Source organism: Mesorhizobium sp. WSM4816 (assembly GCF_055811535.1).
The window spans coordinates 349,218-463,611 of sequence record NZ_JBVVQR010000001.1 but is presented as its reverse complement, the minus strand read 5'-3'; the positions used below and the strand labels follow the sequence as shown (position 1 = coordinate 463,611).

104 protein-coding genes, 1 tRNA gene, 1 pseudogene and 1 riboswitch (2 of these 107 only partly in view) are annotated in these 114,394 nt (G+C 62.7%); of the genes and pseudogenes, 56 read left to right on the top strand and 50 right to left on the bottom strand.

Annotated features, from left to right (window positions below):
- The 9 genes from AC0L3H_RS02075 to AC0L3H_RS02035 all read left to right on the top strand — a co-directional run.
- Positions 1–843, top strand: the 3' portion of a protein-coding gene (locus AC0L3H_RS02075) for a pyridoxal phosphate-dependent aminotransferase (RefSeq protein ID WP_473584307.1). The gene continues 270 nt to the left of window position 1, outside the view; the window shows 843 of its 1,113 coding nt (coding positions 271–1,113); its start codon lies off the left edge, out of view; it ends in the stop codon at positions 841–843.
- Between the two features lie 291 nt (positions 844–1,134).
- Positions 1,135–1,797 carry a TetR/AcrR family transcriptional regulator gene (locus AC0L3H_RS02070; protein ID WP_473584306.1) on the top strand — a complete coding sequence of 221 codons (663 nt, stop codon included), beginning with the start codon at positions 1,135–1,137 and terminating at the stop codon, positions 1,795–1,797.
- Between the two features lie 58 nt (positions 1,798–1,855).
- The gene (locus tag AC0L3H_RS02065) at positions 1,856–3,019 is read left to right on the top strand and encodes an isovaleryl-CoA dehydrogenase (protein ID WP_473584305.1); all 1,164 of its coding nucleotides are present in this window, start codon (positions 1,856–1,858) and stop codon (positions 3,017–3,019) included.
- 75 nt (positions 3,020–3,094) lie between these two features.
- Entirely contained in the window at positions 3,095–3,517 is a 423-nt protein-coding gene (locus AC0L3H_RS02060) for an AbrB/MazE/SpoVT family DNA-binding domain-containing protein (protein WP_473584304.1), read from the top strand.
- Entirely contained in the window at positions 3,514–3,897 is a 384-nt protein-coding gene (locus AC0L3H_RS02055) for a type II toxin-antitoxin system VapC family toxin (RefSeq protein WP_473584303.1), read from the top strand. The genes AC0L3H_RS02060 and AC0L3H_RS02055 overlap by 4 nt, the downstream gene beginning before the upstream one ends.
- 5 nt (positions 3,898–3,902) lie before the next feature.
- On the top strand, positions 3,903–5,510 hold the full coding sequence (locus tag AC0L3H_RS02050; protein ID WP_473584302.1) for a carboxyl transferase domain-containing protein: 1,608 nt from the start codon (positions 3,903–3,905) through the stop codon (positions 5,508–5,510).
- Positions 5,511–5,513: 3 nt separating this feature from the next.
- The gene (locus tag AC0L3H_RS02045; protein ID WP_473584301.1) at positions 5,514–6,041 is read left to right on the top strand and encodes an O-acetyl-ADP-ribose deacetylase; all 528 of its coding nucleotides are present in this window, start codon (positions 5,514–5,516) and stop codon (positions 6,039–6,041) included.
- A gap of 116 nt (positions 6,042–6,157) precedes the next feature.
- Positions 6,158–6,535, top strand: a complete 378-nt coding sequence (locus AC0L3H_RS02040; protein ID WP_473494154.1) for a hypothetical protein — start codon at positions 6,158–6,160, stop codon at positions 6,533–6,535.
- Between the two features lie 187 nt (positions 6,536–6,722).
- Positions 6,723–8,681: an acetyl/propionyl/methylcrotonyl-CoA carboxylase subunit alpha gene (locus tag AC0L3H_RS02035; protein ID WP_473584300.1), complete on the top strand. Its 1,959-nt coding sequence runs from the start codon at positions 6,723–6,725 to the stop codon at positions 8,679–8,681.
- 116 nt (positions 8,682–8,797) lie between these two features.
- Here the strand turns inward: AC0L3H_RS02035 and AC0L3H_RS02030 are convergent, their stop codons facing one another.
- Both AC0L3H_RS02030 and AC0L3H_RS02025 read right to left on the bottom strand, forming a co-directional pair.
- Positions 8,798–9,916 (bottom strand): ABC transporter substrate-binding protein, encoded by a 1,119-nt coding sequence (locus AC0L3H_RS02030; protein ID WP_128172686.1) that lies wholly within the window; start codon positions 9,914–9,916, stop codon positions 8,798–8,800.
- Positions 9,917–10,420: 504 nt separating this feature from the next.
- Positions 10,421–10,687 carry an SEL1-like repeat protein gene (locus AC0L3H_RS02025; RefSeq protein WP_027152750.1) on the bottom strand — a complete coding sequence of 89 codons (267 nt, stop codon included), beginning with the start codon at positions 10,685–10,687 and terminating at the stop codon, positions 10,421–10,423.
- 462 nt (positions 10,688–11,149) lie between these two features.
- Between AC0L3H_RS02025 and AC0L3H_RS02020 the strand changes: the two genes are divergently transcribed.
- The 5 genes from AC0L3H_RS02020 to AC0L3H_RS02000 all read left to right on the top strand — a co-directional run bounded on the left by AC0L3H_RS02020 (position 11,150) and on the right by AC0L3H_RS02000 (position 14,841).
- Positions 11,150–11,494, top strand: a complete 345-nt coding sequence (locus tag AC0L3H_RS02020; protein WP_473584299.1) for a DUF2147 domain-containing protein — start codon at positions 11,150–11,152, stop codon at positions 11,492–11,494.
- A gap of 205 nt (positions 11,495–11,699) precedes the next feature.
- Positions 11,700–11,849 carry a hypothetical protein gene (locus AC0L3H_RS02015; RefSeq protein WP_287258542.1) on the top strand — a complete coding sequence of 50 codons (150 nt, stop codon included), beginning with the start codon at positions 11,700–11,702 and terminating at the stop codon, positions 11,847–11,849.
- A 35-nt stretch (positions 11,850–11,884) separates the two neighbouring features.
- A complete protein-coding gene (locus AC0L3H_RS02010) occupies positions 11,885–12,079 on the top strand; it encodes a hypothetical protein (RefSeq protein ID WP_128168071.1) in 195 nt (64 codons plus the stop codon).
- Between the two features lie 129 nt (positions 12,080–12,208).
- Complete coding sequence (locus AC0L3H_RS02005; RefSeq protein WP_473584298.1) at positions 12,209–13,669, top strand: AMP nucleosidase; 1,461 nt, start codon at positions 12,209–12,211, stop codon at positions 13,667–13,669.
- A gap of 122 nt (positions 13,670–13,791) precedes the next feature.
- On the top strand, positions 13,792–14,841 hold the full coding sequence (locus AC0L3H_RS02000) for an endonuclease/exonuclease/phosphatase family protein (RefSeq protein ID WP_473584297.1): 1,050 nt from the start codon (positions 13,792–13,794) through the stop codon (positions 14,839–14,841).
- 1 nt (position 14,842) lies between these two features.
- Here AC0L3H_RS02000 and AC0L3H_RS01995 read toward each other — a convergent pair whose 3' ends face one another.
- Both AC0L3H_RS01995 and AC0L3H_RS01990 read right to left on the bottom strand, forming a co-directional pair.
- Positions 14,843–15,448: a DUF922 domain-containing protein gene (locus tag AC0L3H_RS01995; protein ID WP_473584296.1), complete on the bottom strand. Its 606-nt coding sequence runs from the start codon at positions 15,446–15,448 to the stop codon at positions 14,843–14,845.
- A gap of 140 nt (positions 15,449–15,588) precedes the next feature.
- Entirely contained in the window at positions 15,589–17,268 is a 1,680-nt protein-coding gene (locus AC0L3H_RS01990; RefSeq protein ID WP_473584295.1) for an electron transfer flavoprotein-ubiquinone oxidoreductase, read from the bottom strand.
- Positions 17,269–17,615: 347 nt separating this feature from the next.
- Between AC0L3H_RS01990 and AC0L3H_RS01985 the strand changes: the two genes are divergently transcribed.
- The 3 genes from AC0L3H_RS01985 to AC0L3H_RS01975 all read left to right on the top strand — a co-directional run bounded on the left by AC0L3H_RS01985 (position 17,616) and on the right by AC0L3H_RS01975 (position 20,162).
- A complete protein-coding gene (locus AC0L3H_RS01985) occupies positions 17,616–18,260 on the top strand; it encodes a hypothetical protein (RefSeq protein ID WP_473494145.1) in 645 nt (214 codons plus the stop codon).
- A 127-nt stretch (positions 18,261–18,387) separates the two neighbouring features.
- Positions 18,388–19,275: a uracil-DNA glycosylase gene (locus AC0L3H_RS01980; RefSeq protein WP_473584294.1), complete on the top strand. Its 888-nt coding sequence runs from the start codon at positions 18,388–18,390 to the stop codon at positions 19,273–19,275.
- Between the two features lie 74 nt (positions 19,276–19,349).
- Positions 19,350–20,162: a helix-turn-helix domain-containing protein gene (locus AC0L3H_RS01975; protein ID WP_473584293.1), complete on the top strand. Its 813-nt coding sequence runs from the start codon at positions 19,350–19,352 to the stop codon at positions 20,160–20,162.
- Here the strand turns inward: AC0L3H_RS01975 and AC0L3H_RS01970 are convergent, their stop codons facing one another.
- Positions 20,163–21,065 (bottom strand): DMT family transporter, encoded by a 903-nt coding sequence (locus AC0L3H_RS01970; RefSeq protein ID WP_128172792.1) that lies wholly within the window; start codon positions 21,063–21,065, stop codon positions 20,163–20,165.
- A gap of 44 nt (positions 21,066–21,109) precedes the next feature.
- Entirely contained in the window at positions 21,110–23,416 is a 2,307-nt protein-coding gene (locus AC0L3H_RS01965) for a xanthine dehydrogenase family protein molybdopterin-binding subunit (protein ID WP_473584292.1), read from the bottom strand.
- 155 nt (positions 23,417–23,571) lie between these two features.
- On the opposite strand from AC0L3H_RS01965, the gene pepN reads away from it, so the two are divergent.
- Positions 23,572–26,217, top strand: coding sequence for an aminopeptidase N (gene pepN, locus AC0L3H_RS01960; protein WP_473584291.1), 2,646 nt, complete (start codon positions 23,572–23,574; stop codon positions 26,215–26,217).
- Between the two features lie 311 nt (positions 26,218–26,528).
- On the top strand, positions 26,529–28,856 hold the full coding sequence (locus AC0L3H_RS01955) for a PAS domain-containing sensor histidine kinase (RefSeq protein WP_473584290.1): 2,328 nt from the start codon (positions 26,529–26,531) through the stop codon (positions 28,854–28,856).
- Positions 28,857–28,936: 80 nt separating this feature from the next.
- Here the strand turns inward: AC0L3H_RS01955 and AC0L3H_RS01950 are convergent, their stop codons facing one another.
- The 4 genes from AC0L3H_RS01950 to AC0L3H_RS01935 form a co-directional block, all read right to left on the bottom strand.
- Positions 28,937–31,894 (bottom strand): bifunctional [glutamine synthetase] adenylyltransferase/[glutamine synthetase]-adenylyl-L-tyrosine phosphorylase, encoded by a 2,958-nt coding sequence (locus AC0L3H_RS01950; RefSeq protein WP_473584289.1) that lies wholly within the window; start codon positions 31,892–31,894, stop codon positions 28,937–28,939.
- Complete coding sequence (locus tag AC0L3H_RS01945) at positions 31,894–33,363, bottom strand: sensor histidine kinase (RefSeq protein WP_473584288.1); 1,470 nt, start codon at positions 33,361–33,363, stop codon at positions 31,894–31,896. Before AC0L3H_RS01945 ends, AC0L3H_RS01950 begins: the two co-directional genes overlap by 1 nt.
- A gap of 1 nt (position 33,364) precedes the next feature.
- Positions 33,365–34,039 carry a response regulator transcription factor gene (locus tag AC0L3H_RS01940; RefSeq protein ID WP_023800810.1) on the bottom strand — a complete coding sequence of 225 codons (675 nt, stop codon included), beginning with the start codon at positions 34,037–34,039 and terminating at the stop codon, positions 33,365–33,367.
- 360 nt (positions 34,040–34,399) lie between these two features.
- Positions 34,400–35,929, bottom strand: coding sequence for a Do family serine endopeptidase (locus tag AC0L3H_RS01935; RefSeq protein ID WP_473516797.1), 1,530 nt, complete (start codon positions 35,927–35,929; stop codon positions 34,400–34,402).
- Between the two features lie 185 nt (positions 35,930–36,114).
- On the opposite strand from AC0L3H_RS01935, the gene AC0L3H_RS01930 reads away from it, so the two are divergent.
- The gene (locus tag AC0L3H_RS01930; RefSeq protein WP_473509907.1) at positions 36,115–36,384 is read left to right on the top strand and encodes a CopG family ribbon-helix-helix protein; all 270 of its coding nucleotides are present in this window, start codon (positions 36,115–36,117) and stop codon (positions 36,382–36,384) included.
- A 71-nt stretch (positions 36,385–36,455) separates the two neighbouring features.
- Here AC0L3H_RS01930 and AC0L3H_RS01925 read toward each other — a convergent pair whose 3' ends face one another.
- From AC0L3H_RS01925 to AC0L3H_RS01870, 12 genes are all read right to left on the bottom strand, one after another.
- The gene (locus AC0L3H_RS01925) at positions 36,456–36,923 is read right to left on the bottom strand and encodes a cytochrome c-type biogenesis protein (RefSeq protein ID WP_473584287.1); all 468 of its coding nucleotides are present in this window, start codon (positions 36,921–36,923) and stop codon (positions 36,456–36,458) included.
- On the bottom strand, positions 36,920–38,911 hold the full coding sequence (locus AC0L3H_RS01920; protein ID WP_473584286.1) for a heme lyase CcmF/NrfE family subunit: 1,992 nt from the start codon (positions 38,909–38,911) through the stop codon (positions 36,920–36,922). The genes AC0L3H_RS01925 and AC0L3H_RS01920 overlap by 4 nt, the downstream gene beginning before the upstream one ends.
- A gap of 105 nt (positions 38,912–39,016) precedes the next feature.
- Positions 39,017–39,457 carry a cytochrome c maturation protein CcmE gene (ccmE, locus tag AC0L3H_RS01915; RefSeq protein ID WP_473519967.1) on the bottom strand — a complete coding sequence of 147 codons (441 nt, stop codon included), beginning with the start codon at positions 39,455–39,457 and terminating at the stop codon, positions 39,017–39,019.
- Between the two features lie 3 nt (positions 39,458–39,460).
- Complete coding sequence (gene ccmI / locus AC0L3H_RS01910) at positions 39,461–40,594, bottom strand: c-type cytochrome biogenesis protein CcmI (protein WP_473584285.1); 1,134 nt, start codon at positions 40,592–40,594, stop codon at positions 39,461–39,463.
- A gap of 299 nt (positions 40,595–40,893) precedes the next feature.
- On the bottom strand, positions 40,894–41,334 hold the full coding sequence (locus tag AC0L3H_RS01905; RefSeq protein ID WP_473584284.1) for a hypothetical protein: 441 nt from the start codon (positions 41,332–41,334) through the stop codon (positions 40,894–40,896).
- Between the two features lie 282 nt (positions 41,335–41,616).
- Positions 41,617–43,068 carry an ATP-binding protein gene (locus AC0L3H_RS01900; RefSeq protein WP_287228806.1) on the bottom strand — a complete coding sequence of 484 codons (1,452 nt, stop codon included), beginning with the start codon at positions 43,066–43,068 and terminating at the stop codon, positions 41,617–41,619.
- Complete coding sequence (locus tag AC0L3H_RS01895; protein WP_023800820.1) at positions 43,052–43,717, bottom strand: response regulator transcription factor; 666 nt, start codon at positions 43,715–43,717, stop codon at positions 43,052–43,054. Before AC0L3H_RS01895 ends, AC0L3H_RS01900 begins: the two co-directional genes overlap by 17 nt.
- A 105-nt stretch (positions 43,718–43,822) precedes the next feature.
- The gene (locus AC0L3H_RS01890; protein ID WP_023800821.1) at positions 43,823–44,122 is read right to left on the bottom strand and encodes a hypothetical protein; all 300 of its coding nucleotides are present in this window, start codon (positions 44,120–44,122) and stop codon (positions 43,823–43,825) included.
- 169 nt (positions 44,123–44,291) lie between these two features.
- Positions 44,292–44,702 carry a DUF3168 domain-containing protein gene (locus AC0L3H_RS01885; RefSeq protein ID WP_473494130.1) on the bottom strand — a complete coding sequence of 137 codons (411 nt, stop codon included), beginning with the start codon at positions 44,700–44,702 and terminating at the stop codon, positions 44,292–44,294.
- A 131-nt stretch (positions 44,703–44,833) separates the two neighbouring features.
- Complete coding sequence (locus tag AC0L3H_RS01880) at positions 44,834–45,100, bottom strand: DUF1488 family protein (RefSeq protein WP_473494129.1); 267 nt, start codon at positions 45,098–45,100, stop codon at positions 44,834–44,836.
- A gap of 12 nt (positions 45,101–45,112) precedes the next feature.
- The gene (locus AC0L3H_RS01875; protein WP_023800824.1) at positions 45,113–45,361 is read right to left on the bottom strand and encodes a hypothetical protein; all 249 of its coding nucleotides are present in this window, start codon (positions 45,359–45,361) and stop codon (positions 45,113–45,115) included.
- A gap of 249 nt (positions 45,362–45,610) precedes the next feature.
- Complete coding sequence (locus AC0L3H_RS01870; RefSeq protein ID WP_473584283.1) at positions 45,611–47,164, bottom strand: trimethylamine methyltransferase family protein; 1,554 nt, start codon at positions 47,162–47,164, stop codon at positions 45,611–45,613.
- A 171-nt stretch (positions 47,165–47,335) separates the two neighbouring features.
- On the opposite strand from AC0L3H_RS01870, the gene AC0L3H_RS01865 reads away from it, so the two are divergent.
- From AC0L3H_RS01865 to AC0L3H_RS01845, 5 genes are all read left to right on the top strand, one after another.
- A complete protein-coding gene (locus tag AC0L3H_RS01865) occupies positions 47,336–47,974 on the top strand; it encodes a TetR/AcrR family transcriptional regulator (protein ID WP_473584282.1) in 639 nt (212 codons plus the stop codon).
- 157 nt (positions 47,975–48,131) lie between these two features.
- A complete protein-coding gene (locus AC0L3H_RS01860) occupies positions 48,132–50,291 on the top strand; it encodes a transglycosylase domain-containing protein (protein ID WP_473494126.1) in 2,160 nt (719 codons plus the stop codon).
- A gap of 115 nt (positions 50,292–50,406) precedes the next feature.
- A complete protein-coding gene (locus tag AC0L3H_RS01855; protein ID WP_473584281.1) occupies positions 50,407–50,991 on the top strand; it encodes a DUF1214 domain-containing protein in 585 nt (194 codons plus the stop codon).
- Positions 50,984–51,532 carry a DUF1254 domain-containing protein gene (locus AC0L3H_RS01850; RefSeq protein ID WP_027152781.1) on the top strand — a complete coding sequence of 183 codons (549 nt, stop codon included), beginning with the start codon at positions 50,984–50,986 and terminating at the stop codon, positions 51,530–51,532. Before AC0L3H_RS01855 ends, AC0L3H_RS01850 begins: the two co-directional genes overlap by 8 nt.
- 552 nt (positions 51,533–52,084) lie before the next feature.
- Positions 52,085–53,092, top strand: coding sequence for a hypothetical protein (locus tag AC0L3H_RS01845; protein ID WP_473494124.1), 1,008 nt, complete (start codon positions 52,085–52,087; stop codon positions 53,090–53,092).
- A gap of 60 nt (positions 53,093–53,152) precedes the next feature.
- Here AC0L3H_RS01845 and AC0L3H_RS01840 read toward each other — a convergent pair whose 3' ends face one another.
- The 3 genes from AC0L3H_RS01840 to AC0L3H_RS01830 all read right to left on the bottom strand — a co-directional run bounded on the left by AC0L3H_RS01840 (position 53,153) and on the right by AC0L3H_RS01830 (position 56,058).
- Entirely contained in the window at positions 53,153–53,500 is a 348-nt protein-coding gene (locus AC0L3H_RS01840; RefSeq protein WP_473584280.1) for a DUF1491 family protein, read from the bottom strand.
- A gap of 79 nt (positions 53,501–53,579) precedes the next feature.
- On the bottom strand, positions 53,580–54,344 hold the full coding sequence (locus AC0L3H_RS01835; RefSeq protein ID WP_473584279.1) for a peptidoglycan-binding domain-containing protein: 765 nt from the start codon (positions 54,342–54,344) through the stop codon (positions 53,580–53,582).
- Entirely contained in the window at positions 54,319–56,058 is a 1,740-nt protein-coding gene (locus tag AC0L3H_RS01830) for a sensor histidine kinase (protein WP_473584278.1), read from the bottom strand. Before AC0L3H_RS01830 ends, AC0L3H_RS01835 begins: the two co-directional genes overlap by 26 nt.
- Positions 56,059–56,591: 533 nt before the next feature.
- On the opposite strand from AC0L3H_RS01830, the gene AC0L3H_RS01825 reads away from it, so the two are divergent.
- Positions 56,592–56,942, top strand: a complete 351-nt coding sequence (locus AC0L3H_RS01825; protein ID WP_023800834.1) for a DUF5330 domain-containing protein — start codon at positions 56,592–56,594, stop codon at positions 56,940–56,942.
- Positions 56,943–57,042: 100 nt separating this feature from the next.
- Positions 57,043–57,471 carry a SufE family protein gene (locus AC0L3H_RS01820; RefSeq protein ID WP_023800835.1) on the top strand — a complete coding sequence of 143 codons (429 nt, stop codon included), beginning with the start codon at positions 57,043–57,045 and terminating at the stop codon, positions 57,469–57,471.
- Between the two features lie 145 nt (positions 57,472–57,616).
- Here AC0L3H_RS01820 and AC0L3H_RS01815 read toward each other — a convergent pair whose 3' ends face one another.
- Complete coding sequence (locus tag AC0L3H_RS01815) at positions 57,617–58,042, bottom strand: Ros/MucR family transcriptional regulator (RefSeq protein ID WP_473584277.1); 426 nt, start codon at positions 58,040–58,042, stop codon at positions 57,617–57,619.
- Positions 58,043–58,610: 568 nt separating this feature from the next.
- The gene (locus tag AC0L3H_RS01810) at positions 58,611–58,835 is read right to left on the bottom strand and encodes a hypothetical protein (RefSeq protein WP_473584276.1); all 225 of its coding nucleotides are present in this window, start codon (positions 58,833–58,835) and stop codon (positions 58,611–58,613) included.
- Positions 58,836–58,953: 118 nt separating this feature from the next.
- Here AC0L3H_RS01810 and AC0L3H_RS01805 point away from each other — a divergent pair, with 118 nt between their 5' ends.
- The 3 genes from AC0L3H_RS01805 (at position 58,954) to AC0L3H_RS01795 (ending at position 62,682) form a co-directional block, all read left to right on the top strand.
- Positions 58,954–61,104, top strand: coding sequence for a S9 family peptidase (locus AC0L3H_RS01805; protein WP_473584275.1), 2,151 nt, complete (start codon positions 58,954–58,956; stop codon positions 61,102–61,104).
- A 135-nt stretch (positions 61,105–61,239) separates the two neighbouring features.
- The gene (locus tag AC0L3H_RS01800; RefSeq protein WP_473494119.1) at positions 61,240–61,629 is read left to right on the top strand and encodes an SET domain-containing protein; all 390 of its coding nucleotides are present in this window, start codon (positions 61,240–61,242) and stop codon (positions 61,627–61,629) included.
- Positions 61,630–61,833: 204 nt separating this feature from the next.
- Entirely contained in the window at positions 61,834–62,682 is an 849-nt protein-coding gene (locus tag AC0L3H_RS01795) for an LON peptidase substrate-binding domain-containing protein (protein ID WP_473584274.1), read from the top strand.
- 6 nt (positions 62,683–62,688) lie between these two features.
- Here the strand turns inward: AC0L3H_RS01795 and AC0L3H_RS01790 are convergent, their stop codons facing one another.
- The 4 genes from AC0L3H_RS01790 to AC0L3H_RS01775 form a co-directional block, all read right to left on the bottom strand.
- On the bottom strand, positions 62,689–63,636 hold the full coding sequence (locus AC0L3H_RS01790) for a cytochrome c (protein ID WP_473494117.1): 948 nt from the start codon (positions 63,634–63,636) through the stop codon (positions 62,689–62,691).
- 9 nt (positions 63,637–63,645) lie between these two features.
- Positions 63,646–64,089 (bottom strand): c-type cytochrome, encoded by a 444-nt coding sequence (locus AC0L3H_RS01785; protein WP_473584273.1) that lies wholly within the window; start codon positions 64,087–64,089, stop codon positions 63,646–63,648.
- A 198-nt stretch (positions 64,090–64,287) separates the two neighbouring features.
- Positions 64,288–64,884: a superoxide dismutase gene (locus tag AC0L3H_RS01780; protein WP_077382015.1), complete on the bottom strand. Its 597-nt coding sequence runs from the start codon at positions 64,882–64,884 to the stop codon at positions 64,288–64,290.
- Positions 64,885–64,991: 107 nt separating this feature from the next.
- A complete protein-coding gene (locus AC0L3H_RS01775) occupies positions 64,992–65,870 on the bottom strand; it encodes a branched-chain amino acid aminotransferase (RefSeq protein ID WP_473584272.1) in 879 nt (292 codons plus the stop codon).
- 157 nt (positions 65,871–66,027) lie between these two features.
- Here AC0L3H_RS01775 and AC0L3H_RS01770 point away from each other — a divergent pair, with 157 nt between their 5' ends.
- Both AC0L3H_RS01770 and AC0L3H_RS01765 read left to right on the top strand, forming a co-directional pair.
- Positions 66,028–66,690 (top strand): haloacid dehalogenase type II, encoded by a 663-nt coding sequence (locus AC0L3H_RS01770; RefSeq protein ID WP_023800845.1) that lies wholly within the window; start codon positions 66,028–66,030, stop codon positions 66,688–66,690.
- A 262-nt stretch (positions 66,691–66,952) separates the two neighbouring features.
- A complete protein-coding gene (locus tag AC0L3H_RS01765) occupies positions 66,953–67,777 on the top strand; it encodes a L,D-transpeptidase (protein ID WP_473584271.1) in 825 nt (274 codons plus the stop codon).
- A 245-nt stretch (positions 67,778–68,022) separates the two neighbouring features.
- Here AC0L3H_RS01765 and AC0L3H_RS01760 read toward each other — a convergent pair whose 3' ends face one another.
- From AC0L3H_RS01760 to AC0L3H_RS01750, 3 genes and pseudogenes are all read right to left on the bottom strand, one after another.
- Positions 68,023–68,580 (bottom strand): flavodoxin, encoded by a 558-nt coding sequence (locus AC0L3H_RS01760; protein ID WP_473584270.1) that lies wholly within the window; start codon positions 68,578–68,580, stop codon positions 68,023–68,025.
- A gap of 56 nt (positions 68,581–68,636) precedes the next feature.
- On the bottom strand, positions 68,637–69,626 hold the full coding sequence (locus tag AC0L3H_RS01755; RefSeq protein WP_473584320.1) for an aldo/keto reductase: 990 nt from the start codon (positions 69,624–69,626) through the stop codon (positions 68,637–68,639).
- Positions 69,627–69,639: 13 nt separating this feature from the next.
- A pseudogene (locus AC0L3H_RS01750) lies at positions 69,640–70,790 on the bottom strand (aldo/keto reductase).
- A gap of 185 nt (positions 70,791–70,975) precedes the next feature.
- Here AC0L3H_RS01750 and AC0L3H_RS01745 point away from each other — a divergent pair.
- Positions 70,976–71,866: a LysR family transcriptional regulator gene (locus AC0L3H_RS01745; protein WP_473584269.1), complete on the top strand. Its 891-nt coding sequence runs from the start codon at positions 70,976–70,978 to the stop codon at positions 71,864–71,866.
- On the opposite strand, the gene AC0L3H_RS01740 is transcribed toward AC0L3H_RS01745, so the two are convergent.
- The 7 genes from AC0L3H_RS01740 to AC0L3H_RS01710 all read right to left on the bottom strand — a co-directional run bounded on the left by AC0L3H_RS01740 (position 71,831) and on the right by AC0L3H_RS01710 (position 78,255).
- Positions 71,831–72,544, bottom strand: a complete 714-nt coding sequence (locus AC0L3H_RS01740; protein ID WP_473584268.1) for a DUF4405 domain-containing protein — start codon at positions 72,542–72,544, stop codon at positions 71,831–71,833. The two genes, AC0L3H_RS01745 and AC0L3H_RS01740, sit on opposite strands and share 36 nt — an antisense overlap.
- Positions 72,545–72,561: 17 nt before the next feature.
- The gene (locus AC0L3H_RS01735) at positions 72,562–73,038 is read right to left on the bottom strand and encodes a cytochrome P460 family protein (protein ID WP_473584267.1); all 477 of its coding nucleotides are present in this window, start codon (positions 73,036–73,038) and stop codon (positions 72,562–72,564) included.
- Positions 73,039–73,103: 65 nt separating this feature from the next.
- Positions 73,104–73,574 (bottom strand): (R)-mandelonitrile lyase, encoded by a 471-nt coding sequence (locus AC0L3H_RS01730; protein ID WP_473584266.1) that lies wholly within the window; start codon positions 73,572–73,574, stop codon positions 73,104–73,106.
- Between the two features lie 20 nt (positions 73,575–73,594).
- On the bottom strand, positions 73,595–74,023 hold the full coding sequence (locus AC0L3H_RS01725; protein WP_473584265.1) for a carboxymuconolactone decarboxylase family protein: 429 nt from the start codon (positions 74,021–74,023) through the stop codon (positions 73,595–73,597).
- A gap of 83 nt (positions 74,024–74,106) precedes the next feature.
- Positions 74,107–75,216: an alpha/beta hydrolase gene (locus tag AC0L3H_RS01720; protein ID WP_473584264.1), complete on the bottom strand. Its 1,110-nt coding sequence runs from the start codon at positions 75,214–75,216 to the stop codon at positions 74,107–74,109.
- A 69-nt stretch (positions 75,217–75,285) separates the two neighbouring features.
- Positions 75,286–76,320, bottom strand: a complete 1,035-nt coding sequence (locus tag AC0L3H_RS01715; RefSeq protein ID WP_473584263.1) for an alpha/beta hydrolase — start codon at positions 76,318–76,320, stop codon at positions 75,286–75,288.
- Positions 76,321–76,707: 387 nt separating this feature from the next.
- Positions 76,708–78,255 (bottom strand): helicase HerA-like C-terminal domain-containing protein, encoded by a 1,548-nt coding sequence (locus AC0L3H_RS01710; protein WP_473494104.1) that lies wholly within the window; start codon positions 78,253–78,255, stop codon positions 76,708–76,710.
- A gap of 257 nt (positions 78,256–78,512) precedes the next feature.
- On the opposite strand from AC0L3H_RS01710, the gene AC0L3H_RS01705 reads away from it, so the two are divergent.
- The 4 genes from AC0L3H_RS01705 to AC0L3H_RS01690 all read left to right on the top strand — a co-directional run bounded on the left by AC0L3H_RS01705 (position 78,513) and on the right by AC0L3H_RS01690 (position 82,749).
- Complete coding sequence (locus AC0L3H_RS01705; RefSeq protein ID WP_473584262.1) at positions 78,513–79,952, top strand: methylmalonyl-CoA mutase subunit beta; 1,440 nt, start codon at positions 78,513–78,515, stop codon at positions 79,950–79,952.
- Entirely contained in the window at positions 79,949–82,072 is a 2,124-nt protein-coding gene (scpA, locus tag AC0L3H_RS01700; RefSeq protein WP_473584261.1) for a methylmalonyl-CoA mutase, read from the top strand. The genes AC0L3H_RS01705 and scpA overlap by 4 nt, the downstream gene beginning before the upstream one ends.
- Positions 82,073–82,141: 69 nt before the next feature.
- Positions 82,142–82,363 (top strand): AbrB/MazE/SpoVT family DNA-binding domain-containing protein, encoded by a 222-nt coding sequence (locus AC0L3H_RS01695; protein ID WP_023800850.1) that lies wholly within the window; start codon positions 82,142–82,144, stop codon positions 82,361–82,363.
- The gene (locus AC0L3H_RS01690; RefSeq protein ID WP_473494099.1) at positions 82,360–82,749 is read left to right on the top strand and encodes a type II toxin-antitoxin system death-on-curing family toxin; all 390 of its coding nucleotides are present in this window, start codon (positions 82,360–82,362) and stop codon (positions 82,747–82,749) included. The genes AC0L3H_RS01695 and AC0L3H_RS01690 overlap by 4 nt, the downstream gene beginning before the upstream one ends.
- 122 nt (positions 82,750–82,871) lie before the next feature.
- Here AC0L3H_RS01690 and greA read toward each other — a convergent pair whose 3' ends face one another.
- The 3 genes from greA to AC0L3H_RS01675 all read right to left on the bottom strand — a co-directional run bounded on the left by greA (position 82,872) and on the right by AC0L3H_RS01675 (position 85,814).
- Entirely contained in the window at positions 82,872–83,345 is a 474-nt protein-coding gene (gene greA / locus AC0L3H_RS01685; RefSeq protein ID WP_128184556.1) for a transcription elongation factor GreA, read from the bottom strand.
- A 168-nt stretch (positions 83,346–83,513) separates the two neighbouring features.
- On the bottom strand, positions 83,514–84,518 hold the full coding sequence (locus AC0L3H_RS01680; protein WP_473584260.1) for an asparaginase: 1,005 nt from the start codon (positions 84,516–84,518) through the stop codon (positions 83,514–83,516).
- A 129-nt stretch (positions 84,519–84,647) separates the two neighbouring features.
- A complete protein-coding gene (locus AC0L3H_RS01675) occupies positions 84,648–85,814 on the bottom strand; it encodes an acetyl-CoA acetyltransferase (RefSeq protein ID WP_023800854.1) in 1,167 nt (388 codons plus the stop codon).
- 225 nt (positions 85,815–86,039) lie between these two features.
- Here AC0L3H_RS01675 and betI point away from each other — a divergent pair, with 225 nt between their 5' ends.
- The 4 genes from betI (at position 86,040) to betB (ending at position 91,443) form a co-directional block, all read left to right on the top strand.
- On the top strand, positions 86,040–86,630 hold the full coding sequence (gene betI, locus AC0L3H_RS01670; RefSeq protein ID WP_473584259.1) for a choline-binding transcriptional repressor BetI: 591 nt from the start codon (positions 86,040–86,042) through the stop codon (positions 86,628–86,630).
- Entirely contained in the window at positions 86,627–88,156 is a 1,530-nt protein-coding gene (betC, locus tag AC0L3H_RS01665; protein ID WP_473584258.1) for a choline-sulfatase, read from the top strand. The genes betI and betC overlap by 4 nt, the downstream gene beginning before the upstream one ends.
- Positions 88,156–89,817 carry a choline dehydrogenase gene (gene betA, locus AC0L3H_RS01660; protein WP_473584257.1) on the top strand — a complete coding sequence of 554 codons (1,662 nt, stop codon included), beginning with the start codon at positions 88,156–88,158 and terminating at the stop codon, positions 89,815–89,817. Before betC ends, betA begins: the two co-directional genes overlap by 1 nt.
- Before the next feature lie 162 nt (positions 89,818–89,979).
- Positions 89,980–91,443, top strand: coding sequence for a betaine-aldehyde dehydrogenase (gene betB / locus AC0L3H_RS01655; RefSeq protein WP_473584256.1), 1,464 nt, complete (start codon positions 89,980–89,982; stop codon positions 91,441–91,443).
- A gap of 41 nt (positions 91,444–91,484) precedes the next feature.
- Here the strand turns inward: betB and AC0L3H_RS01650 are convergent, their stop codons facing one another.
- The gene (locus tag AC0L3H_RS01650) at positions 91,485–93,005 is read right to left on the bottom strand and encodes a phosphomannomutase/phosphoglucomutase (RefSeq protein WP_473584255.1); all 1,521 of its coding nucleotides are present in this window, start codon (positions 93,003–93,005) and stop codon (positions 91,485–91,487) included.
- A 203-nt stretch (positions 93,006–93,208) separates the two neighbouring features.
- On the opposite strand from AC0L3H_RS01650, the gene AC0L3H_RS01645 reads away from it, so the two are divergent.
- Positions 93,209–93,285 (top strand) — tRNA-Pro (locus AC0L3H_RS01645).
- Positions 93,286–93,543: 258 nt separating this feature from the next.
- Here the strand turns inward: AC0L3H_RS01645 and AC0L3H_RS01640 are convergent.
- The 3 genes from AC0L3H_RS01640 to AC0L3H_RS01630 all read right to left on the bottom strand — a co-directional run bounded on the left by AC0L3H_RS01640 (position 93,544) and on the right by AC0L3H_RS01630 (position 96,917).
- Positions 93,544–94,626, bottom strand: coding sequence for a hypothetical protein (locus AC0L3H_RS01640; protein WP_473584254.1), 1,083 nt, complete (start codon positions 94,624–94,626; stop codon positions 93,544–93,546).
- Between the two features lie 521 nt (positions 94,627–95,147).
- Complete coding sequence (locus AC0L3H_RS01635; RefSeq protein WP_473584253.1) at positions 95,148–96,206, bottom strand: adenylate/guanylate cyclase domain-containing protein; 1,059 nt, start codon at positions 96,204–96,206, stop codon at positions 95,148–95,150.
- A gap of 264 nt (positions 96,207–96,470) precedes the next feature.
- A complete protein-coding gene (locus AC0L3H_RS01630; protein WP_473584252.1) occupies positions 96,471–96,917 on the bottom strand; it encodes an SRPBCC family protein in 447 nt (148 codons plus the stop codon).
- 933 nt (positions 96,918–97,850) lie between these two features.
- Between AC0L3H_RS01630 and AC0L3H_RS01625 the strand changes: the two genes are divergently transcribed.
- On the top strand, positions 97,851–98,999 hold the full coding sequence (locus tag AC0L3H_RS01625; RefSeq protein WP_473584251.1) for an aminopeptidase: 1,149 nt from the start codon (positions 97,851–97,853) through the stop codon (positions 98,997–98,999).
- Between the two features lie 165 nt (positions 99,000–99,164).
- On the opposite strand, the gene AC0L3H_RS01620 is transcribed toward AC0L3H_RS01625, so the two are convergent.
- Positions 99,165–99,398: a hypothetical protein gene (locus tag AC0L3H_RS01620; RefSeq protein WP_023801385.1), complete on the bottom strand. Its 234-nt coding sequence runs from the start codon at positions 99,396–99,398 to the stop codon at positions 99,165–99,167.
- Between the two features lie 135 nt (positions 99,399–99,533).
- Positions 99,534–100,370: a universal stress protein gene (locus tag AC0L3H_RS01615; protein WP_473584250.1), complete on the bottom strand. Its 837-nt coding sequence runs from the start codon at positions 100,368–100,370 to the stop codon at positions 99,534–99,536.
- Between the two features lie 326 nt (positions 100,371–100,696).
- Between AC0L3H_RS01615 and AC0L3H_RS01610 the strand changes: the two genes are divergently transcribed.
- From AC0L3H_RS01610 to AC0L3H_RS01550, 13 genes are all read left to right on the top strand, one after another.
- On the top strand, positions 100,697–102,259 hold the full coding sequence (locus AC0L3H_RS01610) for a bifunctional aminoglycoside phosphotransferase/ATP-binding protein (protein ID WP_473491604.1): 1,563 nt from the start codon (positions 100,697–100,699) through the stop codon (positions 102,257–102,259).
- A gap of 38 nt (positions 102,260–102,297) precedes the next feature.
- Complete coding sequence (trxC, locus tag AC0L3H_RS01605; RefSeq protein WP_473491603.1) at positions 102,298–102,744, top strand: thioredoxin TrxC; 447 nt, start codon at positions 102,298–102,300, stop codon at positions 102,742–102,744.
- Between the two features lie 197 nt (positions 102,745–102,941).
- Positions 102,942–103,694 carry a FadR/GntR family transcriptional regulator gene (locus AC0L3H_RS01600; RefSeq protein ID WP_473491601.1) on the top strand — a complete coding sequence of 251 codons (753 nt, stop codon included), beginning with the start codon at positions 102,942–102,944 and terminating at the stop codon, positions 103,692–103,694.
- 63 nt (positions 103,695–103,757) lie between these two features.
- Positions 103,758–104,663, top strand: coding sequence for a 5-dehydro-4-deoxyglucarate dehydratase (gene kdgD, locus AC0L3H_RS01595; protein WP_473584249.1), 906 nt, complete (start codon positions 103,758–103,760; stop codon positions 104,661–104,663).
- Between the two features lie 104 nt (positions 104,664–104,767).
- On the top strand, positions 104,768–106,276 hold the full coding sequence (locus tag AC0L3H_RS01590) for an ABC transporter substrate-binding protein (RefSeq protein WP_473584248.1): 1,509 nt from the start codon (positions 104,768–104,770) through the stop codon (positions 106,274–106,276).
- A gap of 81 nt (positions 106,277–106,357) precedes the next feature.
- Positions 106,358–107,272, top strand: a complete 915-nt coding sequence (locus tag AC0L3H_RS01585) for an ABC transporter permease (protein ID WP_287294145.1) — start codon at positions 106,358–106,360, stop codon at positions 107,270–107,272.
- 3 nt (positions 107,273–107,275) lie between these two features.
- A complete protein-coding gene (locus AC0L3H_RS01580; protein WP_473584247.1) occupies positions 107,276–108,199 on the top strand; it encodes an ABC transporter permease in 924 nt (307 codons plus the stop codon).
- Positions 108,196–109,836, top strand: a complete 1,641-nt coding sequence (locus AC0L3H_RS01575) for an ABC transporter ATP-binding protein (RefSeq protein WP_473584246.1) — start codon at positions 108,196–108,198, stop codon at positions 109,834–109,836. The genes AC0L3H_RS01580 and AC0L3H_RS01575 overlap by 4 nt, the downstream gene beginning before the upstream one ends.
- An 80-nt stretch (positions 109,837–109,916) precedes the next feature.
- Positions 109,917–110,033: riboswitch (TPP riboswitch) on the top strand.
- Positions 110,034–110,134: 101 nt separating this feature from the next.
- On the top strand, positions 110,135–111,964 hold the full coding sequence (gene thiC / locus AC0L3H_RS01570; RefSeq protein WP_473584245.1) for a phosphomethylpyrimidine synthase ThiC: 1,830 nt from the start codon (positions 110,135–110,137) through the stop codon (positions 111,962–111,964).
- Positions 111,961–112,962, top strand: a complete 1,002-nt coding sequence (gene thiO / locus AC0L3H_RS01565; protein ID WP_473584244.1) for a glycine oxidase ThiO — start codon at positions 111,961–111,963, stop codon at positions 112,960–112,962. Before thiC ends, thiO begins: the two co-directional genes overlap by 4 nt.
- Complete coding sequence (gene thiS, locus AC0L3H_RS01560; protein ID WP_128168003.1) at positions 112,931–113,128, top strand: sulfur carrier protein ThiS; 198 nt, start codon at positions 112,931–112,933, stop codon at positions 113,126–113,128. Before thiO ends, thiS begins: the two co-directional genes overlap by 32 nt.
- Before the next feature lie 4 nt (positions 113,129–113,132).
- Positions 113,133–113,906: a thiazole synthase gene (locus AC0L3H_RS01555; RefSeq protein WP_473584243.1), complete on the top strand. Its 774-nt coding sequence runs from the start codon at positions 113,133–113,135 to the stop codon at positions 113,904–113,906.
- A protein-coding gene (locus tag AC0L3H_RS01550; protein ID WP_473584242.1) for a thiamine phosphate synthase crosses the window boundary here: on the top strand, positions 113,903–114,394 show its 5' portion. The gene runs 114 nt beyond the window's last position; 492 of the gene's 606 nt are visible here — the first part of the coding sequence; it begins with the start codon at positions 113,903–113,905; the stop codon falls past the right edge of the window. Before AC0L3H_RS01555 ends, AC0L3H_RS01550 begins: the two co-directional genes overlap by 4 nt.

Here is a 114,394-nt window from a genome sequence, read left to right as displayed (position 1 = left end):
GGCGAAGGCATAGACGGGTTGCTCAGCCTGGTGGCGCGCATGTATGTGGCGCCGGGCGACGCGGTGGTCACCTCGCTCGGCGCCTATCCGACCTTCAATTTCCATATTGCCGGCGTCGGCGGCCGGCTGGTCACGGTCCCCTACGAGAACGACCGGGAAAGCCTGGACGGCCTGTTGGCTGCGGTCACCAGGGATAAAGCGCCGCTGGTCTACCTGTCCAACCCGGACAATCCGATGGGAAGCTGGTGGGAGGCGGCGGAGCTCATCCGCTTCATCGAAGCCCTGCCGGAGACCACCATGCTGGTGCTCGACGAGGCCTATGGCGAATTGGGCCCTGCCTCGGCGCTGCCGCCGATCGACGTGTCACGGCCGAACGTCATCCGCATGCGCACTTTCTCGAAAGCCTACGGGCTGGCCGGCATACGTTGCGGCTATGCGGTGGCCGATGCCCAGGTGATCCGCGATTTCGAGAAGATCCGCAACCACTACGGCGTCAGCCGCATGGCGCAGATCGCTGGCGTCGAGGCGCTGGCCGATCAGGACTATCTGCAAAGCGTGGTGGCGCGGGTCGCTTCCGGCCGTCGGCGCATCGCCGGGATCGCGGAGGCCAATGGGCTGAAGCCGCTGGCCTCGGCCACCAATTTCGTCACCATGGACTGCGGCGGCGACGGCGCCTTCGCGCTGAAGGTGCTGCAGGCGCTTTTGTCGCGCGATGTGTTCATCCGCAAGCCGATGGTGCCGGTGCTCGACCGCTGCATCAGGGTCAGCGTCGGCCTCGACCACGAGCTCGACATTTTTGCCGAGGAATTGCCTGGTGCGGTGGCGGCGGCACGGGGGAGCTAGCGCGCCGTCGTCAAGACCCTGCAGGACCTTTTGATTTGATGCCTGCGGGACAGCGCACCCTCTGTCCTGCCGGACATCTCCCCCACTTGGGGGGAGATTGGCTGTCACTTCAGCTTTCGCCAATCTCTAACCTCTAAGAAAAGCGCGGCCATTGGAGCTGCCGATCTCCCCCCTCGTGGGGGAGATGTCCGGCAGGACAGAGGGGGGCGCGAAGGAACGCCATCGCCTGACATTGGCCCTTGAATTAATTGAACGTTCGTTTTATTCTTTACTCCGCTCAACGAGGCTTGCATGGCGCGCACGACCGGTTCCGACGGGGAAAAGACCGAAGCGGCGGTCCGCGAGGCGGCGGTCAGCCTGATCGCGCGTCTCGGCTATGAGGCGATGTCGATGCGCCAACTGGCCGCCGAGGTCGGCGTCCAGGCGGCGGCGCTCTACCGTTATTTTCCGACCAAGGAAGACCTTTTGTTCACGCTGATGCGCGAGCACATGAAAGGGCTGATCGAGGCGTGGGACGCGGCGCGCCCGGCCGCGGCCGATCCGGCGACCCGGCTCGCCGCCTATGTCGAAAACCACATCGCCTTCCACATCGAACGCCGCCATTCCACCCATGTCTCGAACATGGAATTGCGCAGCCTGTCGCATGACCGCCTGACGCAGATCCTGCGTATGCGCACCGCCTATGAGAAGGAGCTGCGCGTCATCTTGCGCGAAGGCGCAGAAGCCGGCGTCTTCAGCGTCGAAGACACAGGGCTGACAGCCATGGCGCTGATCCAGATGATGACCGGCGTTATCGTCTGGTTCCGGCCGGGCGAGCGGCTATCGATCTCGGAGGTGACCGCCACATATCTCTCAATGACAATGCGCCTGGTTGGAGCAAAGGCCCATGGCGCGACAACGACCTGCAGCGCCGGCGGCCGCTTCCGGCGCGCCAAGAACGCTGCAGCACTTTGATTTTGCACCCTTCCCGAAATTGAATTCGATTTCGGGGCCATGCGCCGGGAGGAACGGCATGTACACGTACACACTCAACTTCGGGCTTGACGAAGACATCGGAGCGCTGCGCGACCTGGTGCGGCGCTTCGCCCAGGACAAGATCGCCCCGATCGCCGCCGAAATCGACCGCTCGAATGAATTTCCGGCGCATCTGTGGGTCGAGCTCGGTGGGCTCGGCCTGCTCGGCATCACCGCCGATCCGGAATTCGGCGGCACCGGCATGGGCTATCTCGCCCATGTCGTGGCGATGGAGGAGATTTCGCGCGCCTCGGCCTCGGTCGGCCTCTCCTACGGCGCCCATTCCAACCTCTGCGTTAACCAGATCAATCGCTGGGCAACGCCGGCGCAGAAGGAAAAATATCTACCTGCGCTGTGCAGCGGCGAAAAGGTCGGCGCGCTGGCAATGTCGGAATCCGGCGCCGGCTCCGACGTCGTGTCGCTCAAACTGCGTGCCGAAAAGCGCAACGATTGCTATGCGCTCAACGGCACCAAGATGTGGATCACCAACGGCCCGGACGCCGAGACGCTGGTCGTCTACGCCAAGTCCGATCCGGAGCTCCGTTCGCGCGGCATCACCGCCTTTATCGTCGAAAAGGATTTTGCCGGCTTCTCCGTCGCGCAAAAGCTCGACAAGCTCGGCATGCGCGGCTCCAACACCGGCGAACTGGTTTTTTCGGATGTCGAAGTGCCGTTCGAGAACGTGCTGCATGAGGAAGGGCGCGGCGTCGAGGTGCTGATGTCGGGTCTCGACTACGAGCGCACGGTGCTCGCCGGCGGCCCGCTCGGGATAATGGCGGCGTGCCTCGATGTGGCGGTCCCCTATGTGCGCGAACGCAAGCAGTTCGGTCAGTCGATCGGCGAGTTCCAGCTGGTGCAGGGCAAGCTCGCCGACATGTATACGACGATGAACGCGGCGCGCGCCTATGTCTATGCCGTCGCCGCTGCCTGCGACCGCGGCCAGACGAGCCGCAAGGACGCCGCCGCTTGCGTGCTGTTCGCGGCCGAGAAGGCGACGCAGATGGCGCTCGACGCCATCCAGCTGCTGGGCGGCAATGGCTACATCAACGACTATCCGACCGGCCGGCTTTTGCGCGACGCCAAGCTCTACGAGATCGGCGCCGGCACCAGCGAGATCCGCCGCTGGCTGATCGGGCGGGAAATCATGGCGGAGACGATCTAGGCCGGATATCTCACACTTAGTGGTCCCTTTTTTGACTCTTTGCCATGAATAGCCACTTGTGCCATATTGACTAATATGTGCCACATTTCGGGAACGAGGCAGACTATGGCGAACGGAACCGAAAAGGCTGGGTTTGACGAAAATCCGCAAACACAGTTCGAGGCCGGAGCTCGGAAAACTCCGCTCCGGATTCCAGCGAAACGCGAGCGCGTTAGACTTGGCGAGGGCGGACGCTTCGTTATCCCGGCTGCGATGCGCGAGGAAATGGGCGTGAAGCCCGGTGAAGACTTGATCCTTCATGTCGAGAACGGCGAATTGCGGGTAAGGTCGTGGCTTCGGAATCTGCGGCGCGTCCAGGCCGAATTGTCAGCGTTGAAAAAGCCCGGCGAAAGTGTCGTCGACGAATTTCTGAAGGAGCGGCGGGAAGAACAGCGTCGAAGCGATAGACGTTTGGACCGGCTTCATGCCGAAGGAACGGCGAGGAAGGGAGCGAAGTGAAAGCTTACGTCATGGACAGCTCGGCGGCGCTTGCGATCCTGCTTAACGAGAAAGGCACCGATGTTGCCTTGGGTTTCGCGCCGGACGCGCAATTCAGCTCCGTCAATGCGGCCGAAATTATCGCCAAGCTGATCGACAAGGGACGCAGCATGGAAGAGGCCGCGGACGACCTCGCCAGTCTCGGCATGCCGGTCGCTGCTTTCGACGAGATGATGGGCATCGCTGCCGGTCAGCTTCGCGAACTGACGCGGCATCGCGGCTTGTCGCTGGGCGACCGCGCCTGCCTGGCACTGGCAATTCGCGAGAACGCCATTGCCGTCACCGCCGACCGTGACTGGGGCGACCTGGATATCGGCTGCAAGATCGAACTGATCCGGTAACGCCAATGGCCCTCCTCACCTCGCAAATCTCGCCAGCCTCCGACACCTTTCGCGCCAATGCCGAGCGCATGCGGGCGCTGGTCGCCGACATTGCGCAAAAGGCGGCAACCGTCGAGCGTGGCGGCTCGGAGGAAGCGCGTGAGCGCCACCAGAGCCGCGGCAAGCTTTTGCCGCGCGAGCGCCTCGCCCAATTGCTCGACACCGGCTCGCCATTCCTCGAGATCGGCCAGTTCGCCGCGTGGTCGATGTATGGTGAGGACATCGCATCGGCCGGCATCATTACCGGCATCGGCCGCGTCGAAGGCACCGAAGTGATGGTCGTCGTCAACGACGCCACGGTGAAGGGCGGCACCTATTATCCAATGACCGTGAAGAAGCATCTGCGCGCCCAGGAGATCGCGCTGCAGAACAGATTGCCTTGCGTCTATCTGGTCGACAGCGGCGGCGCCAACCTGCCCAACCAGGACGAGGTGTTTCCCGACCGCGACCATTTCGGCCGCATCTTCTACAACCAGGCCAACATGTCGGCTGCTGGCATTCCGCAGATCGCCTGCGTCATGGGTTCGTGCACGGCGGGCGGCGCCTATGTGCCGGCGATGTCGGACGAGACGATCATGGTGCGCAACCAGGCTACCATCTTCCTCGGCGGTCCGCCGCTGGTGAAGGCCGCTACCGGCGAGGACGTCAGCGCGGAGGAATTGGGCGGCGCCGAGGTCCACACGCGGCTTTCCGGCGTGGCCGATCATTTTGCGCTGGACGACGAGCATGCGCTGGCGATCGCGCGCCGCATCGTCAAGAACCTCAATCGAAAGAAGCAGATCGGGCTGGCGCTACGCGATCCGATTGCGCCGCTTCATGCAGCCGAAGAACTCTACGGCATCGTGCCGACCGATCTGCGCCAGCCCTATGACGTGCGTGAAGTGATCGCCCGCATCGTCGACGGCTCCGAATTGGACGAGTTCAAGCAGAATTATGGCACCACGCTGGTCACCGGCTTTGCCCATCTCAACGGCATGCCGGTCGGCATCATCGCCAACAACGGCGTGCTGTTTTCCGAAAGTGCGCTGAAGGGCGCGCATTTCAGCGAGTTGTGCTGCCAGCGCAAGATTCCGCTGATCTTCCTGCAGAACATCACCGGCTTCATGGTCGGGCGAAAATACGAGGCCGGCGGCATCGCCAAGGACGGCGCCAAGCTGGTGATGGCGGTCGCCACGGCCCGCGTGCCGAAGGTCACCATGATCATCGGCGGCTCGTTCGGCGCCGGCAATTACGGCATGTGCGGACGCGCCTATTCGCCACGCTTCCTGTGGATGTGGCCGAATGCCCGCATTTCGGTCATGGGCGGCGAGCAGGCGGCCACCGTGCTGGCCGTGGTCAAGCGCGAGGGGATCGAGCGCAAGGGCGGGGAATGGAGCGCGGAGGAAGAGGCAAAATTCAAGAAGCCGATCCTGATGAAATACGAGCATGAAGGCCACCCGCTGTATTCCTCCGCCCGGCTCTGGGACGACGGCATCATCGATCCGGCCAAGACGCGCGAGGTGCTGGCGCTCAGCCTGTCCGCAGCGCTGAACGCCGGGATCGAGGAGACAAGCTTCGGCGTGTTCAGGATGTGACCGATGAGCGAGATCGAGGCAAGGATTCGCGTTCATGTCGGCGATATCACCAGGCTGGCGGTCGACGCCATCGTCAACGCCGCCAACACCTCACTTCTGGGTGGCGGGGGCGTCGACGGCGCCATCCACCGTGCGGCCGGCCCCGAACTTCTGGCCGAATGCCAATCCCTCAATGGCTGCAAGGTCGGCGACGCAAAACTCACCAAGGGCTACAGGCTGCCGGCACGCTATGTCATCCACACGGTCGGGCCGGTCTGGCAAGGCGGCGGCAAGGGCGAAGCCGAGTTGTTGGCCTCCTGCTACCGCCGTTCGCTCGAACTCGCCGCCGGCAAGGATTGCAGGACGGTGGCATTTCCGGCGATCTCGACCGGTGTATACCGGTATCCAAAGGACCAGGCGACGCAGATCGCCGTTGGCACGGTGAGCGCCTTTATCAGCCACAATGCGGTTCCTGAAACCGTCATCTTCTGCTGCTTCGACCAACAGACGGCGGACCTATACCAACAGGCGTTGCTGCTTGGCGGAGCGTGACCGGCACAGGTAGGAAAATCCCTTCATAGTTTCAGACTTATTTTCATTCACCGATCTGGTCAGACGAAAGAATCGCGGTTATTGCTTATCGCAAATACCGTGGGGATTGGGCGAAGATGAGACTGCAGATTTTTCAAAAAACAACTATGTCAGTACTTTCGACGTTGCTTATATTAGCGACCCCTGGCGTGGGAGCGGCGGAATCGCTGGCGGGAAACAAAGGCGACCGTCGTTTCGCCGTCAATTTTCCGGCAGGTTCGACCGGAGATTGCCCGAAAGCCTACAAATCCTATGTCGCGGCCAGCGGCCATTCGGCCTATGCGACGACGTTCTATTCGCGCGTCAGCGACCTCTACATCATCTGTGGTTCCACGCTCAACGCCCCCTCGCAACAGGCCGCGGAAGAGAGAGCGTTGCGCAATTGTCAGGCCGGCTTGACGAGGTGGAAACTCAAGACGGCGGCAGGCGGCTGCGCCATCGCCGCCTCCAAGTAGGTTGCTGCAGCAACGGGCGCAAATACCAGCGGGATGGGGCGAAGATGACACTGCAACGTTTTCAGACGTAAGCGGGCCTGGCTTACCGATCCTTTGACAATGGCCGGACTGCAAAGCAGGGTGTTGCCACAGCCCGCGTGAAGGAGCATTCGCGCCGTTGGCGGCAAGCTCTGGCTTTGGAGGTCCCATGTTCGCCAAAATCCTGATCGCCAACCGCGGCGAGATCGCTTGCCGGGTGATCCGCACCGCTCGCAGGATGGGCGTGCGCACGGTCGCCGTCTATTCCGATGCCGACGCCGGCGCCTTGCATGTCGAGATGGCCGACGAAGCGGTGCATATCGGACCCTCGCCGGTCGGCGAAAGTTATCTGCGCGGCGACAAGATCGTCGCGGCGGCTTTGGCCACCGGCGCCGAAGCCATCCATCCCGGCTACGGTTTTCTGTCGGAAAACCCTGATTTCGTCGATCAGGTGACAGCGGCCGGGCTCGTCTTCATCGGCCCGTCGGCCGCCTCGATCCGCGCCATGGGGCTGAAGGACGCGGCCAAGCGGCTGATGGAGAAGGCCGGCGTGCCGGTTGTGCCGGGCTATCACGGCGAGGCGCAGGAGATCGTGCTGCTCGCCTCCAAGGCACGCGAGATCGGCTATCCCGTGCTGATCAAGGCGCGCGCCGGCGGCGGCGGCAAGGGCATGCGGCGCGTCGAACATCCCGACGACTTTTCCGAGGCGCTGTCGGGTGCGCGGCGCGAGGCCAAGGCCGCGTTCGGCGACGACCGCGTGCTGGTCGAGAAATATGTCGACAAGCCGCGCCACATCGAGGTTCAGGTTTTCGGCGATAACTTCGGCAATGTCGTGCATCTTTACGAGCGCGACTGCTCGGCGCAGCGGCGCCATCAGAAGGTGATCGAGGAAGCCCCCGCCCCCGGGATGACGCCGGCATTGCGCAAGGCAATGACTGAGGCGGCGGTGAAGGCCGCCAAGGCGATCGACTATTCCGGTGCCGGCACGATCGAGTTCATCGTCGACGCCTCGCAAGGGCTGAAGGCCGACCGCTTCTGGTTCATGGAAATGAACACTCGCCTGCAGGTCGAGCATCCCGTCACCGAAATGGTCACCGGCACCGATCTGGTCGAATGGCAGTTGCGGGTGGCGTCCGGCGAAAAGCTGCCGAAGACGCAGAGCGAGATTGCGCTCTCCGGACATGCCTTCGAGGCGCGCATCTATGCCGAAGACGCGGCAAAGGGTTTTTTGCCGGCGACGGGCACGCTGCATCACCTGAAATTTCCGGATACAGCGCCCGAGGGCGCCAGCATGCGGATCGAGACCGGCGTGCGGACTGGCGATGCCATCTCGCCGTTCTACGACCCGATGATCGCCAAGCTCGTCGTCCATGGCAAGAACCGGCAGGCGGCGCTCGAAGCACTGGGCATTTCCCTTTCCCAAACCGAGATCGCCGGCTCGACCGTCAACACCGCCTTTCTCGCGGCTCTCGCCGCTGACGCGGATTTTTCGGCAGGTGACGTCGACACCGGGCTGATCGGCAGGCACCAGCAAGCGCTGACCGCAGTGCCGCCGCCGAGCAGCGAGATCGTCGCCGCGGCCGCACTTGCAGCGTCCGGCGCCGGGGCTCAGGCGCCGACCCGCGAGCCGTGGTCGTCGCTTGCCGGCTATGCGCATTTCCACGCGATGGCGCGGCGCACGCGGCTTCGCTACGGCGAGGACGGTATCCTGGCGCTTGTATCGATGCGGCCGGACGGGCGCTTCCAGGTGGCACTGGACGCACCTTATGACAGCGCGCTTGATCTTCGCGCCGCCCCTCGCCTCGCCCGCTGGCCAGGCCATGTCACTGTCTTTTCAGGCGCCGTCGGCTACAGCTTCGCGGTGCCGGACCCGTTGGAAAGGGCCGACGAAATCGCCGCCGGTGCCGACAGCCTGCGCGCGCCGATGCCGGGACTGGTCAAGCTGGTGCGCGCGACAAAAGGCGAAACTGTCATCAAGGGCCAGCCGCTGTTGATCCTCGAAGCGATGAAGATGGAGCACACGATTTCCGCCACGCATGACGGGACGATCGCCGAGATCGCAACAGAGGGCGCACAGGTCACCGATGGGACGGTGCTGGTGCGTTTTGCCGAGGAAGCCCACGGCTGACGCTGTTCATCCAAGGAGAGGCGACGACGGAAGACGCGCGCCGCAAACGCATGACCAAATGAAAATGGCCGGATCTGCCCCGGCCATCTCCGATTGTCGCCAGGCGAAGCCGGCGATTACGGCTGGATCGGCGCGTATTTGCCGTCGTGCCACTGGTTGATGTCGTAGCTGACGTTCTTGAGGTCGCCCTTTTCATCGAAAGTGACAGGGCCGACGACGGTGCTGATCGGCTGGCCATTCTTCAGCGCTTCGGCAACCTTGGCCGGGTCGTCGCTGCCGGCGCGCTTGATGCCCTCGGCAAAGGCCTGGATCACGGCATAGGAGAACAGCGTAAAGCCCTCGGGCACGAAGCCGCCCGCCTTGATCTTTTCGATGGCCTGCTTGGCTTCGGGCTTCGCCTGCGGATCCGACGGGAAGACGAACATGGTGCCTTCGCCGGCCGGGCCGGCAACCTGCCAGAATTCCGGCGTGGCAATCGAGTCCGGCATGATCAGCTGGAACTTGAAGTCCTGTTCCGCCGACTGGCGCAGGATGAGGCCGGCCTCTGGGTGGTAGCCGCCGAAATAGACCACATCAGCCTTCAGTTCCTTGAGCTTGGTGACAAGCGCGGAATAGTCCTTTTCGCCGGCGTTGATGCCCTCATAGAGGATCTCGTTGAGGCCGTTCTGGTTCATCGTCGCCTTGACGGCATCGGCCACGCCCTGCCCATAGGCGCTCTTGTCATGCATGATGACGACCTTCTTGCCGGCGTATTTCTTGGCGATCCATGGACCGATGAAGGCGCCCTGCGCATCATCGCGCGTATAAAGGCGCATGATCGTCGGCCAGCCGGATTTCGCCGCCGCGTCCGTCAGCTCCGGGTTCGACGAAGCCGGCGACATCATCATCGCACCGGCTTCGGCATAGACGGCCGAGGCGGGGATGCTCGAGCCAGAGCAGGCATGGCCATCGATGAACTTGACGCCGTTGGCGACGATGCGGTTTGCGACCGAAACCGCCTGCTTTGGATCGCACTGGTCATCCTGGACGTCGAGCTTGATCTGACGGCCGTCGACGCCGCCGGCGGCGTTGATCGCGTCGGCCGCGGCCTGCGCGCCCTGCTTGAACTGGTCGCCGATGGTGGCAAGCTGTCCGGTCATCGGTCCGACCACCGAAAAGGTGATGTCTTCGGCGAAGGCCGGCGCGCTCATCACCAGGCCGACAATGGCCGCGCTCAAAATACCTAACTTTTTCATGGCGATACAACTCCTCCACTCGCGCGCGGCCGCTCCGGCCGCGCCTCTTCCAGAATAGGTGGGAGAATTTCACCCTTCGCCAAGCCTGTCTTGGCGCATCGGCGGCACTCGATTGGGCCTGCCGGCTTTCTGTTTGATCATGATCTTTTCCAAAAACCGGTTTCCACTTTTTGGGATCACGGTCCGACTGTTTGAGCATGATCTTTTCCAAAACCCGGTTTCCACTTTTTGGGACCATGGTCCGAAAACGCGAAAAGCCGCGCCTGCCTTGTTCCGGCCGGTCGCGGCTTTTGTCGATCGAACAATCCCGAACGCTACGCGCGCCCCGAAAATCGCTCGCCTTCCCTGTCCGTCGCGCAGCTGGGCTGTATCCGGCCTGCGGCGTTCTTGTCATTGTTGGTCCGGCCGTCTTGCGCGGCCTTGTTCTTGCCGGTCCGGCCGTCTTCGCGCGGCCTTGAAGAGTCCCTGTCGGTGATCTCAGTACATGATGAGTTCAGGTGAGACTTAGTGCATCGTCATCCATTCGCGGGCTTCGCGCAGCGCCCTGGCGATCTCGACTTTCGACATGGCGGCCGACAATTCCGAGCGCAGTTCCGCGGCGCGCACCGAGCCCTTGATCGCAGCGATGTTGAACCATTTGTGGGCGGCGACGACATCGGTCTCGCAATCGCGTCCGGTCGCATACATCATGCCCAGTTCGAAAAGAATGTCGGCCTGGGCAGTTGCCCCCATGGCGCCGAAGCCGGCTTCAGGCATTTCAAAACGTGCCATTTCAATCCCCTGTTCTAGCCCCTGTCAGGCTCCCGAGAGCTGCCTCGTTCTGTCCCTTGGAAACCCTTGGGGCGGCCGCTCTTTCGATGCTTTCGAGAATGAACCGAAGGCTTGAATCCGTCGTTAAACGGCGTGCTTAATTTGAGGAAAACAAAGCTAAAACAAGAGGTAAACGCCGAAATTCATTAACGATGCAAAGCCAGCAATTGCGCCGGTTTGCGCCAAAATTGATGAAAATTTGCGAGGTGCAAATCAAGACTCCGCTAACCACGGAAGACAAAGCCAGCATGCCCGGTGTTTCATTTCTCGCCGACCAGACCGCTTCAGGCGGCCGGGAAAAATCCCGAAGTCTTCCGTAGCGGCACCGCTTTTGTTTTGTCGGGAGGTGGATTAGCTTACGTTTGCGTAAGAGGCAGACCGGCGGGGCGCAGCACCCGGCGGATGCCCACTGGGAGGAGAAACATGTTGCGCAAAATCAGCATGGCCCTCGCGGCCACATTGATCATGGCCGGCACCGCTTGGGCCGACCCGATCGAAGGCAACTGGAAAACGCAGGCCGGTTCGACCGCCGCCATCACGGGCGGTGGCGACGCATTTTCCATCACGCTCAAATCCGGCAAGTTTGCCGGCAAGCGAATCGGTTCGTTCAAGGTGTCCGGCGCCAACAAATATACGGGGACGATAACCGACCCGGAGACCGACAAGACCTATTCCGGAAAGGCCTCGGTCTCAGGCGCTTCGCTCAAGATGAGCGGCTGCGTGCTCGGCGGGCTGATCTGCAGGAGCCAGACCTGGCACAAGCTCTGATCGTTTCGACTGCACCACAATGAAAGCGGGGCCGCAAAGGCCCCGTTTTTGTTCGCGCCTCTGTGTTTGGGAACACCGATCGATCGCGCAGGCTGCGCCTTCTGCGCCCTAACAGTCCAAATTTGAACCGCAGATGAACGCCGGCATCAGAACCGGTTCAGTTGCATCAGGGCATTCTCATGCGTGTCGAAGGAGACACCACGCCATGTTCGCCCGCCGCTTCACCATCGTCTGCCTGCTGATGAGCCTGTTCGGCATGTCGTTCGCCATCCTGGTTGCCGAGGGGCGCTCGGCCCGCAACTGGGACCAGGCCAATTCCTGCCGGTTCGGTTGCGTGAACCATTTTCGCCCCTGAACCGACGAAGACTTCGAGAGGAGAAAAGCAAAGCCATGAACCGCATCGTCGCCAACGTCCTGAAAACCCTTCGGGTCCTGCCACGGGCGGCGCTCATCCTGACGGTTCTTGCGGCCCCGGTTCTGGCCGTGCCGACGATGCGCGCCGATGCCGGCTCGACAATCGAAGCGCCGGCGCTGAAGAAGACCGGCGTCGGCTTTGTGCTGCTGATCAGCCTGCGGCGCGGCTAGGCAATCGGCCTTCATCGAAACCATGCAAAATAAAAAACGATCCTTCGGCCCCCTCCCAACCGCATCGCCAAGCCTCTATATTGGGTCATGGAAAAGCGAATCTATCCCCAAGCCATAGACTCAGTCGTGATGCCGGAGTCGTTTGGCCGGCAGGTCTTCAATGATGCAGCAAAGGCCGTTGCGGCCTTGCAGGCGCTCTACGACCGCAACACCAAATTCCTGCGCGATCCGTTTACGGCGCTCGCCGCAGGCGGCGACAACAACAAGCGCTACCGGGCGTTTTATCCGGAGGTCGGTGTCACCACGACTTCGTTCACCCAGATCGACTCGCGGCAGGCTTACGGCCATATGCCGACGCCCGGGCATTTCTCGACCACCATAACCCAGCCCGCCCTTTTCGAACGCTATCTCATCGAACAGCTTCGCCTGATCATGCGCAATCACGGCGTTCCGGTCACGGTTTCGGAATCGACGACGCCCATCCCGCTGCATTTCGCGTTCCTGGAAGGCTCGCATGTCGACGGCGCGGCAGCCGAGCGCATCAGGCGGCCGATCCGTGACCTGTTCGACGTGCCGGATCTCGACGGCACCGACGACCAGATCGCCAACGGCACGTTCGAAGTGGCGCTAGGCGAAGCCAGGCCGTTGGCGGCGTTCACGGCGCAACGCATCGACTACTCGCTGCACCGGATGTCGCACTACACGGCGACCAGTCCGCAGCATTTCCAGAATTTCGTGCTGTTCACCAACTACCAGTTCTACATCGACGAATTCGTCGCACGTGCGCACGATCTGATGGCGAAAGGCGGCGGCGGATACGTCGAATTCGTCGAGCCGGGAAACGTCGTCACCAAGGCTGGAGAAAGCGCGCCCAGCCATGGCGTGGCGCCGCCGCGCCTGCCGCAGATGCCGGCCTACCATCTGAAGAAGCCGAACCATGGCGGCATCACCATGGTCAATATCGGCGTCGGCCCCTCCAATGCCAAGACGATCACCGACCACATAGCGGTGCTCAGGCCGCATGCCTGGGTGATGCTCGGCCATTGCGCCGGCCTGCGCAACACCCAGGCGCTGGGCGACTATGTGCTGGCGCATGCCTATGTGCGGGAAGACCATGTTCTGGACGACGATCTTCCGGTCTGGGTGCCGATCCCGCCGCTGGCCGAAATCCAGGTGGCGCTGCAGGAGGCGGTCGCCGAAGTCACCGGCCTTTCCGGCTATGACCTCAAGCGTATCATGCGCACCGGCACAGTCGCTACCATCGACAACCGCAACTGGGAGTTGCGCGACCAGCGTGGGCCAGTGCAGCGGCTGTCGCAATCACGGGCGATCGCGCTCGACATGGAGTCGGCGACGATCGCCGCCAATGGCTTCCGCTTCCGCGTACCCTACGGTACGCTGCTTTGCGTCTCCGACAAACCGCTGCATGGCGAATTGAAGCTGCCCGGCATGGCCACCGAGTTCTACAAGCGGCAAGTGGCACAGCATTTGACCATCGGCATCAGGGCGATGGAAAAGCTGGCAGAGATGCCGATGGAACGGTTGCATTCGCGCAAGCTAAGAAGCTTTTCGGAGACGGCGTTCCAGTAGAACGGCGGCTTTCATCGATCGGAGTATGGTAACACCGCGGCAGGGCGTTTCACCATCTTGATTGACCGCATTTCTGCCGATAAGCAAAGGAGATGGCACCCGTTCGAGACATGATGGCTTCGATGGCATTCGTCGCAATGCTCGTCTTCTCGGTCGCGCTGGTGGCCGGGTTTTTCGGAACGCTGCATCCGGCCTTCGATTCCTTCGCTCATTTCCGCGTTCATCTTGCCGTGCTGATGGCGCTTTGCGCGCTGCCGCTGTTGGCGACCTCGTTTCGCCTGCAGGCGACCACAGCGCTGCTCTTTGCGGTGGCTGCCTTTGCCACCACGTCGAACGCCCTGTCGGTGCCCCGCCTGTGGCCGGTCCAGGCAGCCTACGAAGTCGAGGCCGGCGATCAGCCCGTTTACCCCGGCGATCAGGCAGTCCATCCCGGTGACAAGGCGGTCTACCGCCTGCTGCAGATGAACCTGCGGTTCAACAATGCAACGCCTGAAAAAGTCCTGTCGCTGATCGGCCGGACCCAGCCTGATGTGATCACCCTCGACGAGGTGTCCGACATGTGGAAGGCGAAGCTTGGCCTTCTCGCCAGCGCCTACCCCCACCGGATCCTCTGCCCCTACCCCAATGGCGTTTTCGGCGTTGCGCTGCTGTCCAGACGGCCGTTTGCCGCCGGCACGCAACCGCGCTGCGATGGCCGCGGCGCGATGGCCATCGCGACGGTCGATTTCGGCGGAACCGACGTCGACGTCGCCGCCATGCACCTCATCTGGCCATGGCCGCGCAACCAGTCATGGCAGATCGGCGGATTGTCGGGGGAGTTCGCCTCGCTCGGCGAGACATCGATCATGGCATGCGACTGCAATGCAGTGCCGTGGAGCGCCGCCGTCCGGCGCGTCGCAGGACTTGGCAAGCTGACTGTGGCGCCTTCGTCGGGGCCGACCTGGCTCCCTATCAAGCTGCCGGAATTCCTGCGCTTCGCCGGACTGCCGATCGACCTTGTTTTCAGCAAGGGCGCAGTTCTCATCCATTCGGTGTCGAGGCTGGATAACGCCGGCTCCGACCATCTTCCGCTGATGGTGGAGTTCTCGCTCAGGCCGGAACAGAAGAAGCCGGTCGATGAACACGAAACCGCGACGGCATCGGTGAGACAGAACGGCAGGACCCGAGGCTGAGCTACTGCTTGCGCAACAGCGCCCTCATGAGGTGCTCGACATGGCCGCCGTCGCGATGCTCGCGCGCGTCGAAGGCGTTCTGTTTCGCCTCGTATTCGGCATAGACGGCCTTGATCCGGCGCCTCGCCTCGCGGTGCGTCTTGCTGCAAAACAAGTTGTCGGCGAACTCCAGTCCAGTGATCGATTTCTCGGTCGCCCGCATCATTGTCCTGGCGATGCGGCCATGGTTATGCTCGTGAGCACGAACGCCCGCGAAAAACCGCTTCCAGCGCTTCTGCAGCGCCGGTGTCGCGGCCGAGGCCAAACGCGGCAAGGTGTAGGTGAGATCAAGCGTGCCATTGGCTTGGCGCAGACGGCAGACACCACCCTCCCTTGTGACGTCAAGGTCCCAATCCACGGTATAGGCGGCCAGCGCGATGGCGTGCGTCATGAAGCCGTGCCGCTTCGGACCGTTGCGGTCCATGGCCTCGATCAGGGCGGCGCCCGTGGTTCCAGTGATGTCGTAGGTCCGGGTCTTGACCAGCACCTTCGTGTCAGCCAATGCCGGCGGTGCGAAGCCGCACAAGGCGCCAATCGCCACAAGGCACATCAGAACCGCCAGGCGCATGGTCATCTCCCGGGTCAGAAAGAATGGAACCACAGGCGCCGCCCCGCTTCAACTTCTTTTAGACGCCGCACATATAATAGGCCTTCACGCGCCTTCATTTGATCGGCGGGCGAGACGGCCGCCGGTTCTGGCTTGCTGGGCTACATGTTTTGGTAGACTGGTCCCTCTCCACCTTGTGGCGGCACCCAGGTAATGTTTCGGTTCGGATCCTTGATGTCGCAGGTCTTGCAGTGGACGCAGTTCTGCGCGTTGATGACGAAGCGCACGCCCTTCGCCTCGGGATCGGCGGCGGCGTTGCCATCCTTGTCGACCCATTCGTAGACACTGGCCGGGCAGTAGCGTGTCGATGGCCCGGCATAGACATCGTGTTCGGAACGCTGCTGCAGATCCATATCCGCGACCAGCAGGTGGACAGGCTCGTTTTCCTCGTGGTTGGTGTTGGACAGGAACACCGAGGACAGGCGGTCGAAGGTGAGCACGCCATCCGGCTTCGGATAGGCGATCTTCTTATGCCTGGCGGCCGGCTCCAGCGTCGCATGATCGGCCTTGCCGTGCTTCAGCGTGCCAAAAGGCGAGAGCCCGAACAGCGAATTCAGCCACATGTCGAGGCCGCCGATGCCGACGCCGACGACGGTGCCGAAGCGCGACCACAACGGCTTGACGTTGCGCACCTTCTTCAAATCCTTGCCGATGTCGGTTGCCCGCCATGCCGCCTCGTAGGAAGCCAGTTCGTCATTGGCGCGGCCGGCGCCGATCGCCTCGGCGACATGCTCGGCCGCCAGCATTCCGGAGAGCACGGCATTGTGCGAGCCCTTGATGCGCGGCACGTTGACGAAGCCGGCAGCACACCCAATCAGCGCGCCGCCGGGGAAGGACAATTTCGGCACCGACTGCCAGCCGCCCTCGGTGATGGCACGGGCGCCATAGCCGAGCCGCTTGCCGCCCTCGAATGTGCCCCTGATCGCCGGGTGGGTCTTGAAGCGCTGGAACTCGTCGAACGGCGACAGATAGGGGTCCTTGTAGTTGAGGTGGACGACAAAGCCGACCGCCACCTGGTTGTCCTCCAGATGGTAGAGGAAGGAGCCGCCGCCGGTCTTCATGTCGAGCGGCCAGCCGAAGGAATGCTGGACAAGGCCTGGCCGGTGGTTCTCCGGCTTGACCTGCCAGAGCTCCTTGAGGCCGATGCCGTATTTGCCGGGTTCGCGGCCGTCGGAAAGATGGTATTTGGCGATCAGCTGCTTGGCCAGCGAGCCGCGCGCGCCCTCGCCGATCAGCACATATTTGCCCATCAGCGCCATGCCCGGCGCGAAGCCCGGGCCATGCGTGCCATCCTTCTCGACGCCCATGTCGCCGGTGACAACGCCGGTGACCGCGCCCTCGTCACTGTAAATGAGGTCCACGGCGGCAAAGCCCGGATAGATCTCGACGCCCAGCGCCTCGGCCTTGGTCGCCAGCCAGCGGCAGACATTGCCGAGCGAAACGATGTAGTTGCCGTGGTTGCTCATCAGCGGCGGCATCAGGAAATTGGGCAGACGGAACGAACCGGCGGGGCCGAGGACCAGGAAATGGTCTGCGGTGACCGGCGTCTTGAACGGATGTCCCCCCTCGTCACGCCAGCCCGGCAGCAGCCGGTCGATGCCGATCGGATCGACGACGGCGCCGGACAGGATGTGAGCGCCGACTTCGCCGCCCTTTTCCAGGACGACGACGGAAAGCTCGGGATTGACCTGCTTGAGACGGATCGCGGCAGCGAGGCCGGCCGGCCCGGCGCCGACGATGACCACGTCGAATTCCATGCTTTCGCGTTCGATCTCGCTCATCAACCCCTCACTGCCCAGAGTGCCGCGCGCCCATTGGACGCGCAAAGGACACTCTGGCAACTTTATTTTCGCATGATCCTTTCCAAAAAGTGATTTCACTTTTTGGGATCATGCGAGCGCATTTGCGCATCTTGCTGGCTTATCCGCTGCATAGCGCATCAATTCGCGACGCGAAACCGGCGCTGACGTGACAATGCCGATTTCGTCAAAAAGGCCGCGCATCGTACTACAAAATCGCGATTTGCGGGTCCACCAACATCGATCCGGGTCAAGCCAGTCCAAAGAGAGCCGTCGCCCTGATTTTTTTTAATTGTTCGACGGCTTGCTTATCGGCCATACTTCGCACCATGCGCACATACGGGCCATCCGGCTTTTCATCGACGCGCTTTTTTTCGCCGCCCGGACGGGTTTGCCGGGCGCTCGTTTTGGCCCTTTTGCCGCTGGCGTCCGTTGGCGCCCTCGCCGAGCCGCAAAGGGTCTGGGTGGCCGGAGCCTACTCCTTTTCCGACGAGCTGGGCGGCTTCCGGATCACCAGCGCCTCGGGCATCGGGACAAAGGAGGACCCGCTTGTCATCACCGAAGAGTTGAATTCGGCGACACCTGTGACACTGACGATCCGCACGACGAAGCCGATCCACCCCTTCGGCACTGCGGGCCAATTTGCCAACGGCCTCATGTATATGCGCATCGACGTGCTCAACAACAGCGGCCAGGCCTGGGTCGAGTTCCAGTTCGAGCTCCAGGAGATACTCCACCGGCCGAGCGTGTTCGGCGACGGCCTGTCGTTCGACCAGCGCAACAAGACGCCTGACAACATCTGGTCGAGCAGCTTTGCCGATTTCGATCGCGACTTCGAACCCTATGACCGGCTGCTGTTCAAGAGCGGCAAGATCGACCCGTTGAAGACGGCAAAATTCGATTACCTGATCACCGACTACACACCACGCTGGACGTTCTATCTGGTGCAGGATCCGCGTATACCGTCGAGCTGAACCACTTCGTCATACTGGGTCTTCGCAACGTCTCTTCGCTCATGCTCCACCCGAGGATGACGAAATCATGAAGCATCGCGCCAATCACGATGTTGCAAATTCCTGCCGCGCGGCTGAATGTGAAAGCATGACTGCCGTTTCCCGAGACAACCGATCTGATTTTGCCGACCTGCTGGCCTTCTACGCCAGCGCCGGGGTCGATGAAGCGCTCGAAGAGGAGCCGCTGAACAGGTTTGCCGAGGCTGCGTCAAAGCCGCCTGAGCGGGCGCCAGCGACAGTACCGCCGCCAACCGGTGAAAACGCAGCGCTGCCACGCTCGACAAGCCTGTCACGCGCCGGAATGGGCGAAAGGCAAGCTGCGGCGCCGGCGGTGCGCGCGCCGTCCGGTATGGCGACAGTGCCCGACGAGCAGCAAGCGGCATTGGCGCGACACCTGGCGACGACGGCGGCAACCCTGGACGAACTTCGCCAGCACATGGCGGCATTCGACGGCTGCAACCTCAAATTCACCGCCAAGAACCTGGTGTTCGCCGATGGCAATCCGAATGCCGCGGTGATGCTGGTCGGCGAGGCACCCGGGCGCGACGAGGACATCGAGGGATTGCCGTTCGTCGGCCGCTCGGGCCGGCTGCTCGACCGGATGCTGGCCGCAATCGGCCTCGACCGGACCTCGGCCTACATCGCCAATGTGATTCCCTGGCGGCCGCCGGGCAACCGCACGCCGACGCCGCACGAGACCGAGATTTGCCGGCCGTTCATCGAACGGCAGATCGAGCTGGTCAATCCGAAGGTGCTGGTCAATTTGGGCGGCCCCTCGGCAAGCACCCTTCTCAACACCACAGAGGGCATCCTGCGGCTGCGCGGCAACTGGCGCGTCCACACGACCGCCGCCGGCATTGCCATTCCCGCCATGCCGACGCTTCATCCGGCCTATCTCTTGAGAACCCCCGCGCACAAGAAGCTGGCGTGGCGGGATTTTCTTGAGGTGAAGGCGAAACTGCGGACGCTGGGTTGAGGGTGAAGGGAAGAGCGGCGCTATAACCTCCCCGGTAATTGAAATGCATCTGCGGCCGGCCTAGTCATGCGCTCATGACAGCAATCCAGACTTCCGCCGGCAGCCTCATTCGCGAATGGCGCATGCGCCGGCGCATGAGCCAGCTCGATCTCGCCATGGAAGCCGAAATCTCGCAGCGGCATCTGAGTTTCGTGGAAAGCGGCCGCGCGGCACCCTCGCGCGACATGGTGCTGCATCTGGCCGAGCAGCTGTCGATTCCGCTGAGGCAGCGCAACCGGCTCCTGCTGGCCGCAGGCTTTGCCCCTAGCTTCAGCGAGCGTCCGGTCAGCGATGCCTCGCTGGCGCCGGCGATGGCGGCGGTCGAGATCGTGCTCAGGGGGCACGAACCCTTCCCGGCTCTGGCTGTCGACCGGCACTGGAACCTGGTGTCGGCGAACACCGCCATCGGCCCGTTCCTGGCCAATGTTGCCGAGCCTTCCTTGCTGAAGCCGCCGGTCAACGTGCTGCGGCTCAGCCTGCACCCGGGTGGCATCGCGCCGCGCATCGTCAACCTGGCCGAATGGCGCGCGCATCTTCTCGACCGGCTGAAACACCAGAACGACGCCTCTGGCGACCCGGTTCTGGTCGAACTGGAGCGCGAGCTTCGGACCTATCCGTCCGGCCAGAACGGCGCACGGCCGCTGGCGGTCGAGCCGAACGCGATCGTGCACCCGCTGCGGCTTGCGCATGGCGATGCCGTGCTGTCGTTCATCAGCACCATCACCGTGTTCGGCACGCCGCTCGACGTGACGCTGTCGGAACTGGCGATCGAATCGTTTTTCCCCGCCGATGAGCAGACAAGGACCGTGCTGGTGCGATTGGCGAACGAGCGGGCCGAGCCGTCCTGATCATCCTTGTGGCGGGGTCGCCTGGCGGGTGCGGGCACGTTCAAGGCCAAGCTGGCGCTCGCGCCAGATGATGAAGATGCCGGCGGCAACGACGATCACGCCGCCGATGAGCATATGAACCGTCGGGACGTCGCCGAAGGCGAGATAGCCGACAACGATGCCAAGCAGCATCGACGTGTATTCGAAAGGCGCCACGACCGAGGCCTCGGCATGGCGATAGGCGGCCGTCATCAGAATCTGGGCGAGCCCGCCGCAAAAGCCTGCAGCAATAAGCAGGCCCGCCTGCGCCGGTGTCAGCGCCTGCCAGCCGAACGGCAGCGACAGCAACGCCAGGAGGCTCGCCGTCACCGAAAACCACAGCACGATGGTTGCCGTCGGCTCGCTCTGGACGAGGTTGCGCACCAGCAGCATGGCGACGGCCGAGATCGCTGCCGCGACCAGTGCGGCGATGACGCCGAGCACCTCCTGGTCGCCGAGTGCTGCGCCCGAACCCAGCAGCGTCAGTTCCGGCCATGAGATGACCAGCACCCCGACCAGTCCGACCGCAACCGCGCTCCAGCGATAGACGCGGATCGCTTCGCCGAGAAAGATCGAACTGAACACCACCACCAGCAGCGGCTGTGCGTAGTTCAGCGCGATCGCTTCCGGCAGCGGCAGCCGAATCAGCGCGAAGAAGCCGAGCCCCATGGCGCAGACGCCGACAACGCCACGCGCAATGTGGTTGAGCGGGCGCTTGGTCGAAAACGCGGTGCCAAGCTTTCCCTGAAAGGCCAGGAAGACGACGATCGGAAAGATGGCAAAGAACGAGCGGAAGAAGACGATCTGGCCCGCCGGCACCGTGCCCGCCGCCTTGATGCAGGACGACATGGCGACGAAGACCGCCACCGAGACGATCTTGAGCATGATCCCGGTCAGCGTGTTGTGCCCGCCGGGATGGTCCGTCGGGCTCACTTGGCAGCTGCTTCCTGGATCGCCGCCCAGATGCGCGCCGGCGTTGCCGGCATGTCGATGTGCCTGATGCCGTAGGCGCGATAGAGCGCATCCGTCACCGCGTTGAGGGCGGCCGGCGTCGCTCCGATTGTGCCCGCCTCGCCTGCCCCCTTGATGCCGAGCGCATTGGTGGTCGAGGGCACGTTACGGGTCTCGAAATGGAAGAACGGCAAATCGTCGGCGCGCGGCATGGCATAGTCCATGAAGCTTGCCGTCAACAGCTGCCCGTCCTCGTCATAGACCGTGTTCTCGGTCAGCGCCTGGCCGATGCCCTGGACGACGCCGCCATGCACCTGGCCGGCCAGCAGCACAGGGTTCACGGTGACGCCGAAATCGTCGACGATCGTATAGCGGACAATTTCCGTCACGCCGGTGTCGGGATCGATCTCGACCTCGCAGATGTGGGTGCCGTTCGGATAGGTGCATTCGTCCTGCACGAACTCGCCAAAGCCCTTGAGATCGTCCGGCTTCTTGGCGGCCTTGGCGATGCTCGAAAAATCGATCGTGCGGTCGGTGCCGACGATGCGGGCAACGCCGTTGGACAATTCGATGTCGTCGGCCGAGGCTTCCAGCTCATCGGCGGCGATGCGGCTGATCTTGATGGCCAGATCCTCGCCGGCGCGAGAAGCTGACACACCGCCAAGCGGAATGGAGCGCGAGCCACCGGTGCCGCCGCCGGCCTTCAGCTCGTCTGTGTCGCCCTGGCGAACATGAATCTTGTCGATGTCGAGATGAAGCTTTTCCGAGAGGAACTGCGCATAGGCGGTCGCATGCCCCTGCCCGTTGGTCTGGGTGCCGATCTTCAGCGTCACCGTGCCGTCGCCGTTCAATTCGACAAAGGCCGGTTCGGAGCCGGGAAAAGCACAGGCCTCGATATAGGTCGCCATGCCGATGCCGCGGATTTTGCCTTCCGCCTTCGACTGCGCCAGTCGCTCCGGAAACGCCTGCCACTCCGCTTGTTCGATGGCGCGGTCCATATGGCCTGCGAATTCGCCGGTATCATAGAGGCGGTCGGTCTGCGTGCGGTAAGGGAACTGCTCGGGCCTGATGAAATTGCGCCGGCGGATCTCTTCGACTGGCAAGGCCAGGTCATGGGCGCAGGCGTCGACGAGCTTTTCCAGCAGGAATGCCGCTTCCGGACGGCCGGCGCCGCGGTAGGCATCGACCGGGCAAGTGTTGGTGTAGAGGCCGGTCACCGAAACGTCGAGCGCCTGGATGTCGTAGACGCCGGTCGACATGGTGACGCCGATATAGGGGATGAACGGGCCATATTGCGAGATATAGGCACCGATATTCGCGAGGAGATCGACCTTCATGCCGAGAAAGCGGCCGTCCTTGTCCATCGCCATCTCGGCGGTCACGACATTGTCGCGACCTTGCGCATCGGTGAGGAAATGCTCGGTGCGGTCGCCGGCCCATTTCACCGGGCGGCCAAGGCGCCTGGCGGCCTCCAGCACCAGCGGATGCTCGCGATAGACGAAGCTTTTCGGCCCGAAGCCGCCGCCGACATCCGGCGTGATGACGCGCAGCTGGTTCTTCTTGATCTTGAAGACGTCGGCCAGGATGTACTGCATCGAATGCACGCCCTGCGAGCCCGTGGTCAGCACGAAGCGGTTCTCCTGCGTGTTCCACTCGCCGATCGCCGAGCGCGGCTCGATGTAGTTGCAGACCAGCCGGTTGTTGATGAATTCGATGCGAGTGACATGCGCCGCCCTGGCGAATGCCGCCGCGGTCTTGGCCTTGTCGCCGATGTGGTAGCTGAAGGCGCGGTTGGAGCCGAGTTCCGGCCAGACCAGCGGCGTGCCTTCGTCAAGCGCCGTGGCGGTGCCAGACGCGGCATCCTCGCCCTCATAATCGACCTCGATCAGTTCGGCCGCGTCCTGTGCCAGCGCGCGGCTGTCGGCGACGACGAAGGCGACGGCGTCGCCGACATAATTGACCCGGTCGCGGCAAAGGACCGGAATGTCGCGGGTCGGCGCCTTGGTGCCGTCCGGCTGCCTCTGCATGACGCCGGATTTCAGCTTGCCGAGATGAGCAAGATCCGCACCGGTCAGCACCAGATGGACACCGGATGCCGCCTTGGCCGCCTCGGTCGAACCGAGGGTGAAGCTTGCTTTGGCCACCGGCGAGCGCAGGACATAGCCGTGCATGAGGCCGGCCGGCTGGATGTCGTCCGTATAGCGACCGAGGCCCTTGAGGAAGGCTTGGTCCTCGCGACGCAGCACAGAGGCGCCCATGCCGAATTTCGGTGTGACGACGGTCATGGATACCTCGCGACGATGATTGGAAAACGAGTGCCTGAAATAGGCGCTGAGCCAGTTTTGTCGAGTGACGGTTTCGTGTAAAGAGCGCGTGCTTCACATTTCTTCGACCAGCGGACCCACCTGCCGCTGCGGAAATCGACAGGAAAACCAACGGAATGCGCACGGACACCGGCCAGGTCTTCAAGCTCGAAGACTATCGCCCCACCGACTATCTCATTCCGGAAACCGGCCTGACTTTCCGCCTGTCGCCGGAAGCCACGCGCGTCATCGCCGTGCTGACGGTCGAGCGCCGCGACGGCGTAGCGGCGTCAATGCCGCTGGTGCTGGACGGCGATGGCCTGACGCTCGGCCGCATCGCAATCGACGGCCAGACACTCGCGCCCACCGATTTTTTCGCCACGCCCGATCAGTTGACGATCACCACGCCGCCTGCAGCAGCCCGCTTCCAACTGCTGATCGAAACCGAGCTGGCGCCGGCGCACAACGAAACCCTGATGGGCCTCTATCGCTCGAGCAACGTCTATTGCACGCAGTGCGAGGCCGAGGGCTTTCGGCGCATCACCTATTTTCTCGACCGTCCGGATATCCTGTCGGTCTATACGGTGCGCATCGAGGCGCCGCACCATGAGGCGCCACAGCTTCTTTCCAACGGCAATCCGGCTGGCAGCGGCGAACTTGCCGACGGCTGGCACTATGCAGTCTGGCACGACCCCTTCCCCAAGCCGTCCTATCTGTTCGCCCTGGTCGCAGGCGCTCTCGGCAAGGTCGCGGACAGCTTCGTCACATTGTCCGGCCGCGAGGTCGAGCTCGGCATCTTTGTCGAGCCGGGCAAGGAGCGACTCGCCGGCTACGCCATGGACGCCCTGAAACGGTCGATGAAATGGGACGAGGAAGCGTTCGGCCGCGAATACGACCTCGACGTCTTCAACATCGTCGCCGTGTCCGACTTCAACATGGGCGCGATGGAGAACAAGGGCCTCAACATCTTCAACGACAAGTATGTGCTGGCCGACCAGGAGACCGCAACGGACGCCGATTTCGCCAATATCGAGGCGATCATCGCGCATGAGTATTTCCACAATTGGACCGGCAACAGAATCACTTGCCGCGACTGGTTCCAGCTTTGCCTGAAGGAAGGGCTGACAGTTTTCCGCGATCACGAATTCTCCGCCGACCAACGCTCGCGAGCGGTGAAACGCATCGCCGAAGTGCGCACGCTCAAGGCACATCAGTTTCCCGAAGACCAGGGACCGCTGGCGCATCCGGTGCGACCGCGCCGCTACCGCGAGATCAATAATTTCTACACGGCGACAGTCTACGAAAAGGGCTCGGAAGTGGTGCGCATGATCCGCACCATTCTCGGCGCCGAGACGTTCCGGGCCGGCATGGATCTCTATTTCGAGCGCCATGACGGCGAGGCTGCAACCATCGAGGACTTCATCAAGGTGTTCGAGGATGTGTCCGGGCGCGACCTCGCGCAATTTTCGCTGTGGTACCATCAGGCCGGCACGCCCAATCTGACCATCAGTTCGACGCACAATGCGGCGGCCCAGGAATTCACGCTCGAGATCGAACAGTCGGTGCCGCCAACGCCGTCCGAAAGCCGCAAGCGGCTGATGCATATTCCGCTGGCCTTCAGCCTGGTCGGCACCGATGGCAAAGCGATAGAATATGGCGGCGTCGAGGGCGCCAGCGTCGAGGACGGCGTCATCCATATCCGCAAGCGTCGGCACATGGTGCGCTTCTCGGGCGTCACTGAGCGCCCGGCGATGTCGCTCAACCGCGGCTTCTCGGCGCCGGTGACGCTTTCCGTCGAGCAGAGGCCCGACGATCAGTTCTTCCTTGCTGGCCATGACAACGATACCTTCTCGCGCTGGCAGGCGTTCAACACGCTTTTGACCGAGGCTCTGATATCCACCTTCCGCCAGGTCCTTGACGGCAAGCAGCCCGGTTTCGCATCGCGGTTGATCGAGCTTGCCGGCAAAATAGCCGGCGACGAGACACTCGAACCGGCCTATCGGGCGCTGGCTCTGGCGCTTCCGAGCGAAGCCGATATCGCCCGTGACATCGGCAAGAACATCGACCCCGATGCCATTTTCTCGGCCCGCGAGGCGCTGACGGTCGCGATCGCCGAGGCGAATCGCGAGATATTCTCCGACCTCTACGATCGACTGACCGACAAGGACGCTTTCAGTCCTGATGCGGCAAGCGCCGGTCGCCGGGCGCTGCGCAACACCTTGCTCGACTATCTTTCGCTGCTGCATGGAGGTGCGGCGCTTGCGGCCCGGAATTTCCAGTCCGCGACCAACATGACCGACCGGGCCGCCGCATTGAGCGTGCTTGCGCTGCGCCATAACGGTTCGCCCGAGACGGTCAAGGCGCTGGCGGAGTTCGAAGCGAAATATGCGACCGATCCGCTGGTGATGGACAAATGGTTCCATATCCAGGCCAGCGTGCCGGGCCCGCAAACCATTCATGCAGTGCGCGCCCTGACCGGCCACCCGGCCTTCTCGATGGCCAACCCGAACCGGGTGCGCTCGCTCGTCGGCACGTTTTCCAGCGCCAACCAGACCGGCTTCCATCGCGCCGACGGCGAAGGCTACCGGTTTTTCGTCGAAACGGTCCTGCAGGTCGAAAAGCGCAACCCGCAATTGGCCGCCAGGCTGGCGACGGCACTCAGATCATGGCGCTCGCTGGAACCTGCCCGGCAGGGCAAGGCAAGGGAAGCGCTGCTTTCGATTGCCAATACCGAGAACCTGTCGGCCGATTTGCGCGACATCATTGAGCGCACGCTGGCGTAATGGTCCTCACCTTCTCCCCCTTGTGGGAGAAGGTGGATCGGCGCGGAGCGCCGAGACGGATAAGGGGTGTTGGACGGAGTGCTGTCGGTGCCAAGCTGGAGCACCCCTCATCCGACCGAGCTTCGCTCGGCCACCTTCTCCCACAAGGGGAGAAGGGAAGCCCGCCCATAAAGCCATTATTTTAGTCGATTTTTAATCTTTTTTCGCTGCGCCACTGGACAAGCCGAATCACCTTTGATTCTTTAGCTGAAGATTCGGAAGTGCGGCGTCGCCGGATCGTCAAGCAGATTTAAGATCGGGGAGAGCCATTTATGGCGAAGGCGGACGCGTGGGGCGCGCCCGGAGGGACGGGTTTTGAGCAGCGTGAGGCGGGAAGCGACGGTCTCGCCGGCAATGCGCGGCTGATCGCCGAACCCGCCTACCGACGGCTTCTGGCAGCCGAGCCATTGCTGCGCCGATCGATACCGGCCCTCATCATCATTTTCCTGATTGTCATCGCGGCACTGCGGTTCCTGTCGCTGATGCACGAGCGCGACGACGTGGAACGCGACGCCAAGGCGATCCTCTCGCTCGCGGCGGGCCAACTGGCCAGTTCGATCAGCGTCGATGCGAACATGGCCTCGACGCCTGGCGCGACGCAGGACCTGTTGGAGGGCATCAGCCGTCAGGGCGCCATGGGTCGAAGCCACGTGCTTGCGGTCACCGACAGCGCGTTCAAGATCGTTGCCGTGACACCGCAATCGACGGGCTGGGAGGGGCGGTCGCTCGACGCCATCGCCCAGGGCGGTCAACCGCTGTTCATGTTCGGCGACCGCGCCGGGGTGATGGAGGTCAGCATCGGCGGCCAGGACTGGTATGCCGCGGTGAGCCTGGCAAACGGCAGGAATGGTGCTGCCGCAGCGCTCGTTCCGCAGGATGCGGTCTTCGACACGTGGCGCAAGACCGTTTCGCTCAACGTCACGCTGTTCGTGCTGACGGCCGGCGTGCTGATCATCGTCCTCTATGCCTATTTCGGCCAGGCGGCGCGCGCCCAGACCGCCGACCGCATCTATCTCGAAGCGCACCAGCGCATCGACATGGCGCTGGTGCGCGGCCGCTGCGGCCTGTGGGATTGGGACATGGTGCGCGGCAAGATGTACTGGTCGCGTTCGATGTACGACATGCTGGGCTATGAGCCCTGCGACACGATGCTGTCGTTCGGCGAGGTCGACGGGATCATCCATCCCGAGGACGGCGACCTGTTCCAACTCGCCAACAGGATCGTCGCACGTGAGATCGACCACATCGACCAAGTGTTCCGGATGCGCCACGCCGACGGACAATGGGTGTGGATGCGCGCAAGAGCGCAGGTGATCGACCCGGAAGCGCCGGAGATCCAGTTGATCGGCATCGCCGTCGACGTCACCGAGCAGCGGCATTTGGCGCTGCGCTCCGAGGCCGCGGATCTTCGCCTGCGAACGGCCATCGAAAACATCAACGAATCCTTCGTGCTCTGGGATTCGGCCCAGCGCCTGATCATGTGCAATTCCAAGTTCCAGCAGGACAACGGCCTGTCGGATCGCGACGTGATGCCGGGCGCCTCGCGCGCCGTTCTCGAAGATCGCATGCTTGCCTTCGCTTCGGAGCGCCGGCTTGCCAACACCAACGGGCAGCAAGGCGGCGTGACCTTCGAGCGGCAGCTTGCCGATGGCCGCTGGCTGCAGGTGAACGAGTTGCGGACCAGGGACGGCGGCACCGTCTCGGTCGGCTCCGACATCACCCAGATCAAGCTGCACCAGGAGAAGCTGGTCGACAGTGAGCGCCGGCTGATGGCGACGATCCATGACCTCAGCCTTGCCCGCCGGGCAGAGGAAGAGCGGTCGCGCGAACTGGTCGAGCTCAATCACAAATACATGAAGGAAACCGAGCGCGCCGAGGCCGCGAACCGGGCCAAATCCGAGTTCCTGGCCAACATGTCACATGAATTGCGCACGCCGCTCAACGCGATCATCGGCTTCTCCGAACTGATGGAACAGGCGCTGTTCGGGCCCCTGGGTTCGCCGCGCTACGAGGAATACGCCACCGACATCAACGGCAGCGGCAAATATCTTCTGGGCGTCATCAACGACATCCTCGACATGTCGAAGATCGAGGCCGGCCAGTTCTCGATGGATCAGGAGGAAATCGACCTCTGCCCGCTGATGCGGGAAACGGTGCGCGTCATCTCGCTGCAGGCGGCGGAAAAGTCGATCACCGTCGAAACACGCATCCCCGATTCGCTGACGCTGTTCGCCGACCGCCGGGCGATCAAGCAGATCATCATCAACCTGCTGTCGAATGCGGTGAAGTTCACCGGCCAGGGCGGCCGCATTGCGGTAAGGGCCCGCAACACCTCCAGCGCTCTGGTGCTGACGATCGAAGACAATGGCTGCGGCATCCCGAAGGAGGCGCTGAGCAAGCTCGGGCGGCCGTTCGAGCAGGTGCAGAACCAGTTTTCCAAGAGCCATGCCGGTTCCGGCCTTGGCCTTGCCATCTCACGCTCGTTGGCCGAGCTTCAGGGCGGCGCCTTGAAAATCCGCTCCACCGAAGGCACCGGCACGATCGTGTCGGTGCGCATTCCGACCAGGAAGCCGACGCAGCCAGTCAGGGCCGCCGCCTGACTAGTGAATAGTGAATAGTGAATAGTGAATAGTCAGTAGTGAATATCTAATTCCATTCACCATTCACCATTCACCATTCACTACTCATTCACACGAAGCAAAAAGCCAAAATCCTTCCTGACATTTTGCGACATCTCCTTGAGGTGCGCTTCCAGCACGCCGAAATCCGGCAGGTCGGTGACCGCCAGTAGCAGATCCGAAAGCCCCGGCGGAACGTCGTCGCGTTCGAATACGCCGGTGAGGCAGAGCCGCGTCATCTGGGTCAGCGCCAGATAGAGCGCATAGGCATCGCAAAGCTCCTGCCTGACCTGGGCCTCGGCGAAATCCGGCGCCAGCCTCGACAGCACGTCCGCCGTCCCGGTGGCCCGGCGGCCCGCTTCGACCTTTCCCGTGATCACCGCCACCTGCGCGATGAATTCGAGATCGATGAGACCACCCGGAATCAGCTTGATGTCCCAGAGATCGCGCGGCGGTTTTTCCTTCTCGATCATCGCGCGCATCTCGGCCGCCTCGGCCATCACCTTGGCGCTGTCGCGCGGCAGGGCAAGCACCTGTGCCACTTCGGTCTCGACCTCGGCGCATAGCGCTTGATCGCCGCCGATCGCGCGGGCCCTTGACAGCGCCATATGCTCCCAGGTCCAGGCGTCCTTGCGCTGGTACTTCTTGAAGGCATCGACATGGGTCGCCACCGGCCCCTTGTTGCCGGACGGCCGCAAGCGAAGGTCGAGTTCGTAGAGAACGCCCTCGGCGGTCGGCGCGGACACCGCAGCGATCAGCCGCTGCGTCATCCTGGCGTAATAGTGCGACGGGGCGAGCGGCTTGTCGCCATCGGATTCTTCGGCATCGGCGTCGTGATCATAGAGCAGGATGAGGTCGACGTCTGAGCCGGCCGTCAATTCGCGGCTGCCGAGCTTGCCCATGCCGAGCAGCGCAACCGTGCCGCCGGCGATGCGACCGTGGCGTAGCGCGAACTCGGCGATGACCGCCCGCAGCGCCGCGTCGATGGTGAGATCGGCCAGATCGGAAAAAGCACGGCCGGCGCGCGCCGGATCGATCGAGCCGGCAAGCAGCCTGACGCCGATCAGGAATTTTTGCTCGGACGCAAAGATGCGCAAGCGGTCGAGCACGTCCTCATAGGCCCTGTCGCCTTCGAGGAACGCGGCGAGACGGCCGGACAGATAGGCGCGGTCCGGCAGTTCGGTCAAAAGGGCCGGATCAAGCAGGCCGTCAAACACGTGCGGCCGGCGTGTGATGATGGCGGCCAGCCGGGGCGCCGCGCCCATGATGGTCGCCAGCAGCTTCAGCAGAGCCGGATTGGAGTGGAGCAGCGAGAACAGCTGAATGCCGGCGGGCAGACCGGCAAGGAATTCGTCGAAGCGTATCAACGCCTCGTCCGCGCGGCGCGTCTGGCCGAAGGATTGCAGCAGCGCCGGCGTCAGTTCGGTCAACCGCTCGCGCGCCTCGGCTGACTGGGTGACGCGATAGCGGCCGAAATGCCAGCCGCGGATGACGCGGCAGATGTCGCTCGCCCGCTGGAATCCCAATCTCTGCAGGGTCTGCAACGTATCGGGGTCGTCGACATCGCCGGTAAAGACCAGATTGCCGATGCCAGCCGAAAGCTCGGGCGCGGTCTCGAAAAGCGCTGCGTAGTGGCGTTCGACCTGATGGAGTGCGGCGCGGAACGCCTCGGCAAAGGCCGCCGCATCGGCAAAACCGAGCAGGCGGGCAATGCGTTCGAGCCCTTCGTCATCGTCCGGCAGTATGTGGATCTGCTCGTCGGCGACCATCTGAACGGCGTGCTCGACGCGGCGCAGGAGCCAGTACTGCCTTGTGAGCGTATCGCGCGCATCGGCAGTGATCCAGCCGCGTGCCGCAAGCTGGCCAAGCATCGGCACCGTCTCGCGGCCGCGCAGTTCGGGGAAGCGGCCGCCGGCGATGAGCTGCTGGGTCTGGACGAAGAACTCGATCTCGCGGATGCCGCCGCGGCCGAGCTTGACGTTGTGGCCCTTCACCGCGATCTCGCCAAGACCCTTGTGGGCGTGGATCTGGCGCTTGATCGAATGGACGTCGGCGATCGCCGCATAGTCCATGTATTTGCGCCAGATGTAGGGCTGGAGCTCCTTCAGGAACGCAGTGCCGGCGGCGACATCGCCGGCCACCGGACGCGCCTTGATCATTGCGGCCCTCTCCCAGTTCTGGCCGCGCGCCTCGTAGTAGCGCAGCGCCGCCTCGACCGGGATCGCCAGCGGCGTCGAACCGGGGTCGGGACGAAGCCTGAGGTCGGTGCGGAAAACATAGCCGTGTTCGGTGCGGTCCTGGAGCATGCGGACCAGCCGGCGGGTCAGGCGCGAAAACAGCTCCGTCGCATCGAGCGGATCGACGACTGCTGGCGCTTGCGGGTCGAAGAAAACGACGAGGTCGATGTCGGAGGAGAAGTTCAGCTCATGCGCGCCAAGCTTGCCCATGCCGAGCAGGATCCAGCCCGACCGGCGCGCCGGATCCTCGAGATCCGACCGTTTGAGCTTGCCTTGTCGGTGCGCGTCGCGAAGCAGGAAGTCGACGGCAGCGCGGGTGCAGGCGTCGGCAAGATCGCTCAGCCGCCGTACTGTGATTGCAGTTTCGGCCTCGCCTGCAAGATCGGCCAGCGCGATCAGGACATGCGCTTCCGCTTTCCATTGCCGCAGCTCCATCATCAGGCCGTTCTCAGAGATGGCTTCCGCCCGCGCGGCCTTGTCGATGGCGGCGCCGATCGATGCCAGCCGGGCCTCGACGGTCTCATCGAAAAGCGCATCCAGGATCTGCGGGCGGCGGCGCACCGTGTCGCGCAGGAACGGCGACAGGTCGAAGACTGCCGCGAGAAACTCCTGGACGGCGCCCTCGCCGGCCAGGAATTTCGCCAGCACGGCAAGCCCCTCTTCCTGCGCTGCGGAAGCGATCTCCGACAATTCCCGCCGGGCTCGGTTCTGATCCAGAGGCACGAGCCTTGCCGCCGGCTTCAGAAGCCAGTGGGTGTGTCCCGCAGCCGCCTTCACCGCCATCAGCGATCCTCCCGTTCGGGAAAACTCATGACGACGGATAATCCAGGATTGGCGGGCAGGAGATCAAGCCGCCCTTTGTGGAATGTCATGATCGCCTTGGCGAGGCTGAGGCCGAGACCGGAACCCGGCTGCGAGCGGCTCTTCTCCAGCCGCACGAAACGCTCGGTCGCCCTGGCGCGATCGGCATCGTCGGAAATGCCCTGGCCGTTGTCGGTGACGGAAAGCCTGATTTCGCTGCCGACGCGATCGAGCGCCACGCGAACGGTCGGCTTGGCTGTCGAGTCGGTCGAATATTTGATCGCGTTGTCGACGATGTTCGATAGCGCCTGGCCGATCAGCTCGCGATTGCCTTCAACGGCGAAGCCGTCCTGCACAGAGGTCTCGAGTGTCACTCCCGCCTCCTCCGCCACCGGCTCGTAGAGCTCGACGACATCGCACACGGAAGCAGCCAGATCGACCCGGCTGGTGATTTCTGAGGAATAGCCCGCCTCCAGCCTCGAGATCATCAGGATGGCGTTGAAGGTCTTTATCAGATGGTCGGACTCGGCGATTGTCGCTTCCAGCGCCTGCCGGTAGTCGGCGGAGTTGTGCTTGCCGGAGAGCGTCGCCTCGGCGCGGTTGCGCAGCCTGGTCAGCGGCGTCTTCAGATCGTGGGCGATGTTGTCGGAGACCTGCTTCAGCCCTTCATTCAGCGTGGCGATCCTGGCCAGCATGGAATTGAGATTTTCGGAGAGCCGATCGAACTCGTCGCCGGCGCCGGTGACCGGCAGCCGGCCGGAAAGGTCGCCGCCTAAGATGCGGCGACTGGCCTGCGACACCGAGTCGATGCGCTTCAGCGCCGCGCGGCCGACGAAGAACCAGATCAAAATTCCGCCAAGCGCCATCATGCCGAGCGCCAACGTCAAGGCGCGGCGGATAACGGCGCGGAACCGCTCAGGCTCGCCGAGATCGCGGCCGACCAGCATGATCATCTGGTTCGGCAGGCGCAGCACCAAGGCAATGGCGTTGTGGCCCTTCTCGCCTTCGACCTGGACTTCGCTCTGGCTGGGTTCGTTCGGGTCGGCGATCGGATTGCGTTGCCGCTCGAGCTCGCCCTCGCCAAAGCGCCGGTAGGAAAACGGCTCCGTCGTCCAGCCCTCGGCCACGAGAACGCCGGGTTCCAGGCTCTGCACGTTGCCGGTCAGGATCTGGCCGTTGGCATCGGCGATCAAATAGAGATTGGCGCCGGGCTGGCGGGAGCGCTGCTCGACCACCCGGACCAGCAGCGGCAAGCCGCCGCGCTGATAGACCCGGGCGAGTCCGAGCACCTCATCGTTGATGGTCTCCTGCGTCTGGCCGGTCAGCATGCGCGCCGACAGCGAGGTCATGTAGAAGACGAGCAGCACCGCACAGATGGCGAACAGCAGGAGATAGAGCGCCGAAAGCCGCGCTGCCGTCGTCTTCATGATGGCCGGCATGGAAAGGGCCATGCTAGCCGCTCTTGAGCATATAGCCGGCGCCACGGACCGTGTGCAGGATGGGCTTGTCGAAGCCCTTCTCGATCTTGCCGCGCAGCCGCGAGACGTGAACGTCGATGACGTTGGTCTGCGGATCGAAATGATAGTCCCAGACATTTTCCAGCAGCATGGTGCGGGTCACCACCTGGCCGGCATGGCGCATCAGATATTCGAGCAGGCGGAACTCGCGCGGCTGCAGCGTAATCTCGCGGGCCGCGCGCCGTACCGAATGCGACAGCCTGTCGAGTTCGAGGTCGCCGACCCGGTAGACGGTTTCGGCCTCCCTGGCGCTGGCGCGGCGGTTCAGCACCTCGACCCGGGCCAGAAGCTCGGAAAAGGCATAGGGCTTGGTCAGATAGTCGTCGCCGCCGGCGCGCAAGCCGGTGACCCGGTCGTCGACTTCGCCGAGCGCCGACAGGATCAGCACCGGCGTAGTCTTGCCTCGGGATCTAAGACCGGCGATGACCGACAGGCCGTCGCGGCGCGGCAGCATGCGGTCGACCACCATCACGTCATAGTCGCCGGAGTCAGCGAGCGCGAAGCCGGTTTCGCCGTCGCCGGCGACATGGGCGGTATGTCCGGCCTCGGTAAAGGCTTTCTGGAGGTAATCGGCCGCTTCGCGATCGTCTTCTATGACGAGAATCTTCATGGGACCGTTATACGCGATTTCGCTGGAAGATTGAGTGGCCGGCATAGGCATCATGGCCTCAAGGTGTATCGCGAACAAAATGATTCAAGAACGAGCAGTAAGTCTTTGTTTTATAATGTTATTGGCGTCGAGCCGCCGCATCCTCGGATTTGGGCGACATGCTTTATTGTTTGAGCATGTCGTCATCCCCAAACCGCTTCACACTTTGGGCGACTGCTCTGTTGTTCGAGCGGCAGCGGGCGATGGGCGCCCGCTGCCGCTGGGGCGGAACACGATGACTGACTAACGTATTCAAGCCCCGTGCTTTCCCATGCTACGGCTCGGGTGTTTGAAACCGCCGCATCGGAAGAGTCTGGAACGTCAGCCCTTGGCGACAGGCAGCGCGACGAAGCGGTTGCTGTCGTCGCGGGTGATCTGCATCAGCACCGCCTTGCGGCCCGACTTCACCGCGTCGGCCATGGCCTTGGCGACGTCCTCGGTGCCATTGACCTCCGTCGAATTGACCGAGGTGATGACATCGCCGGGCTGGATGCCGCGATCGGCGGCATCGCTGTCGGGATCGACATCGGTCACCACAAGCCCTTTGCCATCGTCGGACCTGGTGACGGTGAGACCGAGGTCGGCCAGCGTATCGGCCTTTGGCGGAGCCGAAGGCTGCTGGTCGGCCGAAGCCTGCTTGTCACTCGAAGGCAGCGTGCCGAGGTCGACCTTGACCGTTTCACTCTTGCCGTCACGCCACAGCGTGACGTCGACCGGCTTGCCGGGCGGGTAGGCGCCGATCAGACGGGCGAGTTCCTTCGGCGAAGCGACGTCCTTGCCGTCCACCTGAGTGATGACGTCACCAGCCGATATGCCGGCGTCCTTGCCGGGACCATCGTCCTGGGCGCTGGAAACAAGAGCGCCCTTATCGGACTTCAGCCCGAGCGATTCGGCGATTTCGGAGGTGACCGGCTGGATCTCGACGCCAAGCCAGCCGCGCTGGACGGTGCCGTCCTTCATCAGATCCTGAACGACCTGTTTGGCGGTCGAGGCGGGAATGTCGAAGGCAATGCCGACGCTGCCGCCGGACGGCGAGAAGATCGCGGTGTTGATGCCGACGACCTGGCCGTTGAGGTTGAAGGTCGGGCCACCCGAATTGCCGCGGTTCACCGAGGCATCGATCTGGATGAAATCATCATAAGGACCGGCGCCGATGTCGCGACCACGGGCCGAGACAATGCCGGCAGTGACTGTGCCGCCGAGGCCGAACGGATTGCCGACGGCCACCACCCAGTCGCCGACGCGAACCTTTGAATCATCGGCGAAGTCGACATAGGTGAACTTGCCGTCGCCTTCGACCTTGAGCACTGCGAGATCGGTGCGCGGATCTGTGCCGACCAACTTGGCGTCGAGTTCCTTGCCGTCATGCATCACCACCGTGAAGGACGAGCCCTCTCCGACGACATGGTTGTTGGTGACGAGGTAGCCATCCTCGGAGATGAAGAAGCCGGACCCTTGAGCGACCGGCCGCGGCTGGCGGTCACCACGTCCGAAACGTCGCATCCCATCCCGGCCATCCTGATCGCCAAAGCCACGGAACTCCCTGAAGAAGCGGCGCAATTGCGGATCGTCGGGGAGATTGCCGAAGGCGTCGGGCAGGTCAGAGCCATCGTCGGCGGTCGATTCTATCTTGGCTTTGACGCGGACACTGACGACCGCCGGCGAAACGCGCTCGACCACGTCGGCGAAGCTCGGGACCTGAGGCGCCTCGACACGCACGGCCTCGGCCAGGACGGGGGCTGTCCCGGTGGCAACCGCGCCGAAGCCGATCGCGCCGGCAATGGCCACTGATGCGGCGGCAGCCATCAGGCGTTTGCGGGTGCGGGAATGTGAATTGGGGGCAATATTCATGGGTCTCGTATCCTCTTTCAAGGGATGCGCTTCGGTCGGCATCCTCGGCCAAGAGAAATAGAGGCGCGCACATTACGGCGCCATTTCCAGTGCATGAAACTTTGGTAATGTTTGCAGGCACCAACCCTTTGGTTGCGCCCGCCCGTTGCCCTATGTTGTACACAGTTCAGCACAAGGCTTTCACCATGACCGCAAGCGCCATCATGACGATTCGGGTTTCGTCCGAAACCAAGCTGAAGCTGGAGCGGATCGCCGCCGACACGCGGCGCAGCAAATCCTTCCTCGCGGCCGAGGCGATATCGGCCTATGTCGATCGCGAGCTTGAGATCATCGAAGGCATCAAACGCGGCATGGCCGATGCGGCAGCTGGCCGTGTCGTGCCGCACGACGAAGCCATGGCGGAAATCGACGCCATCATCGAAGCGTCGGAAGCCAGGCGCGCAGACAAGGCTTGAAGCGGTTCGTCACCTGGTCGCGAGACATCGTGACACGGCCGTGGCCTTGGCGGCGGGGCGGCCGGGCCGAATTAGTTACCCAGCACCTTGTCCAACGCTGCCTTCTCCTCGGCGGTGAGCATGGCCGCAGGCGTTGAACGGCGCGACCGGGCGGTCAGCACGATGAAAATCCCGCCGGCAAGCAGCAGGAGGACCGGCGTGCCCCACAACAGCGCATTGCGCAGGCTGAAGCGCGGCTTCAACAGCACGAACTCGCCGTAGCGGGAAACGATGTAGTCGATCACCTGCCGGTCGGTATCGCCGGCGACCAGGCGCTGGCGCACCAGCACGCGCAGGTCGCGGGCAAGGTCGGCGTCGGATTCGTCGATCGACTGGTTCTGGCAAACCATGCAGCGCAGCTCCTCCGAAAGCGTCCGTGCTCGCGCCTCGAGCGCCGGGTCGGCCAGAACCTCGTCCGGCTTCACCGCAAGTGCGGCGCCGGCAAACAACAGCGTCAGCAGCAGGATCAAGGAGGCCAGTGAAGTTTTTCTTGCGGTCATGGCAGGCTCGCCGAAGGCATGGCGCCCGCCGATCTGCGGCGGCGCGACGGTGCGCCGACGCGCAGCCGCCGGTCCATCAGCGACATCGCAGCACCTGCCATCATGACAAGGGCGCCGCCCCAGATCAACGTCACCAGCGGCTTCCACCACAGCCGCACCACGACGGAGCCGTCGGTCGCCTCGTCGCCAAGCGAGAGGTAGAGCTGGCTGAAACCGATCGTCTTGATACCGGACTCGGTCGTCGTCATCTGCCGGACCGGATAGGAGCGCTTGGACGAGGTGATCACGGCGGTGGTGCTTCCATCAGCGCCGAGCAGGGCGAAGCGGCCGCGATCCTCGCTGTAGTTAGGCCCCTGGGCCGGATAAAGCCCTTCGAAGCGCAGTGTGTGGCCGGACAGTTGCACGGTCTCGCCGGCACGCATCGACAGTATCTTCTCGGTGCCGAAGCAAAGTGTGCCGACGATGCCCAGCGTCGTCAGCCCAAGACCGAGATGGGCGAGCGCGGTGCCGAAGACCGAACGCGGCAGGCCGGCGAAGCGCCTGAACACGACGCCGGGCGCGACACTGCCAAGGCCGGACTTGACGGCAATATCGGTGAGCGCGCCGCAGATCAGCCAGAAGGCCAGGCCGACGCCAAGTGCAGCGAACACCGACGAGCCGTCGATGAACAAGGCCGTCACCAGCACGGCCAGAAGCGCGGCGGCGAAGGCCGCCATCAGCCGCTGGGCGACGGCGAGAATATCGCCGCGCTTCCAGGCCAGCAGCGGCCCGAACGGAACCGCGACCAGGAGCGGCACCATCAGCGGGCCGAACGTCAGGTTGAAGAACGGCGCGCCGACCGAAATCTTGTCGGCCGAAACGGCCTCGACGACCAGCGGATAGAGCGTACCGATCAGCACGGTGGCGGTGGCCGTGGTCAGGAACAGATTGTTGAGGACCAGCGCCCCTTCGCGCGAGATCGGATGAAACAGGCCGCCGGCCGTCAACCTCGAGGCGCGAAAGGCGAACAACGCCAGTGAGCCGCCGATGAACAGTGTCAGGATGCAGAGAATGAACACGCCGCGCGTCGGATCGGTGGCGAAGGCGTGGACGGAGGTGAGCACGCCGGAGCGCACCAGGAAGGTGCCGAGCAGCGACAGCGAGAAGGTCAGGATCGCCAGCAACAGCGTCCAGATCTTCAGGGCCGAGCGCTTTTCCATGACGATCGCCGAATGGAGCAGCGCGGTACCGGCCAGCCAAGGCATGAACGAGGCGTTCTCGACCGGATCCCAGAACCAGAAACCGCCCCAGCCAAGTTCGTAATAGGCCCAGTAGGAACCCATGGCGATGCCGCCGGTCAGGAACATCCACGCGACCAGCGTCCATGGCCGCACCCAGCGCGCCCAGGACGCGTCGATGCGGCCTTCGATGAGGGCGGCGACCGAGAAGGAAAAGCAGATCGAGAAGCCGACATAGCCGAGATAGAGCAGCGGCGGATGGATGGCGAGGCCGAGATCCTGCAGGATCGGGTTGAGATCGCGGCCCTCGATCGGCGCCGGATTGAGCCTGGCGAACGGGTTGGACGTCGCCAGGATGAACAGCAAGAAGGTGGCGCCGATCGCGCCTTGCACGGCCAGCACGTTGGCTCGAAGGGTCGCTGGAAGATTGCTGCCGAAAACAGCGACGAGCGCCCCGAAGAAGCTCAGGATCAGCACCCAGAGCAGCATCGAGCCCTCGTGATTGCCCCATGTGCCGGTGATCTTGTAGATCAGCGGCTGCAGCGAATGCGAGTTGTCCCAGACGTTGGCCACCGAAAAGTCGGACGTCGCATAGGCCGTCGCCAGTGCCGCGAAGGACAGAGCGGTCAAGGCGAAGCCGGTCACCGCGACCGGACCGCCGACGGCCATCATCTTCTGGCTGTTGATACGCGCGCCGAACAGCGGCACCAGCGCCTGTACCAAAGACAGCGCAAACGCCAGGACCAGCGCGAAATGTCCGGTTTCAACCATTGTGGCCAAGCCCGCCAGGTTTTTGTTTTGCCGCAGGGTCTTGCCGCAAAACCGTGGGAACCCTCGTGTCAAGCCCGAGGGCAGGCTTTTGCGGAACCTGCTTAGTCACTTTTTGCTCTCCTGCCACACGCCCCTGGACTTGAGGCCGTCGGCCACCTCCTTGGGCATATAGTTCTCGTCGTGCTTGGCCAGCACGCTGTCGGCGACGAAGACGCCGTCCGGGCGAAAAATGCCTTCAGTGATGACGCCCTGCTCCTCGCGGAAAAGGTCGGGAAGAATGCCGGTGTAGGTGACCTTGACCTGCTTCTGGTTGTCGGTCACCGAAAAGGCGACGGTGGTCCCCTGACCGCGCTCGATCGTGCCTTTTTCGACGAGGCCGCCGAGCCTGATACGCTGCCCGGGCTGCAGGCTGGCGGCGGTCAGATCGGCGGGCATGTAGAAGTAGGAGGCCTTCTGGCCGAGCGCGTAGAAGGTCAGGCCGGTGGCGGCACCGAGGAAGGCCAACCCTCCGGCGATCACCGACAGTCTTTTCTGCTTGCGCGTCATTTTTTACTCCGTCGCCGTCAGGCCAAGCGAGGCGGCAAAGGCGGTGAATTTCTTCGCTTCGTCACTATCGGAGCCAAAAACGGCGATACCGCGATTGAGCGCGTCGCGCGCCTGATCGGCCTTGCCCAGCACGACATAGGAACGAATAAGCTGCATCCATCCTTCCACATCGCGCGGGTTTTGCCGCAGTTTTTCATCAAGCCCCGCAACCATGGTGTTGATCATCGCTTCCCTATCCTGCGGCGACATCGACGCGGCGGCATCGACATCCCCGGCGTTCGGGCCTTTTGCAGGTACTCCCGAAGCGACGCTGCGCCTGGCGGATTCGGCCAGTGCCTGCTCGACGGCGCCGCGCCAGGGCGAGTCCTGTGGCAAGGCCGCGAGCATTTTCTGCCAGCCAATCGTCGCCTCCTCGATGCGGCCTTCCTGCGCCATGCCCATCGCCAGATAAAAGCTGGCCTTCGGATTCGCCGGATCGAGCTTCAGCGCCGCCTCGAAGGCGGCCTGAGCATCGGCCGAGACAATGCCGCCCGCTTCGCTGGCGATCGCCTCGCCGAGGCCGGCCTGGCGGGCTGCGCTGTCGCCGTCGAGGCGAATGGCGTTGCGGTACGCCGTCACCGCGTCGGAGAATCGCTGCATGCGCAGATAGATTGGCGCCAGCACGTCCCAACCCCTGGCATCGGACGGGTTGGCGGCAAGGTGGGCCTCGGCGCGTGCCACCAGTTCGTCGACCGAACTGTCGGCGGGATTCTTGGCCAGTCGCTCGCTGAGTGGCTGCGACGGCAGATCGGGCGAGCCGAGTTGGCTGTACAAGCCCCAGCTGACCAGCGGGACCGCCAGGACCGCAGCCGTCGCAACCAGCCTGGTCGCCATCGATGGCTGCCGCGCCGCTGCCTTGTCGGCGGCATTGTCGAGGCGAAGGATGCGGCGGGCGATCTCCGCACGCGCCTCTTCGGCCTCGGCCGGCTGGATCAGGCCACGTGCCACGTCGCGGTCAAGCTCGGACAGCTGGTCGCGATAGACTTCAAGGTCATGATCGCTGCTTGGCGAACCACCCTTCGGGCCGCCGGCCAGCGGCAGCAGCACCGCCAGGCTTGCACCCAGCGTGAGAATGGCGGCGATGACCCAGAACAGCATGCTTCTTCCAATAACGGCAGAGCCCTGCCCTGCCAACACAGGCGTCCTGCGACGCTTTGGACGGCAGATGCGTCGCATGTCCTTGATTGATGTCAACCGGACCTAAAGCGCGTCGCGATCGACCGGCGTCATGCGACGCGCCTTAGATAGTTGTTTTCATGCATATCGTCATCGCAAGATCGCTGCACACCCTCGATTCAGGCCCGAGGGCATGCTTTTGCGCGATTCTTGTTTTTATGCATGTCGTTATCGCAAAACCGCTGCACACTTTTGCGCGACATGCATTATCCGGCCGGTCGTTACGTCAGCGGCGTCCAGCTGCCATCGGCGTTGCGGCAAGCGGTTCCGCGCGCGGTGGCGCCGGCGGCGCCTGTAAACACCGTATGGGTGTATTGTCGGCAGTCCTGCGAGCCGACACGATAGGGCTGGGCGGGCACGACTTCACCGTAATGCGCCGACCGATCGCTCTTCCACGTCACCTTCTGGCTGCTCGCCGTGTACTCGAGCGCCCTGTATTCCGCCTCCAGCGCCTTGCGCTTTTCGGGGCCGCTCAAGCCGGTACCGATCGATCCGCTGACGAGGCCACCGCCCATGGCGGAAATAACCGTCGTCGCGATCTTGCCTTCACTTGGCGGCGTTGCGGCCGGCTGCGGCGCCACCGTGAGGCCAGGGTTCCTGCCCAGCGTCGTGCAGCCGGAAACGGCCAGCAGTGCGGAGACGAGCGCGACGCGAATCTTCATGCCAAAAACCGGTCTCTTGAGTTAAAGCTGGGGGGCCGCGCCATCGGGGAAGTCGGCGTGGCCATAGTGTCGATGTTTGTCGGAAATTTGGCCGCGGCCGACGGCTCCGGGACCAGTCGACATGCCGCCATATCACGCACCGTCGATCAATGTCGACTGGCCCAGCAAAAGCATAGGCCTAAAGCGCGTCGCGTTTGGCCGGCCTCGTGCGACGCGCTTCAGGTTGTTGTTTTTACGCATGTCGTTATCGCAAAACCGCTGCACACTTTTGCGCGACATGCATTAGTGAAGGCTCCGCAATCGAACCACCGCCTTCAACCCGCCCATGCTGGACCGTTCCAGAGCCAGAACGCCTCCGTATTCGTTGACGAGGTCGGCGACAATGGCAAGTCCAAGCCCGGTGCCCGGCCTTGTCTCGTCGAGACGCCGTCCGCGCTTCAGCGCCTCGCGTGCCTTGTCTTCTGGAATGCCCGGGCCGTCATCCTCGATGCTGATCTCGAACAGGATGACAGCACCCTCCTTGCCGGAGCCAGTCTTCTTGCCGGGGATTGGCGCCACCGATACCGCGACCGCGCTCTTTGCCCATTTCATGGCGTTGTCGAGCAAATTGCCAAGCAATTCTTCCAGATCCTCGCGTTCGCCGGCAAAGACGATATCGACTGCCGGCAGCGAAAGCGAGAGAGCGGTCTGCGGATTGAGTTTTTGCAGCACGCGCACCATGCGCTGGACCAGCGGCGCCACCGGCGTGCGGTAGACGACGCTGTCACGTTGCGCCGCAACGCGGGCGCGCTGCAGATAATGGTCGATCTGCTTCTGCATCGAGGCGGCCTGTTCGGCTATGAGCTGGCCCTTGGCGCCGCCGAGCGCCCGTCCCTCGTTGATCAGCACCGCCAGCGGCGTCTTCAGCGAATGGGCGAGGTTGCCGACCTGCGTCCGCGAGCGCTCGACGATACGCTTGTTGTTTTCGATCAACGCGTTGGTCTCGTTGGCGAGCGGCTCGATCTCGGCAGGGAAGCGACCGTCGAGCTTTTGCGCGGTTCCTTCGCGCACCATGGCGAGAGCGTCCCTGACCCGGCGCAATGGCTGCAGGCCCAGCAGGATGGCGATGGCGTTGATGGCGATCATGCCGACGCCGAACAGCGAAAGATAGGTCAGCAGGCGACGCTGAAAGGCGCTTATCTCCTGCTCGAGCTCGGTCCGGTTGCCCATGACGCGGAAGCGCGCTGCGCGATTTTTCGCGTCGAGAACGAACTCGCTCTCGAACACTTCCAGTTCCTCGCCATCGATGCCTTCTGTCGTATAGCTGCGCTGGAAGCTGGCATTGAAAGGAACCTCGGCGACGCTTGGCGACAGGATCGCCTTGGTCATCGAGGAGGAGTGCAACTCACCACTCACGCCTTCCGACGCAGGCTCCACCGACCAGTACCAGCCGGAATTCGGCTCCGAGAACCGAAGGTCGCCCAGGTCGGGAGCGCCGGTCAGCGAACCGCCTTCGGACACGCCGACCGAGCCGATCAGATTGAACAGATGCGCCGACAGCAGGCTGTCGAAACCGCGCTCGCTCGCCTGGCGATAAAGGGTGGTAATCAGCGTGAAGATGACAATCAGGGTGAGTATCGCCCAGACCGTGGAAAAGGCGATCACCCGGAACGCCAGCGAACGCGGCCCGAACCGCAGTGAAAGCGGCGTCCTTGCAGTCTGTCTGAGCGGTTCCGCCTTACGCCTCCGGCTCACGCATCCGATAGCCCATGCCGCGAACGGTTTCTATCATGTCGATGCCCATCTTCTTGCGAAGCCGCCCGACAAAGACCTCGATTGTGTTGGAATCGCGGTCGAAATCCTGATCGTAAAGGTGCTCGACCAACTCGGTTCGGGACACGACCTCGCCCATATGGTGCATCAGATAGGCAAGCAGGCGAAATTCGTGCGACGTCAGCTTCAACGGCACGCCGTCGACATCGGCCTTGGAGGCTTTGGTGTCGAGCCGCAGCGGTCCGCAGGTCAGTTCGGACGACGCATGGCCGGCCGCGCGCCGGATGAGCGCTCGGACCCTGGCCAGCACCTCTTCGATGTGGAACGGCTTGGTGACATAATCGTCGGCGCCGGCGTCGATGCCGGATACCTTGTCGCTCCAGCGATCGCGCGCCGTCAGAATCAGGACCGGCATCTTGCGGCCGCCGCGCCGCCAGCGTTCGACCACGCTGATGCCGTCCATCTGCGGCAAGCCGATGTCGAGCACCACGGCGTCATAGGGCTCGGTGTCGCCAAGGAAATGCCCTTCCTCACCGTCGAAAGCCCGGTCGACAACATAGCCGGCATCGACCAGCGCGTCTGATATCTGCCGGTTCAGGTCCTTGTCATCTTCGACGACGAGTACGCGCATGCGGGAATCATACCCAGTTGAAGAATCGGCCTGTTGAAAAATCGGCCTGTTGAGGAGCTGGACGTCAGATATAGGCCGATTCCAGCGCCTGGGATACGGCAGGCATCAGTTCAGCGGAACGACGATCTCCGTGCGGCGCGGACGCTGCCCATCCTTGCCCGGAACCAGCACGACGATGACGCAGACCGGCTGGCCACCGCGCGTCGACTGCGACGCCTTGGCCAGCGTGCCGCCATTCTGCTCGGCGACCTGCTGACCGATCGCGTAGCAGTCGGAGGCGGCCAGGACGATCGGCCGGTTCTGCTCGGGCACGACGACCGGCAGCGCCGTCGCCTGCGACGCAAACAGACCGGCAGCGCAGAGAGCAAGTGTCGCGGTTGGGAAGTGGGAGCGAAGCGTTTTCATGATCAGCGTCCTAACGCATCGGTGCTGAACGTGATATGAACATTGCCTGCAACACATGCCTGTCTCACCCCGCTGAAATGCGACACAACCAACCCCGGTGATTTGGCCGCCCCAACCCGGCAAATCCAAGCGCCAGTCTAGACTGTGTTGCAGCCTCATTGAAAGCGCGTCAGGCGTTTTCTTCCGTCACGGCACGAAAGCGCAGCAGCCCGTGACAGGCTGAAAGATCCTCGTCGTAACGGACCTCGGTGAATTCGAGCCTGAGATTGACGCGGTGATGCTCGTCGAGCGCCAGCGCCGCATCCTGGAGGCGGGCCTTTACCATGTCCATCACGTCGCGCATTTCTTTCCTGGCCTCGGATTTCGACCAAAAATGCAGAGTGAAAAGCTGCTCGGCGTCGTTCTCCCTGCCTGTTACCCAGTCATAGACGCTGGTCCGGCCGAACGTCACATAGGGAAACGGGATGTTTTCCGGGGCATGGTCGAATAGTTTTGCGCCGCCCAACGCCGCTGACAGGGAACCGTCAGCGTCCAGCGCCTGGAACAAGGCCTTCTGCAACGCGGCAGCCGGCGCGGTCATTGTATTCTCCCTCGCCCGTCGCGGCTGAACAGGCCTTCACCCGACAGATTCCGCCTGCAGCGTAGCCGCGTTGAAATTCTGCCGCCAGATCCCGGGATTTCCAAGGCCGCGATCGCGCGGACAGTCGGGATTTATCGAAAATCGGCTGCGGTCAGCACATACATGCTCTTGCCGGTACGGGTATAAGCGTTCCTTGCGACGTCATGTATGGGACCGACGGCCGAATCGAAGGCGGCGAGATATGTGGCTTCAGCTGTCGCCGTCCCCGGCGACGCCGTCGAGATGGCGTCTGCATGGACAAAGAAAGATATCTGGCACATGCCATCATAGCCGACGAAGCGGATCCGCCGGCTCGCCTCGTCGTAGCTTCGGCTTAGGTTTGGAAATGTCAGGCTCATGACTTGATGCCGTCAAGCGGCCCCCGCTTTCTTGCCTGCCGCCCGCTTTTTCTTGGGAGCGACGGGATTGAGGGCTTCCGCCGCACGGTCGGCCTCTTCCTTGGCCAGCCGCAGCGCCCGCAACTTTTCGGTCTTGATGGTCCTGGCCTTGGCCTCGGAAATATATTCGGCCGTAGCCTGGTTTCGCTCGGCGGTTTTCTTCTGCTTCTCCATGAAGCGCGCTTCAGCTTTTTCCATGATATTCTGATTGGGTTCCGCCATCGATAAAATCTCCTTTTAGCTGAGGTGATGAAAATTAGTTTCTCACCTAAAATAGGAACTCGGAACGGAAAAACCAATTTTCAGGATGTTTTTGATTGAACAAATGCTTGAAATGACATTGTGAAATAATACCAAATTCATTCGCACAGAACTGAATGCGGCACCGACTGCTCACGTACGCCCGCTCCGATCAGCGCTAGCCTGGGCTCACGGCCGCCATCTATTCGGGCAGGGACGCTGCGCTGATCCTCACGAGACCGGTGCTGCGCCACCCTCTTCCGTGCGCCGCGCAATGAATTCGTCGAGAACACTTGATGTGGCAGCGGCGCAAGCCGGCGGCCGAAAATCGGCCAGCAGCCGTTTCCAGATGCCGGTGGCGCGCTCCGTGGCGGTTCTTGACCCGGCCTGCGTCCAGTTGCCGAAATTCGACCAGTCGGCGACCAGCGGTTCGTAGAATGCGGTGCGGTAGCGCGCCATTGTGTGCCCGGCCGAGAAGAAATGCCCGCCCGGCTGCACTTCGGCGATGGCGTCGAAGCCGATCGCGGCCTCGTCGCCGGGCGTCGCCGCGCAGAGTTCCGCGATGGTCTGCAGCGCCTCGATATCGGTGATCAGCTTCTCGAACGAGACGCTCAACCCGCCTTCGAGCCAGCCGGCAGCATGGATGCAGACCGTCGCGCCGGCGAGCACCGAACCCCACAGCGCGAACTGCGTTTCGTGGGCTGCCTGCGCGTCCGAAATGTTGGCGGCACTGCCGCCGCCGGACCGCCAGGGAAGGCCGGTGAAGCGTGCAAGCTGACCGGCGCCGAGCGTCGCTTTGACGTGCTCCGGCGTGCCGAAGGCCGGCGCCCCGGACTTCATGTCGACATTGGAGGAGAAGGAGCCATAGACGACCGGCGCGCCCGGCCGCACGATTTGGGCCAGCGTCAGCCCGGCCAGCGCTTCGGCGTGCTGCAGCGTCAGCGCGCCGGCCACGGTGATCGGCGCCATGGCGCCGGCCAGGCAGAAGGGCGTGATGATCAGCACCTGCCCCGCCTTGGCAAAGTCGATGATGCCTTGCGCCATCGGAATGTCGAGTTGACGCGGCGAGTTGGTGTTGATGACGGTGTAGCAATGAGCGCCCGAACGGAATTCGTCCTCCGACAGGCCGCGCGCCAGCCGCAGCATCTCGAAGCCGTCCTCGACCTGCGGCGTGCCGCGCGCGAAGACGAACGGCAGTTTGTCGGAGAGCGTCAACTGCGCGCGGTTGACGGCATAATGGCGGAAGCGGTTGTCGATGTCCTGCGGCTCGATGCAAGGTCCCAGCATGTGCAGCACGTCGAAATGCTGCACCAGGCGGATGAGATCCTCGAAAGCGGCAAGCGTTCCCGGCCGCCGGCCGTGCTCCAGATCGGTGACGTTCGGCGCCCCGGATCCTGCCAGGAACGTCATCGAGCCGAGTTCGAGCGTCAGGTCGCGGGCACGGTCACCGGCATGGACGCGGATCGATTTCGGCGCCGAGCCCAGCGCCGCCGAGACGATATCGCGGCCGATGCGCACTATCTGGCTGTCCTCGTCGACCAAAGCGCCGGCACGGGCAAGAATAGCGCGCGCCTCCGGCAGCAGCACCTTGACGCCGAGTTGCTCGAGCACGCGCAGCGCCGTGTCGTGGATCGCGGCGACCTGGTCGGCCGAAAAGATCGGCTGCGGCAGAAACGGGTTCTTCAGCGAACGATAGTCCGGCCGGCGGCTGGTCTCGCTGCCGGCCTCGCCGGTTCGTCCGCGCCTGCGTTCGCGCCTGAGGTTGCGTGCGGCGTCATCGACCATGGCGGATACTCCTCATTGCCGTATTGCCCTGCGTTGCGGATCGTAGGCAGGAGCCGCGATGACGCGCGTTGGCCGCTCGGCCCAGTTCGTTGAGGCAGACAGGATACTTGCACTGTACATATGTGTCTAGTACGGTTGTATGCAGTTCGCCCTCATGCCTATTGTGCGGCCATGACCATGATTTCTCCGCAGCACGAGCCGGCGCCCGGCAACACCAAGGTGACGCGCCGGGACTGGATCAATCTTGCGCTCCAGACACTGATTTCAGACGGCGTCGAAAGCGTGCGCGTGCTGCCGCTTGGCCTGAAACTCGGCGTATCGCGCTCAAGCTTCTATTGGTATTTCGAGAGCCGTCAGGACCTGCTCGACCAGTTGCTTGCGCATTGGCGGGACACCAACACCAAGTCGATCATCGAACGCGCGCAGCGGCCGGCCGAAAGCATCATCATGGGGGTCATGAACGTGTTCGAATGCTGGGCCGACGAGCGCCTGTTCGATCCCAGGCTCGACTTTGCCATCCGGGAATGGGCGCGTCGCTCCGACGACGTGCGCCGGGCCATCGACCAAGCCGACAATGACCGACTGGGCGCGATCCGCGACATGTATCGCCGGCATGGCTACGGCGAAGAGGATGCCTTCATCCGCGCCCGTGTGCTCTACTACATGCAGATCGGCTATTATGTGCTCGACCTCAAGGAACCGGTCGAGGCGAGAGTCAGTCATCTCGCCGCCTATCTGCGCAGTTTCACCGGCCAGGAGCCAAGCGATGCCGACGTGGCGCATTTCATGCGCTTTATCGCGGCGCGTTAAGTGGGTGCGAGGTGGCAGAGGTCGCAGGCCCGACCCTGGTATCAACAAACTGTACCGCGAAAGCCCCCTCACCCTTGTGAGCGTGGCCAAAATGGACAAATAGTCTGGTATGAGTGCCGCTTCTCAGTGGGAGGCGTAGCCGCAGCCGGATCTTGGAATGGCCAGTCCTTTGAAAACACGCAGGAGAAGGGGTCCGATTGCCGCAAGACTGCTGGCGGCGGATGCGTGGTTCGATTCCTCGCTCTACGAGACCGGCTTCAAGGCGCGCCGGTTCTGGGAAGCGGCCACCATTTTTTTCCGGCGCTTCCGCGTCTCCGGCTGGCGCCGCGGCATCATCGAACTGTTGAGCGAAGGTTTCACGCTCGGCGCCGGCGGCATCGTCGTCATGCTGGCGCTCGCCTTGCCGGCCTTCCAGGAAACCGCCGGCGACTGGCGCGCCCAGGGCGATTTCGCCATCACCTTCCTCGACCGCTACGGCAATGAGATCGGCCAGCGCGGCATCATCCAGCGCGATTCGGTGCCGGTCGACGAGATGCCCGACCAGGTCATCAAGGCGGTGCTGGCCACCGAGGATCGGCGTTTCTTCGATCACTACGGCATCGACGCGCTCGGCCTTTCGCGCGCGATCTTCGCGAACGTGCGGGCGAATTCCGTGGTGCAGGGCGGTTCGAGCATCACCCAGCAACTGGCCAAGAACCTGTTCCTGACCAATGAACGGACGTTGGAGCGCAAGGTCAAGGAAGCCTTCCTGGCGCTGTGGCTCGAGGCCAATCTGTCGAAGAAGGAGATCCTGCAGCTCTATCTCGACCGCGTCTATATGGGCGGCGGCACGTTCGGCATCGAAGCGGCCGCCGATTTCTATTTCGGCAAAAGCGTCAAGGATGTGAACCTCGCCGAAGCGGCGATGCTGGCCGGCCTGTTCAAGGCACCGACCAAATACGCGCCGCACATCAACCTGCCTGCTGCCAGGGCGCGGGCCAATGTGGTGCTGTCGAATCTCGTCGAAGGCGGCTTCATGAGCGAGGGTCAGGTGCTGCAGGCGCGGCTGCATCCGGCTGAAATCGTCGACCGCGGCGAGCAGAAGAGCCCGGATTACTACCTCGACTGGGCATTCGAAGAGGTCAAGAAGATCGTCGCGAAGTCCGGCCAGCATTCGCTGGTCGCCCACACCACTTTCGACGCCAACATCCAGAAGGCGGCGGAAGAATCGATGGAGTTCCATCTCCGCCAGTTCGGCAAGGAATACAACGTCACCGAAGGCGCCATGGTCGTCATCGAAACCAATGGCGCAGTCAGGGCGATCGTCGGCGGCCGCGACTACGGTGCCAGCCAGTTCAACCGCGCCACCAAGGCGCTGCGCCAGAGCGGCTCGTCGTTTAAACCCTACGTATACGCAACGGCGATGGAGCACGGCTTCACGCCGGACTCCATCGTTTCCGGCGCGCCGATCTCCTGGGGTGCCTGGTCGCCGCACAATTACAATGACGGACGGGCCGGCAAGGTCACGCTGATCACGGCGATGGCCAAATCGGTCAACACCGTGCCGGTGCGGCTGGCCAAGAATCATCTCGGCATCAAGCCGATCAAGGCGATGGCGGAAGCCATGGGCGTCGAATCGCCGCTCGAATCGCACAAGACGATGGTGCTCGGCACATCGGGCATGACCGTCATGGACCAGGCGACAGGCTTTAGCGTGTTCGCCCAGAACGGCTTAGTCGGCTCCCGGCATGGCGTCACCCAGCTCGTCACCCGCACCGGCGAGGTGGTTTACGATTTCGCCAAGGATGCGCCGCCGCCGCGCCGTGTGCTCTCGGAGCAGGCGCTGAAATCCATGAACACCATGCTGGCGGCGGTGCCGGTGATGGGCACGGCGCGGCGCGCTGCGCTTCCCAATATCGTTTCGGCCGGCAAAACCGGCACAACGCAGTCTTACCGCGACGCCTGGTATGTCGGCTTTACCGGCAACTACACGGCTGCCGTGTGGCTCGGCAATGACGACTTCACCCCGACCAACAACATGACCGGCGGCTCGCTGCCGGCGATGGTTTGGCAGCGGCTGATGGTCTATGCGCACCAGAATATCGACCTCAAGCCGATCCCCGGCCTCGATCATCCCTTCGTCGACGAAGAGATCGCCGCCAAGGCCGAGGAAGCGGAAAAGAAGAATGCCGAGCAGGCAGCGGCCGACACTGCCGCCGAGCGGCCGCCGGTGCTGTCCAGCCAGACGACGCGGGCGCTCAGGGACATCACCAGGCTGTTCCAGTCGGCGCCCGTCCTCCAGGCGCCTGCGACACCGGAGACGCTGTCGGCGCTTTGATGCCGGCACGACGGGCCAGGCCATCCCTCGCGCCGCAATTCCACAGAGGTCCGCTTGCCATGGCCCCCTGCCCCGCGATATCCCCGAGCGGCACTCCTCTTGCCCGCGGCTCTTCATGCTCAAGAACGCATTCCTGACGCTCCTCGCGCTTGCCATAGCCATCGGCGGCGGCGGCGGCAGCGTCTGGTACGCTCTCAAGACGCAGGATGGCATTGGCGCGATCAGGATCGGCCAATGGACGGCGTTTCCCGATATCGGCACGCAGACGGCGGATCCTTATTCGAAAGCCCGCGTGGCGCGCGAGGGCGTCCTTGCACTCGGGCAGGCAGAAGGCCTGTCGTTTATCGCCGAACGCGATTCAGATGGCGAACTATTGAAACGCCAATGCGCCTATGAAATCGAAGGCGGGTTTCCCACAGCCCGGTTCTGGACCCTCTATGCCGCCGATCGGTCGCTCGGCGTGGTCGAGACCGGCAAGCCAAGGCTTGCGTCACTTCAGTCCTACCAGGTGCTGCGCCAGCCCGACAATTCCGTGCTTATTTCCGTCAGCAACCGCCCCGCGCCCGGCAACTGGCTGCTTTCCGACGGCTTCGGCCGGATGTATCTCGTGCTGACATTCTACGACACGCCGATCGCCAGCAGCACGGGCCTTTCGGATGTCACGCTGCCGCAGATCGTAAAGGTCGGCTGCAATGCGTAGGCTGCTGCACGCGATCCTGCTCGGCCTGCTTGGCGCCGGCATCGTACACATCATCGTGCTGCTGCTCGCCCCGGAATTTTCCGAACGCAATGCCTGGTCGCGGCTGGCCATGGCCTCCAACCTTTATCGGATGACCAGGCTGGACGCTGAGGCCGGCGGTACGCCTGTGGTGAAATCGGTCGATCCGCTGTTTTATGCTGCGGCTTGCCGCTTCGATCTGTCCGATGGGATGGTTCGGGTGAAGGCACCGGGAAACGTCCCGTTCTGGTCCGTATCGGTCTATGACCGCAGCGGCCATAACATCTACTCCTTCAACGACCACAGTGCGACCGGAAGGGTGCTGGACAGTATCGTACTGACGCCGGCGCAGATGATCGAGATCCGCAAGGATCTCCCGGAGGAATTGCAAGGGGCAATCTTCGTCGAAGCGCCGATCGACGAAGGCATGTTCGTCATCCGCTCCTTCGTGCCCGACGACAGCTGGAAGCCGACCGTGTCGCGGTTTCTCGAGCAGAGTTCCTGCGAGCTGCAGGACTACTGACGTCAACCGAGACATGCCGCCGGTTGCGGCCCATGCCTTGCGAGCCGCCGCGGCGCTCGTTCAAGGGGATAGAGCATCCTTTGCGTGCCCAACAGGGCGCGGCTAATCCATTCAGCCGCGACGCGCTTCAATGATGCGGAACAGGCAACGTCCCCGACGTCCCCGGCATCGTCCTTGACGAACCCGGCTTGTCCGGACCGGCGCCTGGCCGCGCCTCGCCCGTCAGTGGCGGTTGCTCGTAGCGGACGCCGGGGAAAATGATCACCGCCGCCGGCGCTCCGGTGTTTCGGTCTGCTCGATTGGTTGCCGCCGGTCGCGGCACGAAAGACAGTACCATGCCCATGGTTCGTGCATTCCTCTCGGTTGCCCCGGAGCACAACGCAACGCCTCCAATCTGATTAAGGAGCCAGTAGGTTAACGGAACGCTAACGGATCGCCGCTAATTTGATCTTTGTTCTGAGGTCAGGAAGTCCTGACCCGTGGCAAATGCGAAACCGACACAGTCCCGGTCGAGCATGGTCCAGATTGTGTCGAGTGTCAGGCGTATCCTTCGTGTCATCTGCGGATTTCAGGCAAATCGCTATACGGGCTGAACCGGGAAAGGCCGAAAGGCTGTTCCGCGCCACGGTGTCGGCGTTCTGTTCGCTGACCCGCCCTTCGCGCCGGGAGATCGCGCAACTTGAGGATCTGACGCTGCCGCTTTTCGCCGATGTGTCGGTCGAATCGCGCCGCTACGTCGCCGCCGCCCTTTCCGAATGCGAATATGCGCCCGCTGCGCTGGTCCGGCGGCTTTGCGAGGAGCCGGTCGACGTTGCCGCGCCGCTGCTCATCCGCTCGCGCGCGCTCAGCGATATCGACCTCATCGCGCTGATCGGCCGCCATGGCCTGCCGCATGCGCGCGCCATTGCGCGCCGCAAGGATCTGAACCCGACCATCGCCCACCTGATCAGGGCGCTTGAAAAGCCGACGCTGGTGAGCGTGCGGCAGCCTGAGGCGAACGCCAAGGCGGTGCCCGAAAGCGCCGAAGTCGTCGCCGACAGCCAGCAGGTGCCCGGCGCCGCCGCCGAGACTGCACGGCGCCGGCTGCGGTCGATGATGCGTGATGCCGAGAGCGGCGGCGCGACGATCAATCCGTTCGCCGGCGCTAACACCTACCTCAAACTGCGCGAGACGGCGCTGACCGGCAATGCCGCATTCTTCCAGACAGCACTGGCCGACGCGCTCGAGATCGATTTTTCAACGGCGCGGTCGCTCACCGCGAACCAGAACTACACGTCGCTGCTGGCCGCCCTGCGCGCGCTCGATCTCGGCGAAGAGAGGGCGTTCCTGATCACCGCCGCCGTCTATCCCACAGAGTTCTCGCATCCGCAGGCCATCCGCATCTTCCTCGACCGCTACCGGCTGCTGCATCGCGACGCAGCGCTGGACAGGCTACGCGGCTGGAAAGCCGAGACACTGTCGAAGGCCATTCGCAATGCCGGACCGATCGCGGCTAACGCCGACGTCCGCAAAGCGGACAGCGACAATGCTGCCGCCAGCCCTAAAGCGCGTCGCGTTTGACCCGCAGTCGCGCCTGAAAAGAGATTCAAGCGAACGCTCTAAGCCTTTGTCTGCATATCGCTATTGCGACTTGACGGAAAGAAGCTCCTCGACGGGAACAGAGCCGGCCTCGATCTCGACCACCCAGATGTCGGGGTCGAATTTCTTCTCCCTCTCCAGTCGCCCGTCAAAGAGGGCGCCATCGTCGCCGGCGCCGAGCAAACTGAAGTAACGGTCGTCGGGTTTGGCTGAATCGTAGCTCGTCTGCGGCGCCGGGCCAAACAAGGCAATCTCGCCCATGCGGCCTCGCGCCAGCACGAAGACGGCGCCGGCCTCGGTTGCGCCGCGCTTGACCACGGCGGCAAAGCCGCCGGCGCCGAAAACCCGGCGCAGCAGGGCCGACACCCACAGATCGGTGGTTACGCGCATGGCAGCATTCCGGACGACATCGGACGGTACTTAGAGCGCTTTGCGTTTGGGTGAAACCAAAACCGCGCGCCTGCGCCCATCAGTTGGTCAGGCCGATCTCGCGCATTTTGACGTAGACGACCTCGTCGGGCTCGCCGGTCTCGGGCAGACCAAACAGCAACTGAAACTCCCTGATCGCTGCCTTGGTGCGGGCCCCGACCACGCCATCGAGCTGCATGTCGTCATTGCCGAATGCCTTCAACCCGGCCTGGATCTTGATGATGCGAGCGTCGGGTGCCTGCGCCGGCGCATCTGCCGGCGAAGCCGAGACGGGAATCGCGGCCATGTCGTCCGGACGCGGTGCCGGATGCGGCACGACCGTCGAGGCGGTTGGCATGGCGCCCAGTTGATCGAGCAGAATGCTGTCGATCTCGCCGGAAGCGTTGAGCCCGACCTTCTGCTGATAGGCTTGGATGGCCTTGCGCGTGTTGGGGCCGGAAATACCGTCGACGGTGCCGGAATAGAAATCGAGATCCTTCAATATGCCCTGGACCTGCTCGACGATCGGATCGCTCTTGATCGGGGCCGGCTCCGGCCGCACGATGTTGATGGTGGTTTCAGGCTCGTCGGCGCCGGCTCGAGGAAAGCCCTCCATGCTCCTGGTCGCAAAAAACGCGCCGGCATGAGGAAAAGGCTGATACCACAAGGCGTTCGCCGAGACGTAGAACAGCGTCACCAGGAAGGCGGTCGAACCGCCAACCAGAACCGGATTGCGTGAAATCTGGCTGCCGAGGGCGACCGCGCTGCGTTGGAAGGCATTGCCGCGGCGCTTGACCGCCCTAGGCTGTTTTGCGGAGCGAGCCATGCCTGTCCCCTTTCGTCTCCGCCTTGGCTGCAGGCATCGGCAGTACGCCGGGCTTGTCGTTCGAACGTCCTTTCGGTCCGTTCACCGGCAAGCTGATCGTGACCGTGGTGCCCTCCCCCGGCATGCTTTCGATCGACATCGTGCCCTCGTGCAGCGCCACCAGACCCTTCACCAGCGACAGGCCGAGCCCGGTGCCCTCGAAGCGGCGCGTATAGTCGTTCTGGATCTGCATGAACGGCTTGCCGAGATTGGCAAAGTCTTCCTCGGCGATGCCGATGCCGGTGTCCCTGACCCAGAAATGCAGTCGCGAGCCGATCCGCTTGGCGCCGACGATAACATCGCCGCCATCGGGCGTGAACTTGATGGCGTTGGAGACGAGGTTGATGAGTATCTGTTGCACGGCACGACGGTCGGCGTTTATCTCGCCTGCATCCGGTGCGATCTGGGCTTGTAGATCGATGTTCTTTGCCTCGGCCTGCAAGCGCATCATCGACTGGCACATTTCGACAGCTTCGACGAAACGGAATGGTTCCGGCTCGGTTGCATATGCGCCGGCTTCGATCCTCGATACGTCGAGTATCGAGGTGACTACGGCAAGCAGATGCTGGCCGGACTCCTTGACCAGACCGACATATTCCTTCTGGCGCGGATCCTTGAAGGTGCCAAACATCTCATGCAGCAGCATGTCGGAAAAACCGATGATGGCGTTCAACGGCGTGCGCAGCTCGTGGCTGACGACCGCCAGAAACCGTCCCTTTGCCACTTCGGCAGACGCGGCCGCCTCTTTCGCAGCGGCAAGCTCTTCGCGCAAGCCGGCGAGTTCGTCGTTTTCGCGCAGGACGAACGTGAGGACGTCCTGCTGCTCTTCCCCGCGCGCCAATTCAAGCGAAAACGGCCGGTAATTGTCCGCCGTCGGGCCATTGCCGTTTTGCGGCAGCCGGACGCGAAGATCCAGCCGGCGCGCCAGCGCGCCATCGCGCATGTCGGCCAGCGCGCTGAGGTATGCGACGCGATCGGAAAGATGGATGCGGTCGAACAGGCCGGTACCGAACAGCAGTTCCGGCTGCAGCTTCAGGATCGTGCGCGCCTTTGCCGACGCATCCAGAACCTCGCCATGCCGGCCGGCCCGCAGGACAACGGCGTCGATGATGTTCTCGAGCCGATCGTCGGTCGCCGGATCAAGCTGCGCGCCGGCCGCGCTGCCAAGCGCTGCGACGCGGGGAACGAGGGTGAGCGCCCAGGCCAGCGGCAGCAGCCAATGCCAGGCGGCGATTTCGGCCGGACCGAACGGGAAGACAGAACCGGCAAAAGCCTGCAGCAGGATAGCGACACATGCGGATAGGGCACCCCAGAGTGCAGCGCGACGAGACGCGCCGATCCACCAGGCTTCGAACGGCAGCGCCACGACAAGCATGGCGACCGGCGAGGCCATCCCGCCCGCCGCGGCGATGATACCGGCAAGAGCAAGACTGCCCATCACCAGCGCGACCTGGCCGGCGAACGCCATCTTGCCCGATGCCGCCACCAGCAAGGCAGCAAACCAGCAGAGGCCGAACGTCGCAAAGATCGCAGCCATGGTCACGGCCACGCCCATGCCCGAGGTGACCAGCGTGACTGCTGCGCCTGCGGCGAAGAACGGAGCGGCCAGCATGACACCGATAAACCGCCTCTGGCACCGGCGGTCGTTCTGTCCGAGGATCGACGGATGAACCATACGTTCGCAACCGGCTGCCATCGCGCCGGGCAACTCAACGTATCTGGCCCTTATCGAACTCAACTCAACGCACTCGCACCTGGTCGTGAACAGCCCTGCTTCGCAGATGCTTTTGTCGATCTGAAACTCGCATCCAGCGTTTAAGGAATGGATAAGGCAGGACCGATCAATGCGCGGCCTGAGGCAGATATTGGGAGGCCGGCACGGGGCGAACCTTGGCAATTGCGGCCATAGTAAATGGAGCGTTATCCGGGCGAACAGCACTTCCGCCTTTGACAGTCGCCCCCGGTAAGCCGTGCTTCTGGGAAATACACAAGGAAAACAGTTGGATAGATGGTTAAGCTTAAGTGAAGAAAATCGGCTGGATTTGAGACAAATCCATTGCAAAATGCTTCGTTTCGAATTTGCCTAAAATTTGAGGAAAATTTTCGCTGACCGGGCAAGCCGTCCTTTGCGCGTCCATGCCACTATCGTATCCATAAAGAGGTCATGCCGCATGAACGCATGATCCGGTCACGAATGAGGGCATACAGATGGGCTTTCTGATCAGAATGGCTTTCTGGTTTTCGCTGGTGCTTCTGGCGCTGCCGCTGAATGTCGGCTCCGACGAGACAGGCCACCAAAGCGTCGGGCCGATCCAGGCGTTGTTTGCGGCACGCGAGGCCGTCGGCGACATTGCCGGCATATGCGAGCGCAAGCCTGACGTCTGCGAGACCGGCAAGTCCGCAATGCACACGATCACCGCCCGGGCAAGGGAGACAGCCAAGATCGCGGCCGCCATGTTGGACGACAAGACCGCCGAACCCGACACGGCGACAACGACCGGCAGCGTGCCCGAAGACATCGTCTTGCCGGCGAAAGTCGATTTGCCGGCGAAAAACTGAGATATTTTTCAGCGCATCTGTCACCGTCCGCGCTCTGACGCCTATAGTGTTTTCCTCTTTTTCCGTGACGCGGCGTCGCCGGATGACTATATCCGGAGTGATGACCACGACGATCCAGACGATCCGCGACGACTTCTCCCTGCTTGATGAGTGGGAAGACCGCTACCGCTATGTGATCGAACTGGGTGAGGCCCTGCCGCCGTTTCCCGACGAGGAACGCAACCCTGCCAACAAGGTGCCCGGCTGCGTCAGCCAGGTCTGGCTGACCACCGAGTATGGTCCGGGGCCCGACCCAGTCGTCACCTTCGCCGGCGATTCGGACGCCCATATCGTGCGCGGCCTCGTCGCTATCATGCTGGCGCTGTTTTCCAGACGACCCGCCAGCGAGATCCAGAAAACCGACGCGGAAGCCACGCTGAAGGCACTTGGCCTCGACGAGCACCTGTCGCCGCAACGCGCCAATGGTCTTCGTTCAATGGTCAAGCGCATCAAGCGCGACGCAGAGGCGGCCTTGAAGCAGACCGCCTGATCAGACGAACAGCGCGCGATGGCCCGACATGATCGGAGCCGCACAAGTCGCGACGCATATCGATTGCTCGCGCATCGCCCCAAGGCCAAAACGGCGCCCGGAGGCGCCGTTGATCATCTAACCCAGGTTGGGAAGAGAGCCGGTATCAGCGTCCCTTGCGCTTGCGGCCGAGACCCATCTTCTTGGCGAGCTGTGAGCGGGCGGCAGCATAGTTGGGAGCAACCATCGGGTAGCTTGCGTCCAAGCCCCATTTTTCACGATATTCGTCGGGCGTCAGACCGTAGTGGGTCATCAAGTGACGCTTCAGCGACTTGAACTTCTTGCCGTCTTCAAGACAGACGATGTAGTCGTCATGGACGGAGCGTTTCGGGTTTACTGCCGGCTTCTGCTTGTCGGCAGGAGGCTGTTCACTGGCCTCGCCCACGCGCCCAAGGGCGGCATGGACATCGGCGATGAGGCTAGGCAGCTCGCCGACCGGCACCGGATTGTTGCTGACATAGGCGGCGACGACATCGGCCGTCAATTCGATCAGCGCATCACTATTTCTGGAAGGTGTTTCGATAATATCCATGGCTTCCTGGCCCCAACGTGAGTTGTTTCTACCTGCGCCCTATTTTTGATAGGTCGGGCATCGCGCGAAATTTTTGCAGGAAAGAGCCTCTGCGATTCGCGTCGCAGCATCCTAATGAGCCACTAAACCAAGTAAGTCAATTCGCTTCTTGCGCTGTATTCATCGATGGCAATAAAATATTCGACGATCAGCTTCAACCTTTCGTGCACTCTGTAACTTTGCGATATTTTCTGGGCAGACCAGCGGCGGCGGACGCCCAGTCAAGCTGCCGTTACATCCATGAGAGCCAGTAAAAAAATCTCAATGCTTGGCTATGCTTGGTTGTGGTGCAGGCTATCTGGTTGTTTTTAGAATCCGCAAAACCATAGGTTGCGATTTGCTGTTGCAAGCAAGCCAGAAATCAGCCTGCGGACCGGCACCGTCCATCAATGTGGGGTGATGTATTTTCCGTAGACCCAGCCGGTGACGAAATTGCCGTTGTGTGCCGGATCGTGCCAGACTTCGCACCAGCGATAGCGGATCTTCTGTTCCTGCTTCCAAACCGGCTGCTTGGCGATGTCGAGCAGGTTTATGCCGCCGGTGCATCTCCGGTCATCTGCAAAACGGCGCCGTTGGGATAGGCCGCCTGCTTCTGGGACGATCCCGCCGGATACTTGCGCACGTTGAGCGTGTCGCCAAACGGAAGGTTGGTCACTTGCCAAGCTGCGAACACGGTTGCATGAGATTGGCCGATAAAGGCCAAGACTGTCGAAGCGACGGCGAAAGCCGCAGCAGCGTGAAAACGGAACTTCATTTTTCCCTCTCCTCCGGGTCATGTTCTGGAGCCCGGCGCAAACATATACTTCGGCTCTTGAACCTGCGCTGATCGGCGTGTTCATTCTCCATACAAGTAACTTCCACAGCGAGACGCAATGACCCGAACCCCAGCATTTCCAACTGCCAGCCCGCCGCAACCAGAGAAGCGGCCGGTCTTCGATGTGCACCATGGAGTGACGCGGACGGACGACTATGCCTGGCTGAGAGCCGACAACTGGCAAGAGATGTTCAGGGATCCGTCGCTGCTCGACGCGCAGATACGCGCCCATCTCGAAGCCGAGAACGCCTATCAGGCAGCGCTCATGGCCGAGACCGCCCAGGTGCGGAAGCAGCTTTTCAAGGAGATGAAGGGCCGCATCAAGGAGGACGATTCGTCCGTGCCGATGAAGGATGGGCCGTACGCCTATGGGTCATCTTTCAAGCTTGGCGGCGAGCAGCCGCGTTATTTCCGCACGCCGCGCGAGGGCGGCGACCAAGAGATCCTGCTCGACGGCGATCTCGAAGCCGAAGGCAAGGCCTATTTCCGCCTCGGCGGTGTCGACCATTCGACCGACCACCGCAAGCTTCTGTGGGCCTTCGACGACAAGGGTTCCGAATTCTACACGCTTCGCGTCCGCGATCTCGCCGACGGCAACGATCTGGCCGACAGGATTCCGGATACCGGTGGCGGCGGCGTGTGGGATGCCGGAAATGATGGATTTTTCTACACCCGCCTCGATGCCAACCACCGTCCTTCCAAGGTGCTGTTCCATGCCCTTGGCGACAGTCCTGAGAACGACCGGCTGATCTACGAAGAAACCGATCCGGGCTTCTTCATGAATGTCGGCGGCACACGCTCCAACGAGTGGATCATGGTTGGCATCAACGACCACGAGACCTCGGAATATCGCATCATGAGCGCCAGCGAGCCGTTCGCCGAACCGAAGCTGGTTGCTGCGCGCGAGACCGGCCTGCAATACGACCTCGAAGAAGGCGGCGATGTCTTCTTCATTCTTACCAATGCCGACGGCGCCAAGGATTTCAAGATCATGACTGCGCCGGCGAGCGACCCGGTGCGCGCCAACTGGCAGGAGCTGGTGCCGCACGAAGCGGGCCGGCTGATCCTTTCGGTAATCGGTTTCAAGGACCACATGGTCAGGCTTGAACGCAAGGAAGGCCTGCCGCGCATCGTCGTGCATGACCGCAACAGCGGCGAGGAACACCTCATCTCCTTCGACGAGGAAGCCTTCTCACTCGGCCTGTCGGGATCCTATGAATACGATACCGAGATCATGCGCTTTTCCTACTCGTCCATGACAACGCCGGCGCAGGTCTTCGACTACAACATGCGGACCCGCGAGCGCGTGCTGCTGAAGACCCAGGAAGTTCCGTCCGGCCACGACCCGGACCACTACGTGACGCGGCGGCTGATGGCGCCCGCAGCCGACGGCGAACTGGTGCCGGTCTCGCTCATCCACCATCGCGACACGCCGCTCGACGGATCAGCGCCTTGCCTGCTTTACGGCTACGGCTCCTACGGCATCACAGTCCCGGCCGCCTTTAACACCAATTTGTTATCGCTGGTCGACCGCGGCTTCGTCTACGCGATTGCCCATGTCCGCGGCGGCAAGGACAAGGGCTATGGCTGGTACGACGACGGCAAGCGGGCGCACAAGATGAACACGTTCACCGATTTCATCGCAGTCGCCCACCACCTCGTCGCCGAACGCTATACGCAACATGACCGCATCGTCGCTCAGGGCGGCTCGGCCGGCGGCCTGCTGATGGGCGCCGTCGCGAATATGGCGCCGGAATGCTTCGGCGGTATTGTCGCCGAGGTTCCGTTCGTCGACGTGCTCACGACCATGCTCGACGCGACCTTGCCGCTGACGCCGCCGGAATGGCCCGAATGGGGCAACCCGATCGCCTCGGAGGAGGACTACCGAACGATCGCCGCCTACTCGCCCTATGACAATGTCGCCGCGCTCGACTATCCGCCGATCCTGGCGCTTGCCGGCCTCACCGACCCGCGTGTCACCTATTGGGAGCCGGCCAAGTGGGTGGCGCGGCTGCGCGACCGCAAGACCGGCGACAATCCGGTGCTGTTCAAGATCAATATGGACTCCGGTCATGCCGGCGCATCCGGCCGGTTTTCCAGGCTCGAGGAAATCGCCTTCACCTATGCGTTTGCGCTGAAGGTGGCGGGCAAGGCCGACCTTGCCACCACAGCGCCGCCGACCCTTTTGGACGCACAGACGGCGCTGTAGGAGCTTGATCTTGCGCACCACGGGTCAGGCCATGTCGATTTTCCGCTCGCAATTGCCATAGCTGCGCGCTAGCCAATGCGCGGCTTCTCGCAGCCGCGCCACCCAAAAATCATCCAGTCACGGCAAGGGTCCGCAATGTTGCTCGTCGACGTCTATCTCGACAAATCGCCCATCCAGGGCATCGGTGTCTTTGCCAAGAACCACATTCCCCGCGGCACACTGGTCTGGAAGCTCCATCCCAACTACGACCGGCGCATCCCAGTCGAGGTCTATGAAAGCGAAACCGGGCCGGTCAGAGCCTATCTCGATCGCTATTCCTATCCCGACCGGCGCGACCCGAACTTCGTCGTCTTCGAAGCCGACGACGCCCGCTTCATGAACCATGCCGATGACCCGAATTGCGACGTCGCCTCGCCCGACGAGACTTATGCACTGCGCGACATCGCGCCCGGCGAGGAAATGACCTGCAACTACAATCATTTCTTCGAGACCGGCTTCGATTTCCTCGGCGACCGCCACCTGTAAATTGGGAGCGTGGAATGCAGCGCGGGCAGGATTGACAACACCGGACCTTCAGCGCACCTTCCAAACAGGTGGATACAACCTGCTACTTGCGCCCTCCCGGGTAAGGTGAATGTATCGAGCCACTTCAGGCTCCCTTTGCCCGAACGAACGGGTCAGTAACGCAAGCTCTGACGTCTTCCGTTCTTCGAAGCAAAGGATGATTCCATGCGCGATTTCCGCGATGCAAAAGCCATGGCGCAAACGCTGTCCGAAGCGCTGAGCGCCAAATCCGTTTCGCTGTCCCACAGCGAAAGCCTCGAGCTCATTGCTAGGGTCCTCGGCTTGCGCGACTGGAACGTATTGGCTGCAAGGATTCCGGCGAGCCAACCAGTCGGTGCTGGGCCCCGAAACCCGGCGCCCGAGGCCAGCCCGCCCCCGTCCTCCGGCGCGGATCTGCCGATTTTTCCAATGCGGGATTTCGTGCTCTTTCCGCAAATGACTGTTCCGGTCTTCGTGGGCCGCGACAAAACGCGGCGCGCGGTGGAGCACGCGATGGCAGGCGACCGCCGCGTTCTTGTGGTCGCACAGAGGCAGGCGACCGACGACGATCCCGGCAACCTTGCTTCTCTCTATCCGGTGGGTGTCACGGCTAGCGTGATAAACTGCCAGACGCAGGTGGATGGGGTACTCAAGGTCTCGGTCTCCGGCCTCCAGCGAGCCGCGATCCTTCACCTGGTCAACGCCGACTTTCTGGCGGCGGAGGTCGCGCCAGTCGAAGAGCAGCGTCGCCAATCGGCGGAGGCGGTAGCACGTTCGAGCGCGGTTCTCGATGCATATCAGAGCTATGCCAACATCGATTTTTCCTCGCTTCCACGAAAGGCCAAGGCGCGACTCGGCCTGCCCTCCATCGGCGATCCCGGTGTCCTAGCCGATACGCTCGCGCCGCTGCTGTCGATCAGTATCGAACAGAAGCAGCAGCTTCTGGAAACCAGCGATGTCGTCGCCCGGCTTGAAAAGATCCTCGACCTGATGAAGGCTGGCCGGCCTGAGAATGGGCCAGAGCCAGCCGGCTGACAGGTGCTAATTCGCCGGCTTGCGTGGGGGATAGCCGTTGGGGTGCGGCGGGATGGCCTTCAGATAGGCCGCGATCGCCGCACGGTCGTTCGGTGCCAACTCGGCCATGTTTCTCTGCACGTCGACCATGGCGCCACTGACGGAATCGAAATCAGGCGTGAAGCCGGTCTCCAGAAAGTAGGCTATGTCGGCCTCCGACCAGTCACCGAGCCCGCCTTCGCCCGAAGTGATGTTCGGCACGATGCCGCTGCCTTCGGCAGCGGTGGCTCCGGCCAGCCACTCGCTCTTCCTGGTGCCGCCAGCAAAATCGCGCGGCGTGTGGCATTCGCCGCAATGGCCGGGCCCTTCGACCAGGTAACGGCCGGCCATCACCGGATTCGGCGTCCCATTGGGGAAGGAGACCACCGGCTGGTCACTCAAATAGAGACGTTTCCACAGCCCGATGCCGCGACGGATGTTGAACGGGAACCCCAGCGAATTGGGCGGCGCCTTGCCCGCCACCGCCGGAAGCGTTTTCAGGAAGGCATGGAGATCGGCGATGTCGGCCGGCTTCATGCGTGCGTAGGATGCATAGGGAAACGCCGGATAGAAGTGCTCGCCGCTCGGCGACACGCCCTTCAGCATGGCGTTGGCGAGATCTTCGACTGACCAGCCGCCGATACCGTCCTCGGCATCCTGTGAGATGTTCGGTGGCACGAAGATGCCGAACGGCGTCTTGAGTTCGAGACCGCCGGCCAGTTGAAGACGGGCATCGCCTTGCGAGCCTGGCTTCGCATGACAGGACGTGCAGCCGCCGGCATAAAAAATGCGCTTGCCCCTGGCGGCATCGCCGGGGCCGAGCTGCGCCAGGGTCTCGCTGTCGAGCCTGACCGGCGCCGACAGGAACCAGCCGGCGACCGCGCCGGCGGCGCCAAGAACGAGGGCGGCGCCGACGAGTTTTTTCAGCAGGCGCATCGCCCGCTATCAGCCCTTCTTAATCCTGTATGTCTGGTGGCAGGTGCCGCAATCGCTGCCTATGGTGTTGAACCCCGCCTTCAAAGCATCGACGTCGGCAGGAGCGGCGGCCGCCGCAGCCTTGACGTCGGCGAGATATTTCTCTTCCACCGCCTTGAAACCGGCCATATCGTCCCAGATTTTTGGGGCAGCGGTGGTGTCGCCGGTGTCGTTGCCAGCCGGGAAAAGAGTGTCGACGTTTGCATGGAACTTCTCGGCGTTTGCCTCCAGCGCCTTCAACGCCGCCAGCACGGCCGCTGCGTCATAAGGGGTCTCGCCCTTGACAACTTTCGACAATTGGCCGGCGATCTTTCCACGTTCCTTCATAATGGCCTGCCGCTCCTGAATCGGATCGGCAAACGCCGCCGAACCGGTGAAGGCGAGCATCGAGATGGCGAGGATAAGCTTTCTCATTCAACTGGCTCCATGGTGAAGATGTTTCGGGTGAAGGTCCGACTGATCGATAACGGCAAAACTGGCTTGAAAATTCCGGAAATTCGCCTCACGCTTGTGTGAATTTTTCGCGACGGTCGTTGGAAAAGGGCGGCCGATCATTTGGCACATAGAGAAAAGCCCCGGTTTTGCCGGGGCTCTTCTGCAACTCAGTCAGGCCTACGCCTTTTCGTAGAGCTCGAGGACATGGTCCCAGTTGATGAGACTGTCGACGAAGGCTTCGAGATATTTCGGCCGGGCGTTGCGATAGTCGATGTAATAGGAATGCTCCCAGACATCGACGCCCAGGATCGGGGTCGCGCCATGGACCAGCGGGTTCTCGCCGTTCGGGGTCTTCGAGATCGCCAGCTTGCCGTCCTTGACCGAAACCCAGGCCCAGCCCGAACCGAACTGGGTGGTGCCGGCGGCGATGAAATCGGCCTTGAACTTGTCGTAACCGCCAAGATCGCTGTCAAACGCCTTTTGCAGCGCGCCCGGCAATTTGTTGCCGCCGCCGCCCTTCTTCATCCATTGCCAGAAGTGGATGTGATTGTAGTGCTGGCCGGCATTGTTGAAGAGCCCGGGGTTCTTGCCGAAGGATTGTTTCACAACCTCTTCGACCGACAAATCGCCGAGCCCGGCTTCGGCAGCCAGCTTGTTGCCGTTGTCGACATAGGCCTTGTGGTGCTTGTCGTGGTGATACTCCAGCGTCTCCTTCGACATGTAAGGCTGCAATGCCTCGTAGTCATAGGGCAAGGCGGGCAATTCAAAAGCCATCGGTGGTACTCCTCGTGGAAAAAATCCGGTGTCGATACCGGACTAACATAGGTCTGGATTGGTGTGGAGCAACTCCGGAACGAAGCGCCGGTTCGCTTTTTAGCCAGTCAGCCGGCCGAAGTCGAATGCGCCCAATCCCAATAGAGTTCGCGCGCCTTTTTCGCTACAGGCCCGGGCTGGAGACTGCGATCCTCGATGCGGGTGACCGGCACGACTTTCGAGTGGTTTCCGGTCGAGAATATTTCGTCCGCTTCGAGGAATTCGCGCACCGACAGCGCCTTTTCGATGATCTTGAAGCCATACTCGTCAAGCAGCGTCATCGTCCGAGAGCGGGTGATGCCGGACAGGAACGTGCCATTCGGCGCCGGCGTCAGGACATGGCCATCCTTGACCAGGAAAATGTTCGAGGTTCCGGTCTCGGCGACATTGCCCAGCATGTCGAGCACCAGCGCGTTGTCGAAGCCGCGCATCTTGGCTTCGAGGATGGCACGACCGTTGTTGGGATAAAGGCAGCCGGCCTTAGCGTTGGTCGGCATGGTCTCGATGGTCGGGCGCCGGAACGGCGAGACGGTGACCGAAAAGCCCGACGGCGGGATCATCGGCGATTCATAGAGGCAAAGGCAGAAACGGGTCGAGGCCGGATCGGCCGGCACGCCCATATAGCCACCATGCTCGGCCCAGTACATCGGCCTTATGTAGACCGCCGTCTTGCCGTCGAACTTCTTCAGCCCGTCCCAGGTCAGCCCGACGATCTTTTCGGCGCTCATGGATGGTTTGAGACCAAGCGCGATCGCCGAGGCGTTCACCCTCGCGGCGTGGCGGTCGAGGTCGGGGGCGACGCCCTCGAACCAGCGGGCGCCATCGAACACGCTGGTGCCGAGCCACATGGCATGGCTGCGCGGCCCCAGAATGGCGACGTTGCCTTCATACCAGTCGCCATCCACGAAGGTCCATGTCGCGGATTGCGCCGCAGCCGCCAGTGTCATCGCTTGAATCCGCGTTTCAGAGCTGTCCTGTCTCGCCATTGGAAGATGCTTTGGCGTCTGCCGTCAACTGATTTGGCTGAGATTTGTTAAGGCCAGCGGCATGCGAAATTGCAATCCGTGCTTGCGCCCGGCCTTGCCTCGCCGCAAAACTGTTACCATGCAACATGCGGCTTACGTTTTCGACGCTTACGGAACGCTGTTCGACGTGCACGCAGCCGTCCGCCGTCATGCCGACCAGATCGGACCGGACGGCCAGCTCCTGTCGGAGATCTGGCGCGCCAAACAACTGGAATATTCCTGGGTGAGGACGCTGATGGGCGCCTACGCTGATTTCTGGCAACTCACCGAACAGGCGCTGGATTTCGCGTTGCGAAAGGTTCCCTCCGCGGACAAGGGACTGAGGGCCAAGCTGCTCGACGCCTATTGGCGGCTGGACTGCTATCCGGAGGTGCCGGCCGTGCTCAAGGCGCTCAAAGCATCTGGCGCCAAGCTGGCGATCCTATCCAACGGCTCGCCTGAAATGCTGGAAGCGGCGGTCAAATCGGCCGCGCTCGACCAGGTTCTGGACGACATCTATTCCGTCGAGGCCGTCAAGCGCTTCAAGGCTGATCCGTCGGTCTACGACATGGTCACGACAGGCTGGCGTCTCTATCCGGGTGCGGTGTCGTTTCAGTCATCCAACCGCTGGGACGTCGCCGGCGCCACCAAATTCGGGTTCCGGACAGTCTGGATCAACCGCTCCGACCAGCCCGAGGAATACCGGGACTTTCCGCCGGCCCTGATCCTGCCCTCGCTCGAAGGCCTGCTCGCCGCAGGCTGACACATGACCCTAAATCGGAATCGATTCTTGGAAAGGATCATAGGCAAAATAAAACTGCGACAGCGTCCTTGCTGACGCGCGGCGCTGCGGGCCTGTTGCCTCGGCGCAACAGGAGCTGAACCGTCACAGCTTTGCCTTTGTTTGTTCACCCTCAGGCCAGAATCGGAACCGCCTATCGCGCTAGGCATTGGTAGGGCTGGCGCGCCGTACTGATTGGCGTATTCATGTTCTGTTTCGATATGAGACTTAAAAAAAGGCAACGATGTTCACAACCGAAATCGACTCCTATCGCCTGAGCCGTCGCGGCTTTCTCAACGCCGCTGCGCTCGGCGCCGCCTCGATTGCGGTTTCCGCCTGCACCACGACGGCAGGCCGGCCTGTCGAGCCGCCGCCGCCAGCCAACGTCGAGCCGCCGCTCGTGGACTATGCGACAATGTACGGTCCGGTCAGCGACAATGGGTTCGAGCTGCCGGGCATACCCTACGAGAAAATCGACGAGCAATTTCTGCGTCAGATCGTTCCCGATCCGACCGGCCAAGCGCCCGGCACCATCGTCGTCGATACGGCCGGCCACCACCTCTATCTCGTGCGTCCGGGCGGACAAGCCATTCGTTATGGGGTCGGGCTGGGTCGCGCCGGTTTCGAATGGTCTGGCGATGCCGTCGTCCAGTGGAAGCAGAAGTGGCCGAAATGGACGCCGCCGGCCGAAATGATCGCCCGCCAGCCCGAGTACGCAAAATACAGCGCCGAGAATGGCGGCATGCCCGGCGGGCTCACCAATCCGCTCGGAGCGCGGGCGCTGTATCTCTTCGAGGGCAACGAGGACACGCTTTACCGCCTGCACGGCTCGCCGGAGTGGTTTTCCATAGGCAAATCGGTGTCATCTGGCTGCGTTCGCTTGATAAATCAGGACATTATCGACCTTTATGACCGTGTGCCCAACAAGACGCCGGTGATCGTTACCGCCGGTGTCGGTCAGGAACTGGTTGCCACGGCAGACCGCAAAGCCATTCCAATCGATGCGGGGGTCCCAGAAGGATCGATCCTGCTCGGCCCGGCAAGGGCGATTTCGGACTCGATCTTCTGAGCTGGTCGAAAGCGCTGGAGGGGCGGACTTTCGCCGCTCCGGCTGGTCTTTGCAGAGCATCGGATTGTCCCAAAATCGGCGCCGACTTTGGGTCCGACTATGTGGCAACGCAACCAGTCAGTTCATGACCCGAAGGCAGCTCCAGGCATTCGATCTGCAACGACCGCTTCGCGGCAATTGAAACAATGCCAACCTAGGGACAGAAGTTTTCCGCACGCAAGGCAGGCCTATGCGGGCGCTCCGAATCATTTTGCGACGTTCAATCCATCCAGCCACTCCATGACCCGCTCGGCGGTCTGCCGCTCCTGAGGGGCTTGCATAGAGAAACCTTCGACAAGGCTGGCTTGTGGCGTGTGGCTGGCGACGACCGTCAGGCTATCGCCCAGACCGTAACCGCCATGCGTGATGAGAGGGATGATAGTCTTGCCCAGGAATTCATGCGTGGCGAGGAACGAGCGGACGACTGGCGGCGCCGTCATTCCCCAAATCGGGAAGCCAAGGAATACCGTCGTGTATTGAGCGACGTCGGTTACCTGCGCTTTAAGAGGCGGCTCGTAGCCACGGGCACTTTCCTGTCGCGCTTGCTCGGCCGTCTCAAAATAGTCGGCGGGATAGGGATTTTCGGGCACGATCTCGAACAGGTCAGCTTCCAATGCGCGGCTTACCTGACCCGCGATGACGCGCGTGTTCCCGCTTCGCGAGAAATACGCAACGAGCATCTTTCCTTCCGGGAGTTGCGCCGCCGCGGCCGGAGAGAGCGATGCTGCTCCGCCTGCCGTGAGGGATAGAAGCAGCGAGGACATGAGGATTTCCCTCCGCGTCGGACTGTCGGGGACCATCTCTTTCTCCGAAATGTTGATCAGAGGCCCGTCATTTTGAGCACCGCCCCCGGAAGGCGCTCACCTTGGACTTCGATCTTCGAAAGCGCCGTTGCGATTTCCCCCAGGTCGTCTGTCGAGAGCGTCACGTCGACCGCACCGAGGTTTTCTTCCAGCCGATGGAGCTTCGTGGTTCCGGGGATCGGCACGATCCATGGCTTCTGCGCCAACAGCCAGGCGAGAGCGACTTGTGCAGGCGTTGCGCCTTTGCGCCCTGCGACGGCCTTGACGATGTCGACCAGCGCCATGTTGGCCTTACGGGATTCTGGAGAGAAGCGCGGCACGCTGCTGCGGAAGTCCGTTGGATCGAACCTGGTGTTCTCGTCGATCTTCCCGGTCAGGAATCCCGCACCGGGGGGACTGAACGGCACGAAACCGATCCCGAGTTCTTCAAGTGTCGGCAAAAGCTCGACTTCCGGCCCGCGCCAGAACAGCGAGTATTCGCTTTGAACGGCGGTAACAGGCTGCACCGTATGCGCGCGGCGGATCGTCTGAACTCCCGCTTCGGAGAGGCCGAAGTGCTTGACCTTGCCCCCTGCGATGAGATCCCTGACAGCTCCGGCGACGTCCTCGATCGGCACGTCGGGATCGACCCGATGCTGGTAGAACAGGTCGATCCGGTCGGTCTTCAGGCGTTTCAATGCCGCCTCGGCCACCGCCTTGATGTGCTCGGGACGACTGTTGGTGCCTCCGCTGCGCGCGCCTGTCCCGAGGTCGATGTCGAAGCCGAACTTGGTGGCGATGACGACGTCGTCACGGATCGGCGCGAGAGCCTCGCCGACAAGCTCCTCGTTGGCGAAGGGACCATAGGCCTCGGCCGTGTCGAAGAACGTCACACCACGATCATGCGCATCGTGGATGAGCTTGATCATCTCGCTCTTGTCCGCGTTGGAACCGTAGACGCCAGTCATGCCCATGCAGCCGAGGCCAAGGACCGAAACCTCTAGATTTCCGAGATGCCGGTGTTTCATCATGGTAGCTCCTTCAGTTCTTTTTAGGCGCCTCGACATTCGAGAACGCGAGAACGGCGTCGGGCAGGCGCTGGCCGCGCACCTCGATCGCCTTGACCGCCGAATTGAGCTCGCCGATCTCCTCGGGCGTGAAGCGGATCGAAACGGCGCCGATGTTCTCGAGCATGTGCGGCATCTGCGTAGTGCCGGGAATCGGAACGATCCAGGGTCTTTGCGCCATCAGCCATGCGAGCGCGATCTGCGCCCTGGTGGCCTGCTTCCTGTCGGCCCAGTCACCCAGCAATTTAACGAGCGTCAGGTTCGCGGGCAGGTTCTCAGGCGAGAAGCGCGACTCGATCCCGCGGATGTCGCCCTCCGCGAACCGCGTCCGCTCGTCGATCGCGCCCGTCAGAAACCCGACGCCGAGCGGGCTCCACGGCACGAAGCCGATGCCCAGCTCCTCGCAGACTGAAAGCACCTCGTCTTCTGGCCCGCGCCACAGCATCGAATACTCGCTCTGGACGGCGGAGACGGGAAGCGCGGCGTGGGCGCGTCGCAGTGTGTTGAGTCCCATTTCGGAGAGGCCCCAATGTAGGACCTTGCCCTCGTCCATCAGGTCCTTGACGGCGCCCGCGACGTCCTCGATCGGAACCTCCGGATCGACGCGGTGCTGGTAAAGAAGGTCGATGCGGTCGGTGCGGAGGCGCTTGAGCATGCCTTCGACCGCCAGTTTGATGTGGTCCGGGCGACTGATGAGGCCGGGTCCCCGCTCGCCCGTCTCAAGGTCGATGTTCCAGCCGAATTTCGAGGTGATCACGACCTCGTCGCGGAACGGCTCAATGGCCTCGCCAAGAATCTGTTCGCACTCATGCGGGCCATAAGCTTCGGCGGTGTCGAAAAAGGTAACGCCGCGCTCGTGGGCCGTGCGGATGATGTTGATCATCTCCGGCCGCGACGGAATTGTCGTCTGGTAGGTACGATGCATGTTCTGACGCCCAACCCGACGCTGGAGACCTCCAGCGTTCCAAGCTTCCGGCGATCGCTCGACGGGACTGCTGCAGAGCCGCTCGCATTGCCGGTCTGCGCCGATGCCCGCGAACTGGCGCTGGCGAGGATGGGAGTGGCCGCTAGCGTTGCCGCCGCGCCGAGAAAGATGCGGCGGCCTATTACGCTCTCATTCGTCATGTTGCGGGTCCTTCTTATAGCGTTCCGTCTGGCTGCGATGGGAGTTCGATCCACCCGCTGGCAAACCTGAGAGGCAGTCTGTTCCTCGCCTTCCACGGCCGATGACCGCAAATTTAGTGCCTGCAGCAACTTGCGATAAGGCGCTATAATCCGCATGAGCCTTTTAGATGAGCTAACAAATCCAGATGGAAAACTTCAACGATCTCGCCGCATTCGCAGCCGTCGCCAGGGAGCGGAGTTTCACGCGCGCCGCCGCGAAGCTTCGGGTTTCCCCGTCGGCGCTGAGCCAGACCATCCGCAATCTCGAAGAGCGATTGGGCCTGCGGCTCCTGACCCGGACGACACGCAGCGTTGCGTCGACGGAAGCGGGCGAACGCCTGCTGCGCACGATCGCGCCACGTTTTGAGGAGATCGAAGCCGAACTGGCGGCCTTGAGCGAACTCCGGGACAAGCCGGCTGGCACCGTCCGCATCACGGCTGGCGAGCATCCCGCAATCTCGATCCTGCAGCCCGCGCTCAAACGCTTCCTGCCGGATTACCCGGACATCGAGGTCGAAATCATCATCGACTACGGCCTGACCGATATCGTTTCCGAAGGATTCGATGCCGGGGTGCGGATGGGCGAGCAGGTTGCGAAGGATATGATCGCGGTGCGCATCGGCCCTAACATGCGCATGGCTGTCGTCGCGTCGCCGGCCTATTTCAAGCGGTATCCAATTCCGGGGACCCCGCAGGACCTGACCGCGCACCAGTGCATCAACATTCGGCTTCCGACTTATGGCGGCATATTCGCCTGGGGTCTCGAGAAGGACGGACGCGAGGTGAAGGTGCGTGGAGAAGGCCAGCTCGTGTTCAACAGTCTCGGCATAAGGCTATCTTCGGCCCTGGACGGCCTCGGTGTGGCGTACATGCCCGAAGATCAGGTGCTCCCATACGTTGCTGACGGGAGCTTGGTGCGGGTTCTGGAGGACTGGTGCCCGTCCTTTCCCGGCTATCACCTCTACTACCCGAGCCGACGACAACAATCGCCGGCGCTGGCCTTATTGGCGGATGTTCTCCGGTATCGCGGCGACTGATCCGGTCCTGCGCTTTCTCGTCTGGAGCCATTTCAAGGCGTAGTAGGTCAGGGTCATATAGAGCCCAGCGATCGCGACGCAGTGGATGAAAAAGCCCGCGACGGATTCCTCGAAGTTCCACCAGTCGAGCGTCATCTGCATGGAGAGCTTCGTGCCGACAGTCAGCTCGAACGAACTCCAGACGCCGTGTATCGCAATGAGGACGGCGATCAGGCGGAGCGCGAGCGTCCGAACGGCATTGGGCTGTGAAATTCCAGTGAGCTTGCGCGCCACGCCCATGAGCATCGGCCAGCGCAGGCCGAGATGAACGGATACGATCACGAGAACCCAGTAGGCCGCGAGCGTATGGATCTGCCGAATGGTGAAGCCGCCATAAGGTGACATGATGCCTGACAGCGGGTTGGAAATAAGCACGCTGGTGGTCAGTAGCACCAGCATTGCCAGCATCAGCAGGAACGTCACCGCGATGTTGAACAGCCCGCGCGCTTCGTGGCGGGCTTTCGGAATCGTGCCGTACCAGCGGCGGTTGAAGACGTTATGGACGATGAGCAACAGGAACATGGCGGTTCCAGCCAGTTCATGGGCGACGTTGCCGAGCCACCAGTAGGAGAGACCGAAGAGCAGCAGCCCGGCCGCACTGAGATCGAAGGCCAGTCGAGACAGGAAAACAGGGCTCAAATGTCGGACCTCCCGGCTCACTCGACCGGAGTGCCGTTGAATCGGGGAATGCGATAGCCCGTGAAAAGGTAATCGCTGCCCTCCTGGCTGCGATGGCACGACTGGCAGCGTGCGGTGTTCTCGTCCATGTTGATCGACCTGTCCGGCCAGAACCATTGGAATTGCCAGTCGGCGGTACGGCGGCTCTCGTCATACTCGGCACCAAAGCCTTCGCCCTTCTGCATGACGAAGTAGCGATAGAGTTCACCGTCGCGATGATCGACCAGGACGAAATGCGTGTCCGCCGGGATAGGCTGCCCGCTCTTGACGGCCTCGATGGCCGCGGGCGTGGTCATGATGTGCTCGACCACATTGCCGCGCCTGACCGTCGTGTAGTGGACCAGTTCATCGAGTTCGGGAAACTGGACGCGGTTGGTTTCAGCGCGGACCTGCCAGCCGACCAGAGAGGCGGCGCAGGCGGCCAAGGCGCCAGTTGCAACGAGAAGTTTCTTCAAGGGCGAGCTCGCAAGGATTCAAGGAAGGAATGGGGCCGCCACTGCGGTTCACTTGGATTTGGCGATCAGCGGCCGTAATGTTCGTCGGAAACCTGCTCCATCCATTCGACGGTCTTGCCGTCGAGTGCTTCGGAGAAGGCGATGTGGCTCATGCCGACCGTCTGGCTAGCGCCATGCCAGTGCTTCACGCCCGGCGGAATCCAGACGGTGTCGCCCGGGCGGATTTCCTGAACGGGGCCATTTTCGTGCTGCACCCGGCCGACACCCTGCGTGACGATCAGGGTCTGGCCGGGCGGATGCGTGTGCCAGGCGGTCCGTGCTCCCGGCTCGAAGGTGACGGTTGCGCCGCTGATCCGCGCGTCGCCGCTTCCCTTGAACCGGTCGTCGACTCGGACGGAGCCGATGAAATTCTCAGCCGCGCCCGTCGTGGACGGCTGCGATCCGGCGCGCGTCACCGTAACCGCCTGCTCGGACTGGGCCGAGGCGATCGAAGCAGCAAGGACGAACGAGGCGGCGGTCATGGCGGCGAGTTTCATTCGCTTCCTTTGGATCCGCGTCATTTCTTGAAGACTTCCTTGGCGACGGCGATCGCGGATACCGCGTTGGGCCAGCCGGAATAGAAGGCGAGATGGGTGATCGTCTCGATCAGTTCTTCCTCGGTGACGCCGTTGCGCTTGGCGATGGCAAGGTGCGAACGAAGCTGGTCGGGGCGGTTCATGGCGACGAGCGCGCTGACGGTCGCCAGGCTGCGATCCCGCTTGGAAAGCCCGGGACGCTCCCAGATGTCGCCATACAGCACCTCGTCGGTCAATTCGGCCATCTTCGGCGCGATATCGCCATAGAGCTGCTGCGCTCGCGACTGCTGCTGGGCAGGAGGGGTATCGGACGCGGCGGGGGTCTCGCTTTGGGCGATAGCCATGGTGGGAATCCCTCCGGACAAAAGCAGGCTGGCTGCGACGAACAGGTTTCGGGTGAGCTTCTTCAAAGAATGACTCCTTGAGGTTGGGGAAAGGAGATGACGTCCCGGAACCGAGCCGCACGTCACCTGTGAATTAAGGGGTCGGCGGGTTACGAACGGTCGGAAACAAGCGTCCGGGCGTAAAACGGCGTCAGCTTGCCCATAGCGGCATCGACATATTCGGGGACCCAGTAGGTTTCGATATGGGTCGCGCCCTCGATCTTGAACAGTTCCTTGTCCTTCGTCCCGGTTGCCTTGGGGAAGGCATCCTCCGTCATGTACAGGCTGTCGGCCTTGCTGCCTGCGATCATCAGCAGCGGCTGGTCGATCAGGTCAATCTGGTCGGTGGCATCCCAGCGCATCAGGTCCAGCAAGCTGCTCGTGGTGTACTTGAAGGTCGAGTTGGGATGTGCGTGCGTCTTCCAGTAGTACTCGTAACCCTGCCGATACATCTCGAACGGCAGCGCAGCGATCTGCTCGTCCGTCAGATTGGCGTCGCCCGAGTAGAGGATTTCCCCGCCGGCCATCTCCTGGGCGCGGGCCTCGGAAACCTGCTTCAGGCGCTCCTGAATCGTGTCGAGTTGCGAATCCGCGAAGCCGTTGCGCCGGACCCGTCCGGAGTTGAACATGCTGAGCGTCGCGACCGTCTTGAAGCGCTTGTCGGCCTTCGCCGCGGACAACGAGTATCCGCCGCCGCCACAGATGCCGAGCAGGCCAAGACGATCGGCATCTACGCCTTCGTAGCGGATGATGAAGTCAGCCATGCCGTGGATGTCCTCGATGCGGAATGCGGGTTTATCCACGCTGCGCGGCTCGCCGCCACTTCCGCCCTGGTAGGCGGCATCCGCGGTGATCGTGATGTAGCCCTGTTCGGCCAGGCGCTGGGCATATAAGCCCGCGACTTGCTCCTTTATCCCGCCATTGGGGTGGGCCACGACGATGGCGGGATATTTCTGACTTGGATCATAGTCCGCCGGCGTGTAGACGTTGGCGACGATGCCCAGGCCGTGGAGCTTGTATTTGACCGGGTGGATATTGACCTCGCCCGGCTCGTTCGTCGTGATCGCCCCGCCATAGACCAAGCTGAACGGATTCTGCTTGTAGTCGGCTGCGACAGCGGTGGTATTCATTGCTGGAACTCCTAACATTGCGCCTGAGAGAACGAGCGCCGAGGCGCCGAGGAACTCGCGCCGTCTTTTGTCGATGACTTCGTTGGTCATTCCGACCTCCTTTCTCTGCTTTGCGAATGATGGGCTCGGAGGACCCCGCGAGAGGTCACGCGGGACGCGTTAGTCCAGCTTCTTCTCGGTCAGGAACTTTGCGGTGTGATCCGCGATCTCGACATTGTTCAGATCCGAGAACGGGAAGTGCGTGTTTCCCCTGATGCCGATCTCGGGCAGGTGCACCAGCGTGGCATCGCCGCCATGCTTGTTGACGGCCTCGACCCAGAGCTTGGCCATGGCGAGGCGCACACGCCAATTGTCCTGTCCGCGCTCCGTGGTCGGCTCGATTGGAAAATTGTCGCCGTAGTAGATGGCGATCGGGATGCGGGCGAGCTTCTCGAAATCCGCCAGCGGCACTGCCTCCGGCTTCAGCGTGCCGGCCGCACTCGGCATGTCTTCCGGAAGCTCACCCTCGGGGAAGATGAAGCCGCTGCCTGGCTCATAGTACACGATCCCCTTGACGTTCTGGCTCTTGATCGCCGTCAGCCAGCCTGGCCCGCCAGCCTGCGAGTGGGTGAATAGGATTGCCGGGCCGGTCTTTGCGAACAGCGCCGCCATTGCGTCCGAGATCACACCGGCGTCGTAGGGTCCGGTGTTGGGCGTGACCGAACGGAAGAACTGGTCCAGCGTTTCCGGCTTGCGGTCAAACTGCACGTTGTCGAAGTAGTCCGGCCACTTGCCGATCCGGAACTGGTCGAAGAAGAGCTGATCGTTTGGGTCCGGCTTGATCGTCGCAGCGACGGTGCTGTTGCCCGCGCGGCCGCGACGCGGCTGATCGACCAGATAGACCGGGTAGCCTTTGCGCAGGAAAATCGTCTGGAAGCCTTCGCGCCCGTCCGAGGTGGTCTCCCAGCTTCGCGCCGACTGGAAGGCGCCGTGCAGCATGACGATAGGCAGCGCTTTCGGATTCTGCGGGACTTGATAGGAGGCGTAGAGATGATCTCCGTGTAAAGTTTGCCCTTCGGCGGTGGGCGCATTGTTATTGTAGGCACCGGGATTGCTCAGCACCGTCCCGCCGACGGCGAAGCTGCCCTGATCTTGGATCGCCAGTGGCTCCGAGTTTCCCTTTTGATCGGCCATTGCGCCAGTGGAGGCTAGCATAAGCATAGCCACAGCAGCCATCGACGCTACATACCGATTCCGTGAATTCAAAGCCCTATCCCTTCCCAACCTTTCAGACCGTTGCGAAAACGATAAAGCCAAACGTATTCCTCGATTAGATGCCAATATCCGGATGCGTCTTTAAGTTGGGCTTAATAATTGAGAGATGACGGCTGATTGATTGGGTCGTACTAAGTGATAGCAGGCATCATGGAGGTCGGTTCTTGGCCCGAAGCTGCCGTTCGCAGCCCCAATTCAGCCTGGTGCCGCCTGCGACACAGTACCGGGATTTTTCCAGACTCGGCGCCCATTTTGGGGGCCCGATATTTTGGCCTGAGCATCGGATTCTCGCAACCGGTGCCCAGTTTTGGGTCCGATGCGGTGCTTTCAGCGCCGCCCCCTTGCCAGGCTGCCGAGGATGCCGCGCACGATCGCCCGTCCAACCGACGTCCCGACAGAGCGAACCACCGATTTGATCGCCGCCTCCGCCACCGTCTGGCGATTGGACGCTCGCGGCGCCGGTGCTCGCCTGCCGCCGGTGGGCTGGGGGGCGGGATCGTCATTGCCGAAGCCTGGAATGGTCCAGCGCGAGCCGCCGCTCTCCTGCTGCTGCGCCTCCGCGTCCAACGCATCCTTGGCTTTTTTCTGCAGCATCTCGAAAGCCGATTCACGATCGACGGTCTGATCGTACTGTCCCGCAACCGGGCTCTCGGTGATCAGCGTGCGGCGCTCGTCAGGCGTGATCGGGCCAAGTCGCGACGACGGCGGGCGAATCAGCGTCCGCTGGACCATGGACGGAACACCTTTGGCTTCCAGCGTCGAGACCAGCGCCTCGCCGGTGCCGAGCTGCGTGATCACGGTAGCACAGTCGAAGTCGGGATTGGGCCTGAACGTCTCGGCGGCGGTCCTCACGGCCTTCTGCTCCCGTGGCGTGTAGGCGCGCAGGGCGTGCTGCACCCGGTTGCCGAGCTGGGCCAGAACGGTTTCGGGGATATCCAGCGGATTCTGGGTGACGAAGTAGACGCCGACGCCCTTCGAACGGATCAGGCGGACCACCTGCTCGACGCGGTCGATCAGCACCTTCGGCGCGTCGTCGAACAGAAGGTGCGCCTCGTCGAAGAAGAAGACCAGCTTTGGCTTGTCGGGATCGCCGACTTCGGGCAGCTCCTCGAACAGTTCCGACATCAGCCACAACAGGAATGTCGCATAGAGCCGGGGATTCATCATCAGCTTGTCGGCGGCCAGCACGCTGATCGCGCCGCGCCCGTCGCGGGTGGTGCGCATGATGTCGGCGATCCGCAATGCCGGCTCGCCGAAGAAATTCGTCGCGCCCTGCTGCTCCAGAACCAGCAGCGTGCGCTGGATTGCGCCAACCGAAGGTTTCGTCACATTGCCGTAGCGAGCGCCGATTTCTTCGGCGCGTTCGGCGATGTTGGCAAGAAGCGCTTGCAGGTCCTTCAGGTCCAGCAGCAACAAGCCTTCCTCGTCGGCGATGCGGAAGGCGATGTTCATGATACCTTCCTGCGCCTCGGACAAGTTCATAAGCCGCGACAGCAGCAGCGGCCCCATTTCCGAGACGGTGGCGCGGATCGGATGGCCCTGCTCGCCGAAAAGATCCCAGAATATGACCGGAAATTCCTGGAAATCATAGGGATCGAGCTTGACCTGCTCGGCGCGCTTGACCAGAAAATCCTGTGCCGCGCCCATCATGGCGATACCGGACAGGTCGCCCTTGATGTCGGCGCAGAAGACCGGCACGCCGGCATTGGAGAAACCTTCCGCCAAAATCTGCAAGCTCACGGTCTTGCCGGTGCCGGTCGCGCCGGTGACCAGGCCATGACGATTGCCATACTGAAGCAGCAGGTTTTCGGCGCGCTGGTAGCTGTCATCAGGCTTTCGGCTGGCTCCGATGAAAATACTGGTGTCGTCAGCCATGTGTCGGGTCTCCGCAACCTGAAGTGTTGAATGCCCTGATCTATTGAAAGTAGCGGGGCTCGCCGCAGGTATAATGACGCCATTGCGCAGCGACAATGGCCATGGTCGAAATTGGGTTTTGGAGCTTGCGGATTTTGCGCATGTTTGGCAATCGGTTGACGGTTCACCGTCGCAGGGCGCGTGTTGCATTGTGATATGCGACGGGGAACCGTAGACTGACGTTCCAGGCCTATCGGCCGAGAAGACGAGGAGAGCGGATGGCCGGTGCCTTGAACCACGATGCCGAACTTCCGAACCCTGACCGGCAGCGGTGGCTGGCCCTTGCGGAAAAAGCCCTGGCCGGCGGATCCTTCGAGGAAAAACTCGTATCCCATACGGACGATGGCATCCGCGTCGAACCGCTTTATGATCGTTCGGTCACCGCAGAGCCTCTCGCACGGGCAAACCCCGGATCGCCGTGGATCGTCAGCCAGCGTATCGACGATCCGGATGTCGGCCGCGCCAAAGCCCAGGCCCTGGAGGACGTCGCACAGGGCGCCACCGGATTGTCGCTTGTCTTCGAAGGCGCGCCGAATGCGTTCGGCTACGGCCTGCCGAGGACTGCCCAGGCGCTGGAGACCGTGCTGGACGGCGTGCCACTCAACCGCATCCAGGTCCGCATCGACGCGCATCCCTGGAGCCGCGCCGTGGCCGACTGGCTGGTTGCGTTCTTGAGCAAGCGCCGGTCAGACCCGGCAAAGCTCAACCTGTCCTTCGGCATCGACCCGGCGGCGATCTTTGCCGGAACCGGCCGGTTGCGGATGTCGATCGAGGCCTTGCAGGCGTCGATGCCGCAGTCCCTGGCGCACTTTTTCTCGATGGGCGTGCCCGGGGTCCTGCTGGAGGCAGACGGACGCGTCTTCCACAATGCCGGTGCCACCGAAGCGCAGGAGCTGGGCACCATGATGGCTTCGGCGGTCTCCTATCTCCGGATGTTTGAGGAGGCGCGCCAGCCGCTTGTCTATGCGGCGCCCCATATCGGCTTTGCGCTGAGCGTCGACCAGGACCAGTTCGTATCGATGGCCAAGGTCAGGGCCCTGCGCAGGCTGTGGGCGCGGGTCCAGGAGGCATGCTCGATCTCCGCCGCCACCGCCAACATCCATGCCGAGACATCGTTCCGCATGATAACTTCGGCGGACCCGGAGACGAACATCCTGCGCACCACGATCGCCGCTTTTGCCGCGGCAGCCGGCGGGGCGGACTCGGTCTCCATCCTGCCGCATACGATCGCGCATGGCCTGCCGGCGGGCTTTGCCCGCCGTATCGCCCGCAATACGCAACTGATCATGGCCAACGAAAGCCATATCGATCATGTCGCCGACCCTGCTTGCGGTTCGGGCGCCGTTGAAGCGCTGACTGCCGAACTCTGCGAAGCGGCGTGGGAAGAATTCCAGCGGATCGAGGCGGAAGGCGGCGTTCTGTCCAGCCTGCAGCAAGGACACATCCAGAAACGGGTTCAGGCGGCCGCCGCCCGCCGCAATGCTGCCTATCAGGCGGGCGACCGGGCCATCATCGGCACGACGCTTCACCCGTCGAAGATCGAACGTCCGGTCGAAACCTTGGCGGCGGAGCGGCGGCCCTCGGTCACCGAGGGCGTCGCGGTGTGCGAGCCGCTGTTTCCGATCCGTATCGATCAATCGATCGGAGCAGCATCATGATTCCGGATTTCAGCCAGATCGGCTGGTCGGCGCCGCGCCGGGCGCCGATCGAGGTCAAGGGCCAGCGGATGACCCCGGAAGGACTGGCCATCAAGCATCTGTACAACCAGGGCGACTTCAAGGGGTTGCCGCATCTCGACACTTATCCGGGCCTGCCGCCATTCGTGCGCGGCCCCTACCCGACCATGTATGTCCAGCAGCCGTGGACGATTAGGCAATATGCCGGCTTCTCGACGGCGGAAGAGTCGAACGCCTTTTACCGGCGCAACCTCGCGGCCGGCCAGAAGGGACTGTCGGTGGCTTTCGACCTTGCCACGCATCGCGGCTACGACAGCGATCATCCGCGCGTTGCCGGTGATGTCGGCATGGCAGGCGTCGCCATCGATTCCATCCTCGACATGCGCCAGCTCTTCGACGGCATCCCGCTTGACGAGATGACGGTGTCGATGACCATGAACGGCGCGGTGCTGCCGATCATGGCGCTCTACATCGTCGCCGCGGAAGAACAGGGCGTTGCGCAAAAGGACCTTGCGGGGACCATTCAGAACGACATTCTGAAAGAGTTCATGGTGCGCAACACCTACATCTATCCGCCAAAACCTTCGATGCGGATCGTGTCGGACATCTTCTCCTACACGTCGCAGCACATGCCGAAGTTCAATTCGATTTCGATCTCCGGCTATCACATGCAGGAGGCAGGGGCGACCGCCGACCTCGAGCTCGCCTACACGATCGCCGATGGCATCGAATATGCCCGCGCCGGTGTCGCCGCAGGTCTCGATATCGACCGTTTTGCGCCGCGCCTGTCCTTCTTCTGGGCGATCGGCATGAACTTCTTCATGGAGGTCGCCAAGCTGAGGGCAGCCCGCCTTTTGTGGTCGACCCTGATGCTGAAGAACTTCTCGCCGAAGGACGAGCGCTCGCTGTCGCTGCGCACCCATTGCCAGACTTCGGGCTGGTCGCTAACGGCGCAGGACCCTTACAACAACATCATTCGCACCATGATCGAGGCGATGGCGGCGACGCAGGGTCATACACAATCGCTGCACACCAACGCCTTCGACGAGGCGATGGCGCTGCCGACCGACCATTCGGCCCGCATCGCCCGCAACACGCAGCTCATCCTGCAAAAGGAATCCGGCACCACCCGCATCATCGACCCGTGGGGCGGCTCTGCCTATCTCGAACGGCTGACGCATGACCTGGCGGCGCGCGCGCTTGCCCATATCGAAGAGGTCGAGAGCCTGGGCGGCATGGCCGCCGCAACCGAAAAAAACATACCGAAGCTGCGCATCGAAGAGGCCGCCGCGCGCACGCAGGCGCGGATCGATTCCGGCGAGCAGATCCTGGTCGGCGTCAACGCCCATCGTCCCGAGACGGATATCAAAGTCGACGTGCTGAAGATCGACAACGCCGAAGTCAGGGCCCGGCAATTGTCGAAACTGCAGCGGCTGAAAGGCACGCGCGACGTCGGCGCGGTGGAGAATGCACTGAATGCACTGACCCGAGCTGCCGAGAGTGGCGAAAACCTGCTGGAGTTCGCCATTCGCGCCGCGCGCGCCAACGCCACGGTCGGCGAGATTTCACTGGCGCTGGAAAAGGTTTTTGGCCGCCATGTCGCCTCCGTCCAGACGATCTCCGGCGTCTATCGCAAGGCGCTCGGCGACAATCCGGTGGTCGATCGGCTGCAGGACAAGATCGTCGCGTTCGAGGAGAAGTCCGGCGGCAAGCCACGCATTCTCGTCGCCAAGATGGGACAGGATGGCCACGATCGCGGCCAGAAAGTGATCGCCACCGCCTTTGCCGATCTAGGCTTCGACGTCACCGTCGGGCCGATGTTCCAGACGCCGGACGAGATCGCCAGGCTTGGCGTCGAGCACGACGTGCATATCATTGGCGCCTCGTCGCTGGCGGCGGGCCATTTGACGCTCATTCCCGAACTCAGGGACGCGCTGAAGAAGCTTGGCCGCGGCGATATGCTGATCGTTGCCGGCGGCGTCATCCCGCCGCAAGATCATGAGGCGGTACGGCAGGCGGGGGCGGCGGAGATCTTCCCGCCAGGCACGTTTATTCCCGAGGCCGCCGACCGGCTGATGGACCGGCTGCTGCAGGCTGGCTGAATTGTTATAATCCATGTTGCAACGGCCGACAGTTGAGTTATAATTGGCGTTGCAACAGAGGATGAATCCATGAACACGACCATTCGCAAAATCGGCAATTCCGAAGGCGTGATCCTGCCCAAGGAAATTCTCGATCACCTGAATCTGAAGGCCGGCGATCAGCTTGAGATCGTCGAAACGAGCAAGGGCATCGCCCTTCGGCCAGTGGACGACAGCTTCGAGCGGCAGATGGAAGCCGCTCGCCAAGTCATGGACAAATACAAAGTCGCGCTTCAGAAGCTCGCCGAATGAGCTGGGAGTTCCTGAGCCGGCGTGCGGTCGAAGCCATGCACGCCGAGCAGTTGCGTCGGCACGGCGGCGCGCACGGTTTGAGGGATGAGAATGCCCTCGAATCGGCGCTCGCCCGAGCCGAGAACAAGGCCAACTATGGTGATCCATCGATCGAGGATCTGGCCGCGGCCTATATCTTCGGCATCGCCAGAAATCACGCCTTTGTCGACGGCAACAAGCGCACGGCCATCGTCGCCGCCGGCGCGTTCCTGATTGTCAACGGCTATGTGCTGATGGCCGACAACGGCACGATCTATGAGTTCGTCATGGGCGTTGCCGCCGGCGAAATCGACGAGGCTGGTGCTGCGGCGTTCTTCCGCGACCATGTCGTCAAGGTCGAGGGCTAATGTGCGTCGCGTTCGGGATGGATTCCCGCGACGCGCTTTAATCTCTCGTTTTTATGCAGTCGCTATCGCAAAACCGCTGCGCACCCTCGGGTCAGGCCCGCATGCTTTTGGGGCGACATGCATTAGCTGTCGGAGAGCTTCACAATCTCCCACTCCCTGCCGTTCACCACGGCAATTTCGCCGACCTTCTTGCCGAACAAGGCCAAGGCCATCGGTGAAACATGGGAAATCGTCCCCTTGGCCGGATCCGCCTCATCCTCGCCGACAATCCTCCAGTGCACCTTCCTGCCGTCATCGCCTTCCAGCGTGACGCCCATGCCGAAGCGAACCAGGTCGCTGCCCGGTTCCGGCACGGAAAGCTCGGCGCTTTCACGCCGCGCGGTCCAGTAGCGCAGGTCGCGCGAGATGAGCGCGATGCGCTCGCGGTCGGCCCTCTTTTCCGCTCTGCCCAGATCGTCGCGCAGGGCAGCCAGTTCGGCGTCGATCAGCGCCAGGCCGCGTTGCGTCACCAGATTGCGATGGTGGCTGATCGGCCGCTCGCCGATGCCGGCGATGGCGTTTTCGCTATCTTCTTCGCGCGTGAAGGCTCTGCTCATCAGTCGAGCTTATGCCTCGCGTGGCGACTCTACAAGCTATTGCCGGAAAACCGGATCTGCCGATCCGGCGTGACACGATTCCTGCGGCGCGACGGCAGGACGCTGGGAATTTGTGTGGCTATGCGCATCTGACCATCGGACGCAATCACGTGAGCTGAATGCCCGTCCTCAGCTCAGCGCAGCAGTAGGGCGGAGTGAGCCGACCTTGGCGCCGATCCGGCTTTCTATGGGCGGATGTGCCTCTTCGATCAGTATCGCCGCCAGCGCCTTGTCGGCGTGCAAAAACCTGGCCAGCACGGCCGCGACCGTGACTTCAGCGGCGCGGCCGGCGCCATCATCGCATTTCAGTGCAATGCCAAGGCCAAGCTCGGGAAGTGCCGCGCAATAGACGCCTTCGGCCCCAACCTTCACAAAAATCCGGCCTGACGCGGCCTGCATCAGCGCAACATCGGCCCTGCCTGTGCCGGCGACCAGAAACGGCTCGGCCATGCAGGCGGAAAGCAGCCGCTTTGCGGCTTTGGCGCGCACGGGTTCAAGGCCGATACCTGTCGCCATGCGGGCAAAGCCGAGCGCGAAGCTGCGCAGTGGCACGGCATAGGTCGGGATCGAGCAGCCGTCGGTGCCGCAATGATCGACATCATGAGCGGCACCGGTCACCGCTTGCATCGCATCGCGCACCATCTCCTGCGAGGCATGGCCTGATTTGACATAGCCGCGATGGGCGACGCCGGCGTGGACGCAGGTGCAGAGAAAGCCCGCATGCTTGCCAGAACAATTGTTGTGCAGCGCGTTTGGCAAATTGCCGGTGCTGGCCAGCGCAACTGTCGCGTCATGGCTCGACGGCCAATGCGCGCCGCATTCCAGCGCCGCCACGTCCAGCCCGGCCTTGGCCAGCATCGCCCGCGCCAGTTCGACATGCGCCGGCTCGCCGGAATGCGAAGCACAGGCCAGCGCCAGTTCGCGGTCGCCGAAACCGTACGCATCGGCGGCGCCGCTTTCGACCAGCGGCAGCGCCTGGATCGCCTTGACCGCTGAGCGCGGGAACACCGGGCGAGCCGTATCGCCAATTTCCCAGACCGGCTTGCCATCGGCATCGAAGACCGCAATAGCGCCACGATGCGCGCTCTCGACCACGGCGCCGCGCAAAACTTCGACCAGAACCGGATTTGTCATGAATTCCCCGCTAACGCGTGACCTCGAAAATCGGATTCGATTTTCGAAAAGGATCATGCGTAAAATCAAAGTGTTACAGCACTCTTTTCGCGTCCGGAAGGGCGCGCGGCGCTGTAATGCGGGCCGCTTTTATCTGATCCGATCGAGAATGGAAACGTAGTTGGCTACCGCGGCGCCGCCCATGTTGAAGATGCCGCCGAGCTTTGCTCCGGGCACCTGGATGCCGCCGGCCTCGCCGACGAGCTGCATGGCGCTCAGCACGTGCATCGAGACGCCGGTGGCGCCGATCGGATGGCCCTTGGCCTTCAGCCCGCCTGACGGATTGACCGGCAACCGGCCGTCCTTCGCCGTCTCGCCGTCCAGCGCCAGTTTTGCGCCCTCGCCCGGTTTGGCCAGGCCCATCGCCTCATATTCGATCAGCTCGGCGATGGTGAAGCAGTCATGCGTCTCGACGAAGGACAGATCGTCGAGCGTCACACCGGCCTTGTTCAGCGCCTGATTCCAGGCCTGCTCGCAACCCTCGAATGCCAGGATGTCACGCTTCGACATCGGCAGAAAATCCTGCACGTGCTCATTGGCGCGGAAAGCGACGGCGCGGCGCATCTTCAATGCCGTCGCCGTGTCGGCAAGCACCAGGGCGGCGGCGCCATCCGAGACCAGCGAGCAGTCGGTACGCTTCAGGGGACCGGCGACGAAGGGGTTCTTCTCGCTCTCGTGCCGGCAGAACTCATAGCCGAAATCCTTGCGCATCTGCGCGTAGGGATTGTCGACGCCGTTCCTGTGGTTCTTGGCGGCGATCATCGCCAGCGCGTCCGACTGGTCGCCATAGCGTTGGAAATAGGCTTGCGCGATCTGGCCGAAAACGCCGGCGAAGCCTGCCGGCGTGTCGCCCTCCTCGGGCAGATACGAGGCCTTGAGAAGATTCTTGCCGATTTCCGGACCTGATGTCGTCGTCATCTGCTCGGCGCCGACCACCAGCACGATACGCGCCGCATTGGCGTCGATGGCGCGGATGCCTTGCCTGACCGCCGCCGAGCCGGTGGCACAGGCGTTCTCGACGCGCGTCGCCGGCTTGAAGCGAAGCCGGTCGTCGGCCTGCAGGACCAGGCTTGCGGTGAAATCCTGTGCGGAAAAGCCGGCATTGAAGTGGCCGAGCACGATCTCGTCGACCTCGTCCGGACCGATGCCGGCATGATCGAGCGCCTCGCTAGCCACCTTGGTGATGAGGCCCTCCAGCGTCTCGCCTTCGAGCTTGCCGAAGCGCGAATGCGCCCAGCCGACGATGCATGCTGTCATGATTATCTCCATCCCTGCGGGCCGGGCTACGCGATGTCGCGGCGCGCTATCAACATTGTTCAAGAATGAACCGTCCCAGCGACTTCGTAAAGGGGCCAGAACCACACAACGACTTGATCTTGATATCTGGTCACGGCAGCTGACATTTGCCACACAATCGCGTCGGATTTTTGTTGATTGATCCGTCAATAAAAAATAATCTTGCCGCAACGGACCGGAGCAAAGATGCCGAAAATCGGAATGGAGCCGCTGCGCCGCAGGGCGCTGATCGACGCGACGATCTCGGCGATCGGCGAGCGCGGTTCGCTTGATGTGACGATGTCGGAAATCGCCGGGCGCGCCGGGGTGTCCTCGGCGCTCGCCCATCACTATTTCGGCGCCAAGGACGAACTTTTGCTGGCGACGATGCGGCACATCCTGGCCGAGTTGACCGCCGACATGCGGCGCGCGCTTCGATCGGCCAGCACGCCACGCCAGCGCGTTTCGGCGGTGGTCGCGGTCAATTTCTCCGACGCCCAGTTCCAGCCGGAAACGATAGCCGCCTGGCTCGCCTTCTATGTCGAGGCGCAAAAATCGCCAGCGCTGCGCCGGCTGCTCAAGGTCTATGCGCGACGCCTGCATTCCAATCTGTTGAGCGGGCTGACCGGCATCCTGCCGAGAAGCCAAGCCGACCGTGTCGCCGAGGCGACAGCGGCGCTGATCGACGGGCTCTACATCAGGCGCGCGCTGAAGGACGGCGTGCCCAATGCCGCGACCGCGATCGCGCTGATCGAGGACTATCTCGAAACGAAACTCGGCCAGCGGAGCGCGCAGTGACGTCGAAGCGACCCAATTTTCTGATCGTCATGGTCGATCAACTCAACGGCACATTGTTCCCGGATGGGCCGGCGGACTTCCTGCATGCGCCGCATCTGAAGGCGCTGGCGGCTCGTTCGGCGCGCTTCAAGAACAATTACACCGCCTCGCCGCTCTGCGCGCCGGGCCGTGCGGCGTTCATGAGCGGCCAGTTGCCGTCGCGCACCGAGGTCTATGACAATGCCGCCGAATTCGCCTCGTCGATCCCGACCTATGCGCATCATCTGCGTACCGCCGGCTACCACACCTGCCTGTCCGGGAAGATGCATTTCGTCGGGCCGGATCAGTTGCATGGCTTCGAGGAGCGGCTGACCACTGACATTTATCCGGCCGATTTCGGTTGGACGCCGGATTATCGCAAGCCCGGCGAGCGGATCGACTGGTGGTATCACAATCTCGGTTCGGTGGCCGGCGCCGGTGTCGCCGAGATCACCAACCAGATGGAATATGACGACGAAGTCGCTTTTCACGCGGTGCAGAAGCTTTATGATTTCGCCCGCGTCTCGGACGATGCCGCGCGCCGGCCGTGGTGCCTGACCGTCTCCTTCACCCATCCGCACGACCCCTATGTCGCGCGCCGGCGCTACTGGGATCTCTACGAGGATTGCCCGGCGCTCGAGCCGGAAGTCGGCTTCATCCCCTATGACGAACAGGATCCGCATTCGCAGCGGCTTTACCGCGCCAGCGACTATGACAGTTTCGACATCACCGGCGAGCAGATCCGCCGCGCGCGGCGCGGCTATTTCGCCAGCATCTCCTATCTCGACGACAAGGTCGGCGAACTGCTGTCGGTGCTCGAGCGCACGAGAATGCTCGACGACACGATCATCCTGTTCTGCTCCGATCACGGCGACATGCTCGGCGAGCGCGGCCTGTGGTTCAAGATGTGCTTCTTCGAGGGCTCGGCGCGGGTGCCGCTGATGATCGCCGGAAAAGACATTTCGGCCATCCTGATCGACGCTCCGGTTTCCAATCTCGACGTCGTGCCGACGCTTTGCGACCTCGCCGGCATCGACATGAGCGCGATTGCGCCATGGACCGACGGCCAGTCGCTGCTGCCGCTGCTCGACGGCAAGACGCGCGCTGAACCTGTGCTGATGGAATATGCGGCCGAAGGCTCCAACGCGCCGATGGTGGCGATCCGCGAGGGCCGCTACAAATTCATCCATTGCGAGATCGATCCGCCGCAACTGTTTGATCTTGAATCGGATCCGCGGGAATTGACCAACCTCGCCGCCGACCGGGCGCACGCGGCTTTGGTGGCTTCTTTCACCGGCAAGGTCCGGGCGCGCTGGGACATGGCTGCCTTCGATGTCGCCGTGCGCGCCAGCCAGGCGCGCCGCTGGGTGGTCTATCCGGCGCTGCGCAACGGCACGCATTACCCCTGGGAATTCCAGCCGCTGCAGAAGGCCTCGGAACGTTACATGCGCAACCACATGAACCTCGACCTGCTCGAAGAGCAGAAGCGCTTTCCACGAGGCGAATGATGACAGACGGTCTTGAGGCGGATTTCGTCATCATCGGCGCCGGCTCGGCCGGCTCGGCCATGGCCTACCGGCTGTCGGAGGATGGCAAATATTCGGTGATCGTCATCGAATTTGGCGGCAGCGACATCGGGCCGCTGATCCAGATGCCGTCGGCGCTGTCGATCCCGCTCAATATGAGCCTCTACGACTGGGGTTTTGCCAGCGAGCCGGAGCCGCATCTCGGCGGCCGTGTGCTGGCGACGCCGCGCGGCAAGGTCATCGGCGGCTCGTCCTCGATCAACGGCATGGTCTATGTACGCGGTCACGCCCGCGATTTCGACCATTGGGCAGAACAGGGCGCGGCTGGCTGGGGGTTTGCCGACGTGCTCCCCTACTTCAAGCGCATGGAGGACGCCAACGGCGGCGAGAATGGCTGGCGCGGCCACGGCGGCCCGCTGACCGTGCAGCGCGGCTCAAGGACGAATCCACTCTACGGCGCCTTCGTCGAGGCAGGCCGTCAGGCCGGCTTCGAGCTGACCGACGACTACAACGGCGCGAAGCAGGAAGGCTTTGGTCCGATGGAGCAGACCATTCGCGGCGGCCGCCGCTGGTCGGCGGCGAGTGCCTATCTCAGGCCGGCGCTGAGGCGGAAAAATGTAAGCCTGGTCAAGGGCTTCGCTCGACGGGTGATCATCGAGAATCAACGCGCCACCGGTGTCGAGATCGAAGTGCGCAGACGGATTCAGGTGATCAAGGCGCGACGTGAAGTGATCGTTGCCGCCTCCTCGATCAATTCGCCCAAGATCCTGATGCTGTCCGGCATCGGCCCGGCCCAACATCTGAGGGAATACGGCATTCCGGTGATCGCCGACCGGCCCGGCGTCGGCCGCAACCTGCAGGACCATATGGAACTCTACATCCAGCAGGAATCGACGCAGCCAATCACACTGAATTCGGTGCTGAACCCGTTCTCCAAGGCGCTGATCGGCGCGCAATGGCTGTTCTTCAAATCGGGCCTCGGCGCAACCAACCATTTCGAGGCGGCCGCCTTCGTGCGCTCGCGCGCCGGCGTCGACTATCCCGACATCCAGTATCATTTCATCCCGGCGGCGGTCCGCTATGACGGCAAGGCGGCGGCGAAGGCACACGGCTTCCAGGCGCATGTCGGGCCGATGCGATCGAAGTCGCGCGGTTCCGTCACGCTGCGCTCGCCCGATCCCGGATCGAAGCCGGTGATCCGCTTCAACTACATGTCGCATCCGGACGACTGGATCGAGTTCCGCCATTGCATCCGGCTGACGCGCGAGATCTTCGGCCAGTCGGCCTTCGACCCCTATCGCGGCAAGGAGATCTCGCCGGGGTCGCAGGTGCAGTCGGACGACGATCTCGATGCCTTCATCCGCGATCACGCCGAAAGCGCCTACCACCCCTGCGGCACTTGCAAGATGGGCCGCAAGGATGATCGGATGAGCGTCGTCGATCCGGAATGCCATGTCATCGGCGTCGAAGGGCTGCGGATCGCCGATTCTTCGATCTTCCCGCGCGTCACCAACGGCAATCTGAACGCGCCGTCGATCATGACCGGCGAAAAGGCCGCCGACCACATTCTCGGCCGCACGCCGCTGGCGCCGTCCAACCAGGAACCATGGATCAATCCGCGCTGGCAGGTGTCGGATCGATAGAGCGACGTGCGTCCATTCGGACGCACAAGCGCTCTATCGCTTTTTTAGTCCTCGCATCGTGCTTTCCGAAAATCGATTCCGATTTTCGAGCCGATGCGATAAGCCATGATCCGGCGGTGCCCGCCCGCCGGTCCCATCGAAAGACAGTTTGGAGAAGGTCCCATGCGCGCCCAGCCAAAGGCATCGCACTATGTCAACGGACGCTACATCGACGATGAGCAAGGTGCGCCGCTGCCGGTCATCTATCCGGCAACCGGCGAGACCACCGCGATGCTGCGTTCGGCGACGCCGAACGTGCTTGAACTGGCGATCGAAGCAGCGCGTGCAGCACAACCGGCCTGGGCGCGGCTGAAGCCGGTCGAGCGCGGGCGCATCCTGCGCCGCGCCGCCGACATATTGCGCGTGCGCAATGCCGACCTGGCGCGCATCGAGACGCTGGACACCGGCAAGGCGATCCAGGAGACGCTGGTGGCGGACGCGCCATCGGCAGCCGACTGCCTCGAATGTTTCGGCGGCGCGGTCGCTGCCTATAATGGCGAGTCCGTCGATCTCGGCGGCGCCTTTGCCTATACAAGGCGCGAGGCGCTGGGCGTCTGCGTCGGCATCGGCGCCTGGAACTACCCGATCCAGATCGCCGGCTGGAAATCGGCGCCGGCACTCGCCATGGGCAACGCCATGGTGTTCAAGCCGTCGGAGAACACGCCGCTGTCGGCGCTGGCGCTCGCCGAAATCTACACCGAGGCCGGCCTGCCCGACGGGCTGTTCAACGTCGTGCAGGGCTATGGCGATGTCGGCGCCGGCCTCGTCGGGCACGATGTCGTCGCCAAGGTTTCGGTGACCGGCTCGGTGCCGACCGGCCGCAAGGTGCTGTCGCTCGCCGGCTCGAAGATGAAGCACGCCACCATGGAACTTGGCGGCAAGTCGCCGCTGATCGTCTTCGACGATGCCGACCTCGAAAACGCCATCGGCGGCGCCATGCTCGGCAATTTCTATTCGACCGGCCAGATCTGCTCCAACGGCACGCGGGTCTTCGTGCAGAAGGGCATCCACGACCGTTTCGTCGAACGGCTGGTCGAGCGGACCAAGAAGATCCGTATCGGCGATCCGCTCGACCAGGAAACGCAGATGGGACCGCTGGTCTCCAAGGCGCAGCATGAAAAGGTCATCGGCTATATCGAGGCCGGCAAGCAGGATGGCGCTGTGCTCGCCTGCGGCGGCAATGTACCTTCGCTGCAAGGTTTCCAGGGTGGCTTCTTCGTCGAGCCGACGGTCTTCACCGGCGTCACCGACACCATGCGCATCGCGCGCGAGGAGATTTTCGGGCCTGTCATGAGCGTGCTGAAATTCGACGGTGAGGACGAGGTGATCGACCGCGCCAATAATACCGAATTTGGCCTTGCCGCCGGCGTGTTCACGCGCGACCTGCCGCGCGCCCACCGCGTCATCGCCGAGCTGCAGGCCGGCACCTGCTGGATCAACGCCTACAACCTGACGCCCGTCGAAATTCCCTTCGGCGGCTTCAAGCAGTCGGGAATCGGGCGAGAAAACTCACTTGCCGCGTTGGCACTCTATTCGCAGTTGAAGTCGGTCTATGTCGAGACCGGCGACGTCGCGAGCCCCTATTGAGGCTCACCGGCGCCGCCGACCAGAGACCTTAGCCAGAGAACTTAGAACGTCTGGTTGTAGGCGCCGACTTCGGGGCTGCGGCGCAGTACCGCATCGACGGCTTCGAACATCTGCCGGCGCCGCTCCGACGACACCGGGCTCTCCACCACGACGACAAGCTCCGGCTTGTTCGACGACGCCCGCACCAGGCCCCAGGTGCCGTCCTCGGCAACGACGCGAACGCCATTGACGGTGATCAGCTCGGCGATCTTCTGCCCGGCGAAGATGGCGCCGTCATGCTTCATGGCCTGAAAGTCGGAAACGACCCGCTCGACCACGCCATATTTCAGCTCGTCGGCGCAGTGCGGCGACATGGTCGGCGTGCCGAAGGTCAGCGGCAGGTCGCGATAGAGATCGGCCATGCTGCTTTTGGGGCTGCGATCCAGCATCTCGCAGATAGCGATGGCTGTGATCAGACCATCGTCATAGCCGCGCCCGATCGGCGGGTTGAAGAAGAAATGGCCGGATTTCTCGAAACCGGCGATGGCGCCAAGCTCGGCGACGCGCCGTTTTATGTAGGAGTGGCCGGTCTTCCAGTAATCGGTGACGGCGCCATCGGCGCGCAGCGCGGCGTCGGTATTGAACAATCCGGTCGACTTGACGTCGACGACGAAGGTCGAGCCTGGATGCAGGCGCGCAATGTCGCGCGCGAGCATGACACCGACCTTGTCGGCGAAGATCTCGTTGCCTTCATTGTCGACCACGCCGCAGCGGTCGCCATCGCCGTCGAAGCCAAGCCCGACATCTGCTCCTGTCTCCAGCACCTTGTCGCGGATCGCGTGCAGCATCTTCATGTCTTCGGGATTGGGGTTGTAATTCGGAAACCTATGATCGAGCTCGACATCGAGCGGGATCACCTCGCAGCCGATCCGTTCCAGCGCTTCAGGTGCAAAAGCGCCGGCAGTGCCGTTGCCGCAGGCGGCGACCACCTTGAGCTTTCTCGCTATGCGCTTGTCGCGGGTCAGGTCGTCGAGATAGATCTTGCGGAAATCCGCAACGAAGTCATAGGAGCCGCCGCCGACCAGGTCGAAGTCGCCGGCAAGCACGATCGTCTTCAATGCGCTCATTTCCTCCGGACCGAAGGTCAAGGGCCGCGCCGCCCCCATCTTGACGCCGCTCCAGCCGTTCTCGTTATGCGAGGCGGTGACCATGGCGACAGACGGCGTGTCGAGCGCGAACTGGGCGAAATAAGCCATCGGCGATAGCGCCAACCCGATATCCCTAACCCGCGCGCCGGCGGCCATCAGCCCGGAAACCAGCGCCAGCTTGATCGCCAGCGAATAGGAACGGAAATCATGCCCGGTCACGATATCCGGTCCGGCGCCCAGGCGCCGGATCAGCGTGCCGAGCCCCATGCCAAGCGCCTGGACACCGATCAGGTTGAGCTCCGGCGGCTCGGCAGAGCCCGGATGGCCGAACCACCAGCGCGCATCATACTCACGAAAGCCGGACGCCTTGATCAGCGCCGAGGTTTCAAACTCGAAGGTGTTGGGAAGGGCTTCACTAACGATCTTCAGGGACAAGACAGCAACTCCAAGCGGCTGGATTCAGAGTGGTTTCAACGCAGGTGGCCATGCCTATAACACGAGCCGTTAAGCGGTGTTTATCCCGCAGGGAACTGAAACCTGTATGACGTTAGAGCGAAACGGCAAGAAATGCGACAGAAGCGCTGCCATTGGTGCTTGCAGGAACGAAGTACGGCGGCTATAAGCCCGCGGTCTGGTCACGGAGTGTAGCGCAGCCTGGTAGCGCACATCGTTCGGGACGATGGGGTCGCAGGTTCAAATCCTGCCACTCCGACCAGAAAAAACAATGGGTTAGGCATCCCGAATACTGCCTGCCCCGCAGATATCCCCAGTGAAAAGATGGAAAAGTATCTAGGCCGCTCGATGGAGCTGGCAGACGCATAACTATTTAAACTGCGACACGCTATTGCTGCCATTTCACCCGCCAACCCAGGTCGGCTGTTCCGGCACATACCCACTCGCGATTTTGCAGAATCTGAGGCCGCGCCATCTAAACTATGTCTGCTTCGCGCACCATTGGCGCTGTGCCCGGGATTTAGGCGGATCGGACACCGCCGGCACCGGCGAGTCGTCCAACGATCTTGCTCAGCGTTCGCAGCGTCCAGGCCAGCGGCGCCAGAACCATCCTCAGCAGAGAAGCCAGGACAAGACAGAGTATGAAGTAGGCCGCAAAGGCGCCGAGCCAGGCCGGGAGACCTGCTTGTTCGGCTATCCAACCGGCCGCGTTTGTCAGAAGGTGAGGTCGCGTGATCGCCACATAGGGAAGTGCGACGACGGCGGCGACACCGGCTGCGGTACCGACGGCGGAAAGCGATTGGAGCGCACCTTTGCCTGCTGCCCTCAGATGTGCGATCCGCACAGTTCCGCGACCAGCTGCGGCCACCGGTGCCCTCGCAACCCGCAATGCCTTGGCTGCGACGCCCATGCCCCCGACGACGATTGCCGCATCGAAGGCCGCCCAACCCATCTCGTCCCAGGTCGGAAGCCGCTCGCCGCGGGTGATCACCCCTTCCAGGTCGGAAACGCCGCCCAGGACTATGTTCTTCGCACCAAGCAGCGTGCGGGTGAACTGTCTGCGGACTGCTGTTCCGTCAACGATCTCGAACTCCGACAGCATCTCATGCCCGCGATCCTTGAGCTCGCGAATGGCAATAAGCCCATATTGCTCCGGCGAAATCTCGGCGAGGCCGAATCCCACCTGCCGGTCGTCCCACAGGCTCGAGAGGCCCTGACCGATGGTTTCCTGCAACAAGTACTGCGACGATCCATTCTTCACGAAGTAAGCAATCACCGGCACGACCGGATGGCCGAGACGGTCGAAAACCTCCACGAAATCCGCATCCTCGCCATAGACGAGGAACACTCTGGCTGCATCGTCGCCATATTTCGCCGCTGCCTCATGCCAGCCGAGCCCGCCTGCCGCGCAGGCTGCAAGAACCCATGGCCGAGCCTGCTCCACAGCTTTACTGCTGAGCGGGCAACGGGTGTCGTCCCGGCGAACTTCCTCCGCCAGCGCGGCTCGCATGACCTCATCTTCGAAGTGATGGGGCTCCAGCCATTCCCATCTGAGCGTCAGGACGATCGCCACAACGAGTGAGGCTGCTAGCAGATATCTCATTCTCAAGGGGGCATCCTCCCGCAGTCATGTCATGCCAAGACGTGCCGAAGCTATCAGCCAATCCCGATGAAGCGATCGTTAGTTCTGGGATGTGGTGGAAATTTGCTGAAGGGTGGCCGACAGCGGACGTTCCGTTTTCCACCAAACTTCGGCGTTCATGGTCATTTTGGGGCCGCAAGCGGACTGGCAGCTTTGGCCCTCGGATCTTCAATAGCTGTCCTTCACGTCGGTGCGAGTAACGCCGTGACGTGACCCCCTGCGGACGTTCGTGGCATCGCAGCGAACGTCCGGAATGTATGACAGCCGACGTTTGTTGTCAGATAGACAAATCTGAGCGAGCGGTAAGGAAGCTTGAAAAGGCAACCTACGTGCTGCTATTGGCCGGAGCACATGAGGCGACATGATCAGCTCAGTCCGTCGCCGCTCGTGGCTGCAAAGCCGATTGCCTGCACAGACGTACCGGCTCCCGCTTGTATTAGTCACGCATCTGGTACCCTTGCCCGGACCCCGGCCCGCGGGGCTCAATCCTCCGGCAGGGTGAAGACCGCGCAGGGATCAGCGATACCGCGCAATAAGTGCTCGCCCAAAGGGATCAAAGCCGTTGTCGTCTCCGCCGCGACCGCGCCCGAGATGAGCACGCTGCGACCAAGGGGCCTGCATAGCCCTTCGAGCCGGCTGACCAGGTTGATCGCAGGGCCGATGGCAGTGAAGTCCAGCCGGTCGGCCGCGCCGATATTGCCCCACAGCATCTCACCGAGATGCAGTGCCGCGCCGAAGGGCAGCGGCGGCAGCCCCTCCGTCTGCCGCACCGCATCGAGATGGGCCATGCCGGCGCGGGCGGCGACAACAGCCCGCAGCGCCGCCTCGCAGGCCTCGGCCGGGGCGCCCGTGACCGGGAAAATCGCCAGCACACCGTCGCCGATGAACTTCAGCACCTCGCCCCCGAAAGCATGCACCGCCCCGGCGACGCGGTCGAACCAAGCGTCGAGGGCGGTGATCATCGCTGCGGGCTCCGTCGCCTCGGACAGGGCGGTGAAGTCACGCAGATCGGCACATAGCAGCGCGGCGCGGATGGTCTCCCCGGTGCCGCGGCGCAGCGCGCCGGCCTGCACCCGGGCGGCACTGCGCCTGCCAAGATAGGCCTCGAGCAGCGCTGCCAGCGCCGCCCGCGCGGTCAGGGCGGCTAAGGGCGCTGCGGCGAAGCGCGCGGCCTGGCGCAGCCGGCCGGCCTCGGCGGGGCCGAATGGCCGGGTCCCTGCCCAGCCCAGCACCGGACTGTCCGGCTCCGGGCCGATCGTGTCCTCCTGCACAGGGCCAAGCTCGGCCAGCCAGTCGCGCCCGGCTTGGTTGAGCGGGCCGCCGGCGAAGCCCAGCGCCTCGATCACCGCCCCGGTCTCCGCCTGCCACAGCCAGGTGCGGCGGGCGATGATCGGATGCGGCACCGCGACCGTCAGAGCGCCCCCGGCCAACGGCAGGCCGTCGGCCAGCAGCCGGCCGCCGAGCTCGGCCAGGAACCAGTCAGAGCCGGGCGAAGAGCCGGCCTCGTCCAACAACCAGGCGAGGGGCGCGGGCAGATCCATGCCGCGATTATGCCACCGCGGCCACTAGCCTGTCATCCGCGCCGCGGGATGACGCTTCTGCATGTTGTCACGTGAGGACGCCCTCAACGGGACCGGACGGGACGTCGTTAAGGGCGTACTTAAGGGAGAGGTGACATTCAGGGCGAGGCCATGGGACTGCCGCCGGCACAACTACTCCTTTACATAGACGCCATCCTCCAGACTCACGGTCCAATCCTCGATGAGGCAGCTTTCGACACCCCTGCGAGCGACGAGCGGAAAGAGTCAGTCCCTGCCATGCCAGGGGTCCGGCCCCGGTTCACGCCCGGCCGCAACCTCGGCCAGCCGGCCGAGGTAATGGGCCCAGCCTTCCGCATGGCCGGCGCATTGCTCGGCGTTAGGCAGGCCGGTGTGGGTCAGGCGCAGCAGCGTTCCGCCCGGCTGCTCGATCAGGTCGACCTCGATCAGGCTCGAGCCCGGCGGCACCACCTCGCTGCCGTCCCAGCCAAAGCTGTAGGCCAGGCGGTGCACCGGCACCACCTCGCGGAAGGAGCCGCGAGCGCAGCGAGCCCCAGTGACATTGACGAGATAGAGCCCGCCAGGCCGCGGCTCGACTTCAGCCTCCGTTCCCATCCAGCGCAGGATCTTCTCCGGATCGGTCAGGAGGGCGAACACCGCGGCGGGCGGCGCCGGGATGTGCGTCTCGCGGCGGACGACGAGGGACTCTTGCATCGGTCTCTCCTACGGTTGCGATGACCTGCTCCGCCTGAGGCGGAGGATGGACGGGCGCCTTCTGTCCTAGTGTGGGAGGTCTTTTCTGACAGCATGTAGGCGGAAGATCGCCCTCAACAAGGTACCGCCCAAGCAGCTTGGCGAGAAGAAATCCGCACCCGGCTTGAGCGATTCCTGATCGACACGACCTGATTGTCGCCTAAGTCAGTCGCATTGGAGATCACTCCGACGCATCTCCCACGTTTAAGCGCTTCAATCGGCATTGTGGGTTTGACGCTGGCCTCCTGCGCCACGAGGTGCCTTCGGGCAGGCGCATCTGGAGGTGTGAGATCGCCTGCAATGTTGGATCTGACGCAATTGTGGTGCAGTTTGCCATCAGAAGGCACCTATCAGTCGGGCCTGAAACAGGTCGATCTTCCCGCGCCCATACATTCGGCGGTAGCGGATCTGCTGGCTTCAGAAGCGCTCGAGGCGGTCCGAAAGCCTTGTTTATGGTCTGGGACGCCTCCGCTCTCGGAGCAGCTTCCCGTAGGTCCGCAAGGGGTCCGGATTGCGACTTTCGCTGCGTCCAGAGCATATGTCCGCTGCTGGCGCAACCGTGACCTCCGGTGCCGTCGCCGGCGATGTCTGCTTCCAGGCAGAGACAAGTTCATCTCTACGGCTGACATCGGCGCATTGCGGACCAACAGCGGTGGGCCGGATGCGACCGGAAGCTTCAGGAGAAAAAGACCTGCTAGGCGAATAGTCCGCATGCCGCCGTGTCCGGCTTATAGCGGACATTCGGCAATTTGGCAGCGAATGATCACATTGTGACAATCTTGCCGAAGACGAACGTCTAACCTAAACCCTCATCCCAGGACATCAACCAAATTGGAGCCACTGTTTGGGACCGGGCGTAATTGCGACGTTTGCCCTATCCGGACGTGTGAGCAAATGCCGTGGGCAACCGTGATGCGTGCATTTTTTCGTTCGGTTGCTGCGATGATCGTGATGTCCGGCGTGGCCGGTTGCACCAGCATTTCTTACTACGCACAATCCTTGAAGGGTCACGTGGAGATCATGGCGGCGCGCCAGGATGTCGAAGAGCTGATCGACGATCCTTCGATTCCTGGGACACTACGCGCTCGAATGGAATCGGCGAGCGCCATCCGACAGTTTGCGATAGATGAACTAGCGCTGCCGGACAACAATAGCTACCGCAGCTATGTTAACGTTGGTCGGGACGCGGTGACATGGGCCGTCTTCGCCGCGCCGGAATTCTCGCTGACGCCACGAACATGGTGCTTTCCGGTGTTCGGATGCGTTCCGTACCGAGGATACTTCTCCAAAAGGTCTGCGTTTGAAACCGCTGTCGAACTTCAGAGACAGGGCCTGGACGTCTATGTGACGGGCATCACTGCATATTCCACGCTTGGCTGGTCAAGTGACCCGCTGCTAAGCACGATGCTCAGCCAAGATGAAACGTATCTTGCGGGGCTAGTTTTCCATGAGCTGGCCCACCAACGCGTCTATGTGAAGGACGATTCCGCATTCAACGAGGCATTCGCTGTCGCCGTCGAAACAACCGGCGTGAGAAAATGGCTGCGCGCGGCTGGTGATACCGGCGAGTTGCGCCGTTACAAAGCCGACCGGAGGCGCAGAGCTCAATTTCTTGCGCTGGTGTCGCAGACCCGGGACGAGCTAAGCCATGTCTATGACGGCAGCGCTACCTCTGAGCAGAAGCGGGCCGCGAAGATGGCCGCGATCGAACGGCTGCGGATGCGCTACCGAGAGATGCGCGACAGTCGCTGGCGTGGATACCAGGGCTACGATGTCTGGTTCGATTCTCCGATTAACAACGCGAAGCTCGCCGCGACTTCCGTCTACGGCGATCAGGTGGCGACGTTTCTCCGCTTGTTCGATTTGTGTTCGGGCGACTATCCACGGTTCTTCGCGTCGGTTCGACGGATCGGAGCGTTAGACAAGGCTTACCGCGCTGAAGCGCTCAAAGCGGCAGATTCATGCGATCGAGCCGGTCAAATCCGTAGGCCAGAGGCGGCGAATCGGTCACCGATGTACTCGGCAGCCGGCGCAGGTGATTGAATTGACCATTTGGCGGCCGATTTCCCACATACTTTGACGTCGGGCGGGTCGGAAGCCAAAAGTCGGGCTACAGAAGGTAGAAGCCAAAAGCGGACTTGCCTGAGCCCCCCGGCGGATCCTGGACCACAATGGTTGCCGGCGGGCCGTGGCGCCTCAGCGTGCGCCCTACGAGGCCGAAAACCTCACGCTCACGCCGCGCTGCCGAAAATAAGCCTGCATCAGCTTGCGGCCAGAACGGTTGTTCTGCGCCAGCCTGGTCGGATCGAACACCGCCTGTTTTATCCCTTCTCGTGTCATCGCCGCCTTAAGCGTCGCGATATGCGCGTCGATGTCGGCATTGTCCGCCCGCAGCGATGCATAGATACTTTCGGTCGCCTCGGCCACGGTCGGTTCGCTCACAGGTGTCGTCCTTTGGTTGGTTGAGCGGCGACTTACCACAGATTCGCGGCTCCGCCGATACCGATGAGACGGCTAGATGGGCGGCAACAGTGTCCCTTGGGACTTAAAAGGGATGCCAATGACGGGCGCCGGCGGCTAACGCGCCATAAGGATCGGCATCGACGGGTCTACAAGCATCGAGACGGTGACGCCACCGAAGATGCGCTCGCGCAACCGGGAATGACCGTAAGCGCCCATCACCATCAGGTCGGCGGCGATGTCGAGCGCGTGCCGGCGAAGCACGTCGACGACTGAATGGTCCAGGCTGGGCAGCCGGTCGACTGTGACATTCACGCCATGCCGCGCGAGATAGGCGGCGGCGTCCGCTCCGGGTTCGGCCCCGTGGCGGTACTCGTCCTCCACCGGATCGACCATGACGAGGTGCACCTCATCGGCGCCTGGCAGCAGGCCGAGGGATTCGCGGACGGCACGCGATGCCTCCAGACGGGCGTCCCATGCAATCAGCACGCGTTTCGGCTTCAGGGTCGGCTGCGCCCCCGCGGGGATGAGCAGCAAGGGCTTTCCCGAAGAAAACAATGCGCCTTCGATCGCTTTGCTTTTCAGCGTTTTGTTGGCGAGCAGCTCCGGTCCAATGACCGTAATGTCGGCATAGCGGGCACGGCGGCCGATGGTGTCGTCGGCCCAGCCGGCTTCCGGATATTCGCTGGAGACATCGGCCGAAAGCGCGCTGCCGGCGAGAAAAGCCGACAGGTCAGCAGTCCGCTTCTTCAACAGATCCTCGACAGCCCGACGCTCGTCGAGCCAGGCTTCTGAAACGACCGCGGCATACTCCCCGACTGGTGGCGGCGCAGCTACGGCAACGACCAGAACAGCAAGATGGGCGCCGATCTCGTTGCACAGGTCGGCGGCAGGCTTGAGATCACCGTCTCCCTCGTGCGGTCCCGTAACGGCAAGTATCGTCCTGAAAGCCATGGCGGCTGCTCCCGATTTTGCCCCAAAGCCCAATCGTCGTTGCAACAACAGCGAGACGGCTCGGCGCGCTGCTAGCGCTGAGTCAAGAACGCCGCCGGTCATCATTTGATCCGTATCAACATGCCCAAGGGCCGACGCCAACAGGTTTCAGGCCGCCGGAGGACGCCAAGAATATCCCGAACACCGGAGCAGCAGCAGCACGGAACGCATTTGTGACCTGGCTGGTTATATCCAGGCGCTGTGGCAGCAAGGGCCTGATGGCGTGGAGTTTCAGCGACCACGCTCGCTGGCTTCCCCAGGTTGGGTACAAAACAAAGAGGCATCCGATGATCGTCGAGGATCAGCAATCCGTGGCCGCGATGTTGATGGACCCTGCCGCATATGGCGAGAGCGGACCGGTCGAGGCGATCGAGACCCATATCTCGCGGATATTCCTGGTTGGCCAGCGCGCCTACAAGATCAAGCGAGCGGTCAAGCTGCCCTATGTCGACTTCTCGACCCCGGCGCTGCGGCTCGCCGCTTGCGAGAAGGAGGTCGAGCTCAACTCCAGGACTGCCCCCGGCCTCTATCTGGGGGTGCGGCGCATCACCCGAGAGGCCGGCGGCCAGCTGGCCTTCGACGGAAGCGGCGATCTGGTCGATGCGGCGATCGAGATGGTCCGCTTCGACCAGTCGAAGCTGCTCGATCGAATGGCAGTCGGCGGCGAACTGACGCCTGCGCTGATGACGGATGTCGCGCGCATGATCGTGCGCTATCATCGCGGCGCGCCGGAGGTCCACAAGGGCAGCGGATCTTCGAACCTGGCAGGCGTGCTCGCCATCAACGAAGCCGGCTTTGCCACCAGCCATGTTTTCGAGCAAGCCGAGATAAAGGCATTCACCGGGATGTTTCGCACCGCCCTCGCACGTCATTGCGAGTTGCTCGACCGGCGGGAGACGGCAGGCAAGATCCGACGATGCCACGGCGACCTGCATCTGCGCAACATCTGTCTCTTCGACGGCGAGCCCCGCCTCTTCGATTGCATCGAATTCAACGACCAGATCGCCAGCATCGATGTGCTTTACGACCTGGCTTTCCTGCTGATGGACCTCTGGCATCGCGGCTTTCCGGAACTCGCCAACCTGGTGATGAACCGCTATCTCGACGAATCAGACGACGAGGACGGCTTCATCCTCCTGCCGTTTTTCATGGCAGTGCGGGCCGCGGTGCGCGCGCATGTCACCGCAACCCAGATCGAGGAAAGCGGTGACGATTCCAGCGGGCTGCTTGCCGAGGCCAGATCCTATTTCGAGCTTGCCCGAACACTTCTCGAGGAAAAGCCGCCTCGGCTGATCGCCATCGGCGGCTTGAGCGGTTCCGGCAAGACGACCGTTGCCGAGGCACTCGCCGCACATGTTGGGGCGCCGCCCGGCGCACGCATTGTCGAAAGCGACCGCATCCGCAAAGCCCTGCATGGGGTGCCAGCCGAGACGAAGCTGCCGGACAGGGCTTATCGACCTGATGTGTCGGACCGCGTCTACCGCGAAATGGCATGGCGCGCCGACTTGATCCTTGCCGAAGGCGGTTCGGTGGTCGCCGATGCCGTCTTTGACCGGCCGGCCGATCGCAACCGCATCGAGAAAGCTGCAAACGGCAGAGACGTTGCTTTCGCCGGATTCTGGCTGGAGGCGGATCCGCTCGTTCTTTGGCAGCGGGTGAGCGAGCGCAGTGGCGGTCCTTCTGACGCCACAGTCGATATCTTGTCGCGGCAATTGCAGCGAAAGGCTACCCCGTCCAACTGGCGCAAGGTCGACGCCGATCGAAAGCTCGCCGATATCGCCGCAGAATTGGCCAAGGTTTCGGACGCGGTCGCTTTTGCGCAGAATCCTCCACTCAAGACCGCATCGTGACGGCGACGATCGACGCGCATAAAGACGGGTAAATGGGGATGACGCAGGAAAAACTGGTGGTTTGTGGCAAATGCGGCGGGGTCAATCGCCTGCCGCCGGCAGGCGATGCCGGGGACGCGAAATGCGGAAAGTGCGGCTCCAGGCTGTTCTCGGGTCATCCGGCAGACGTCGATGCACAGAGTTTCGATCGCCAGGTCACGCGAAGCAGCCTCCCCGTCGTCGTCGACATATGGGCACCATGGTGCGGCCCGTGCAAGATGATGGCGCCGGCCTATGAAGCGGCAGCCAGCGAACTGGAGCCGCATGTTCGACTGATCAAGCTCAATTCCGACAACGAGCAGGCCGTTACAGCCAGGCTCGGCATCCGCGGCATCCCGACCATGATCATCTTCCACGGCGGACGGGAGGTTGCGCGCACATCCGGCGCAATGACGGCGGGACAGATCGTCAAGTGGGTCCGCGATCACCTGCCGGCCGCAGCCTGAAAGCTGCTACTGCGTGGATTTCGCTGATCGCCGTGCCCAGCACGACGGGCGAACTGATGGCCGACACCTGAGCACAGAAGCCATATGATGACCTTAAGAAGTTCGAGATATCGAACGACGAATTTTCATATGATGACCTCGCTTTTGGCCCGCACTGGGAGTATGGATCGTCAGATCCGGCAAAGTTGGGAGGATCCATGCAGCAGGCCGAACATCGAACGTCCCGGCGGTCGTTCGTCTCTCAGGTTGCCGACGCCCTGCGCGGCCAGATCGAAGCCGGCTTTTATGCGCCTGGCGATAAATTGCCGACAGAACCCGCGCTGATCGACCGGTTCGGGTTCAGCCGCACCGTGGTCCGGGAGGCCATCGCCGCGCTTCGTGCCGATGGGCTGGTGGAATCGCGGCAAGGCGCCGGCGTCTTCGTTCTCGGCCCGAAACCCGTCGACGAGGGATTGAGGCTGTTCACTGACGAAACGAACAAGATCTCGGACATCATCGAAGAGCTCGAGCTGCGCATCGGCATCGAAGTCGAGGCAGCCGGCCTTGCCGCCGCCCGCAGCTCGCCGGCGCAAGAGGCCGAAATCGAGGCCCAGGTCGAAAGGTTCGCCGACCTCATGGCGCAAGGGCAACCCACGGACGATGCCGACTTCCAGTTCCACATGGCGATTGCCGCCGCAACCAACAACGCCAGGTTCAAGGCCTTCCTCGAACATGTCGGCCGGCGGATGATCCCGCGGGTGAAGTTCAAGACGATGATGGGCGGCGTCGACCCCTTGCCCAATCGCGACCATCCGATTCTGCAGGAGCACAGGGAAATCGCCGATGCGATCCTCGCCCGCGACCCGGAAAAGGCGCGTGAGGCGATGCGCCGCCATTTGGTGACCGGGATAAAGCGCTATCGCGCCCTGACCGTCCGGCGCCCGACAAATCAGGACAACAGCGGCGGTTGACCCGTCCGGATATTCATCATATGAATCTAGATGACATCATATTAATTTGTGGGATGAGTTCCTTTGTCGCCAGATGAAATCAAGTCGCGGGTCGCTTCAGGGCTGCTGTCGTTTCCAGTCACGCATTTCAACGAGGATTTCAGCCTCAATCTCGAAAGCTATCGCGCGCATGTCGAATGGCTGTCGGGGTTCGGTGCCGCTGCCCTGTTCGCGGCCGGCGGCACCGGTGAATTCTTCTCGCTGTCGCCGGAAGAGGTCGCCGACGTTACCCGCGCGGCCAAGGATGCCTCGGGAAACGTGCCGATCATCGCCGGCTGCGGCTACGGCACGGCGCTCGCCACGGAAATCGCCCGCCGCGCCGAGGCTGCGGGAGCCGACGGTCTCCTGCTTCTGCCTCACTATCTGATGGAGGCCTCGCAAGAGGGGATTTTTCGGCATGTCAAGGCCGTGTGCCAGTCCACCGGCCTCGGCGTCATCATCTACAACCGTGCGAACTCGGTCGCCGGTGCCGACACCGTTGCACGCCTTGCTGACGCGTGCCCAAACCTAATCGGGTTCAAGGACGGCACAGGCAAGGTCGATCTTGTCCGCCACGTCACCGCAAAGCTTGGCGATCGGCTCTGCTACATCGGTGGCATGCCCACGCATGAGCTGTTCGCCGAGGGCTTCAACGGCGCCGGCGTGACGACTTATTCCTCCGCGGTCTTCAACTTCGTGCCGGAATTGGCCCAGCGCTTCTACAGGGCGATGCGGACAGGTGATCGCGCTATGATGGAAGAAATCCTGCACAGCTTCTTCTTCCCCTTCGCGGCCCTGCGCGATCGCGAGCAAGGTTATCCGGTGTCGATCATCAAGGCCGGCGTCGAGCTCATCGGACGGACACCCGGCCCGCTTCGGCCGCCGCTGACGGATCTGAAGCCGCAGGAGAAAGACGTGCTGCGCGGACTGATCGAGAAGATCGCCGCCTAGCCGCCGCGAGATCGGCAAATCGTCGGCCGCACGGGATGAGGAGGATCGTCTCGTGCGACAGCCAAAACGGAAGATCCCAAACGGAAGATCAAGGGAGGAGTGACATGAACAGAAGCATTCATGCGATTGCAGCTGTCGTATTGATGACCGCTGCCGCGCCATCGGCCGTCGCACAGGAAGCGGCGCAGGAGATCCGTATCGTCCTGCCGGAGCAGCCGGCCAATCTGGAGCCCTGCGGCACCATCATCACCAATGTCGGCCAGATACTCAGCCAAAACGTGGTTGAATCGTTGACCGTCATCGATCCGGTCAGCGGACAGCCCCAGCCGAAACTGGCGACGGAGTGGACCAGCGTGGACCCGACCACCTGGCGGGTCAAGCTGCGCGAGGGCGTCAAATTCCAGGACGGAACCGAACTCAATGCGGATGCGGTCGTCTTCTCAATCAACAGGATGATCAGCGGCAAGCTTACCTGCAGCAACATTGCGAAATTCGGCGATGCCAAACTGACGCTGACGCCGGTCGACAAGCTGACCGTCGAAATAAAGTCGGACAGGCCCGAGCCCATCATGCCGACGCTGTTGAGCGTGGTCATGATCGTCTCGCCGAAGACGCCGGTCGACCAGGCGGTGAACGATCCGGTCGGCACCGGCCCGTTCACGCTGTCGACCTTTTCCCCGCAGACCGTGGTGCTGGACGCGTTCGACGGCTATTGGGGCAACAAGCCGCAGATCACCAAGGCAACCTATGTCTGGCGACCCGAATCCTCGATTCGAGCCGCCATGGTGAAGACCGGGGAAGCCGACCTGACACCGTCGATTGCCATCCAGGACGCAAGCAATCCGGAGACGGATTTCGCCTACCTGAACTCCGAAACCACTGCCATCCGCATCGATGCCGCCGAGCCGCCGCTCGACGACCTGCGCGTGCGCAAGGCGCTCAACCTGGCGATCGACTGGGAAGGCCTTGCGCAGCTGTTCGGCGACGACGTCAAGCGTGCGTCGCAGATGGTCGTCTCCGGGATCAACGGCCATGACGACGCGCTCGAGCCTTGGTCGTATGATCCGGAAGAGGCGAAAAAGCTCATCGAAGAGGCGCGCGCGGCGGGTGTCGCGGTCGACACCGAGATCAAGCTCATCGGGCGAAACGGCATCTATCCGAACGGCGCCGAAGCGATGGAGGCGATGATGACGATGTGGCAGGACGCCGGCCTCAACGTCAAGCTTACCATGCTCGATGTCGCCGACTGGCTGCGCTATCTGCAAAAGCCGTTCCCGGCGGAGCGCGGCCCCAATCTCCTGCAGATGATGCATGACAACAACAAGGGCGATGCGGCCTTCACGGTGCCGATCTTCTATCGATCGAGCGGCAGCTACTCGACCTTGGCCGATCCGGCATTCGACAAGCAGATAGACGAGGCACTGGCGGCGACCGGCGAAGCCCGCACCAACAGCTTCAAGGCGATTTTCGGCAAGGCCCGCAACGAAGTGGTGGCGGACATCCCGATGTTCCATATGATCGGCTACACCCGGGTTGGCACCAGGCTGGAATGGAAGCCCGATATCACCACCAACAGCGAAATACCGCTGGCCAATATCGCCATCAAAGACTGAGCGATACGGGGGCGCCAGGCGGTCGTCGCCCTGCGCCCCCGACCCGTTGCCTCCGTCGATATCCGCCGAAGGGCATCCGAAATGATAACCTATCTTGGACGCCGGGCGTCGCACAGCATCCTGTCGGTCATCGGTCTTTTGACCTTGGTTTTTTTCCTGACACGGCTCACCGGCGATCCTTCCGCCTTGTACCTGCCTCTGGACTCGACTGCGGAAGCTCGGGCCGCGTTCGCGCGGTTGAACGGCCTCGATCAGCCGATCCATTGGCAGTTTCTGGGATATCTGCGCGATCTGCTGCAGCTGGATTTCGGTGAATCGCTGCGCCAGAACCGCTCGGCGATGCAGGTCGCGCTTGAGGCGTTCCCGGAAACACTGAAGCTGGCCGTCGTCGCGATCACGCTGTCGACCGCCTTGGCAATTCTTGTCGGCTCGCTGGCGGCCGCGCGGCCGGGCAGCATCTTCGACCGTATCGCCAGCCTCGTCTCGCTGGCCGGCGCAAGCGCGCCGGATTTCTGGGTCGCCATCGTCGGCATCCTTGTCTTCGCCGTGGGGCTCGGAGTTTTGCCGACATCGGGCACCGGCAGCTGGGCGCACTGGATCATGCCGACCTTCGTGCTGATGCTTCGCCCTTTCGGTCTCCTGGTGCAGGTCGTGCGCGGAACCATGCTGTCGGCGCTTGCCTCTCCATACATCAAGACCGCAAGGGCCAAGGGCCTGCCGCGGCAGAAGATCATCTTCGGGCATGCGCTTCGCAACTCGCTGCTGCCGGTCGTCACGGTCGCCGGCGACCTGGCGACCAGCCTCGTCAACGGCGCCGTCGTCGTGGAGTCGATATTCGGCTGGCCCGGCATCGGCAAGCTGATGATCGATTCGATCATCCAGCGCGATTTTGCCGTCGTCCAGTCGACCATTCTGGTGACGGCAACCGCCATCTTCATCCTCAACATCGCGATCGACCTGCTCTACGCGGTTCTCGATCCGCGCATCCGGTACTGAGCCATGACGATCATCACCCCCGACATCAAGCCGGCGGCCGTTCCAGGCAGCGGTCGCGTGCTTTTCGCCTATTTGAAGCGCGACAGGCTTGCGCTCGCCGCTGCTATTTTCCTGGCGATCGTCGTCATCGCGGCGGTCCTTGGCCCGTGGCTGGTGGGCGACGCCGCATCGCGGCTCGGGCTGCGCCAGCGCAACCTCGCCCCGTTCTCGCTGGCCAGCGGCTGGATCTACGTCCTTGGCGCCGACACCCTCGGCCGGCCGATCCTGGCCAGGCTGATTGTCGGCGCGCAGAACACGTTCGGCATTGCCGCGGCGGCGGTGTTCGCGTCAATGCTGGTCGGTGGAACGCTGGGCCTGATAGCGGGCTATTCGGAGCGCTGGTACAGTCATCTCATCCTGCGCCTGGCCGATGTCGTCATGAGCTTTCCCTCGCTGCTGCTGGCGCTCATCGTGCTCTACACACTGGGCCCAAGCATCACCAACCTGGTGATCGTTCTCGCCGTGACGCGCATGCCGATCTACCTCAGAACTGCGCGCGCGGAAGTGCTGGAGCTGCGCGAGCGCATGTTCGTCAGCGCGGCGCGAGCCATGGGCGCGAAGCCGGCCCGGATCATCATCCGGCACATCGCCCCCCTGGTCCTGCCGACATTGGTGACGATTTCAGCCATTGATTTCGCGACCGTCATTTTGTCGGAATCGGCGCTGAGTTTCCTTGGCCTCGGCATTCAGCCACCGGACTTCACGTGGGGTGCGATGGTGGCAAACGGCCGCGGCTATCTTGCCACCGCCTGGTGGATCGCATTCTGGCCGGGCCTTGCAATCATGCTGACGACGCTGTCGCTCAACATCCTCTCGAACTGGGCACGCACCGTTGCCGATCCGCAGCAACGCTGGCGCCTTCAGACATTGCGAAAAGCTGCCCGATGAGCAACGCGACCATTCTCAAGCTCGAGGGCCTGACCGTCGATTTTCTTTCGGATGACCAGCCGGTACGCGCCGTCGACGATGTCTCTTTCCACGTCAGCCGTGGCGAGACGCTGGTGATCCTCGGCGAAAGCGGTTCGGGAAAGAGCGTCAGCACCAGCACGGTGATGGATCTCGTCGACTGCCCGCCAGGCGATATCGTGGCCGGCTCCTGCTTCTTCGACGGCGTCGAACTGTCAGGCCTCGGTGCCGAGGCGCGCCGAAGCATCAACGGCCGCAGGATTGCGATGATCTTTCAGGATCCGCTCGCCTATTTGAACCCGGTCTACACGGTGGGGCGCCAGATCGAGGAGGTCTTTGAGAGCCACGGTGCGGCAGCCGGCAAGGCCGCACGCGCCAAGACGATAGAACTGCTTCGGCGGGTCGGCATTCCAGAGCCGCAAAACCGCGTCGACTTCTATCCGCATCAATTCTCGGGCGGACAGCGCCAGCGCGTGATGATTGCCATGGCGATCGCGTTGAAACCGGACATCCTGATCGCCGATGAGCCGACGACTGCCCTGGACGTCAGCGTGCAAGCGCAGATCCTCGATCTGCTGCGCGATCTCCAGCGCGAAACCGGCATGGCGTTGATCATGATCACCCACGACCTCGAAGTCGCCGCGTCCATGGCGGACCGGATCATCGTCATGAACGGCGGCAAGGTCGTCGAGACAGGCATCGCCAAGGAGGTCTTCAGCAATCCGCAGCACGCCTATACCCGCCGCCTCATCGCCGCCCTGCCCCACGGCAACGCAGCGGAGGCGCCCAACAGGCGTTCGACGGCGGTCGCCGGCGAGACGCTGCTCAAGGTGGAACATCTCACCAAGCACTATGAGCTTGCTTCCGGAGCTTTTAGCAGCAAGCGGACGTTCAAGGCGGTGGATGACATAAGCTTCGAGGTCAGGAGAGGAGAAACGCTCGGCATCGTCGGCGAGTCCGGGTCCGGCAAATCGAGCGTCGCGCGCATGCTGCTGGGGCTGAACGCGCCAAGCGCCGGTAGCGCGGTCTTTGCCGGTGAGAACATCTTCGACATGAATGGGAAGCGCCTCATGGCGTTTCGGCGCAAGGTCCAGATGATCTTCCAGGATCCATACGGATCGATGAATCCGCGCATGCGCGTTTATTCGATCATTTCCGAGCCCTGGGTGATCCACCGCGATATCCTGCCGAAGGACAGGTGGAAGGCTCGCGTGGCAGAGCTCCTGGAATTGGTTGGGCTGTTGCCGGAGCACGCCGAGCGCTACCCGCACCAGTTTTCCGGCGGCCAGCGACAGCGCATCGCCATTGCGCGCGCACTTGCCAGCGAGCCGGAACTGATCGTCTGCGACGAGGCGGTTTCGGCGCTCGACGTCTCTATCCAGGCGCAGGTGATCGACCTTCTGGCCGACCTCAGGACCAGGCTCGGCCTCTCCTATATTTTCATCACCCACGACTTGCCGATCGTGCGCCATTTCGCCGACCGGATCATGGTCATGAAAGACGGAAGGATTGTCGAGGAAGGTCAAACCGCGGCGCTGTTCGGGGCGCCTCGCCACAAATATACGCAAAGCCTGTTGCAGGCTGTGCCCAGGCCCAAATGGCTTACGCAGGCTCAATAGTTCGTCCGCGCGCCCAGCTAGCGTTGCCGACTGATGGGCCGAATGCGCTTGACAAAATGGCGATCGCCCGCTCAATTTGACCCATTCACCAGGGGGGTCCCGGCAAGGGGCTGAGATACTGCTGGCTTTCGCGGCGCAGTGACCCGTTGAACCTGATCCAGTTCATACTGGCGTAGGGACGGTGCAAGCGCTTTGCGGGAGTCCATGCCCGAAAACCTGTAAGCAGGCAGACCAAAGCGTCTTTTCATCCTTCCGGCACAGAACTGGGTCTCCAATGCATGAGCAAAGGAGCCTCATAATGAATGCCATTTCCCCCGCCGTGTCGACGGGACCGCTGCCCGCCTCAAGGAAAATCCACAAACCCGGCCTTATTCACCCGCAGATCAGGGTGCCGATGCGGGAAATCGCTGTCCATCCGACGGCAGGCGAACCGCCTGTCACCGTTTACGATCCGTCCGGTCCCTATACGGACCCGACTGTCGAAACCAGCATCGAAAAGGGCCTCGCCAGGTTTCGCCATGAATGGGTTACGGCGCGCGGCGACGTCGAATTCCACGATGGCCGCAGTGTCAGGCCGGAGGACAACGGCTTTGCGTCAGGTGAGCGCCTGACGCCGGAATTTCCCGTGCGCCACCGGCCGCTAAAGGCAAAAACGGGCAAAGCGGTGACGCAGCTTGCCTATGCGCGGGCCGGGATCATCACCCCCGAAATGGAGTTCGTCGCCATTCGCGAGAATCTCGGCCGCGAGAGCTTACGCGGCGGGATGCAGCGCGACGGCAACTCTTTCGGCGCGGTGATCCCGGACTTCGTCACGCCGGAATTCGTGCGCGACGAGATAGCGCGCGGACGGGCTATCATTCCCTCCAACATCAACCACCCGGAGAGCGAGCCGATGATCATCGGCCGCAATTTCCTGGTCAAGATCAATGCCAATATCGGCAATTCAGCCGTCACCTCGTCGATGGCCGAAGAGGTCGAAAAAATGGTCTGGGCGATCCGCTGGGGAGCCGACACCGTCATGGACCTGTCGACCGGTCGCAACATCCACAACATCCGCGAATGGATCGTCCGCAATTCGCCTGTGCCGATCGGAACCGTGCCGCTCTACCAGGCGCTTGAGAAGGTCGGAGGGATCGCCGAGGACCTGACCTGGGAAATCTACCGCGATACGCTGATCGAACAGGCCGAACAGGGCGTCGACTATTTCACCATCCATGCCGGTGTGCGGCTGCACTACATCCCGCTGACGGTCGACCGGGTCACCGGCATCGTGTCGCGCGGCGGCTCCATCATGGCCAAGTGGTGCCTGCATCACCACCGCGAAAGCTTCCTCTACGAGCATTTCGAGGAAATCTGCGACATCTGCCGCGCTTACGACGTGTCGTTCTCGCTCGGCGACGGCCTTCGTCCCGGCTCGATCGCCGACGCCAACGACGCGGCGCAGTTCGCCGAACTGGAAACGCTCGGCGAGTTGACAAAGGTCGCCTGGGCCAAGGATTGCCAGGTCATGATCGAGGGGCCGGGCCATGTTCCGATGCACAAGATCAAGGAGAACATGGACAGGCAGCTCGAAGTCTGCGGCGAGGCGCCCTTCTACACGCTTGGGCCGCTGACCACCGACATCGCACCCGGCTACGACCACATCACCTCAGGCATCGGCGCTGCGATGATCGGCTGGTACGGCACGGCGATGCTCTGCTATGTCACGCCCAAGGAGCATCTCGGTCTCCCCGACCGCAACGACGTCAAGACGGGCGTCATCACCTACAAGATAGCCGCGCACGCCGCCGACCTCGCCAAGGGTCATCCGACAGCGAAGCTCCGCGACGATGCGCTGTCGAGGGCGCGGTTCGAGTTTCGTTGGGAAGACCAGTTCAACCTGTCGCTCGACCCCGAAACCGCGCGCTCCTTCCACGACGAGACGTTGCCGAAGGAGGCGCACAAGCTGGCGCATTTCTGCTCGATGTGCGGGCCGAAATTCTGCTCGATGCGCATCTCCCACGACATTCGGGCCGAGGCACAGAAAGAGGGCATGGCGGCGATGGCCGCGAAGTACCGCGAGGGCGGCAATCTTTATATGCCGGTGGACGGCGAACCGCCCATGCCGAAGATGCCGGAGCCGTCATGAGGCTGCTGGTCAAAGGGGCTGGCGTCGCCGGCCTCACCGCCGCCTTCGAACTCGCCGCCCGCGGTGCTGCGGTAACCATTGCCGAGACCCGGCATGGCCTTGGCGGCAACGCATCATGGATGGCCGGCGGCATGCTGGCGCCCTGGTGCGAGCGCGAAAGCGCCGAGCAGCCGGTGCTGGATCTCGGACGCGACGCCGCCGACTGGTGGGATGCGGTCCTGCCGGGTCATGTCACGCGGGCCGGAACACTCGTTTTGGCAATGCCGCGGGATGCGGGCGAACTCGCCCGGTTTGCAAGCCGCACGTCGGGTCATCGGCGGGTCGACGAAGACGAAATCGCGCTCCTGGAACCCGAGATCGCCGGCCGCTTCCGTCGCGGGCTGTTCTTTCCGGGCGAGGCCCATCTCGACCCACGCCGAGCAATGGCGGCGCTGCATGAAAAACTCGCCGCAAGCGGCGTCGAGTTCCGCTTCGGAGTGGACGCCCGGCACGTGACGGGATTCGACCGCGAGATCGACTGCATGGGAATGGCGTCCAGCGATGAAAGGCTTCGCGGCGTGCGCGGCGAGATGCTGATCCTGCGTACACCGGACATCTCGCTGTCGCGCCCAGTCAGGCTGCTGCACCCGCGTTTGCCGCTCTATCTGGCGCCGCGCGCCGACCACCATTTCATGGCTGGTGCAACGATGGTCGAGAGCCTGTCCACGGAGCCGGTCACGGTACGGGCGATGATGGAGCTCCTGAACGCCGCCTATTCGGTTCATCCCGCCTTTGGCGAGGCCGCGATCGTTGAGACGGGCGTCGGCATTCGCCCGGCGTTTTCCGACAACCTGCCGCGCGTCGAAGCGCATGGCAGGAGCGTCGCGATCAACGGGCTCTACCGCCATGGTTTCCTGCTGGCCCCCGCCATGGCGCGCCGGGCGGCCGACCTTGTTTTCGATACTGACAAACCGGTGGAACTTACTGATGAAACTGACGGTCAACGGCGAAGCGCATGAGATCACCGCCGCCACCCTGGCGGAGCTTCTCGCCGCGCTTGACTACGAGGGCAACTGGCTTGCAACGGCCGTGAACAGCGAGGTTGTGCACGCGACTGAGCGGGCGCTGTTCCAGTTGAAGGACGGCGACCGGATCGAAATTCTCTCACCCATGCAAGGAGGTTAGCAACGTGATCGAGCTTTACGGAACCAAGCTTCCGTCGCGCCTGCTTCTCGGCACCGCACAGTACCCCTCGCCCGCCATTCTTGCCGATGCGGTCAAGGCATCCTGCGCGTCCGCGGTGACCGTCTCATTGCGCCGCGAAATGGCCGGCGGCAAGGGTGGCGAGAAATTCTGGTCGCTTATCCAATCGCTGCGGCTGCATGTCCTTCCCAACACCGCCGGTTGTCACTCCGTCAAGGAAGCCGTCACGACCGCAAAGATGGCGCGCGAGGTCTTCGGCACGAACTGGATCAAGCTCGAGGTGATCGGCAATCATGACACGCTGCAGCCTGACGTCTTCGGCTTGGTCGAGGCCGCGCGAATCCTGTGCGACGACGGGTTTGCTGTATTTCCTTACACGACGGACGATCTCGTCGTCGCCGAGCGATTGCTGGAAGCCGGATGCGGGGTGCTCATGCCCTGGTGCGCGCCGATCGGTTCTGCGCTTGGACCGGTAAATATCACCGCGCTCCGCTCGATGCGCGGCCATTTCCCGGATGTCCCGCTGATCGTGGATGCGGGCCTCGGCCGCCCATCTCACGCGGCTCTCGTGATGGAACTCGGCTTCGACGCGGTGCTCCTCAACACGGCAGTGGCCAAGGCCGCCGATCCGATCGGCATGGCGCGCGCGTTCGGCAAGGCGGTCGATGCCGGCCGTGAGGCCTATCGCTCCGGCCTGCTCGAGCCGCGCGACCTCGCCGTCCCATCGACGCCGACAATCGGCCGGGCAGTCTTTCAATGAAACTCGATCCTTTTTATCTGATCGTCGACAGCGCCGCCTGGATTGAAAGGCTGGCGCCGCTCGGCGTCAGGCTGGTGCAGCTTCGCGTCAAGAACCTCGACGAGGCTGCGTTGCGCGCCGAGATCCGCAAGGCGAAGGCCTTGTGCGCCGGTTACAAATGCCAGCTCATCATCAATGACTTCTGGCGGCTGGCGATCGAGGAGGACTGCGATTTCATTCATCTCGGACAGGAAGATCTGCAAGCGGCGGACCTTACCCGGATAAGGGCTGCGGGTCTCCGTCTCGGCCTCAGCACGCACGACCATCTCGAACTCGAAACAGCCCTTGCCGCCAGACCGGACTATATCGCGCTCGGCCCAGTCTATCCGACCATCCTGAAACAGATGAAATGGGCGCCGCAGGGGCTCGAACGGCTTGGCGAATGGAAGCGCCGGATCGCGCCGACACCTCTGGTCGCGATTGGCGGCCTCAATCCCGACCGGATCGAG

Coding starts and splice junctions, on each gene's coding strand:
- AC0L3H_RS01930 (WP_473509907.1), top strand. CDS start 36,115: ATGACCGCAAGCGCCATCATGACGATTCGGGTTTCGTCCGAAACCAAG.
- pepN (WP_473584291.1), top strand. CDS start 23,572: ATGCGCACGGACACCGGCCAGGTCTTCAAGCTCGAAGACTATCGCCCC.
- AC0L3H_RS02015 (WP_287258542.1), top strand. CDS start 11,700: ATGTTCGCCCGCCGCTTCACCATCGTCTGCCTGCTGATGAGCCTGTTC.
- AC0L3H_RS01985 (WP_473494145.1), top strand. CDS start 17,616: ATGCGCACATACGGGCCATCCGGCTTTTCATCGACGCGCTTTTTTTCG.
- AC0L3H_RS01720 (WP_473584264.1), bottom strand. CDS start 75,216: ATGACCAACGAAGTCATCGACAAAAGACGGCGCGAGTTCCTCGGCGCC.
- AC0L3H_RS01765 (WP_473584271.1), top strand. CDS start 66,953: ATGTTCACAACCGAAATCGACTCCTATCGCCTGAGCCGTCGCGGCTTT.
- AC0L3H_RS01615 (WP_473584250.1), bottom strand. CDS start 100,370: ATGGCTTTCAGGACGATACTTGCCGTTACGGGACCGCACGAGGGAGAC.
- betA (WP_473584257.1), top strand. CDS start 88,156: ATGACAGACGGTCTTGAGGCGGATTTCGTCATCATCGGCGCCGGCTCG.
- AC0L3H_RS01680 (WP_473584260.1), bottom strand. CDS start 84,518: ATGACAAATCCGGTTCTGGTCGAAGTTTTGCGCGGCGCCGTGGTCGAG.
- AC0L3H_RS02040 (WP_473494154.1), top strand. CDS start 6,158: ATGAGACTGCAGATTTTTCAAAAAACAACTATGTCAGTACTTTCGACG.
- ccmI (WP_473584285.1), bottom strand. CDS start 40,594: ATGCTGTTCTGGGTCATCGCCGCCATTCTCACGCTGGGTGCAAGCCTG.
- betB (WP_473584256.1), top strand. CDS start 89,980: ATGCGCGCCCAGCCAAAGGCATCGCACTATGTCAACGGACGCTACATC.
- AC0L3H_RS01780 (WP_077382015.1), bottom strand. CDS start 64,884: ATGGCTTTTGAATTGCCCGCCTTGCCCTATGACTACGAGGCATTGCAG.
- AC0L3H_RS01920 (WP_473584286.1), bottom strand. CDS start 38,911: ATGGTTGAAACCGGACATTTCGCGCTGGTCCTGGCGTTTGCGCTGTCT.
- AC0L3H_RS01840 (WP_473584280.1), bottom strand. CDS start 53,500: ATGCGCGTAACCACCGATCTGTGGGTGTCGGCCCTGCTGCGCCGGGTT.
- AC0L3H_RS01835 (WP_473584279.1), bottom strand. CDS start 54,344: ATGGCTCGCTCCGCAAAACAGCCTAGGGCGGTCAAGCGCCGCGGCAAT.
- AC0L3H_RS01825 (WP_023800834.1), top strand. CDS start 56,592: ATGGGCTTTCTGATCAGAATGGCTTTCTGGTTTTCGCTGGTGCTTCTG.
- AC0L3H_RS01675 (WP_023800854.1), bottom strand. CDS start 85,814: ATGACAGCATGCATCGTCGGCTGGGCGCATTCGCGCTTCGGCAAGCTC.
- AC0L3H_RS01895 (WP_023800820.1), bottom strand. CDS start 43,717: ATGCGCGTACTCGTCGTCGAAGATGACAAGGACCTGAACCGGCAGATA.
- greA (WP_128184556.1), bottom strand. CDS start 83,345: ATGAGCAGAGCCTTCACGCGCGAAGAAGATAGCGAAAACGCCATCGCC.
- AC0L3H_RS01590 (WP_473584248.1), top strand. CDS start 104,768: ATGAACAGAAGCATTCATGCGATTGCAGCTGTCGTATTGATGACCGCT.
- AC0L3H_RS01880 (WP_473494129.1), bottom strand. CDS start 45,100: ATGAGCCTGACATTTCCAAACCTAAGCCGAAGCTACGACGAGGCGAGC.
- AC0L3H_RS01810 (WP_473584276.1), bottom strand. CDS start 58,835: ATGAAGTTCCGTTTTCACGCTGCTGCGGCTTTCGCCGTCGCTTCGACA.
- AC0L3H_RS02000 (WP_473584297.1), top strand. CDS start 13,792: ATGGCATTCGTCGCAATGCTCGTCTTCTCGGTCGCGCTGGTGGCCGGG.
- AC0L3H_RS01795 (WP_473584274.1), top strand. CDS start 61,834: ATGCGCGATTTCCGCGATGCAAAAGCCATGGCGCAAACGCTGTCCGAA.
- AC0L3H_RS01860 (WP_473494126.1), top strand. CDS start 48,132: ATGGCCAGTCCTTTGAAAACACGCAGGAGAAGGGGTCCGATTGCCGCA.
- AC0L3H_RS02035 (WP_473584300.1), top strand. CDS start 6,723: ATGTTCGCCAAAATCCTGATCGCCAACCGCGGCGAGATCGCTTGCCGG.
- AC0L3H_RS01690 (WP_473494099.1), top strand. CDS start 82,360: ATGAGCTGGGAGTTCCTGAGCCGGCGTGCGGTCGAAGCCATGCACGCC.
- AC0L3H_RS02070 (WP_473584306.1), top strand. CDS start 1,135: ATGGCGCGCACGACCGGTTCCGACGGGGAAAAGACCGAAGCGGCGGTC.
- AC0L3H_RS01705 (WP_473584262.1), top strand. CDS start 78,513: ATGGCCGGTGCCTTGAACCACGATGCCGAACTTCCGAACCCTGACCGG.
- AC0L3H_RS01875 (WP_023800824.1), bottom strand. CDS start 45,361: ATGGCGGAACCCAATCAGAATATCATGGAAAAAGCTGAAGCGCGCTTC.
- AC0L3H_RS01640 (WP_473584254.1), bottom strand. CDS start 94,626: ATGAGATATCTGCTAGCAGCCTCACTCGTTGTGGCGATCGTCCTGACG.
- AC0L3H_RS01790 (WP_473494117.1), bottom strand. CDS start 63,636: ATGCGCCTGCTGAAAAAACTCGTCGGCGCCGCCCTCGTTCTTGGCGCC.
- AC0L3H_RS02025 (WP_027152750.1), bottom strand. CDS start 10,687: ATGGCACGTTTTGAAATGCCTGAAGCCGGCTTCGGCGCCATGGGGGCA.
- AC0L3H_RS01805 (WP_473584275.1), top strand. CDS start 58,954: ATGACCCGAACCCCAGCATTTCCAACTGCCAGCCCGCCGCAACCAGAG.
- AC0L3H_RS01970 (WP_128172792.1), bottom strand. CDS start 21,065: ATGCTCAAGATCGTCTCGGTGGCGGTCTTCGTCGCCATGTCGTCCTGC.
- AC0L3H_RS02010 (WP_128168071.1), top strand. CDS start 11,885: ATGAACCGCATCGTCGCCAACGTCCTGAAAACCCTTCGGGTCCTGCCA.
- AC0L3H_RS01885 (WP_473494130.1), bottom strand. CDS start 44,702: ATGACCGCGCCGGCTGCCGCGTTGCAGAAGGCCTTGTTCCAGGCGCTG.
- AC0L3H_RS01580 (WP_473584247.1), top strand. CDS start 107,276: ATGACGATCATCACCCCCGACATCAAGCCGGCGGCCGTTCCAGGCAGC.
- AC0L3H_RS02020 (WP_473584299.1), top strand. CDS start 11,150: ATGTTGCGCAAAATCAGCATGGCCCTCGCGGCCACATTGATCATGGCC.
- AC0L3H_RS02065 (WP_473584305.1), top strand. CDS start 1,856: ATGTACACGTACACACTCAACTTCGGGCTTGACGAAGACATCGGAGCG.
- AC0L3H_RS01865 (WP_473584282.1), top strand. CDS start 47,336: ATGACCATGATTTCTCCGCAGCACGAGCCGGCGCCCGGCAACACCAAG.
- AC0L3H_RS01905 (WP_473584284.1), bottom strand. CDS start 41,334: ATGAAGATTCGCGTCGCGCTCGTCTCCGCACTGCTGGCCGTTTCCGGC.
- AC0L3H_RS01950 (WP_473584289.1), bottom strand. CDS start 31,894: ATGGCGGTGAAGGCGGCTGCGGGACACACCCACTGGCTTCTGAAGCCG.
- AC0L3H_RS02005 (WP_473584298.1), top strand. CDS start 12,209: ATGCCGGAGTCGTTTGGCCGGCAGGTCTTCAATGATGCAGCAAAGGCC.
- AC0L3H_RS01815 (WP_473584277.1), bottom strand. CDS start 58,042: ATGGATATTATCGAAACACCTTCCAGAAATAGTGATGCGCTGATCGAA.
- AC0L3H_RS02030 (WP_128172686.1), bottom strand. CDS start 9,916: ATGAAAAAGTTAGGTATTTTGAGCGCGGCCATTGTCGGCCTGGTGATG.
- AC0L3H_RS02060 (WP_473584304.1), top strand. CDS start 3,095: ATGTGCCACATTTCGGGAACGAGGCAGACTATGGCGAACGGAACCGAA.
- scpA (WP_473584261.1), top strand. CDS start 79,949: ATGATTCCGGATTTCAGCCAGATCGGCTGGTCGGCGCCGCGCCGGGCG.
- AC0L3H_RS02050 (WP_473584302.1), top strand. CDS start 3,903: ATGGCCCTCCTCACCTCGCAAATCTCGCCAGCCTCCGACACCTTTCGC.
- AC0L3H_RS01745 (WP_473584269.1), top strand. CDS start 70,976: ATGGAAAACTTCAACGATCTCGCCGCATTCGCAGCCGTCGCCAGGGAG.
- AC0L3H_RS01770 (WP_023800845.1), top strand. CDS start 66,028: ATGCAACATGCGGCTTACGTTTTCGACGCTTACGGAACGCTGTTCGAC.
- AC0L3H_RS01730 (WP_473584266.1), bottom strand. CDS start 73,574: ATGAAACTCGCCGCCATGACCGCCGCCTCGTTCGTCCTTGCTGCTTCG.
- thiC (WP_473584245.1), top strand. CDS start 110,135: ATGAATGCCATTTCCCCCGCCGTGTCGACGGGACCGCTGCCCGCCTCA.
- AC0L3H_RS01850 (WP_027152781.1), top strand. CDS start 50,984: ATGCGTAGGCTGCTGCACGCGATCCTGCTCGGCCTGCTTGGCGCCGGC.
- AC0L3H_RS01625 (WP_473584251.1), top strand. CDS start 97,851: ATGCCGTGGGCAACCGTGATGCGTGCATTTTTTCGTTCGGTTGCTGCG.
- thiO (WP_473584244.1), top strand. CDS start 111,961: ATGAGGCTGCTGGTCAAAGGGGCTGGCGTCGCCGGCCTCACCGCCGCC.
- AC0L3H_RS01965 (WP_473584292.1), bottom strand. CDS start 23,416: ATGACCGTCGTCACACCGAAATTCGGCATGGGCGCCTCTGTGCTGCGT.
- trxC (WP_473491603.1), top strand. CDS start 102,298: ATGACGCAGGAAAAACTGGTGGTTTGTGGCAAATGCGGCGGGGTCAAT.
- AC0L3H_RS01975 (WP_473584293.1), top strand. CDS start 19,350: ATGACAGCAATCCAGACTTCCGCCGGCAGCCTCATTCGCGAATGGCGC.
- AC0L3H_RS01610 (WP_473491604.1), top strand. CDS start 100,697: ATGATCGTCGAGGATCAGCAATCCGTGGCCGCGATGTTGATGGACCCT.
- ccmE (WP_473519967.1), bottom strand. CDS start 39,457: ATGACGCGCAAGCAGAAAAGACTGTCGGTGATCGCCGGAGGGTTGGCC.
- AC0L3H_RS01760 (WP_473584270.1), bottom strand. CDS start 68,580: ATGTCCTCGCTGCTTCTATCCCTCACGGCAGGCGGAGCAGCATCGCTC.
- AC0L3H_RS02045 (WP_473584301.1), top strand. CDS start 5,514: ATGAGCGAGATCGAGGCAAGGATTCGCGTTCATGTCGGCGATATCACC.
- AC0L3H_RS01935 (WP_473516797.1), bottom strand. CDS start 35,929: ATGAATATTGCCCCCAATTCACATTCCCGCACCCGCAAACGCCTGATG.
- AC0L3H_RS01870 (WP_473584283.1), bottom strand. CDS start 47,164: ATGGTCGATGACGCCGCACGCAACCTCAGGCGCGAACGCAGGCGCGGA.
- AC0L3H_RS01775 (WP_473584272.1), bottom strand. CDS start 65,870: ATGACACTGGCGGCTGCGGCGCAATCCGCGACATGGACCTTCGTGGAT.
- AC0L3H_RS01890 (WP_023800821.1), bottom strand. CDS start 44,122: ATGAAAACGCTTCGCTCCCACTTCCCAACCGCGACACTTGCTCTCTGC.
- betI (WP_473584259.1), top strand. CDS start 86,040: ATGCCGAAAATCGGAATGGAGCCGCTGCGCCGCAGGGCGCTGATCGAC.
- AC0L3H_RS01990 (WP_473584295.1), bottom strand. CDS start 17,268: ATGAGCGAGATCGAACGCGAAAGCATGGAATTCGACGTGGTCATCGTC.
- AC0L3H_RS01820 (WP_023800835.1), top strand. CDS start 57,043: ATGACCACGACGATCCAGACGATCCGCGACGACTTCTCCCTGCTTGAT.
- AC0L3H_RS01945 (WP_473584288.1), bottom strand. CDS start 33,363: ATGGCCCTTTCCATGCCGGCCATCATGAAGACGACGGCAGCGCGGCTT.
- AC0L3H_RS01955 (WP_473584290.1), top strand. CDS start 26,529: ATGGCGAAGGCGGACGCGTGGGGCGCGCCCGGAGGGACGGGTTTTGAG.
- AC0L3H_RS01755 (WP_473584320.1), bottom strand. CDS start 69,626: ATGAAACACCGGCATCTCGGAAATCTAGAGGTTTCGGTCCTTGGCCTC.
- thiS (WP_128168003.1), top strand. CDS start 112,931: ATGAAACTGACGGTCAACGGCGAAGCGCATGAGATCACCGCCGCCACC.
- AC0L3H_RS01800 (WP_473494119.1), top strand. CDS start 61,240: ATGTTGCTCGTCGACGTCTATCTCGACAAATCGCCCATCCAGGGCATC.
- AC0L3H_RS01980 (WP_473584294.1), top strand. CDS start 18,388: ATGACTGCCGTTTCCCGAGACAACCGATCTGATTTTGCCGACCTGCTG.
- AC0L3H_RS01695 (WP_023800850.1), top strand. CDS start 82,142: ATGAACACGACCATTCGCAAAATCGGCAATTCCGAAGGCGTGATCCTG.
- AC0L3H_RS01710 (WP_473494104.1), bottom strand. CDS start 78,255: ATGGCTGACGACACCAGTATTTTCATCGGAGCCAGCCGAAAGCCTGAT.
- AC0L3H_RS01855 (WP_473584281.1), top strand. CDS start 50,407: ATGCTCAAGAACGCATTCCTGACGCTCCTCGCGCTTGCCATAGCCATC.
- AC0L3H_RS01785 (WP_473584273.1), bottom strand. CDS start 64,089: ATGAGAAAGCTTATCCTCGCCATCTCGATGCTCGCCTTCACCGGTTCG.
- AC0L3H_RS01585 (WP_287294145.1), top strand. CDS start 106,358: ATGATAACCTATCTTGGACGCCGGGCGTCGCACAGCATCCTGTCGGTC.
- AC0L3H_RS01995 (WP_473584296.1), bottom strand. CDS start 15,448: ATGCGCCTGGCGGTTCTGATGTGCCTTGTGGCGATTGGCGCCTTGTGC.
- AC0L3H_RS01830 (WP_473584278.1), bottom strand. CDS start 56,058: ATGGTTCATCCGTCGATCCTCGGACAGAACGACCGCCGGTGCCAGAGG.
- AC0L3H_RS01635 (WP_473584253.1), bottom strand. CDS start 96,206: ATGGATCTGCCCGCGCCCCTCGCCTGGTTGTTGGACGAGGCCGGCTCT.
- AC0L3H_RS01715 (WP_473584263.1), bottom strand. CDS start 76,320: ATGCTAGCCTCCACTGGCGCAATGGCCGATCAAAAGGGAAACTCGGAG.
- AC0L3H_RS01600 (WP_473491601.1), top strand. CDS start 102,942: ATGCAGCAGGCCGAACATCGAACGTCCCGGCGGTCGTTCGTCTCTCAG.
- AC0L3H_RS01925 (WP_473584287.1), bottom strand. CDS start 36,923: ATGACCGCAAGAAAAACTTCACTGGCCTCCTTGATCCTGCTGCTGACG.
- AC0L3H_RS01630 (WP_473584252.1), bottom strand. CDS start 96,917: ATGCAAGAGTCCCTCGTCGTCCGCCGCGAGACGCACATCCCGGCGCCG.
- AC0L3H_RS01575 (WP_473584246.1), top strand. CDS start 108,196: ATGAGCAACGCGACCATTCTCAAGCTCGAGGGCCTGACCGTCGATTTT.
- AC0L3H_RS01940 (WP_023800810.1), bottom strand. CDS start 34,039: ATGAAGATTCTCGTCATAGAAGACGATCGCGAAGCGGCCGATTACCTC.